Origin of the sequence: Butyrivibrio sp. XPD2006 (assembly GCF_000420865.1) — a bacterium.
Classification (GTDB): Bacteria; Bacillota; Clostridia; order Lachnospirales; family Lachnospiraceae; genus Butyrivibrio.
On record NZ_ATVT01000011.1, the window covers coordinates 1 to 115,343 of the forward strand.

Below are 115,343 nucleotides of genomic sequence, written 5' to 3' on the forward strand. Positions count from 1 at the left end.
TCATTCTGTCAACTATTTTCGCAGAAAAAAAGACCCCTATACCATTTCTGGTATAAGAGTCTTATTTCCGTCACCCTTAACTTAATGACATTGGCTCAGATGCCTTCCCTTTTTAGTCACTCAAGACCGCATTCATTATAGAATTTGGTGATTCTTCTCTTGGCTTGTTTCTTGTCGATTATATCAAGTTCCATAACCTTGGATATCATAGCACAGTAGAACTTGAATGCCTCCTTGGCTGCCAGGAGCTTCATATAGCGCAGTTCTTCATGTTTGCCCTGACCAATGAAATCCTGAAGGCCCTTGATTATAGTAGTGCAAGCCTGTACCTCTGTGCTGATTCCGGCTCCGGAGTTCTCTTCCTCCTCCATCATTTCCTCTATATATTCCTTGCAAGCGGTATAGACACTACCGAGGTACTCATGGTTGTACATATCAAAGTATTTGTCTATGTACAGCAGAACCTGAGATTTGCGGGTTCTTGCGCTGTTTACTCTCGGGCTTTCGACCCTTGTTATATATTTGTCTGCATTAAAAAATAGTTTCATATAAAAATTATAGCATAATTAGTGCACCGTGATAGCTAATTATTTTTCACCCTGATAACCGGTCTGATGGCGCCACCGGGCTTATTTACATACTTTTCATCAATTGAAATCACTCCGTCAACCGTGACTATAGGAGCTGTGATTGAGGATTCATTATTGTCCCCCCTAAGCCACCACCAGGAGGTTTTAACATTGGTCATATCCCATTCGTGGTGCTTGCTGAGATCGTTAATGTTAGTTCCCTGGGCCTTTGCCACAGCAGTGATGATAAGCTCTCTGTCTTCATCTGTGGAAAAGAGCTCTTTAGCCTCCTTGGCTGTCAGGAGAGAGACAAGGTCCCCGTCAATTGGAAGCATGCTATCAAGCTCATAATTACTGAATGACTTAGATATCGGCCCTGAATTGATAAGATTTCTCAGGTCACAGTCATTCCAGGATATTTCAGCGTGATGCTGGTTATAGTAGCTTCCGGCAAGGCCCATTTCCGATATAAGAAGGGCACTTTCGGAGTCTTTTTCAAGGATTATCCAGGAAATGCGCTCTTTTCCGGGGAGAGACGGGTTGGTGTCGTAATGTCCCCACAGAATAGTATCTCCGACAGATGCGTTTTTTATCAGGTCGCATTCACCGGCATATTCTCTTTTTTCAGCAAAAGACCTTATCACTGTAAAGTACAGAATTGATGCTATCGCTAAAAATGCAATTGTTATTGCCAGAAGTCGGAGCTTTTTGCTTTGCCTTTTTTCCTTGATTGCCTGCTCTAAGGTGTCGTTTTTTATCCGTTTTGTGAGCAGAAGGGCAGTAAGTTTTTTTACAAGAAATCCCACAAGCCCGGCAATCGGTATACAGCATAGGATACTGCAGGATATCACAACTATGAAGCGCAGAAAATCATTCATTTCAACGCGCCCGAATACTTTATCCAGGAAATAGCCGTGTACCAAAAACAGTTCAAGACTCATGAAACGAATAAAGAGAAGAGGCTTGTTGCCTATAGAAAGCTTCATGTTAATTATCAGGATAAATGTGGTAAAAATAATGCATGAAAGCGTTTGAATAACAAGCGTTATGGCTGCGTCACGCATTCCATGGTGCACCGGCTCATGGTAATAGCCGAGAAAATTCTGAGCATAAATACTGCCCCAGACAGATATAACTGTCAGAACAGCAAAAAGAGATATCATTTTGCCATAGTGCTTAACACAAAATCCGGAGAATCTGTCCTTGAATTGTGTGAAATAGATACCAAAGACAAAGGTCAGGGTTGAATTGTACCACCATTCGCCCTTGAACCAGTGTGCTTTTGCGCCTTCCGGATCGTGCCCCTGAAAGAAGGCATAGACTATGATCAGTATCGTAGCGACGCACATAAGCGCCGATGCTACATTGCGGTTCTTTATAAGTCGAAACAGTACATAAAAGATGATATACAGAAGACATATCTCTATTATGTACCAGCCGTTGCTGTTAATAAGGGTAAGACCTGTGATATCACTGATGACTTCAGCCGGTTTGAGCTTTGGCCCCGGAAGAACCGATGTAAGGATTACGCCAAGGATATTGATGATCCAAAACGGAACAAGAACAGCCGGAAGTCTGTGCCTTAAGAAAGATTTCAGGTAGTCAGGTTTGGCGTCTAAACTGGCCATAAGTCCGTATCCTGAAAAGAAGAAGAACATACCGGTAAACAGGTATCCGATATAACTAAGCAGGGTTATAGGACCCTTGGGACGCATACCATAAACGGTAATCTGCTGGGTCAGGTGATGTAGTATGATCGCCAGACATATAGATGCCTGAATGTTCTTACTTTGATTGAGATTTAAAAAGGTATCGGAAAGAAGACCTTTTTTGGCGGGTACTGCATGAAAAAAGGTCATTACCAGAAGAAGTATAGGAAATATCATAAGCAGCACGTTTTGCATACAATTATCATAAACCCGGGATAAAGATTTAACAATATTTCTTCGCATAATAGGTTATAATAGTGAGACTGGAATCGCAGTTATATAAATTATAGAAGTGGAGTACGTAGTAAATGAGTATTTTGAATGTTGAGCATCTTACCCATGGTTTCGGGGACAGAGCTATTTTTGATGATGTTTCTTTCAGGCTTTTAAAGGGCGAGCACATCGGCCTTGTGGGAGCCAACGGCGAAGGAAAGTCGACTTTTATGAATATCATTACCGGGCAGCTTATGCCTGATGCAGGTAAGATTGAGTGGGCCAAGAACGTGAAGGTTGGATACCTTGATCAGCACGCGGTTCTGAAGGAAGGCATGACTATAAGAGATGTTCTCGCTTCTGCATATGACGAGCTCTTTGACATGGAGCGCAGAATGAACGAAATCTGCGATGCCATGGGCGAAGCGGATGAAAAAGAGCTTGAGGACTACATGGAAGAGCTTGGCACCATTCAGGATCTTTTGACCAATCACGATTTTTACCTGATAGATTCAAAGATTGAGGAAGTTTCAAGAGCTCTTGGATTTTTGGAACTTGGCCTAGACCGCGATGTAACGGAGCTTTCAGGCGGACAGAGAACAAAGATACTGCTGGCTAAGCTTCTTTTGCAAAAACCCGACATCCTGCTCCTTGATGAGCCTACAAACTATCTGGATGCAGAGCATATCGTGTGGCTCACCAGGTATCTTCAGGAGTATGAAAACGCATTTATCCTGATTTCACATGACATTCCGTTCCTTAACAGCGTGGTAAACATTATCTACCACATGGACGGGTATACCCACAGTCTTGAGAGATATGTCGGTGATTACGACAAGTTTACGGAAGTCTATGAGGCTCAGAAGGCACAGAGAGAGGCTGCTTACAACAGACAGCAGCAGGAAATTGCCGAGCTCAAGGACTTTGTGGCAAGGAATAAGGCAAGAGTCGCAACACGAAACATGGCCATGGCAAGGCAGAAAAAGCTTGATAACATGGACCTTATCGAGAAGATTCAGGAGAAGCCAAAGCCGGAATTTTACTTCAAGACAGCCAGAACACCGGGCAAGTTCCTTTTTGAGGCAAAAGACCTTGTGATAGGCTATGATGAACCGCTCTCCAAACCGCTTAATCTGGCGATTGAGAGAAATACCTTCACGGTTCTCACAGGAGCTAACGGAATCGGCAAGACCACTCTTTTAAAGAGCATTCTCGGTCTGATACCACCGATTTCAGGCAAGGTTCAGAGGGGTGAGAACGTGGAGATAGGCTATTTCCAGCAGGAGATGTCACCTGATATCGAGACAACCTGCCTTGAGGAGATCTGGAACGAATTCCCCGGATTTTCTCAGTATGAAGTCAGATCAGCCCTTGCTAAGTGCGGACTTACCACCAAGCACATTGAGAGTAAGTGCAAAGTCCTTTCCGGAGGCGAGCAGGCCAAGGTCAGACTATGCAAACTTATGAACAGAGAATCCAATATTCTGGTTCTGGACGAGCCCACAAACCATCTGGACGTGGATGCCAAGGATGAACTGCACAGAGCCCTCAAGGAGTACAAAGGAACAGTAGTAATGGTGTGCCATGAGCCGGAGTTCTATCAGGATCTGGCAACGGATGTGCTTGACTGCACAAAATGGACGACAAAACTGATCTGATAAAAAGGTATTGAGCGTATGAAAAAAAGACAATTACTGATAATACTGACAACAGCTCTTTTGACAACCGGTTGTAGCGGCTTAAATGCAAATGATGCGGTAAGTGAGACAGATAATGCCACAAGTGAGGTATCTGCAGTAGAGGCTGAAAGTGAGCCGGAAGCTGAACCTGAAGAAAAGCCGGAAGAAGAGCCTGAAAATACATATGAGCTTGCATATGCTTATGAGGACCAGCTTGAGATAATAAATGACAACTTTGATCTCTGGAAACTCACTGAGGAGGACCAGGAGGTCTTTTCCCCGTTTATTGATTACGGCTATGCTATAGATGACCTGGACAGGGACGGATATCTTGAGGTTATAAAGACCTTTTGGGGCGGCGAAACAAAGCTTTATCGGACATCCGTTTATGAGACGACAGATGACAGGACACTCATCGAATGGAACATGGATGCCTTCAGAGAGCTGGATATAGAGCCGTGCATAAGTGAGCTTGATGGTGTGTATGTGATCGAAGATGCGAAATATATGGTTTATGCGACCGAGAAAGAATCAGCGGATTCCTACTGGGGCATGAACATCTTTTACAGGATGTTTATAGATGACAACAAGATCACGCTTGAAGAGATCAAGGATGGCGAGCAGTCCTGGTATTTCGGCAATGAAAAGGAAAGATTTTCCTGGTTTAAAGATCTGTCTATGGAGAATCTGACCACCTCCTATGAAAAGAAATACTTCCGAGATGAAAGGGACACAACAGGTCTGTACACCGCTTATCTGAACGGTGAAGCAGAGGCTGTACAGGATTGCGAATTTGATGACTTTACGAATGGAGCGACGGAAAGCGGATATACCATTCATGATTACAGCTATATTGACTGCGGAAATGACGGAGTATATGAACTGCAGGCGATAGTTAATGCCAAAGAGCTGGACCATGTCAGTTACAGCTTTGTGATCAAGGAAGATGGCGGTAAATTATATATAAGATATATAACAATAGTCAGTGCTGAAAAATCTGAAGGAAGTATCAGTCCTCTGGGCTTTGTCTATGAATTCGGAAAAGGCGGAGCCAGTCTTGCCATCTATAATTACGGCTTCCTTGACGCTGATGCCAGATATCACTTTTTCTATGAAAGCTTTTACTACCTGTCAATCGACAATTTTGACTTTGGAGATGATGTGGAGATTGATGAAGAAGTGTGGAAAGATACCCAGCTCATGGTCTATTATCTGTCTGAGGATCGTAAGGACGCAGAAAACACTTATTATCAGTACTTTTACATCGGAAGTGACAAGTATTATGAAAATGACAACATTTTCAAGAACACCCTTGAAGAAGCAGGATTTAAGACCTATACAGATAAAGAGATCAAGAAGATACTGAATGATCGAGCCAAAGAGATCGGTCTGGACCCGGCTGTAAGGAATGATTAAAAAGTAGCGCACAATATAATTGCAAAAAACACAAAACGTGATATAATCCTCTTATAACAATTAATGCTTATAAGAGGATTTTGCAATGTCTAAAGAGTTTGATATTCAGGAGTACATGACCAGGGGAGTTGAGCGCGTTGTTGCAGATGCAGTAAGAGCCACACTCAGGAATCCCAAGGAGAGCGCATATATGGCTAAGTTTGCGGTAGCCAGCAGTGCAGCTTCCAAAAAAAGAGCAAAAATGGAGAAGGCAGGAGAGCATATTCCGCCATTTCTTATTGCCAGCATAACCAGCAGCTGTAATCTTCACTGCGCCGGATGCTATTCAAGATGTAACGACGCAACCAATGACAATGAGCCTGTTAAGCAGCTCTCAGACGAGGATTGGAGCAATATTTTTGATGAAGCGGATGAGCTTGGAGTAAGCTTTATCCTTCTTGCGGGCGGAGAGCCACTCCTCAGGCGCGGAGTAATCGAGGCTGCAGGTAAAAAGCAGTCAATCCTGTTCCCTATTTTCACAAATGGAACATTTATGACTGAGAAATACTTTGATGAATTCGACAGAAATCGAAATCTTATCCCTATCATGAGTATAGAGGGTGAGCAGGAAGCCACAGACAGAAGAAGAGGAGAGGGCGTATATGAGAAGCTTATCTCAAACATGGATGAGCTTAAGAGAAGAGGCCTTATTTTCGGAACTTCGGTTACTGTGACAACCGATAATCTCAATGAGGTTTCATCTGAGAGCTTTATCAGTATGATGTCAGAGAAAGGCTGCAAAGCAGTTATTTTCGTTGAATTTGTTCCTGTAGATGAGGATTCGGAGCATCTGGCACCCGGAGATGAGGACAGAGAGTACTTAAAGGCAGAGATCATGAGGCTTCGCGAAGAGCATCCGGAGATGGTATTTGTATCATTCCCCGGAGATGAGAAGAACTCAGGCGGATGTATTGCTGCCGGCAGAGGCTTCTTCCACATCAACTCCCAGGGTGGTGCAGAGCCATGTCCATTCTCGCCATACTCTGATATCAATGTAAAAGAGACTTCCCTCAGAGAAGCTATGAAGTCCAAGCTTTTCCTTGATCTTCAGTCTCAGGGCGTTCTTATGGATGACCACAAGGGCGGATGCGTCCTCTACGAGAAGCGTGAGCAGGTAAAAGAGCTTGCGGCTGTATAAATAGATAAATCAGGCTACCGATACCAATCGGTAGTCTTTTTTTGATTAATCCATACGATACGTGATTGCGTGAAAAACTGAATAATAAAGGATTTGTTGGCACTCAGAGGCCTCAATGTTAGAATTATTGCCGGGGCAAAGTATTATCAGGAGGAAGTGTTAATGAAAAAAAGAATTGTATGCATGGCTGTATGTCTGACTATGCTGATCACAGCAGGTTGCGGAAACAGCACCGAGACAGATGTCAGCCGGGCACAGGAGCTTTCCACAGCAGAAGGCTCAGGGGAAAAGAGTGAGGAAAAGCCTGAAGGGGCAGCCGGAGACCAGTCTGATGAAACGGGGAATGCATATCAGAATGTAAAGTCTGTCACCATGAATATCGGCGGAAGCGATCTGGTTTTTCCGACATCAAGAGAAGATGCTGAAAAATTTTTGAATGATAACGGGTATGAACTCAGGCAAAATGACAGGGTCCAGATAAGCGGATTTTCAAAAGAACAGGATGGTTTTTTAATCCTCGATTATCTCGATCAGGATCCTTCAATCTGTACGGGTATTCAAGTCCAGGGAATACCTGTGACTTGCGGGGATCTTGTCACAGAGGACCAAAACACATATAAATCGGTATATGACTTATGTAACGATAATTCTTCAGATTATCATCCCATTTATCAAAGAGAGGGCACTACCGATTATGAACTCGGAATACAGCAGAATTCCGCTGATAATTGTTATCTGATCAGCTTTAAGGACACAGTGGATAATTTCTGGGCATTCATTAACAGAGATTATTATGACAATCATGGCGGCATAAACTGCTCCCTTGATATTTATGAAGGCGAATATTTATCATCGACGGATATAGAAGGCCTTTATCTTTGTACTCAGGATGAAGGAAAAGTGCCTCATACACATTATTTTTACCGTGAGGGTCTGAACTTCAAAATGGACAAAGCAAGTGTATGCACTGTTGACACCTATGATCGCAATTACAGTCAGAACATAGAGAATTTTGATAATATCTACGCCGTTAAGAATGATAATGGTGAGATAATAGAGATTTATGAGACCGGTGTAAGCTCTGCTGCTTATTCGGAAGCAAAAGCAAAGTATGAAGAGCTTTGCCGGAATAACAATATTTCCGTAGAGCCAAAAGAGTTTTTGGACGAGCTTGTACCTGAGCTTTGGCATCATATAATCATCGAATGCCTTGGATGGGTTATGTCTCAGAATCCTGACATGAAGGGTGGCACTTTCAGGATCAATAAGGAAAGTGTCAAGATGGACTATGATGTTGATACGACATATTGTGATTTTAAGATGACAATTGACGAATATCCCGATGTAATGCTGCTGGTTGATACAACTTTTGACTATGAGACCCGCTTTAGCATAGGCGTGAAGGCAGCGAATGTAATTCCGGGCAAGCAGATATGGGCAAGCTGCAGCAATGACGCGGTAGGTATTATGGATCAGCCTTCTGATATCGGAAAAGAGTTCGATAATTTCTTTTCAACGTCAGGTAAATATGAGGATCTTCCGACAACATACAGCGTACATGACTATGTTGGATACTTCGCTTCAGGAATTTCAGGAACTACCAATATGCTTATAGAGGATGCTTCAGGTAATCCGGTCGCAGTTTATCTTGGAGAACATGATTATTCCAGATACCATAAGGTACCTATCATTGAATATGGGGATGACGTGAACTTTCCGGGCTCTAATATGCTGGATGGATTGGACTTTTCTCATGGAGAGGATGCTGACGGTAACATATTGTATATCGAATAAATCGTCGTTCTCCTTTTTGGGAAAATACCGACAGATAATTTACAAAGGCCAATATGTATTGTATTGTGCGCCTTTTATATAATTTTTTTAACAACAAACGATACTTAAAAACTTAAGTATCACACATGGGCCAAAGACCCGGGAAAGTGAGGAGAGTGTATGACACTACAGTTAATTTTAATGTTTGCATTGATCGCGGTAATAATCATGATCATTGTTGCAGGATATGTGAAGGCTCCTCCGGACAGAGCATATATCATATCCGGTATGAGAAAGAATCCCCGAATCCTGATAGGACGTGCAGGAGTTAAGATTCCTTTCTTCGAGAGAGTCGACAAATTATATCTTGGTCAGATGACTGTTGATATTAAAACAGAACAGTCAGTACCTACAAACGATTTCATCAATGTAAATGTTGATGCCGTTGCAAAGGTAAGGATTGGAACAGATACAGAGTCAATTCAGCTGGCTGCCAAGAACTTCCTTAACAAGGATCCTGAGCAGATCACTTTGGACCTTCAGGATTCTCTGCAGGGTAACATGCGTGAGATCATCGGTACACTTGCTCTTAAGACCATAAATACTGACAGAGACAGCTTCTCGGATCAGGTTATGGAAAAAGCTTCAAGAGATATGAGCAAACTCGGTATCGAGATTCTCTCTTGCAACATCCAGAATGTTACAGATGAGAATGGTCTTATCAGTGATCTTGGTATGGATAACACAGCTAAGATCAAGAAGGACGCAGCTATTGCAAAAGCTCAGGCAGACAGGGACGTAGCAATCGCTCAGGCAGAGGCTGACAAGGCTGCCAATGATGCGAGAGTTCTTGCACAGACTGAGATTGCTGAAAAGAATAACGCCCTTGCCATCAAGCAGGCTGAACTTAAAAGAGAAGCTGATACAGCAGGTGCTATTGCAGATGCTGCTTATCAGATCCAGGAACAGGAACAGCAGAAGACCATTCAGACAGCAACTGTAAATGCACAGATTGCTAAGGCTGAGAGGGAAGCAGAACTTAAGCAGAAAGAAGTACTGGTAAAACAGCAGGAACTTGCTGCTGAGATTGAGAAGAAGGCTGATGCCGAGAAATACCAGGCTGAAAAGAAAGCTGAAGCTGAGCTGGTACAGCGCCAGAAAAAGGCTGAGGCTGCCAAGTATGAGCAGGAGCGTGAAGCTGATGCTAAAAAGGCTCAGGCCGAAGCTCAGAAATTCGCAGCAGAGCAGGAAGCTGCAGGTATCAAGGCAAAATATGATGCTGAGGCTGCAGGTATTGCTGCCAAGGGTCGTGCGGAAGCTGAAGCCATTAAGGCCAAGGGTCTTGCAGAGGCTGAAGCAATGGAGAAAAAGGCAGAGGCTTACAAGAAGTACAACGGCGCTGCTATGGCAGAAATGATGATCAAGATCATGCCTCAGATGGCTGCTGAGATTGCAAAACCTCTTTCTCAGATTGATAAGATCAATATCTATGGTACAGGCGACGGCTCAAACGGAGCATCACAGATTTCAGGAAATATGCCGATTGTCATGAAACAGGTATTTGATACCATGTCAGAGGCTACAGGCGTTGATTTTACAGAAATCATGCGTGCCGGAACCTATGATGCAAAGGTCAACAAGAACATCAATATAACAGGTGCTGATGTTTCGGTAGAAACAAAGTAATCAGTACCTTAAGATCTAAAAAATCCATCCTCGTTCATATAACGGGGATGGATTTTATTTTGCTTATTATTCTTTACCGCTCCAGCAGTATGTGCAGAGCTTGCAGGGTTCGATCGGAATAGCCTCTACCATGTCATCAAGACGGTGATAGTGAAGAGAAGTGAAGTTGAGCTCTTTTCTGATCTCCTCAAGCATTGCCTCGTATTGAGGTGAATCGGGATCGGTGTACTTTTTCACGGTCTCTTCGTTTGGACTTGGATATCCTTCAAGCTTTTCAATGACACGTCTTGTGATAAGCTCCATTTCGGTGTTGGAACGAGAGAAGTTCAAGTATTTGCATCCGTAGATAAGTGGCGGACATGCAGGTCTTATATGAACCTCTTTTGCGCCGCTTCTGTATAAAAACTCTGTTGTTTCCCTAAGCTGTGTTCCTCTTACGATTGAGTCATCAATAAGCAGAAGACTCTTGTTATTGATGAGCTGATTGATGGGCAGAAGCTTCATCTTGGCAATAAGATCGCGCCTTGACTGAACTGTGGGCATAAATGATCTGGGCCATGTGGGTGTATATTTTACAAACGGTCTTGAATAAGGTATTCCTGAGGTGTTTGAATATCCGATGGCATGAGCAACACCGGAGTCCGGAACACCTGCAACAAGGTCGGGATGAAGACCTCTTTGCATGTCTCGCTGAGCAAGCTTGCCACCGCAGCCGTATCTGATGTTTTCTACGTTAAGTCCCTCATATGTAGATGCAGGGAAACCGTAATAAATCCACAGGAATGTGCAGATTCGCATCTCATCAAACGCGGGAGCTACTATTTCGACGCTTTCCGGTGTTATATAAGCTATTTCGCCGGGGCCAAGTTCTTTATATGGATCATATCCGAGATTAAGATAGGAAAAGCTTTCGAAGCAGACACAATAGCCTTCATCCTTGTGGCCGATCTGAACGGGGGTTCGGCCGTAACGGTCACGTGCTGCATAGATTCCTTCGGGAGTCATAAGAAGAAGGGACATAGAGCCCTTTATGATTTCCTGGGCGTAACGTATTCCCTCTACGATGGTTACTTTCTGATTGATTATAGATGCTACAAGCTCTGTGGGATTGATTTCTCCACCGCTCATCTCAAGGAAGTGAGAACGGTTATCTGCAAAGAGCTTATTGGTTATTTCATCGATATTGTTGATCTTACCAACGGTGGTGATTGCGTAAGTGCCATGATGTGACCTTACGATAAGTGGCTGGGGCTCGAAGTCGGAGATACAGCCGATGCCGAGATTACCCTCCATTTTGAGCATATCATCTTCAAACTTGGGTCTGAAGTAGGATCTTTCTATATTATGAATAGAGCGATCGAAGCCTTTCTTTTTATCATAAACTGCGAGTCCGGCACGACGAGTGCCAAGATGTGAATGGTAGTCGGTACCGTAAAAGAGATCGAATACTGCACTTTCACGAGACGCTACACCAAAAAATCCTCCCATGTGGAAACCTCCGGATGTACTGCGAATAGAATCAAGGGTTGTCAGATACGCTAACAATAATATCACAACTCTCAGCAATTTTTGAAGTATTTTTGATACAGATTGATAAGAAAAATAATAAGGCTTGTAGTATCATTGTTTATTGAGGAAGTATTTTGATTTTATAGGAGGACGATATGAAAATTTATAAGGTTACAGACCCGGAATTTGTCAATTACGGAAGAATCATTGAGGGGTATGAAGAGGAGAAGAAGCAGATTGAAGATGCGCTTCGTGACAAGACTCCTATTCCCGAGGGAACAGACTACGTAGCTGAGGAGAAGGCTCTTCAGGAGCTTCCTGCAGCAGACAAGATCACAAACTCTCTCTTTGGCGGATCACCAATGCAGTTTGGATGGTGCAACGGACACAACACCAAGCTCAACTGCCTTGAGTATCATCGTTCAAGCGAGATCAATCTCGGTGCTACAGACTTTATCCTTCTTCTTGCAAAGAGAGAAGAAATCGTTGATTACAAGATCGATTCAAGCAAGGTTAAGGCATTCCTTGTACCTAAGGGAGTTATGGTAGAGGTTTATGCAACAGCTCTTCACTATGCTCCATGTCAGGCCAGCAAGGATTCAGGATTCCAGGTACTCGTTGGACTTCCAAAGGGCACAAACGTTGGAAAACCTGATTTCACACCTGCTAACCAGGAAGATAAGCTAATGACAGCAACCAATAAGTGGCTCCTTGCACACGCTGAGTCTTCTGAAGCAAAAGATGGTGCATGGGTTGGCATAACAGGTGAGAACATCGATATCGCTGCAGATATCTGATAGCTCTTTTTCCTGATCATTAATGAAATAAACTCCGGCAGAAAGGCTGATTGCTATTCTGTCGGAGTATTTTTTTGCGGTAACTGAGCAAGGATACCATTATGGCATGAGTTCTACGATATGAAATAAGGATATTGGATTGTGTGACAGTTTTGTGATATACCCCATGATATTATTACTTTGCAGTTCACAAGAACAAAAAATAAAAAAGGATGGTAATTCTGATATGAGAAAAACAATCAGGACATTGCTTATTTAAATGATGGTATTGAGCATGTATTTACCGATTTTACAATCCAGTATGGCGCAATTCAGGGTATTGGCCAGGTACAGTTTATTACAGTCGGAAACAACATTGAATTAACATATTTTGAGTCAAACGGTATTCCAGGTCTCATCGCTAAGGATGGCACAATTTATGCATGTGAGTTCCTTGATGCATATACGGTTTCACAGCTTATGAGTATGGACTGATATTATTCTGTTTCTATTGTTACGCTTGCAGGCGCAAGTCCTTCACCGGATACGATAAGTGTACATGATCTACCCATGTATCCGCTTCTGATAATGGCGGTTGCGCGACCTCTGTAGGCTGAAAAAGTGCCCATGGTGTAGTTTTCCTCGGTAATAGGGTTGGCTGAACCAAAAGCTGCGAGGAATCCTGCACCTTTCACAGTGGCGCTCAGCCTGTTGTCAGCATCCGGAACGATATTTCCGTCAATATCCAAAAGCTCTGTCTGAACATAGATCACGCTGTGGCCGTCTGCGGCCATTTTTGTTTTTTCCGCTGTCAGTTTTATTGAGTGGACAGGGCCTGTTGTAGTCAGAGTGTCTTTTGAAATTGTCACACCGTCTTTGTAGCTTACAGCTTCCAGAGTTCCCGGAGCATAAGTAATATCAAAGAGGAATGACTTTGGAAGGTCACTTACAAGCCTTTCTCCGGCTTTGCAGTTGCCCACAGACTTTCCGTTAAGAAAGAGCTCAACGCTGTCTGCATTTGAGAAAACCGCTACCTTCACAGGCTTATTTTCTGAATCTTTCCAATTCCAGTTTTTTCTTACATCAGTAAATCCCCAATTGCTTATAAGCTCCTTTTTGTCGTAAACCGCAGGGTCATAGGAGTATAGGTAAGTCTTATTGTTTCCCCAGATAACCGAACGATACTCGCCCTGAGGAAGTATATGCCCGTTGATATCAACGTCTGCGTCATTGGCAAGTCGCCATGGATAGGGTGAACCGTGGGACATAAGGGCAAATCCGCCTATTTTGTGCATAGGATCATCCGGTGCCAAGAATACTGACTTTCCGATACCTGCCTCACCGATATAGTCAAAGGCTGTCCAGGTGAAATCGCCAAGGACGTAAGGGGTTGATTCTACCATTGGCCAGCGAATACCGATTTCCTTGGGATAATTCTCGGAACCGAGTATTACGCGCTCAGGGAACATCTCATGGTCAAGCTGATACTTGTCTTCCATGTAGTTATAGCCAACAATGTCGAGGGCGTTGGTGAATGCTTCAGAGTATTCTTCCCAACTTGTATCGTTTTTACCTCCATCTGCATTCTGAAGCGGAGCATTGTCAGATGCATTGTTTCCCATGATTTTCTTCATGTTTTCTGCAGTCAGATCATCGTCAAGGCCACTCCAATATGAACAGATGGCATTTGAGATGGGACGGCTTGGATCCAGAGCATGCGCTTTTTGTGCAATGCGTGTGGCGAGACTGTAGCCGTTGCCAAGACCTCCACGCTCTGGAATTTCATTGCCTATTGACCAGATGGTCACTGATGGATGGTTTCTGTCACGTTTCATGAATGCAGAAAGGTCTTTTTCCCAATCGGTCTCGAAATACTGGTTGTAGTCGCCAGGCTGTTTCATGATTCCCCATGCATCAAAAGCTTCGTTAAAGACATACATACCGATCCTGTCACAGGCCTCTAAAAGAGCTGAGGATGGGGTGTTGTGCGTGGTTCTTATGGCATTGAAACCAATCTGTTTCATAATGGATAGCTTACGGAATTCAGAGTCGTACAAAGAAACTGCGCCAAGCATTCCATTGTCGTGGTGAAGGCATCCGCCCTTTAACTTAACAGTTTTACCGTTGACTCTAAGACCGTGCACTACATCGGCAGTTACGGTTTTTATGCCGAAAAGAACGGAAGTCTCGTCATGTGTTCCGTGTCCTGTGGGGATGAAATGCGTTCTGAATTCTCCAGGGTGTCATTCTGCACCCGTATTTCTGTGCGAATAAATGCTCTGAGGGCCTTTCCTTCGGAGTCAAATTCGATATCTTTGGTGTATCCGAATATTCCGCTACCGGCAATATGGAGCTTTGGGCAGTGCATAAGCTCTACACTTCTGAAGATTCCGGCGCCTGTATACCAGCGGGAGTTTGGCTGCATACTGGGATTAACGGTCACAGTGACACTGTTCTCACGTCCAAAGTAGACTAAACGTGTGATGTCCACCGAAAATGGGGTATATCCGTTGTGCTGGAGCGCTGCCTTAGAGCCGTTTATATCTATCGTGGCATTCATCATGACACCGTCGAAATTCAGATATATGTCATCATTTTCCCATTCTTTGGGAATCATGATCTTTTTGGTGTAGTAAGCAACACCTTCTGTATAAAAGCCGCTGGAAGCCCTTGCCGGAGCATCCTCTTTTACCCGGCTTTCTATCATATAGTCGTGAGGGAGATTTACTTCGCGAGTGGTATTCTCCCCGGATGGGTCCGGAAAGCCTCCCGGAAATCCGTAATTAAACTGCCATCCCATATCAATATTCTGATTACGCATAGATGAAAATCTCCTTGCTTTTTTCTAAATCATATATACAGGGAGGTTAAAAGACAAGGTTTATTATTTACGGTAACCGGCGTATTTTCGCGCGTGAAAACAAAAGAGTTAAATTTTTGGACCTGAAAAGTCTCCAATATATTAAGAAATGTTCGATGAGATAAAAAGATTTGTCATAGGCATGTGAGATGCCTGTGGGATAAAATTATCATTAAGATATTATATTTTGTCCGGAGGATAATGTGAGAAGCATATATAAGATAAATGATAACTGGACATTTCGCAGAGGCGGGGATGCGCCGGAGACAGTTACGATCCCACACTGTTACAACGCTGTTGACGGTCAGGACGGCTCCAAAATGTTCCGCGGAATCACAACTTATGAGCGGAACATCGAGATAAAGGGCGAGGACCTTAAGCGTGCGATTTATCTCGAGGTGGGAGCTGCTTCTTTATCCAGCAGAGTATTTATCAATGACAAACTCTGCCATGAGCTTAGATGCGGATTTTCGCTGTTCAGAGTTGATATAACTAAGTTCTTGTCAGAAGGCATCAACAGTGTCCGTATAGAGGTCAGTAACGCAGTGGATAACACTGTTTATCCTGCCATGGCCGATTTTTCTTTCTACGGCGGAATTTACAGAGATGTAAATATTATTATGGACGATGATCTTCATTTTGAGGAAGTTGGCAAGGGCCTAGACGGAATATACATAACTCCCGCAGTTGCCAGAGAAGATGGCGAGCTTTCAGCAGATATTTTTGTTAAAAGAGAAAACGGCTATGCAGGGGAAGCTACCTGTGAACTTAAGGTGATTGACAGGGCAAACGGCGGAGAAGTGGCCTCAGCTGCCGGAATAATATCAGACAGCTATGCAAAATTGTCGACAAGAATTCCTAAAGTGAACCTGTGGGACGGAGTCAACGGTCCATTTCTTTATGATGTTATTTTTGAGCTTTATGACCGGGAAGGCAGGCTGTGCGATACGCGCAGGATTGCTACAGGCTTCAGGACTGTTGAGTATTCTCCTGAAAAAGGTCTTTTGCTAAACGGCAGACCCTACAAACTTCACGGTGTTGCCAAACATCAGGATTTCGGCGGACTGGGAAATGCTATTACGGAAAAAGAGCTGCAGACAGACCTGTCACTCATCCTGGAAATGGGGGCCAATTCCGTGAGATGCTCTCATTATCAGCACTGCGACAGATGGTATGAGCTGTGCGATGAAGCCGGACTTCTTGTATGGGCGGAGATACCGGTTATAAGCTCTGTTCCGCAAAAAGCAGAGGCTGATGAAAACGCAATGAAGCACCTGGAGCTTCTTATTGACCAGGTGAGAAACCACACCAGCGTATACTGCTACGGCGTTCAAAATGAAGTATGTATGGTTTCTAAGAACCAATACACCTTTGATCTTGTGGACAGACTGAGCAAAAAGGCCAAGGAACTGGACAGTACACGTCTGATAGCCCAGGCCAATGAATATACAACAGAAGATGATTCGCCTATCCATAAATCAACGGATATTCTGGGATACAACCTGTATTATGGATGGTACTACGGCAAAACAGAGGATCTGCAGCCAAGGCTTGACAGTGTTCATGCTGCCAATCCGTATAAACCACTCATACTGACGGAATATGGCGTCGATACAAACCCGAGATTCCATAGCACAGAACCTAAAGCAAATGATTACAGCGAAGAATATCAGTTGTTATTTTCCGAGAATGCCATAAATGCTGTCGAGAACCGTTGTTTCATGGCTGGTTCATACGTATGGAACATGTTTGATTTTGGAAGTGCCGGAAGAGCAGAGGGCGGTGAAAAAGGCAAGAACCAAAAAGGTCTTGTTACTATAGACAGGCAGATCAAGAAGGACGCCTATTATCTGTATAAAGCCCACTGGTCTCAGGAGAAGTTCATCTATATAGCCGGCAGAAGATATGTTAACAGGCCCGGTGATAAGACGGACATAACTGTAATTTCCAATGTAAAAGAGCTTTCGCTTAAGGTAAATGGCGAGATTATAGGAAACAAGCCTGTGACATCCGCTATGACAGTGTTTGAGAATGTGACAATTAAACCCGGAGAGAACGAGATAGTTGCCTATAGCGATGAGCTCAGTGATCAGATACTTATCAATTCGGTAAAAGGGCCTGATCCTTCCTATATTTGTGAGAAGAAGACGCAGTCAGATATCGCGATCAACTGGTTTGAAGGCCTGGACCCGGAGACCATGGAAAAGACGAAAGAGACAGAGCTTGATCCTGACGGTTTTTCCTTTGATGATACAATCAGCGATATTTTTGCAAACAACGAGGCCAAAGCTGTGTTCATCAAGTACTTACGGCCTGTTACAGATGGCCCCAGATTTGATGAAGGGTCTCCCATAACAGTAAATACACTGCTCGGGTTTGTGAAAGCTTTGAATATACCGGAGGCGCTCCTTGCTGCTTGTGAGCGGGAGCTTAATAAAGTTAAGAAATGAAGAGGTAAAAGAATGAGTTTTTCAAAAGATTTTTTATGGGGAGCTGCTTCTGCGGCGCACCAGATTGAAGGAGCATATTTGGACGACGGAAAGGGTCTCGGAATATGGGATCATTTCGGACATGAAGAGGGACGCATTGAATTTGGCGAGAATGCTGATGTTTCCTGCGATCATTATCATCACATGAAAGAAGACGTTGCTCTTATGAAGCAGATTGGCTTAAAGAGCTACAGATTCTCGATCAGCTGGCCAAGGGTTATGCCTGAGGGAACCGGCAAGGTGAACGAAAAGGGAATGCAATTCTATTCGGATCTGGTAGACGAGCTCATCAGTGCCGGAATCGAGCCGATGGTAACTCTTTTCCATTGGAATCTTCCTATGGCTCTTTATGAGAAAGGTGGTTGGAAGAATCCTGAAATAGCTGACTGGTTTGGAGAGTGTGTAGAAGTAGTGGTAAAACGCCTTGGAGACAGGGTTAAATACTGGATGACCTTCAATGAGTATCAGATGTTTGTCGGACTTGGTCATCAGATTGGTGCAATGGCGCCCTTTGAGACCAATGATATTCAGACTATGCTGAATATTTCAGTAAATGTGTTTAAGTCTCATGGAAAGGCAGTTTCAGCCATCAGGAAGAACAGTAAGCTTGAGGCTAAGATTGGTATGGCTCCCACAGGAAATGTGTGGGTTCCAAAGGATGATACTCCTGAAGAAGTTGAAAAGTGCAGAAAAATGTCTTTTGCCATAGATCCGTATGGCTTCCTCATGGGAAATGCGTGGTGGGCAGACCCGATCTTCCTTGGCCATTACCCGGAAGGATCGGAAGAAGCATTCGGAGACATGCTTCCAAAGCTCTCACAGAAAGAGTGGGATGAGATAGCTCAACCACTGGATTTCTATGGCTTTAACGTATATGAGGGAACGATCAATTACCCGCAGGATCCGGCTAAATATGGCCCATATGAGTATCAGGGCAGCGCCCACACAATGATGGGCTGGAGTGTGACTCCAAGAGTCCTGTATTATGCGCCTAAGTTTTTCTATGAGAGATACCACAAGCCGATCATGATTACAGAAAATGGTATGGCAGGTATGGACTGGAAGGCGCTTGATGGTAAGGTTCATGACTATCAGAGAATTGATTTTACTCACAGATATCTGTTAGAGCTTGAAAGAGCCATCGATGATGGAATCGAAGTCATTGGATACCAGCACTGGTCGATCATGGATAACTTTGAGTGGTGTCACGGTTATAAAATGAGATTTGGCCTTATTTATGTAGATTATGAGACTCTTGAGAGAACTCTTAAGGATTCTGCATATTGGTATAAAGAAGTGATCGCTTCTAACGGCGCAAGTCTCCACAAATAACTTAAAAATCCCCTGTTCAGCAGTGAACAGGGGATTATTTTACTTAATTCTTTTGATTTCAGCAAATCGGATTTCAAGAGGATCCAGAACCGGAGAATATTCGTATACTCCGCTTTCAATCAGTCTGTATTCCTTGTGCATTCCGGGAACGCAGTAGCCCTTTATGATCTCAACATCACTTGGATCAAGGGGCACAGCGCCCATCTTGAGCCAGATGTCGTAGGCACTGCCATATTCCCTGTTAACAAACAGCTCTTTAATACAGTAGTTACCGTTATCCAGATCTGTGAGTTTTATCTGGAACTGGAGGCGGTTTGTCATGTCAAACGGAGTGTATCTGTTGGTTTCTGTCATATCAAAAAGCTCACCTGAAGCGAACAGATTACCGTAGTGTACATAGTTGTAAGTGATGATCTGATAGGCATCGATACTCTTCGTAATGAAGTATCCTTCACCTGAGGCTATGAGTTCATCACCCAACAGACTTGCAAAATAGAAACTGTAATAAACGCTCTTTCGGATACCGTTTGTTGTGTAAATGCCAAGACCTCCGTGGAAAAGAGTGTCCGGCAAAGCATTTTCCTCAAGAAGGTCCGTAAGGGACCAGTATCCGAAGCTGTCCAGTCTGTCGTAGTTCCTGAGCAGGTTTTTAAGTATATAACAGGATTTAAAACATGTGTCGCTGGCAAGATTCCTGTGGGAGAGAGTGAAGTTCCACTCCGTCATGTATATAGGAAGTGAACCAACCCCCGCTGATGAAAAGATCTTTTTGATACTTCCGATCCACAGTGAGAAATCGTCTGTTCTTCGTGGGAAGGAGAAAGACACGCTTCCTATGGTTATGTTCTGCTTGGCTGTCATTGGAATAATGTCGGAATAATAGTGTACGTTGAGGAATTCCGGTTCGCAGTTATTCTTTTTGGCATATGTAAGGAAATCCTTGATCCATTTGTCTGTTCCGAGATTCTCCATATACAGGATCGATGGAGAGCCGAATACAAGCTTGTCATCAACTCTTTTTACGGCTCGGTAAGAAGTTTCATAAAACTTAAAAAACAGAGGATCGTCGCCAAAACCGAACATGGATTTAGGCGTTACCGGTTCATTCCATGCACAGAAGAGCCATGATCTGACAGTATTTGTGCCGTAGCGTTCAATAAGGTGTCTGGTGAAGTTATCTATAAGCTGCTCCCATTCCGACATGTGCTTGGGAGGACTTGTGATCATCGGTGAATAGAAGATGGTCTTATTAGGGTCGGCAGCCAGATCCCGTGGCATAAAAGAGAGCTGTATAAGTGGCTTTAAACCGATGGAAATAAGGAAATCCAGCGCCATATCCACAAGAGTGTAGTGGAAAGTAAGCTTTCCGTTGATCCTGGAAACAACCATCATGTCATCGGAAAGCAGGCCATGGAACTTTATGTATTCATAACCGATGTTATTTTGAAGATCTATGAGCATGTTCTGAATGTCCCTGTTTAAGAGCTCTTTAGCCCTGCCCACAGTAATAAATTTCTTAAAGTTATGTTTTAAGCTCCTTACACCGCTGCTGACTGAAGCCACTACTTCCTCGGACTTTACGATGTTCCTGGTGCTGATGGTGTGTGGCTGATCTTTGATATCTCCTAGATACTTTGTCAAAAGATGCAGATAGTTGCTGGGCTCCATTTGCAGATAGTTCAGTGTTGAGCTGGCTTCAGCGGTCGCAGGAGTCTGGCCTCTTTGCTTTCTGTATGTACTTGGCAGCGTTCCGTACTGTTTTTTAAAGCTGCGCACAAAGGAATGAGATTCGGTAAAACCGTTCCTGACAGCTATGGTCTCAATGGAATCATTGGTTGAGAGCAGGTCTGAAAGGGCATGGTTCAGCTTGACTGTTGTGTAATACTGCGAAAACTTAACGCCCATGTTCTTGTCGAAAAAATTAGATAAATAGGGAACTGACAGATCTTCCTCTGCAGCCAGATCACTGAGGGAAAAGTTCTCGGCGTAATGGTCTTCGATGTATTTAAGCAGTCTTGTGAGTCTTGCTGCGTATTTCTGCTGGGTTTTAATGGCATTTGTGATCGGAACACTGAAATTTGCCAAAAGCTCAGCAACAAGATAATAAGCCAGTGAATAGTTTCTGTACTGTGATTCGTATGAATTGTGGGCGTTCTCGTTGAGCATGGTGGCAATAGCGAACTTTAAACCATCAAACTTGGATAGATCATCTGTTGTAACTGTATTACAATCAAAGACCATCTCGTCAAGATTTGCATCAAACTGGTTCATTCTGGACAGATCTATCTGTATGGCGATCATAACAGCGCTCTCAGAACGCAGAGAGTGGATAGTGTTGCTGTTTATAAGAATGATGTCTTCGCTGGTCAGTGAGTACTCTGTATTATCGATTGAAATAGATATGGTTCCGTCTAAAACCATTAAAAGCTCAATGCTTCTATGCCAGTGATTATCTACAGATCCCAGCTTATGCATGAAGATTTTCAGGGGAATATTAGGTGGGAACTCGATTATCTCGTGACGTTCTTCAAGATACATGATAAAACCTCGTAAAAGAAAAAATGTACGTTTTTTGTATCTAATTCAAGGATATATCATTTATTTTTGCCGGTAAAGGTAAAAAAGGTACAAAAATTAATGTGAATAAACAGTAAAAGAGACCCTGAAATTTAAAATTAGCTTTTTTCTTAAAAATTGTACATGTTTTTAGAAAGGGGTGACCTAGGGATGGGTACCCCTTAATTTGTATAATTGTTTCATCAAGAGAACAAGTGATTATTCCATGACATGGAGGAACCTATGGAACAGGAATTGATAATTGAAGTAAAAAACATGACCAAGAACTTTGGGATCACTAAAGCGCTCAGGGGAGTAGATGTAAAGTTTTACCGAGGTCAGATCCGTGGTCTTATAGGAGAGAACGGTAGCGGTAAATCAACCATAACATCAATCCTTGCAGGTATGCAGAAAGCAACCAGTGGAGAAGCTTTTTATAAAGGACAGCCCTGGGATCCCGACAGCATGGTAGAAGCTCAGAAGGCCGGCATCAGTATGGTACTTCAGGAGGCAAACACAATTCCTAACTGTACGGTGGCTGAAAACATCTTTGCAGGACGATTTGATGAGTTCTCCAAGTTTGGAATAGTAAATATGAAGAAGCTCAACGCTGCAGCTCAGAAGATGCTTGATGATTTTAATATCACTCACATCAAGGCAGCCGACAGCATCAATAAATACGGCTTTGAGGACAGAAAGCTTATTGAGATCGTGAGATGTGTTTCCGAGGATACTGAGGTATTCGTTGTTGATGAGACAACCACAGCACTCTCTCATGAAGGAAGAAAGCTCATTTATGACCTGATCCATAAGCTTAAGGACAACGGTAAGTCAGTAATCTTCATCTCCCATGATATGGAAGAGATCCTGGAGCAGTGTACAGATCTTACAGTCCTCAGAGATGGCGAGATAATCGGTCATCTTAACAGAGAAGAGATGGACATGCCCAATGCGGAGCAGGTTATCAGATACATGATGGTTGGCCGTGAGATCGGAGATGCCTATTACAGAGAAGATTACGATATATCCCATGGCGATAAAGTTGCGCTGGAGCTCAAAAACGTAACACTGGGAGAGATAAAGGACTTCTCACTGCAGGTTCACGAAGGCGAGATCATAGGATTTGGCGGTCTTAGCGGATGCGGAATGCATGAGATAGGAAGACTTGCATTCGGACTTGAAAAGCCCGAATCCGGGGAGGTCTTAAGAGAAGGTAAGAAGATACACAGCTGTAACGACGCCATCTCAGCAGGAATCGGATATATATCCAAGAACAGAGATACAGAGGCACTTATCCTTGAGGGTTCAATCCAGGATAATATCACACTTCCTTCGGAGAAAGACCTTGCGAAGAAGCTGTTCATCAAACCTTCCGATGAAAAGAACTTATCAGATAAAGAGATTGATTCCTTCAGGATCAAATGTAATGACGGTAATCAGTGGGTTAACACTTTGAGCGGTGGTAATAAACAGAAGGTTTCATTTGCAAAGTGGACTGCCAAGGGTTCTGATGTGATCATCATGGACTGCCCTACACGAGGCGTAGATATCGGTGTTAAGCAGTTTATGTATGCTCTGATCGCAGAGATGAAGAAGCAGGGCAAGGCAATAATCCTCATAAGTGAGGAAATGGCAGAGCTCATCGGTATGGCAGACAAGATCGTGGTAATGAAGGATTTTGCCATCAGCAAAGAGTTCACAAGAAGTAAGGATCTGTCAGAGACAGATATTATCGAATACATGATCTGATCTAGGAGGAAAGAGATGTTTTCAAAAGCGTTTTTTAAAAAGCATGTATATGATATCGCGGCGTATGCCGGTCTGGCAGCGACTTTTATCCTGTTTCTCATATTCAGTAGAGAGAATCTCTCCTACAACGTAGGAACAGTACTGCAGGCAGCATCAGCGTATGCGATCTTATCCCTGGGAGCGGTGTTTGTTTATTCCATGGGATTCATGGATGTATCAATAGGACAGCAGATTGGTGTTTACTCAATTCTGATGATATTGATCTCCAACGGAATGGGCGGAACTATTGCAGGAGTGGTACTTGGTTTTGTTGTTATCCTGGCCATCGCTCTTGTGTGCGGTGCTTTCAACGGAGCAGTTGCTGTATGGCTCAAGCTTCCGTCAATTGTAACTTCACTTTTCCTTATGTTCTTCTTCACAGGAGCACAGCTCCTTCTTATGGAGAGCACCGGAAATAACACGATTTCCATTGAGGCAAGCATTAAGCCCTCAAGCAGAACAGCTTATAACTGGATCATTTTGGCAGCAATTGTGATAGTTGCACTGGTAGTTACATTCCTTTTCAACTACACCAAGCTGGGTAAATATACAAAGGCAATCGGAGCAAATGAAGTAGTTGCTGCACAGAGCGGCATCAACACAACCAGATGGAAAGTTATCGCTTATATGACATTTGGTGTGTGCGTAGCTATAGCATCCTTCATCATGCTGATGAGAACCGGAACAGCCGGAAAGGGAACAGGCGGCGGATATGCAATGGATGTAATGATCTGCCTGATCCTCGGAGGAATGCCTCTTTCAGGAGGAATGGTCTCAAAGGTAAGAAGTGCTCTGATCGGTACATTTACTTATGTGTTGCTGACAAATGATCTGACGACAATGGGTGTAGAACTCAATTACATCAATTTCGTCAAGGCAATCATTTTTATAATCATTATTCTCATTACTTGTCGTAAGAATAATGGGGTTTTACCAAGATAACTTATTTAAGGAGGGTTTTATGAAAAACGCAGTAAAGAAATTTGTAGCTATGATGCTTGCAGGCGTAATGTCATTTTCACTTATGGCATGCGGATCAAGCGGAAGCGGAGCAGCAAGCACAGAAGGTGCTGCATCAAGTGAAAAGGCAGGCAAGAACTGCACAATCGGTGTAGCTTTCTATCAGGACAGTGGTCTTGCAACAGAGGCAACAAAGGCTTATCTCGACAATATGGCAGACACATTAAACTGCAAGTTTAAGTACACAGTATTATCTCAGACAGATGAAGGTGTAAACCTTACAAAGATCCAGGAGCTCATCGCTTCAGGTGTTGACGGAATCATCTGCACAATGGATTCAGGTACAGCAGCTATCGTACAGGAGTGCGAGGCAGCTAATGTATACATCGGCGGATACCTTTGCGACTATGATATTTCTTACACACAGGCTTATGATGCTGTATTCAAGAACGATCATTTCGTAGGAACAGCAATCGACGGTTATGCTCCTGATAACGTAGTAGTAGGAAAGCAGATGTTTGAAAGTCTTCTTGAGTACAACGAGAGAAATGCAGATGCACCTATTACACATGTTTCACTGGCTATCTTCCCTGTATGGGCATTCCCTGCACAGACACTTGCTGCTCAGCAGTTCATCGCAGAGGTTGATGAGTACAATAAGACAGCTGACGTTCAGATCACATGCGATCCTTTGAACGAGGAGACAGACGTATTGGCTTTCGCACCTATGGACAGCACATACTTTGCTAAGCATGAAGGCATTCAGGCAATCATGAGTTTCGCAGCAGGTACAGGTTTTGTATACCCTGTAATGGTTCAGACAGGCAACGACAAGAACATCAAGCTCTTCACAACAGGTTTTGACGGTGGTGAGGAGAAGAACTTTGGCTCAGCAGGAGCACAGACATATCAGCAGAACTGTGTAACAGCAGTTGAGACTATCACATATCCACTTGTACTTCTCTTAAACAAGATCAACGGCGTAGAGTTTAAGGATCAGCCTGAAGATGCAGAGAGAGTAAGCTGCGATCAGTTCATCATGAACAGTGATGAGGATATGGCAGCATTTGAGAAGAACATCTACTATACAGCAAATGCTTCTGACGCACTCTTCACACCTGATGAAGTACTCAACATGACAGCTTATGCTAATCCTGATGCTACTTACGAGCAGCTCAAGAAATCTATTTCAACACTTACAGTTGATTCACTTAAGTAATTATAAGAAATATTAATGAAATGGTAATGATGTGGGGGATATTTATTATCCCCCAGGCATCATCCTGGTAATGAGGAAACGATATGAATACAAATAAAGGCTTAGAGATATTCAAAAAAATAGGGTTATCTGTCATTTTTCCATTATTGATGTTTGTGGTGATGCTGATCATTACCGGTACTAATGAAAAATGTTATGTCAATGGAAAGCTGATCTTCCTTTCGGGAGATATGGTGCAGCAGGTATTTCTTAATGCTTCCATGACAATCTGTGTGGCTCTTGCAATATGGATCCAGCTCAAGAACGGACGATTTGACTTCTCCGGTGGAGCAACCATGATCCTTACAGCCATTGTTGCAGGACATATTGGTTATGACACCAAGAATCCATGGCTGGCACTGATTATCGCAGTGGTGCTGGCAGTTGTTTTAAGCATGTTTACAGCAACAGTGTACATCTTAGGTCGCATTCCGATCATTATCTGTACAATCGGTATGACTCTTTTCTATGAGTCACTTACATACCTTGTATTTGGTGGACAGGGTATCAGAGTTTTTTACTCATCAGTTGAAACATCAGTATTCGGAAGACTTCCCGGAATCTTCCTTCCTGCAGGACTTGCTATTTTGGCATTTGTGGTATTTACCTACTTCACCGCAGCCGGAAGAAAAGGAAAGATCTTATCAAACAATCAGCGTGCCGGTGTAAACATCGGTATTAACGAGAAAAAGAATGTATTTACTACATACATTTTTTCAGGAATCATCCTTGGATTTGCAGCAATTATCTACGTATCCCAGCATGAAGTCGGTCCTCAGTCTGGACTTGCCACATCAGGAATCATGTTCTCTTACATCGTTCCTGTATTTATGGGAACTTTCATCGGACTTGCAAGCTGTGATGTTATAGGTATTGCGATCGCTGCAATCGGTATGGAAATCATGAATTACGGATTAAATTGTCTGAACCTTGGAGCTGGCGGATGGCAACAGATCATCCTTGGAATCTTCGTACTTGGATTCTACTCATTCTCAGCACAGACAGATAAAATACAGGCACTATTTGCCAGAATGAAAGCCGGAAAGGCAAAAGCATAAAGAGGTTTTTTCAATGGATTTAAAAGCTAAACCATTTTATTTATCAGATGAAGACATTAAGTGGGTTGAAGAGACAAAGGCTTCTCTTACACTAGACGAGAAGCTTGGACAGCTCTTTTTCCCGATAGGATATTCACCGAACGAGCAGTATCTGCAGTATGAGATTCTTTCCAAGAATCCCGGCGGACTTATGTTCAGAACCGGAAAAACTGAAGAATTGTTCAATGCTTATTCATATCTTCAGACCAACAGTAAGGTTCCAATGCTTCTTGCAGCAAATCTTGAGGCAGGTGGCGACGGGATCGTGCTTGAAGGAACTGCTTTTGGAAAGCAGATGCAAGTGGCAGCAACAGATGATCCGGAGCAGGCTTACAGGCTTGCGAAGGTCAGCTGCAGTGAAGGACAGGCTGTGGGTTGTAATTACGCGTTTGCCCCTGTTGTTGACATTGATTTTAACTATCATAGTCCAATAACCAATGTAAGAACCTACGGCTCTGATCCTGAAAAGGTCAAGAAATTCGGCCTTGAATATATGAGAGGTGCAAAAGAGTGCGGCTCTGCCGTTGCAATCAAGCACTTCCCGGGAGACGGAGTAGATGAAGTTGACCAGCACATTTTAACCAGCGTAAACAGCCTTAGTTGTGAGGAGTGGGATAAGACCTACGGCGATGTATACAAAACACTTATCGACGAAGGCGCACTTTCAGTAATGGTGGGACATATTGCGCTTCCTTCTTACCAGAAGAAGTTTAATCCCAACCTTCCCAAGAAGCTGATGCCTGCATCTCTCTCACCTGAGCTTTTACAGAATCTTCTTAGAGATCAGCTCGGATTTAACGGAATGATCATCACGGATGCAACCCCTATGGTTGGTTTCCTGTGCGCAATGGACAGAGAAAAGTCAGTTCCTTACTGCATTGAAGCCGGCTGTGACATGATCCTGTTCAACAAGGATTATGACGAAGATATTCAGTTCATGAAGAAAGGCTATGAGGAGGGAATTCTCTCCGAGAAGCGTCTCGATGAAGCACTTACACGTATTCTCGCCATGAAGGCTGCGCTCAGACTCCATGAGAAAAGAGCTAACGGAACTTTGGTTCCTGATAAGAAAAACCTTCCGGTTATCGGAAGCGATGAGCATGTAGCCTGGGCAAAAGAGTGCGCTGACAAGTCGGTGACACTTGTAAAGGATACACAAGCTCTTTTACCTATATCACCTAAAAAGCATAAGAGAGTCCTGTATGAGATCATGGGCGGATGTGCTTCGGAGAAGAGAGTCGAAGAGACCTTTGTAAAGCTCATGGAAGCTGAAGGTTTTGAAATGATCCCTTACGTGAAGGAAGAGTTTGATTTCAACAAGCCTATCAAGTTTGAGTCTGTTACCGAGTTCAGAAACAAGTATGATCTTGTTATCTACCTTGGAAACGTGGAGAATGCATCAAACAAAACCACAGCAAGACTCAACTGGCATACAATTTTCGGAGCAGGCAACAATATTCCGTGGTTTGTGGAAGTTGTTCCAACAATGTTTATTTCACTGCAGATTCCGTATCATCTTCTGGATGTGCCTATGATCAAAACATATATCAACGCATATTCAAACCATGATTACGTGATCGAGTCAGTGGTAGAAAAGATCCTTGGCAGAAGCGAATTTAAGGGTGTAAGCCCCGTGGATCCGTTCTGCGGAAAAGAGTACCTGGCATATTAACTTTGGAGGTAGAAAAATATGGTAATTGATAAATTATCGGATTTTGAAGGCTTTTTAGAGGTGGTAGAACAGTGTAAGGGAGAGGTTGAACTTGTCACACCTGAGGGTGACAGACTCAATCTAAAGTCCAAGCTTTGCCAGATCATAGCGTTATCCAGTGTATTCCCTCAGATTGCTGAGATCCCCAACGTTGAAGTTTTTGCGCATCAGCCTGAGGATATGGAGAGGATCGCCAAGTTTTTATTTAAGTAATTTGTAGCCTGGATATGAGATATTCATGTCCGGGCTAATTCTCATATTTGATTAAGGACAGAAAGTATGAAAATTGTTGATGTAAAGATAAACGGAATTGAAAATCCCATAGGCTTTTCGTATCCCAAAATAAAGTGCAGCTGGAAAGTAGTTGAGGCAAAAGGCTCTTATCAGGTGCGCTCCAAGATCGTTGTAAGCACAAAAGAGGACTTTTCGGAAATCCTCTGGAGCAAGGAAGATCATGATCTGGACTGGATCGGAGAGACTATAGAAATTAGTCCCGAGCCCAGAACAAGGTATTATTTCTACGTTGAAGTAACTGATGATGAGAATAATACTGCCAAGAGCGATATCTGCTTCTTTGAGACCGGCAAGATGACCGAGAAATGGAAGGCTAAGTTTATCGGTACAGATGAGGAGCCTTCTTTCCACCCATGCTTTGTAAAAGACTTCTCTCTGGGCAAGATCAGGGACATTGAGAACGGTCGTATTTATGTGACAGGCCTTGGCCTCTACGAGGCTTACTTAAATGGTGTGAAGATTGGCGATGACTACCTGGCGCCTTTCTGCAACGACTACAATAAGGGAATCCAGTACCAGACCTATGATATTACTGATCTTCTGGAGGCTGAGAACAAGCTTTCAATAATCTGCGGAAACGGCTGGTACAAGGGTCGTCTTGGCTATGACGGAGATGTGGCGTACTACGGCAATAAATTCGGCGTGATCGCGGAAGTATACGTCAACGGAAAGCTCGTTGTCATGACAGATGAGAGCTTTAGCTACTGCGGAAGTGATATTGCTTCAAGCGACATATATGATGGCGAGGAATACAACCATCTGTTATGGAAAGATAAAAAGAATGAATTAAAGCCTGTTAAGATCTGGGATGACAATAGCAAAGTCAGATCAAGACTGGTGGAGAGATACAGTCTGCCTGTTGTGGTAAAAGAGACACTCCCTGTGAAAGAGATCATTGACACACCTGCAGGTGAGAAAGTCCTTGATTTTGGGCAGAACTTTACGGGATATGTTTCATTTAAGTCCAAACTTCCAAGTGGTACAAAGGTTACCCTGGATTTTGGTGAGGTTCTGCAGGAGGGCAATTTCTATAATGCCAACTACAGATCTGCCAAGTCGCAGTTTACCTATGTTTCAGACGGAAGAGAAGAGAATGTGCGCCCGCACTTTACTTATTTCGGATTCAGATATGTGAGAGTAACAGGCTGGGAAGGTGAGCTAAGCGCAGAAGATTTCACCGGAAACGTTGTATATTCCGACCTTGAGACCACCGTATCTATAAAAACGTCCGATGCGAAGCTGAACAGGCTTGCAAGCAACTGTATCTGGGGCCAGAAGTCCAATTTCCTGGATATGCCGACTGACTGTCCTCAGAGAGACGAACGTCTCGGATGGACAGGCGATGCACAGGTTTTTGCGCCTACTGCATGCTTTAACATGGACACAAGAGCTTTCTACAGAAAGTTTTTATATGACCTGCATCTTGATCAGATGGACCATGACGGAGTGGTTGCAAACTTTATTCCCAATATCAGCAAGGCTCCCGGTGGAAGCAGCGTATGGGGTGATGTTGCAACCTTCCTTCCTATGGCGCTGTACGAGTATTACGGAGATGAGGATGACCTTAGAGCTAACTATCCACTGATGAAGGACTGGGTTGATCATATCATCCACGAGGATGAAGAACACGGTGATACCGGCCTTTGGAACTTTGGATTCCACTTTGGGGACTGGCTGGCACAGGACGGAATCAGTCCTCAGAGCATGAAGGGCGGCACAGATGACTATTTTGTGGCTTCCGTGTACTACTACGAATCACTGATAAAAGCCGGAAGCGCAGCAAGAATCCTGGGCTATGTCGATGACAGCATAAGATATGCAAAGCGCGCAGAGAAGGTAAATACAGCGATCTTAAATGAGTATTTCTCACCCAGCGGAAGGCTTGCCATCGATACGCAGACAGCGTACCTTATCTGCCTCAAATACAAGATTTTTATCAACAAGGACAGGATAATCGAAGGCCTTAAACTCAGGCTCAAAAAGGACTGCTATAAGATCAAGGGCGGCTTTGTCGGTGCCACAATGATGTGCCAGGTGCTGGCTGAAAATGACATGGAGGATATTGCTTATTACATCCTGTTCCAGGAAGGATTCCCGGGATGGATGCACTGCATAAATCTTGGAGCGACAACGATCTGGGAGAGATGGAACTCAATCCTCGATGACGGAACCATCAGCGGAACCAATATGAATTCGCTCAATCACTACTCTTATGGCTCTGTAATGGAATATGTATACCGTTTTATTGCAGGAATACAGCCTAATTCCGCAGGATTCAAGAGCGCATATATCGCTCCGCAGTTAAGCTCCAAGCTTCAGTATGTGGACTTTGAATATAACTCAGTAAGCGGCAAATACACATCTTTCTGGAAGATCAATGATGACGGAACAATCACTGTCAGAGTAGGTGTTCCCTTCGGATGTTCCGCAGTTTACATTTTGCCCGGAACAGGCGGAGAAGAGGTGCAGCTTCAGGCAGGAGTCTTTGAAAAGACCTATAAGCCTAAGAGGGACTACAGGCTCATGTATACCATGGACACAAGGCTTGAAGAGTTTGCCGAGGATGAAAGAGCAGTAGATATCATCAAAAAAGATCTGCCAATCGCGTATAAGCTTATGGAAAGCAAGGATGTTGAGAGCCTTGGTCTTACGCTGAATGAGATGCAGACAATGTTCTATATGGGCTTTAATCCGCCAATGGTAATGGCTGCTGCAGAGAAGCTTTTGGCACTTAAAAAGGAGTGGAATTGATGAAACAGGTTTTTAATCCCTATCTGCCTTTATATGAATATATTCCTGACGGAGAACCCAGGGTATTTGACGGAAGAGTCTATATCTACGGATCGCATGATCTTGCCGGCGGCCAGAAATACTGCATGGGAGACTATGTGACCTGGTCTGCACCCGTAGAGGACCTCACCGACTGGAGATATGAGGGAGTTATATATAAAAGAACACAGGACCCTTCGAATGCAGACGACCGGATGGATCTTTGGGCACCGGACGTGGTTAAGGGCGCAGATGGCAGATACTATATGTTCTACTGCTATTCGTTTAACCCGGAGTTTGGCGTGGCGGTAAGTGATTCACCTGCAGGACCCTTCAGCTTTTACGGCCATGTTAAGTATCCTGAGGGAATTCTTGGAGGAAAAGAGCTTCAGGAGAATTTCCCGTTTGATCCCGGCGTGCTTGTAGATGATGACGGAAGGGTTTTCCTGTACTACGGATTCAGTCCTGCTAAGCCACTTCCTGCGCCTCCTATTGAAGCATTCCTTGAGATGGGGATGAGTCGTGAGGATGCTGAGGCGCAGCTCCAGGCTATTGCTGACACTAAGTTTTCTGACGGCGCTTATGTTGTAGAACTTGAGCAGGATATGCTCACAGTTAAGGGAGAGCCGCAGCTGATGGTACCGGGAGAGAAAATCTCAGAGGGCTCCGGATATGAGGGACATGCTTTTTTTGAGGCTTCTTCCATGCGTAAGGTAGACGGAAAGTATTACTTTATATATTCAAGCTCAGTAAGCCATGAACTGTGTTATGCAACTTCCGATCATCCTGACAGAGACTTTAAGTATGGAGGAGTGATCGTATCTAACGGAGATATAGGATACAAGGGCAACACAAAGCCCAGAGCCATGATGGGCAACAATCACGGCAGTATAATCGAAATAAATAACAAGTGGTATATCTTCTATCACAGACAGACTCACGGGACTGAGAGCTCGAGACAGGGCTGTGCTGAGGAGATTACTATAGCAGGCGATGGCAGTATTGCGCAGATTGAGATGACAAGTTGCGGTTTAAATGGGGGGCCTTTGGCAGGCAAAGGAAAATATTCGGCTGCCATCGCATGTAATCTTATGTGCGGTGAAAATGACAAGAAGATCATATATGGACAGTCACTTAAGGATTCTCAGCCATATATCTTCCAGCTGACTGCCGACAGGGAAGAAGATTCAGAGCACTGTATCGCCAATGTCTTTGACGGCGTTGTGGCAGGCTTCAAGTACTTTGACTGCAAGGATGTAAAAAAGATTGCAGTAGAGGCCAGGAGCTACGGAAACGGTAAGCTTTCTGTGTTGCTGGATTCTGAGAATTCAGAGCCGGTTGGCGAAATCTCTTTTGCGGGAGCAGATGATGGATTTGCTCGGCATGAAACAGAGGTAAATATTCCGGATGGAATCCACGGCCTGTTCTTTGGTTTTTCCGGCGAGGGAAAAATAGATTTTAAGAGTTTTACATTTGAGTGATGAAAGGAGCCGTTATGAAATATAAGGCTGTAATTTTTGATTTGGACGGGGTTATCTGCTTTACGGATGAATATCATTATCTTGCGTGGAAGCAGCTTGCTGATAAACTCAGCATCCCCTTTGACAGAACGATAAATGAAAGACTCAGGGGTGTCAGCAGAATGGATTCTCTTGAGATAATTCTGGAGAAATATACAGGGCCTGAGCTTTCTGCTGAGGAAAAAGAGAAGCTGGCTACAGAGAAGAACGATATTTACAGAAAGAGTCTTGAGAATATGTCTCCGGCAGATTTATCAGACGAGGTAAGAGAGACGCTCAATACATTAAGAGACAAGGGACTCAAGCTTGCTATCGGATCTTCCAGCAAGAATACCAAGTTTATTCTAAAACAGATAGGCCTGGAGGATTTCTTTGACGCAATAAGTGATGGCACTAATATCTCAAGATCAAAGCCCGACCCGGAGGTGTTCCTGAAGGCTGCGGAATTTGTAAGGGAAGAGCCTGCTGACTGCCTTGTTATTGAGGATGCAGAGGCCGGAATTGATGCGGCTGTTGCCGGTGGTTTCGATGGCGCGGGCATCGGAAGTGCTGCAAACTACGCTAAGGCCACATATCATCTGAGCAGCTTTAAGGATATTTTGAAATACGTTTAACTCAAGGGAACTTTTTAATGTTTGGTTAATCTTTCTTTTAGTTACGTTTTAAGTTAGACTCCTAGAATTGCTTTTAGTCAAGCAAACAACTTAGGAGGAATGATCGATGATCAAGAGAAAGATAATTTTGGCAATAATTCTGGGTACTTCAGTCGCTCTTACAGCGTGCGGAAGCAGCGTAGCAACACAGACGACAGTAAGCACAACACAGGAGAGCACAGAGGATACAGCAGATGCAGAAGATACAGCAGCAGAGACTACCACAGATGCGGACTCAGTAGAAGAAACATCAGAGATAGTAACAAATCTGTCCAAGATAGATAATAAAAAATGGCAGTATAACGAAGAAGACAACGTGTATTACCAGCTTGGGATCCAGTATTGTGAGAATCCCGCAGATACAGAGTATGAGGAGCTGGCTATAATTGTTCCTGCAGCTTACATGGACGCTACGGACAACGGCGATGGAACCTATACCTGTACACTGAATACTACGGCTGAAGTAAACGGATATACTGCAGAGACAGCGCCTATTGTGTTCCCTGTAAACACCCCCGGTTATTCGGCACAGTCTCCAATGACTGAGTATAGCAGCGTTTCAGAGTATACAGATGCTGGATACATCTATGTACATGCAGGATGCAGAGGAAGAGATGCCGGAGCACCTGCAGGTGTTACGGATCTTAAGGCAGCTATACGTTACATAAGATATAACGATGGAAATATCGCAGGAGATATGGACAGCATCTTTACATTCGGTATGTCAGGTGGCGGTGCGCAGTCAGCTCTTTTAGGCGTGACAGGCGATTCTGAGCTTTATGACGATTACCTTGAGGCAATCGGCGCAGTTATGGGAGTCAGCGACTCTGTTCTTGGATCAATGGGATGGTGCCCAATTACATCACTTGATTCTGCAGATGAAGCCTATGAGTGGATGATGGGAACCACCAGATCCGGTCTTACTGAGGAAGAGCAGAGCATTTCAGACGGCCTTACTGTTGCATATGCTGAGTATATAAACAGTCTTGGACTTACTGATTCCGAGGGAAATGCACTCACTCTGGAAGAGAGCGAGGATGGAAGGTATCAGTCAGGAAGCTATTATGACTACATGGTCAGCATCATTGAGGAGTCATTGAACAATTTCCTTGCAGATACAACATTCCCTTATGATTCTGATTCTTCAAGTCAGGGACATCAGGCAGGAATGGGACCTGATGGAGGAAACGGAGGTCCCGGCGGTGGAAACGGAGGCCCAGGAAATGGAGCTCCGAGTGGAGAGAAACCAGAGGGCGAGATGCCTGAAGGCGAAATGTCAAGTGGTGATATGGCAAGCAGCGCAGAGACCGGCGAAGTTGATTTCACTGCTATGGATAATATATCAAGAACAGAGAATAGCTCAGGTGTTTCAATCTCAGGAACCTTTGAGACAGCACAGGATTATATAGATGCACTCAACGCAAACGGAACCTGGGTAACCTATGACGAGGCAACAAATACTGCTACAATCACCAGCATCGCTGACTTTGCGGAAGCGGTTAAGACAGCTTCCAAGGGAATCGCAGCATTTGATCAGCTTGATGAGTCACAGGGTGAAAATACTCTCTTTGGATATGGAGACGGAGAAGGGGCGCACTTTGATTCAATGCTCCTGTCAGTTTTAAGTGAGCTGGGATCAAGCTATGTATCTGATTTTGAAGAAGACTTAAGTCAGGAAGATGAACTTGGACATACAGTAGATTACAGATTAAATATGTATTCACCTCTGTACTACCTGCTTTCAAGCTCAGAAGGATACGGCACATCAAATGTTGCAAAGTACTTCCGCATAAATACAGGCTTATGGCAGAGTGATACAGCAGTTAATACTGAAGCAAACCTTGTGCTTGCGCTCCAGAACTATGGCTCAGAGGTTGATTACAGCTTTGTATGGGGCCAGGAGCACACAACGGCTGAAAGAGATGGTGATTCCACAACCAACTTCATCGAATGGGTAAATGCCTGCGTGGCAGCGGAAGCTGAATAAAATTAGCTATTGAAAAAGATAATTAAACATATTAGCCTTCTATTAGGAAATTTGAAATTCCTGATAGAAGGCTTACTTTTTGGAGGAGAGTAAAAGGAAATGAAATTAGAGGGATTAAAGATCAATTTTCTCGGGGACAGTATCACAGAAGGCCATGGAGTATCAGATCCGCAGAACTTCTATTGGAGAAGGTTTGAGAAGGACGGCTGTATCTGCAGAGGCTACGGAATCGGTGGAACAAGGATAGCAAATCAGCAGGTTCCGTACGATGAGGTTATGGACAGGTACTTCGCATCAAGAGTAGATGAAATGGATGCAGACACAGATGTTATCGTACTCTTTGGAGGAACCAATGACTATGGCCACGGAGATGCGGCAAAAGGTCACATGAGCGACCGCACTCCGGATACATTTTATGGCGCTTTGCACGATCTGTATCAGAAGGTTTTAAAGAAATATCCCGGAGCAACAGTCATAGTCATGACTCCGCTTCACAGAACAGAGGAAGATAAGGTATATAACGAGGTCGGCGTTCGCAACTGGGGCACTCTTTTGGATTACGTTGAGGTGATCCGTGAAGTTGCTCAGTACTATGCACTTCCTGTTGTTGACCTCTATAAAGAGAGCGGTATCGAGCCACAGGAAGATTTCATACGTGAAAGATACTGTCCTGATGGGCTTCATCCTAACGACGACGGACATGAGATAATCTACAAGCTTCTTAAATCCAAGCTTGAGACAATGTAAGTTATCGGGTGAGTCACCGGGGACTCTACTGTGCATATATAGCATGGAAGTGTTTTATTTATTATAATTGTAAGCATGGAAAAACCTGATTTTGAAAGTATAAAAACACTAATAGGAACAATAGTCTATTTAGACAAAACATTCGATGATATCTTCGCCGAGGGAGAGAAGCAGCAGCGTAAGATAAAAGCTGCATGCAGTAAACTGGCTGCAGAAAAAGCCAAGGATGCTCTCGATGAGATTTCAGTTGAAGAGCTCAAGAACTCGAAGGCCGGGATTCGCGTTTCTGCGCTTAGGGATGCGGGATTTACGACCCTTGGTCAGATTGCGAGAGCGCCCGAGGATGACATTCAGGATATCAATGGCATCGGTGAGAAGCAGATTGAGGCCTTAAGGCGAATAGTCACAGAGTTTGCTAACAGTCTCTCTTCCGGAGTGACAATTGTATTGGATGAGAATTGCCCTGAGCTCATAACGGATATTTACAGGTATATCAGAGGTGAAAGAGTCAGAATTGACGCAAGAGGATCAGCTGAGAGCCTGAAAGAATATGTCAAAAAGGTAGCGTCTGCAGGAATTATTACAAACGGCTTTTGGTGGTTCTTTTCCGGTAAAAAGAGGAAAGAAAAAACAATTGAGATGGCCGGGGAGATGTATGATTTCTGCAACGGAGCGCTGTTTAACAGGCTTCTTAACATAGTGGATGCGTATCACCTGGCAATAACGGTATCTGAGCAGGAAGCAATGAATTCTTTTTCCATAAACGGAGCAGAATTCTACGCTGTTCTTGAGAATCTGGGAACAACTAAGGGAAACAGGCCTTTCGTCTACGAGAGCATTCCTCAGGAGCTTGCTGAAGAGATAAGTGATCTCAGGCTGAATCTTGATGGCTTTCGCGGAAATCTCCGTGCGTATCAGGAATTCGGTGCAAAGTACATCCTGAATCAGAGAAAAGTACTTCTCGGCGATGAAATGGGACTTGGCAAGACCATACAGGCAATAGCTGCTATGACACACATCCATGCGGAAAATGCCGGTTTCTGCCACATTATGGTGGTATGTCCTGCCAGCGTGCTTATAAACTGGTCCAGAGAAGTCGGGAAATTCAGCAATATCAGCACCTACATTCTTCATGGAGCTGATATAGACGAGGTTTTCAGCAGGTGGATTGAATACGGCGGCGTAGTAATAACCAATTATGAATCCATGGGTAAAATTGTGGACAGGATTGACAACCGTATGCTGCTGCAGATGCTTGTAATTGATGAGGCTCACTATATCAAGAATCCCGATGCAAAGCGAACCATGTATATCAGAAGGCTTGATAATGAGTCTGAACGCATTGTTTTGATGACCGGAACACCCCTTGAAAACAAGGTCGATGAGATGTGCAATCTTATTGACTTTGTCAGACCCGATATGACCGCCAAGGTACGTGAAATGGCGCTGCTTAGCCATGTTCCTGAATTCAGGGAAACTCTGGCGCCTGTATATCTCAGAAGGACCAGAGAGCAGGTGTTAAAAGAGCTGCCTCCTATAGATGAGGAATATGAGTGGTGCGAAATGACAGACGAGGACAGTGCGTATTATTCCGAAAGTATTAGGAAGAGGAGCTTTCAGGATATGCGTCGCGTGGGATTTCAGCTGGATGATCTGAGTAAATCCGCCAAGGCTCAGCGTCTTTTGGAACTGTGTGAAGAAGCGCGGGCTGAAGGAAGAAAGGTTGTAATCTACTCGTATTTCCGAGAGACAATATCCAAAGTGGAAAGATTTCTCGGCGATAAGTGCATAGGCGTCATCAGCGGTGATACACGCGTGGAATCGAGGCAGGATATAGTCGACAGGTTCGGAAACTCTGAGGGCGGCAGTATACTTCTGTGTCAGATCGTCGCAGGAGGCGTTGGCCTTAATATCCAGGCAGCCAGTATGGTCATTTTCTGTGAGCCGCAGGTAAAGCCATCTCTTACAAGTCAGGCGCTTTCAAGGGTTTACAGGATGGGCCAGGTGCGTAACGTCACCGTATATCATCTTTTGTGCCCATATTCAATTGATGAGGCCATGATGGATATTCTGGAGGAGAAGCGGATTGAATTTGATAACTTCGCCAACGAGTCCGTAGTTGCCGGTGCTTTCGATAACCTGATGGATAAAGAGTGGATTCAGAGAGTGATAGAAGAAGAGAGCAGGAAACAGGCAAATCTGATAGATGAATGCACATGAACAGCGAAAAAAGTGATACAGATCATATAGAATATAGGCAATCTGCTCCGCAACATACTACATGTTGCGGAGCTTGTTCGTTCTTGTGGATGCCCGGGATGTTGGATATAATGGGATGAGTTTAAGAAAAATAGGGATGTAAGGAACAATATGGATCACTTTTATTTTGTAAGACACGGCGAGACAGTATGGAACGTCGAGAATAAGATATGTGGGGCTACGGACATCGAGCTCACTGAAAAAGGCCATGAACAGGCCATAGAAACCGGGAAAAAGATTCGCGAACTTGGAATAAAAGCGGATGTTATTTTAACATCGCCACTGGTTCGCGCAAAAGAGACTGCTAGGCATATATCAGAGGAAACAGGCATTCCAATGGAAGTTGAGATGCGTCTCAAAGAGCAGAACTTTGGCAGGTATGAGTCAACTCCCAGGGACGGAAAAGAGTTCCATGAAGCCAAAAAAGACATGGCAAGCCGGTTTGGAACCGGAGAATCCATGCTTCAGATGGCCCAGAGAATATATAATCTCCTTGATGATATCAAGGCAGGCGACAGAGAAGTGATACTGGTAGCGCATAATGGCATAGTGCGTATAGTTGAGTCATATTTCAGAGAAATGGACAATGAGGAGTTCTCTTCTTGCGGAATAAAGAACTGCGAGATTAAGAGGTATGATTTTTGAAAGATTTGAACAAAATCGGGGGAAAGAACAATGAGCAAACAAGATTTATTAGACTTAATAGATAAAGCCGGAAAGGGCAGCATAGAAGCAGCCGAGGCTATAGCTGAAGGGTACTTCAAAGGCTCTTTTGACGGAAAAAAGAACCTGGAAAAAGCCAGGAAATGGGCATCTTATGCGGCAAAACACGGCAGCGAGAAGGCTGCGGAGATACTGGAAAAATTAAATTAATTTTCCTATTACACAAATCAAAAGTTTCTGCTATAATCACTACTCGATGCTAAAAATTTAGAAGATGTCTGGCCGGTAATAAACATTGGAAACGCACACCCTGTGGTGATAACGAACAACACGCCTTCGGTCTTCCCCTGGACAATGAAAGGAGAACCCCAGGTATGTTACCACAGAATAAGTTTCAGGATGTTATTTTCACTATTTTCATGGCATTTGTCATGGTCTATGCAATGATCTGCTACAACATTTCCCTAAACGTAGGAGGAATGCAGAATTTTGTGTTCCTCGCAGCATTTAAAGAGATCATAATCATGTGGCCTATAGCTGTTGCTTTAGAGCTTTTATTTGTTGGAAAGCTGGCGCAGAAACTGGCCTTCAGATTTGTTACACCGGGAAAAGACCCGATGATTATGATCATACTTGCAATCTCAGCAATGTCAGTTTGTCTGATGTGCCCACTTATGAGCCTTGCAGCCACAATTTTGTTTAAGAATGCAGGCGTAGAGTTTGTGGCAGTATGGCTTCAAACAACAGCTATGAATTTCCCCATGGCGCTGTGCTGGCAGATTTTCTTTGCAGGACCGCTGGTTAGGAATGTGTTCGGATTTTTCGTTAAGACTATAGCCAAAGTGCTTGAAAGAACAGGGGTGAAGTAAAAAATACCCCTGTCTTACCTGAAGTTTAACGCACTTCCACTTGCTTTTTTGCTCTCATATACACCGCTATCCGCCAGTTTATAGAGTTCTTCGAAGGAATGTTTCTCGCCTTCTTTGCAGAATACGGCTCCGGCGCTGACACAGATTTTTCTGTCTCCCAGTTCCGGAATATCCAACTTGGCAATCTCTTTAAAGACGCGGTCCATTACGGCTTTTCCGGCCTCTTCATCATTCAGGTTCATAACATATGCGGCATACTCATCACCGCCTAAACGGAAGATGATATCGTCATCACGGAAGGTGTTTTTTAACACATCTGCAATCCCACGGAGCGCTTTATCACCGACATTATGACCTAAGTTATCATTGATATCCTTAAAGTTGTCGACATCCAGGATGCAGAGCATTCCGGCTTTGTTGTTTGCCATAGCGTCGATCACTTTTCGTTCGCCGCTGCCACGATTCAGAATGCCTGTCATTATATCGGTACTGGCCAGGATCTCAAGATTCTGGCGCTCCTTTGCCGAGGCCACAATGTCGTCTACATTTTTGAAACCGGCCAGCATATCACTGTTTGGAATATGGGCATTGATGAGAATATAGGTAAACTGATAATAGTGTACCTCCCCCTTATCCATGACACGGTAACTGGAAACATACTCAGAATTATCTTTAAGCTTGCTATTGATCGTATCCAGAGAGATGGCATCATACATCCACTCCTGATCCTCAGAATACACACGATCCTTCACGTACTGCTTATATAGTACATCGTAGGGATATATCTTTTCGCCTGCGCCTTCCATACCTTTTGTAACATAGCCGTCCAGCTTAAGGATCACAACATCACCGGTCTGGGGATTGATTTTAAAGATATTATAGTAATCGCGGCTTAAGGTCTCCACGATATCAAGCTGTTCCCTTAAATAACGCTTATCAGCAATATGCTTGCGAATGGACTTGTCAATATCACGGAAAGCCAGGATAAAATTCTCTGTTTCTCCGGGCTCTCCGGCAAGCGCAAATGCCATCTGATGATAGGACATATTCCCGTCTTCGGCCAGACGCATATAATCAACCGTAAACAGTTCTCCGTCTTTGATTCTTGAAAATACGACATCAAGTCTTACATCACGCTGGATGCTCTCAATGCTGTTTACCACAAAGCGATCTACGTATTCTTCAATAAAACGGTCGTAATCGTCAAAACGAAATCCCAGTTCTACCGCATATCGATTCGTACTTTCTCCGGTGGAGCGGTACAGATACATCTTCTTTGTATTGGAATTGATGACCCAGATTGTATGATATTCTTTTCCGATTCCGGTAATGATACCGGTCAAACGTCTGATGCGTGAATTAAAATCTTCAACCAGACTGCGCTGCTCTTCCGGATACATCGATGGATCGATCAATTCGTTCTCTTTTATGATTAAATCTGATTGCATATCCCCTCCTGCGAGAATGCTTTGAAGTATAAAAATAGTCGGTATACAATAAAAATTCTACAACAATTCTGCGAAAGGTAACCATCGTTAATGAAAATTTAAGAAAGTTTCCGTGTTAAAATAGATATATGATGTAATTAATCGTAAACAGCAAAGGAGCATTACTATGAATCAGGAAGTAAGGGATCCATTTCTTGAAGGCAATGAGATTATCGACGAAGCTATTTCTACATTCCATGCAGATCAAAGCAACGAGAACCTTATATCCGTCCTTGAGAGCATAAGAACCAGAATGCATGCTGACGGACATTTCGTAATTCCGGTTGTTACGCATAATGGCGCTGAAATGACATACTCCTTCAGGGGTATTAATACGAACGATGGTAAGGTTTGGAATGTAGTGTTCACATCACAAAAGGAATTTGAGAAAGGCCAGCCGAGCCAGGTAATATCACATTTCATAGATGCAGCTCTCAAGGCATGCGTAGAAGCATCAGAGGCAGAGGGTTTTATTGTCAATCCCTGGAGTGATGATGCTTTCATGCTTTCCCGTGAACTGATCCGTATCATTCTGGATGCAGATGACGGTGTTGAGTATTCCGTTCCTGAGAATCCTATAACAAAAGAGCTTTTGGAGGATGGATCGTTTCTGACCAGAGCAGTGGAGATTTGCTGCAGAAACAGCACAGATCTCAATGCCTTGAAACTTATGAAGATCCTAAGAAACAGCAATGTATGGGTCCCATGTGTTGCGATTCCGGAAGAATCCGGCAATGATTCTCTGACTCTTTTCCCTGACATCCTTCAAGATGAAGATAAATTCTACCTTCCGGTCTTTTCAACAGCAGAAGAGATGGGAGAGTACGGAGAGAATTTCACCAAGACCAGGAGCAGCTTTATGGATACCATAAAACTGGCCAGAAACAATGAAAGAGACCTTTCCGGCATTGTGATCAATGCATTTACCAATGAGTACATCATAGATAATGACATGCTAAACATTATAGAAGGTATGCAGGGAATCTGACAGAACGGAGAGCATGGCAATAACCCCCCGGGGGGCTTGTGAGCCTGATTTCCCAATGATATCCTTTCCATTGTGTGAGGTAATTTAGGCACAATGGAGGATACTATATTATGAAGAAAAAATTTTTAGCAGCACTGCTTGCTGCAACCATGACATTATCAATGGCAGCCTGTGGTTCCGGTGCAGGAACTCAGACAACAGAGACTCAGACAACAGAATCTGAGGCATCTGCTGATACACAGGCAACAACATCTGATGATCAGACAGCTGACGCAAGTCAGTCTACAGCTACAGGTGAAAAGATTCTTCACACTGCAGCATCTTTTGCTTATCCAAGTCTTGATGTACACAAGGAATATTATGGATGGTACACATCAATTTATGGAGTTTCAGAGGCACTGTTTAAGCTCGACGAGACCATGAGCGCTGTTCCATGCCTTGCTAAGGACGCAGTCGCTGATGGAAGCACATGGACCATAACACTTAATGATGGAGTTCAGTTCTCAAACGGAAACCCTCTTACAGCTGATATGGTAATCAGAAACCTTCAGCGTCTTGCAACAGAGAACAGCAGATTTGCTTATCTCGGCGATTTTGAAATGACCGCTTCAGATGACAAGACAATCGTCATCGATACTAAGGAAGTTTATCCTACTCTTAAGAACGACCTTGCAAGCCCTGAGTGCGGAATGGTCGATCTTGATGCAACAACAGATTTTGACAACGCACCAATATGCACAGGCCCGTTTGTTGTTACAGAGTTTGTTCCTGAGGGAGACGTAACAGTAGCAAAGAACGAAAACTACTGGGGCGGCGATGTTAAGCTTGACGGCGCTGTATTCTACTATATGCAGGAGGATGATCCCAAGCTCCTTGCAATGCAGAGCGGCGAGATCGACTGCTACAACAGCGTTTCATCTGCAGCTCTTGAGGTCTATAACCAGAGTCCCGATCTGTACGATGTAGTTTCAATTCCCGGTGCACGTCTTCAGTTCTACATTCTCAATGAGAATACACTTGATGATTCTGTGAGAGAAGCAATCAACCTCACAGTTGATAAGGATAAGATCGCAGAGTACCTTTCAGGTACGGTATCTGCAGCAGTTGGCCCTTTCTCAACATCAGCTGCTTATGGTAAGGTAAGTGTTCCTGCAGTAGATACAGCCAAGGCAAAAGAGCTTTTGGAGGCCGATGGTTATACACTCGGATCTGACGGCATCTACGAGAAGGATGGTCAGAAGCTTAGCATCAGCATTGCATACTATGCAGCAAGATCTCTTGATACTCTTGCAATCCTGATCCAGGAACAGCTTAAGGCTATTGGTGTTGATTCAACACTTAGAGTTGAGGAAGATCCTGATGCTACTTACATTGCAAACGCTGACTTTGATCTTGCTCTTTATTGCATGATCGCTGATAAGTCAGGTGATCCTCTGTACTTTATTGATTCAACTCTTGCAGACGGAGCTTACTACAATGTAGGTGGATTTGAGAGTGCTGAATGCCAGAGCATGATCGAGGAGCTCAGAACTGAGACAGATACTGCAAAGAGAGCAGACCTTGCCAACAAGATCGTTCAGATTGCAATAGATGACAATGCATTTGGATATGTTGGACTTTTCAATAACACAACAGTTCTTCGTAAGGGCGTAAGCGGATTTGCTGAGTATGTTCCTTTCGATTTCTATGGAGTAGACGCAGAGACTGACATTAATGGCTAAACAGATATTTAAAAGGATCCTTGGACTTGTCCTGATACTTCTGGTGCTGAGCTTTCTAGTGTTTGGCATAATGTATCTGGCTCCCGGTGATCCTGCGGAAAAGAGACTCACCTCCCAGGGGGTGGTGGTCACAAAAGAAATACTGCAAGCGGAGCGGGAGAGGCTTGGCCTCCTCCGCCCCTTTATCGTTAGGTACGCAGAGTGGCTTTCGAATGTCCTTAGAGGAGATTTTGGTGTTTCTTTTAAGGATGATCTTCCCGTTGCGCCTAAACTGATAAAAGGGCTTAAAAACACATGTGGGCTGGCTTTAACCAGTCTGTTTCTGGCGCTTATAATCTCTTTTCCACTGGGAATATGGTCAGCGGTCAAAAAGGGAAAATTGGTAGACCATATCGTCAGGCTCTTTTCATTTATAGGTAATTCCCTTCCGAATTTCCTGATATCAGTACTTTTGATGTATCTGTTTTGCATACATATCAAGGTCTTTCCTGTAATTGCAGATGGAAGTATCAAAGGACTTATGCTCCCTGCACTTTCTCTGGCAATACCAATGGCGGGCAGGTTTACAAGACAGATAAGAAGCGAACTCTTGGATCAGCTTGGGGAAGAGTATGTTGTGGGGATGAAGTCCAGAAAGGTAAAGGGCAGATTTATTCTAATCAACAACGTCCTTAGAAACAGTCTTGGACACATACTTACTATAATCGGTCTTCAGATCGGAACCCTGATGGGTGGCAGCGTTGTTATTGAGAACATATTCAGATGGCCGGGCATCGGCAAACTTGTGATGGATTCCATCACAGCCAGAGACTACCCTGTGATCATGGGATTTGTGCTCATCATGGGAACAATCTATGTTGTGATAAATCTGATAGTTGATATTACTTACAGACTTTTGGATCCGAGGTCTTTTTAAATGAACCGTAGACGGAAAAAGATTAACAGAATAAAAGTAATAGTATCTGCAGGTGTTGCACTGCTTTTGGTGCTTATAGCACTTTTCGCAAATGTAATTGCACCTAATGACCCATATGCAACAAGCGCATCAGCCATAAGGTCAGCTCCGTCGGGGGAATTCCTGTTTGGAACAGATAACCTCGGAAGATGCGTATTTTCAAGGGTTTTATATGGAGCAAGGACAACTATAGCAGCTACATTTGTATTGGTTGCGATTTCTTTCATCCTGGGAAGCATTATCGGAGTCCTTAGCGGATATTATGGCGGGATACTGGATGAAATTACGATGAGGATTGCCGATATTATGCTGGCATTTCCTCAGATGGTAGTAGCCATCGCGGTTGCGGGCATTCTTGGAGGAGGACTTTCAAGTGCCATGATCGCGCTGGGAATAACTATGTGGACCGGGTTTGCCAGACTTGCACGGAGTCATACTTTTGCCATAAAGAATTGCCCCTACGTGCAAGCTGCAAAACTGGCGGGAAAGAGTGGGCCGGCTATAATGATGGCCCACATACTTCCCAATATAATAGCACCACTTCTTACAAATGCGCTTACGCAGATAGGAACCACCATGATTGGTATCTCGGGCCTGTCCTTTTTGGGGCTTGGAGTTGTGCCACCCACTGCTGAGTGGGGATCAATGATCAATGAATCCAGGGCGTATATACAGATAGCACCTTGGGCTGTGCTGTATCCGGCAATTGCCACCATAGTCACCATCATAGTATTTAACTATCTTGGGGACTGCGTCATGGAATACAGAGATGAGGACTAATGCATGGATACAATACTTAGGATAAGCAATCTCTCTGCCGGCTACGGTGATGAGAATGTTATAAATGATATTTCTTTTGAGGTGGAAGCAGGTAAAAGAGTCTGCATCGTCGGCGAGAGCGGAAGCGGTAAATCTACGCTTCTGAAGGCTATTCATGGCTTTGGAGGTGTGACTGTAACAAACGGTAGTATAGAGACCCCAAAAGACATTTTGTTTGGCGTTGTGCCGCAGAATCCCGGGGGATCTTTTAATCCCATAAGGACTTACAAGGCACAGATCAGTGAAGCGCTAAAGAGCAATAACATCGACTTTAAGATAGAGGAAGTGGAGAAAACGCTCCGGATCCTGGGACTAAATGATGCGTCAAGAGCACTTATGTCAAGGCCCTATGAACTGTCAGGAGGCATGAACCAGCGTATGGCCATTGCCACAACAATGCTATTGGAGCCGGGAATTTTATTATGCGATGAGGTTACAAGCGCCCTGGATGTTAAAACAGCAGGGATGGTTGTGGAGCAGCTTCTTGAGATCAACAAACTAAAGGGTACTACCATTTTGATGGTTACCCACCATTTGGGTATTGCATCTAAAATGGCTGATTACATTGGAATCATGAAAAGTGGCAGGATGCTTGAGTATGGCCCTGCAAAAGAGATACTGGAGAATCCACAAAACGAGTACACAAAGAATCTCTTGAAGGCCGTACCAAGACTGAAGGTGAGCTGATATGCCGGATTCAGATATAATTTTAGAAGGAAAAAATCTAAATAAAAGCTACGTTGATAAAGGCAAAAAATTACAGGCTTTAAAGGATGTGAGTTTCTTCCTGAAAAATGGAGAGATTCTTGGGATCGTAGGCGAGAGCGGAAGCGGAAAGAGTACTCTTCTTCGTCACGTCAGCTGTCTGGAAAAGCCTGATAGTGGAAATCTTTATTATAAGGGAACAGAGTATACAGGTAAGTCGCCGGCCTTTGCTGGAACTTTTCTGCAGATGATATTTCAGGATGCCCAGATGTCTTTTGACCCAAGAATGAAGATGAAAAAAGCCGTTGTAGAAGCTTCAAAGGGCTGTGGTCATGAAAAACTGTCAAGAATCCTTGAGGCTGTCGGGCTTGATGAAGGTCTTTTGGAGAAAAAGGCAGGCAACATGTCCGGAGGACAGTGCCAGCGAATGTCAATTGCAAGGGCACTGTGTTCTGATGCCGGGATTCTTTTGTGCGACGAGGCAACAAGTGCGCTGGATGTTACAACTCAGGCTCAGGTAGTAGCTCTTTTGCAGCAGCTGCGTGAGAAAGAAGGGGTGTCGATCATATTTGTCTCCCACGACATTGCCCTGGTGAGCATGCTCTGCGACAGGATAATGGTCATGAAAAACGGAGAATGTGTGGAAGAGGGCGAGACCGGTAAAGTCCTCGGGAATCCACAGCATGAGTACACAAAAGAACTGCTTGATAATCTGATCGAATAACTTAGTATTAGAAAGATAATTGGGGTATACGTAGTAATATGACTAAACTTATGCAGATTCCTTTTGAGGAGGAAGCGACAGATATAAAGGATAAAGTAGTGACCTACTGGTCCAAGAGAGCGGAGAGTTTTAGTGAGCACAAACACGAGGAGATACACAGCAAGAAGAAGCAGCTGTGGCAGACGGAGTTTTTAAGGCATTTTTCGGCTGAGGATAAGCTGACTGTGCTGGATGTTGGGTGCGGAGCAGGCTTTTTCGAAATGGTGCTGTCGGATTTTGATTTTGACGTGACCGGTGTGGATCTTACGCCTGAGATGATAGAGAAGGGAAAAGAACTTCTTACTCGCCATGGAGCAAAGGCGGACCTTAAAGTTATGGATGCAGAAAAGCTGGATTTCCCCGATAGTTCTTTTGACCTGGTGATAAACAGAAACCTTGTCTGGACACTTCCGCATCCGGTGGAAGCCTACATGGAGTGGCACAGAGTGTTAAAGCCGGGAGGAACGCTGCTTGTGTACGATGCTGAGTATGCCAAGGGGTTTCATCACTATGACCAGATGCAGAACCTTGCCCACAAAAATGTTACTGACGCCATGATAGAGGAGTGCCACGATATATATCACATGTTATCTATAAGCACTTTGGACAGACCTGAGTGGGATAAGGCGGTTCTTGAGAGAATTGGTTATGAAGATGTAGTTACTGATCTTGGGGTTGGAGATATACTGTACGGCGAAAAGGATCAGTTCTATATGCCTGACAGGATGTTTCTTGTAAAGGCCCGGAAAGCAGTGATTTAAAATAAAGGGAATGGAGTTTGATATGAGAAGAGGAATTGATACAACAGATATGATGGTATATGGCCACGAAGCCTGGATAATCACAGACAAGAGTGTATATGAGCCGGGGGAAGAAGTCTGCGGAATAATGAGATGGGGACATCACATGAGGCCTGACGGGTTCTTTCGCCTTGATGAGATAAGAGCCTTTGCCACAGATGAAAAAGGAAACAGGATAGCAATAACACCGGTCAAGGGCCCCGGCGATGAGCAGGGAGACTACTATGAGCTTCGTTTTACGCCTGTTTCTGAGGGTATTTACACCCTTATGTGTATCTATGACAACAATTATGTAAGAGATGAAAAAGACGTGTATTATGAGGGCGACAGGAGGACATATCCTGATATTCTTGATGCCAAGAATTATCCTCAGATATATGTGACAAACATAACTGTCGGGGATAAGAAGGGAACTCCCGAGTTTATCCATGAGTCCAGAGTAAGCTTCGTTCCTGATCCATGGGAAGCAGACACCGATGTGCTTCATTTAAAGCTTATTCACGACAAATTCCCGCTTAAAGGATCTACAGTAGTTGTGGTGCACTATGATGGAAAAGAGTATTTTGAGAGAATTCTGAACACAGATGAGGAAGGCAGGATATTCTTCTCAGTGGAGAAAAAGGGTGTGTATATGGCCGTTACAAGAACTCCGCTGGCGGAAGGAATTCCCGGAATCTATGACAGCAAAGAGATAGCTTCAACATTCACATACGTTAAGAGGTAATACAAAAACAGGATGCATTTAACATGCATCCTGTTTTTGTATTACTCCGTAGGTCACCATGGGACCATTCTTTATTATGCTAAGAGATGAGCACTGGTGGATCAGAACTCCGTCAGTATCGGCAATGGCTGTGTGAAGGGGCCTTCCAAAGTAATCCCTTATCTCGCCAAATTTATCGCCTTTTGAGAATCTGTCTCCAACCTTTTTCTCCGGATACCAGCAGCCGGTGAAGGGGGCGTCATCACTAAATTCTCTAAGCTCTGTTTTAGGATAGATCTTGTACTCTCCTTCGATAAGGCCAAGGAACTTCAAAATGTTCAGCACATCCTCTTTGTCTGCCTGTACCTCATCCTTTGGAAGGAGACTAAGCTGGCCGCGCTCTATGAGGACACTTGGAATTCCGGCCATGGAGGCTGTGTTGTAGGCACCTTCGGTGGTGCATGTACTCTTTACGCAGTAAGAGGCGTTGACGCAGTCCACCATCTTTTTTGCAATATCGCTGGCAGGAGAAGCTCCAACGTAGTATGCGTAGGGGATAAGAGTCTCGTATCCGTCTCCGCTATGCAGGTCAATGTAAGCATCGGCGTTTTTGATAAAAACATCAAACAGAAGATTAGCCAGTCGATCAGCGGCTGAACCATCCTTGTCTCCAGGGAAGACCCGGTTGAGATTTTTGCCATCCTCATAAACAAGGGACATGGTTCTGTTTTCAAAACCTGACCTGTTGGCTAAGGGGATGATGATAAGATTTCCTGAAAGTTCTTTGGGAGAAATCTCATTAGAGAGCTCAATAGCTGCCTGAATGCCAACATATTCTGCGTTGTGAATGCCGGCTGTGACAAGAACGGTTTTGCCCGGCTTTTCTCCGCAGATGATGATGTGGGGAATGTGTATCTCAGTTCCACCGACATGTATATGATCTTTTATCGTCTTGCCGGAGGTAAGTTCGTGTCCGGCTATATTTATTGTCTCCATAGTATTAAACCTCGCTTCAGAGGCAAGGTTATCATGATAAGGCCAGGGCTTACAAGCCCCCAGGGGGGTTATGGGTGCGGAGCTGAAGATGTAAAAACAATTTCATGCTTATCGTGAATTAAAATTATCTAAAAAAGTTTGAAAAAGAAATAAAATTACCTCCATTTGGCGGTAGCGGTTTTGAACGTAAATGTTTAGCATAGATGTGCTAGGGCGCTGTTTTTAATGTGTGTTTCAGCCGTGGGCTGAGATTAAAAATATGAGAGGGGGCATATCTATGCTGAATAAGAAAGTGCGGAAACTTTGGCGAAAAGTCTTTGCTACATCAGTTGCAACAATACTTATCGCCACGACGTCAATCGGCTACAGCGTGGTTTCTTTTGCTGATGCTGAAAATGATGGTGGAATTCTGTTTGAGGAATTTGAAGAGGAAGAACCTGAAGAATTACAGGAGCCCGAGTCTGAGACAGAAGTTGATGAAGAGAACGATGAAGAGGTAAAAGAGCCTGTAGAAGAGCCTGTAGAAGAGGCTGAAGAAGTCGCTGAAACTGTTGATACTGAAGAAACTGGAAACTATAGGGGGAACCATGGAAGTTATCGGTGCTCCCGAGTTTGTTATGAATATAAACCTGCCGAAGGCGGGAGAATACATGGGAGTAAACTATGGGGCATAGAGTTGTTATCGCAGAGGATCTGCGAATGATACGTGAGATATTTGAAAACGCAGTTACAGATGCAAGTGAATATACCCTGGTTGCTTCTCTGCCTACGGCTGCAGAGGCTCTGTCATATATTGAAAAATATGATGCGGAACTTGTCATCATGGATGTACTGATTCCGGGGAGCATGAACGGTCTCGATGCTGCTGCAAGAATAAAGGCTGTAAAGCCGCATGTCAAAGTGATCATTGTGACTTCGATGCCTGAACTGTCCTATGAGAAACGGGCCAAAGAAATAGGTGTTGAGGGATTCTGGCAGAAGGAAGTCCAGGAACAGCCGCTTATTGAGATTATGAACAGGGTTATGAACGGCGAAACCGTATATCCTGAAAACACCCAGAGAATCTCAATCGGGAATATGATGAGCGATGAGTTCACCGAGAGGGAGATAGATATTTTACGAGAGCTTGTCACCGGTGCATCAAACAACGAAATAGCAGACAAACTCTGTATCGAAGCGTCGACAGTCAAGATGCATATCTCCAACATGCTTCAGAAGACAGGATATCACAGTCGCCTTGAACTGGCAGTAAAAGCCAGACATCTGGGGATCATTATAAACGAATAGTTCATATTGGCGATAAATGAAAAAAGATATATACTGTTACCTTGGATGGATAAAATCTGTCCCGGAGGAAAGTGTTGAAGAGATTTATTTATCGTATGATAAGAAAAGTGGTGTCATGGGTGATGCCGGTATATAAAGTTGAGGGGATAGACAATCTTCCTGATGGCCCTGCTGTTGTAGTGGGTAATCATTCTCAGGCCTTTGGGCCTCTGGCTGCCGAGCTTTACTTTCCCGGCAAGCATTATACCTGGTGCATTTCGGAAATGATGGAAAAAGAAAAGGTTGCAGACTATGCCTATAGCGATTTCTGGTCCGGGAAACCGGCTCTGATACGACCTTTTTTCAGACTGTTCTCATACATTATCCCCCTGCTTGCAGAGATAGTCTTTACCAATGCTTATACTATACCGGTTTACCGCGACAAGCGTGTTATGAAGACCTTTCAGATTTCCTGTGACAAACTTGAGGATAACGCCAAGGTGGTCATTTTTCCGGAGGATTACACGGAACATAATAATATCGTCCATGAGTTTCAGAGGGGCTTTGTACATGTGGCCAAGTATTATTACAGAATGACAGGGAAGATTGTCCCGTTTGTTCCCATGTATGTCTGTCCCGAGCTGAGAAAGCTCGTTATCGGAAAGCCTATCCTGTATTCTCCGGAATTGCCGGGAGGGCAGGAAGCCGACAGAATATGTACATACCTTCAGGATGCCATTTCCGAAATTGCTTATGATATGCCGAGACATCGTGTGGTGCCCTATCCCAATGTCTCAAAAAAGAATTATCCGTATAATGAAAGAATGTAATGAAGAAACCTGTTGTTGATTATAGAAAACTGAGATTATCAAATATTACAAGTAAAGAATACAGACACCTTCTGTTACTTCTTGGATGGGTCGTGTATTTTTTTATGTACTTTGTTACCGAAAGACTTATTCCGGAGAGCAAATGCCATGTGGTCCACAGCGTTGTTGACGATCTGATACCTTTTAATGAGTACTTCGTGCTGTTTTATGTTTCCTGGTATCTGTTTATGATCTGGTCGCTGCTGGCCTTTGTATTGTACGACATAAAGAGTTTTGTCAGGGCCCAGAAAATAGTGATAGGAATGCAGATAATTGCCGTTATTACATATATCGTGTGGCCATCTGTTCAATTTCTTCGACCGACAAGCTTTGAGCATGATAACTTTTGTACATGGCTTTTGGGAATCATATATTCCGCAGATACACCTACGGGCGTATGTCCGTCCCTGCATGTGGGATACACACTTGCGGTATTATCAGCGTGGCTGACTGCCGGGAATGTTAAGATTTGGAAAAAGATACTGATCACCTGTTGGGGATTTATGATCTGCATTTCCGTATGCTTTGTCAAACAGCATTCCTATACTGATGTATGGGCTGCGCTGGTGATGTATGTTTTTCTTGAACTGTTATTATTTGGAAAGGACATTAAATTGGGAAAAAGAAAAATTGGAGACAGACGAGACGGGACACAGCTCAGAGATATTGACGCAATGCATTATATAATGCCTCTGATGTACCCGAACAGATGCGATAATGAAGCATATATGAAGCTTGCGGTAGATATTTCCGGAACTGAGGAGTACATCCGTGAGTACAATAAGAGTCATCCGGATAACAGAATAGCGATTTTTGATGTTGTAATCGCAGCTGCTATGAAGATGTTAAGGCTGAGGCCGCAGATGAACCGATTCATAGCCAATCAGACCATGTACCAGCGAAATAATATCACGGCAGCTTTTACAGTAAAAAAAGAGTTCAGAGACGAAGGTGATGAGACTCTGGCGCGAATTGTAGCCGATGATACGGACAACCTTGAGAGTATCAGCCGAAAAGTCAGAGAGCAGATTGCCTTCTGCAAAACTCAGAACGATGAATCGACCGAAGCGATGAATTTTATTAAAAAGCTCCCCTGCAAGCACTTTATTGGCGCTGTTGCAAGATTTCTGGACAAGCACGGATGGATGCCGCAATCCGTCATTGCTACCGATCCTTATCAGTGCTCGGTGGTTCTTACCAATTTAGGTTCTCTTGGAATGGATATCGGATATCATCATCTTATGAACTGGGGAACCAACTCCATCTTTGTGATCGTCGGAACCAAGAAAAACAGAACATATCTCAATCAGGACGGAACCGTTACAACCAAAAGAGAACTCGATCTCGCCTTTACAATAGATGAGAGGATATCAGACGGCTTCTATTACGCAAGATCCATGAAGATGGTAAAAATGCTCATAGAGAATCCGGAACTCATGGAGAAGACACTTCCTGAAGATTTATGAAATGTCTCCGCGAGAGAGCTTGAACATGGATTCAGCAAAAAACCTGTGAATCACATCAAGGATGTTCTCTTTGGGTGAGGTTTTTAGAAGATATCCGTCAGGCTTGTACTCAAGAACGTGGAATACGATATCCTTATTGCTGTTACCTGTAAGGAGTATTATCGGGATACGGGGGTCGGTATAATCTGTGCGGATGATCTTCATAAGGTCAAAACCGTCCATTTTGGGCATCTCCAGATCAAGCAATAAAAGGTCGGGCGTTACCGTGGACAGTCCTGCCAGCATCTCACTTCCGCTGTTAAAGCACTGCACGTTATAAAGTGGGCTCAGCCAGTGATGGATAACTGACAGATAACCGGGATCATCATCAACGATAAAGACAGTCTTCTTTCTGTGGAAGTCAGCTTCCAGCTCCGTAAAGAACACCATATCATTTACAAAAGTTTCAATATCTACGGGCCTGGGATAGGTTTTGGATACTCTGTGTGAGCCGTTTGAGGCCATGGCTTTGTTGATGTCGATGATCTCTCCGGTAAGGCACAGTATCTTAGAATCATCCTGGCATATTTCTCCAAGAAGATTCATGGTTATACCGATATTGGATGCATCGTTGGTACCCGGATTGTAGATCACGATGTCAGCTTCATTTCTTCCGGTAATGATCTTGTCGGGTTCATCCGGTATTGTAATGACGTTGAACTTTGCTTCTGTAAGATTTTTTTCGATACTTTTTTTGATAATTCCCTCGCCACTCTGGATATAGAGAATTGAAGGGCGGCGGAAGGGATTGTTTTCATTGGAAGCCGCAGGCGGTGCCTGATCAGGCTCTTTTGCCTTCTTGGCAAATATATCTTCTTCCTCAATAGGAGATAAGGAATTCTTGAAATCCCTGTAGGACTTTAGAAAGTCACCTGTTTCTCTTTTTATAAGGCTGTAGTTTTCTTCTCTGGCTGCAGCTTCCAGCATTGCTGCGCTTTTTCCGAGCTTCTTGGCGCCGATGAGTCTTGTGATGCTTTTTAAGGAGTGGACTCTGAGGGCATACATTGTCCAGTCTTCATGCTCAAGGAAACCCTCGAGTTCGTCGGCTTTTTCATCCACAGAAGAGTAAAAGATATATAAGGCGTCCAGATAATCCTCGTAGTCGCCACAGTTTGTAACACCTGCGCTTAGATCCAGCTGTGGGATGATCTTAAGCCAAACAGGAAGCTTTTCAATTTCTTCTTTGATATCACATTCGGAATTCCCGGCGCCTTTACTGCTTACTGTTTCGGCACTGGACAAGATGGAAGCATAAGAAGCATCATCCTCATGATAAGAGGGATCCCCTTCATCCTTAAGGTATACCATAATGGCTTCATAGAGCTCCCGTGGATCAATAGGTTTTATCAGGACATCAGCAAACCCTGCAGCTTTGTAGAGATTTACGTTGCTGCGGCCTTCTTCCGTGGTGTGACAAATGATGGGAACATCTTTACCGCGTTCTTTAAATATCTCTTTTAACCTGACAAGAGTATCTACTCCGTCAAGCTCGGGCATGCGGTGGTCTAAAAGGACCAGGTCGTAGTCGTTTGTCCTGCACAGATTGATGCATTCGAAGCCACTTTCGGCCTGGTCGGAGATGATTCCGTGGGTCGCCAGTATAGACGCCAGCACTATTCTGTTTATGCGCATATCATCAACGATAAGTACGCGAGATTTTGTATTTTCCATATAATGATTATAACATGGAAAGGTTAAAATATGATCATAATCCCGAATATGCTCCAATGTCACACTTTTCTCAGCACCAGTTCTACCACGAATCCGTTGTCGTTGTAGTACTCCATACCTCCGCCCTGTTTGTTCATATACATTTTGCAGAGGTACATTCCGAGGCCGTAGCCGGATTTATCCGTAGAATTTTTGCCGCGGTAGTACTTCTCGGCGATGAGTGGAAGATCGTCCTTATCGACACCGGGGCCGTTGTCGCGGATCCTGATCTTGATGAAACTCTCGGTTTTGCCGTTTTCCTGCGGAATATCGTCGGTTACTGAGAAGCTTACTGTGATATCGGTGCCGGCGTACTTGGCAGAATTACCGATAATATTGTCAATGACCTGTTCCATGCGCTGTCTGTCCATGTAGACAAGGCAGGGATGGATGTGGTTTTCAAGTATGATATTTCCAAAGGAGGAGAGGCTCTTTATCCTATCCTCGATGAGAACCGAGCTTTCCTCGGTGACATTTATACTGATCTTTTCCATATCCTCAAGGCTGGCGTGCATCACATCGTTAAGGAGTGAGCTTACGGTGCCGGCTTTGGTGGATATGGTTTTTATCTTATCCAGAGTATCGCTGCATTCTGAGAGCCTCTCGCCCTGATCCTGTGTCTGCGGAGCAGAAGAGAGCTCTCTTAATTTGCGGGAATATTTAAGATCCAGGACTTCGCAGGTGGCGTTAATGACAGCCAGCGGAGTCTTTATGTCATGGCTAAGGCCCTGAATAAGCTCTTTTCGCGCAATCTCAGAGGTTCGTTCTCTGTCAATTGAGCGTTTGAGCTGTTCGCGCATGAGATCAAAGCCTTCCACAAAACTGCCGAACATGTTGGTCCTGCGGATGGGAAGGGGCTTATCAAGATCGCCTTTGGCGATATCTGTGGCAAAGTCTTTAAGTTCTTCTATGGGTTTTAAAAAGACTGTGTACATGTACAACAGCAAAAGATAGCCGCTAATGAGCACTGCGAGCCACAGTAGCATTGCGACTTTCAAAATCTGACGTCTGGTATTGTTAAAGTTATCCTCCTTGTCGTTCCAGGCCACTTTCCCAACATACTGACCATCCACGCTAAGATCCAGGACCAGAGCGCCTGAGGCGTAGAGCTGAGAGAGCTCCGGATCATCAAGCTCTTTTGCAAAAATAATATGACAGGAGTATTTGTCCTCCACATCGGCTTCAGCCATTCCGTTTTCGATATCGGAGCACACCTTGTGGAGCTGATCGTTGTAGTATACGATATCTCTTTTGCCATAAACCGTCTTCCTGTTCAGGTTGTAGAACAGGATCAGAATAAGTAGCATGAATATGGTAAAAGAGATGAATATCCGTTTTAAACTTTTCATGATAGCTCTAAAATGTATCCTGTCCCCCAAACAGTCTTTATGAGCTTGGGCTCATTTGGGTTTTCTTCAATCTTTTCCCTGAGTTTCCTGATGTGTACGTTGAGTGTACTGTCGCTGAAATATGTATCTCCCCACACTTCGTCGAAGAGTACTTCCTTCTTGACGATGGTGCCGCGGTGCTTGTAAAGGCAGTCAAGAAGCGCGTATTCCTTGGCCTTTAGCGGAATGCTGTTGCCGTCAATTACGACCGACATGGTGGGATTGTCCATAACAAAAGAGCTATCGTTATCGGACTGTGCTCCGTCCGCAGAAGCCTGTGCCTCGCCGGCGGTTCCCTGTGCGCTTTTCAGCTGGGCTATTCTCTTCAGGTTAACCTTGACCTTGGCCAGAAGGACTGACAGGCTGTAGGGCTTTTTGATATAGTCGTCGCCTCCGATGGACAGCGCGATCAGCACGTCATCGTCGCTCTGCCTTGCGCTGATGAACAGGATAGGAAGCTGCATTTCTTCGCGAAGTTTTTTGCAAACATCAAATCCCGAGCCGTCTCCAAGGTTGATGTCCAGCAGCACCAGATCCGCAGTGTTGCCCTCGTCAAAGAAACTGAGGCAGGATGCGGCGCTTTCCACAAACTCCGTGGAAACGTCAAACATCCTGAAATACTCAGCAGTCATCTTGGCAAGTTCAGTTTCATCATCCACAATAAGACAATTGTAATGCATAATTTATCTCCGTATGGATTATTGTATCATAAAGTGTTTATTCTTCGGTAATCATCTTAACGGGTTCAAGGGTCTTTATCCTGCGTCCCATGAATGCGGCGGTCAAAAGAGCTACTCCGCAGATGATGAGTGCAGTAAGAAGGTAGGATATGGGCTCGATGTTAAAGTTTATTCTCTTAAATCCGAATATTGCCATGGTCGCTACCATGAGCTTGGTGCCAAGGATAGGAGAGAGCAAAAGACCTGTCGATACGCCAAGCAGGATCGAAGGCATGTTGGACATCATCACCTGGCCGATAAGCTGGCGGGAGGTAAAGCCCAGGGCCTTGCTGACGCCAAGATTCCTCCACTGCTTGTTGATGTTGGTCCTGACGATCAGGGACTCAACAAAGGCCACGATAAGTATGGTCAGGAATGTTACAAAGAAAGCAAAAGCTTTCATTCCGCTTGTAATAAGGCCAACGGTCTGGTGTGCAGCCTCCTGATAGTCTGTTACCGCCTCTTCGGGATAGAGGTCTTTAAACTCTTTTTCAAATTCTTTAAAGGTCACACCGGGCTTAAAGGTGACGCAGACCTGCATGGTTTCCGGAAGGGCTGTGACCTTGGAGAGACCCTCAGTTGTCATAAAGGCCATCATTCCCATGTTGTTCATGGTCTGTGATATTCCGCATACAATATAGGATTCCTCGGCCATGTCGTTCTTGACCATCACAACGTCGCCGACTTTGGCGCCTAGCCTTATTGAGGTATTTGTGGCCAGCATAACTTCGTTGGGGTATTTCGGCCAGCGACCTTCAATTATGGATCCGCCCACAATTGTTGATGTATCGGAAAAAGACCTTGTGGTGATAGATTGCTTGTTTCTCTTGAAATAGTAGTTGACGCTCATCCAGACCTCGCGCCTGGTGTTTTCTACGCACTTCAGGCCCCGGATGGTGTTCTCCATAGCCTCATCACCTGAGAAGAATGCGTCATATACATCAAAACCGCCCATTTCCAGCACGCCGGCGTCATTTCCGTAAGTGTCCATCATGCCGAAGGCAACGATGGTAGATATAGAGAGGATCATCATGATAAAGATGACGCCAAGCTGATTCCTGAATCTTCCGAAAGTATCCTTTAGAGCGAGTGTAACTGCGATCGGAAGAGCCGTTTTGTCGAAGGAAAAGAGATTTCTTTTAAAGTTATGCGTATTTACGCCGCCTCTTAAGGCTGATAAAACGCTGACTTTGCTGTATTCGCGTCCGAGATAAACGGTAAGGAGTGCAACGAGCAGGCAAATTCCTAAGAATACGCAAAGCACCACTGTGATGTTCACGGGCTGGTTCCACTTAAGACCCAGAGTTATGAGGATGATGATCCCTATCTTGTCTATGAGAAGTGCGCCGATAACAATTCCGATAAGTGCTCCGATTCCGGCCACGAGCAGAAGCTGGCACAAAAGGATAAGTACCAGTTCTTTTACGGTATAGCCTGAAGCCTCCATGATTGCGGTGTTTTTCATGTTTGTCATAATGAAGTTCTTGACACTGAAATTTATAATAACAATTGCTATTGTAAGCATGATGACCGCAAAAAGGAAGATCATTACCACAAAGACCATAGGAAGGATCATGGAACCTGTCTTCATGAGCTCAGCGGGAACGATATTGACGCTGGACATTTCCGCATCGGGATGAGCTTTGGAGTATTCGTTGTACCAGTTCATCAGATCGTCGCCAAGTTCATCCGAGAGAGCATTTGTATCAATGTGCTTCTTTTTGGCGGTATCTGTAAGCTGAGTCTTTAAGTAACGGCCTTCAAGGGCGCCCTTTGGGTTTTCAAAGAGGATGGTTTCATAGAGCTTATCGGATACATACATTTTGTAGATTCCCATGTTCAGGGGTGAGCAAAAGAAATTATCCTCGTTGTAACCTGCTACATTAAGATCATAGACGTTATCGCCTATCTTAAGCTGCAGAGTGGAGCCGATATCAAAGGTGGTACTCAGTGAAATCGGGATTATTACATCATCTCCCGAAAACCCGCTTGCGTCGATGCTAAGTGTCTGAATCTTCATCTCTTTTTCGTAGCTGCTGATGTAGAATGGGTATTCGATCCAGGTCTTGGAGCCTTTTAATCTGTATTTTGAACTGCAATCAATGTAATTTTCGGCCTCATAGTTCTTGAGATAAACATTGCCTTTTATGATTTCTTCAAGCTTGGCTATTACCGGCTCGCTGTGTCCGCATAGGGCGAGGATATCGGCGGCATTTATCTTTTCTCTGTTGGTGTCTACAACCTTTCCGGTATCAGCCAGGAAGGAAGCGCTTATAAAGATAAAAAGGGCAGAGAGAGCGGAGAGGATAAAGAAGGTTATCATGTCGCTCTTTTGCTTTTTTATGTTATTCTTGGCAATAAAGAAAAATCTGTACACTGTATGTTCCTCTTTCAAAAAGGTAAGGATTACCAGCCCATCTCCTGAAGGAAGTTCTTAAGGCGCTGATGGCGCTGCCTTGCCTCTTCCAGCCTTGGGTTGGATTCATCCTTGTAATCCCCGGCGTAGGGGCCGAGGTCGATTTCATCGCTGATAATTCCGTCTGAGAGGTAGATTATCCTGTTTCCCCGCTCAGCGGCTTTGATGGTATGCGTTACCATTACTATGCTCTGACCCTCATTATTGAGGTTTGAGAGGATATTCAGGACATTCTCTGTATTCTGAGAGTTTAAGGCGCCTGTCGGCTCATCTGCAAAAAGAACTTCCGGACTGTTTATAACGCCTCTGACCACCGCAACTCTTTGCTGCTGTCCACCGGACATCTGGGTCGGGAACTTGCGAAAGTCGGCTTCTCCGATCTCTACGCTCTCAAGAAGCTCTTTTGCCTTAGCTGCGAGTGCTTTTCTGTCAGTATTCTTAAGAAGTCCGCAGACCATGACGTTGTCCAGGGCGCTCATGCTGTCGTTCAGATAGTTCTGCTGGAAGACAAAGCCCACGTGGTCACGCCTGAACATGGCAAGCTTGTCATTGCTGAAGTTTGAGATATCAGTCTCTTTTCCCTCTTCATCCGTATAGTAGGTTATGGTGCCCATGCTGGGTCTGTCCATACCTGAGAGAGCATAGAGGAGAGTACTCTTACCGGATCCGGAATTGCCCATGATTACGGTAAAATCCCCTTTATATATAGAAATATTCAGGTTTTTCAGTACGTGCTGCTGCACGGAATCATTTGAAAAGGTCTTGGAGAGATCTTTTGCACTTAGAATTCTCTGCTTTTCTGTTACCATTAGTTATTCACCTTTACGCCCATTCCGTCGGTTATTTCCACGGAATCCTTCCAGACTACGAGACAGCCTTCGTCGATGCCGGATCTTACTTCGACCATGTCATCGCTTCTGATGCCGCATTCTACAAACTCTTTTTCTGCCTTACCGTCTCTTGCGACAAAGACATAGCTGCCTTCCTCGTCCTCGTTGAGAGCTTCGAGAGGGATGCGGGTAACGTCAGTGAGATCGGAGGTGTGGATCCTGGACTTAGCTTCGAGGCCAAGGATAATGTCGCTGTCAGGCTTATCCAAGGTGATCTCGATGCCGATACCTGTGCCGGTTCCGGAGTCCTTGGTCATGCGCTCGATCCTTGAAACCTTGCCTTCATAGTCTTTATTCTTGATACTTACTGTGGCCGTCTGGCCTTCTTCAATGTTTACTATATCATACTTGTTTACACTGCTTTTTATAACTATATCAGATATGGACTTCAGAGTGAGGAGTTTTGCGCCTTTGGCGATGCTTCCGCCCTCCACAGCGTCAATCTGTGTCACAACACCGTCAAACTCGGCGCGGATCCCCTCTTTTGCCCTGGCGTAATCTTCGAGCTCAAGGGAGGTTGCGAGCTCATTTGACTCTTTTACGGCTGCGAGCTGATCCTTGGCGCCGGAGGTCATAAGACCCATGACGGTGCTGGCTTTCTGGCTTGTCATCTCGGCTTTGTATTCCTTGAAGTTTGCCAGCTGAGTGTTCAGAGCGTTAAGCTCTTCCTGCATCTGAACGATGTCGTCAGCGTATTGCTGCTCGTATGCATTGGTCTGAACGAGTTTCTGGAGGTTCTCGTACTCATCGGAATCAGGCTTATCTGCCCAGTCGATAAGAGATATCTGAAGCTTGGCGCCGAAGTCTGCAAGCTCCGCTTTTCTCGCTGTCAGCCTGTTCTGTGTATTTGTGATGGCTGTCTGGGTGTCGGCTATCTGCTGATCAAGAACCGCGAGGTTTGTCTTGGCCTCAGAGTAAAGACCTGCTGTACGTCCGCCGGTCTGCATGGAGTTGTTGTAGCTTCCAAGATCGGCCTTGGCCTTGAGCTCTGCCATTGTTTCAAGTTTTTCAATTTCTTCAAGATCGTAGGAGATGATGAGATCTCCCTTTTTTACGAAGTCGCCTTCCTTGACGTGGATTGTGCCGACCTTGGCATTAACATCTGAATAGTAGCTGCGTTCTGTATTGCTCTCAACGGTTCCGTTTACCTCAACTTCACTGTCAACGACGCCCTTGTCAACAACATAGGCGCTTACTGACATTGCTGCGTTTGAACTGATTGAAACGCCTCCTATTGTGACAGCTGCGATCGCTGCGGCGATTATAATAAGTAGTTTCCTGTTTCCCAAAAATTTTTTAATCATAACTTCATCCCTCATACTTAATCGATTACGTTTGTTGCTATACTTACTTTACCGCGATAAAATTAATAAGTCTTAAGCTGTCTCTTGTGTAATTATTAATTGATTCTTAACTGATATTTGATAGAGGTCCCCATGAATAAGCTGATAACCAAACTCATTAACTTCTACAAAAAGGAAACAGAACTTGATGTGGTGTTCTTTAAGCTCCTGGGAACTGCAGGTGCGATCATCAGTCTGATAGGAGCGGTGCAGTCGATCTTTACACTTACAGACTGGGCAGGATTTTTCATAAACATGGCAGCTGCGGTGGGAAGTGTAGTTCTTGTTCTTTTTGTGGACAGGACAGGTCATTATCTCATTGGATATCTTATAACTTCCTTTGGCATATTTATGGCTCTGTTTGGCATGCTCTTTTTCGAAATGGGTGGCCTATATGGCTCAATGCCATATTTCTTCTCCTTTGGCATTCTGTTTACTCTTTTGATGTATCGTACGCCATGGATTCGCATTGTAATGCTGTTTATTCATGTCATTTTCTATGCGGGACTTTGTTATATTGCGTATTATCGACCGGAAACGGTTACTCCGTTTGACACACCACAGGCACAGTACGTAGACCAGCTCACCGGAATCTTCGTGGCCAGTGTGGGTATAGGTATCATCTTCCTGATGTATATTCGGGAATACAGGAAACAACAGCGTCTTGCCCAGGAGTCCAGCAATGCCAAGAGTATTTTGCTGGCAAATATCAGCCATGAGGTAAGAACGCCTATCAACATGCTCCTTGGCATGAATGAGATGATCGCCAGAGAAGCGGAGAACACTCAGATACTGGAATATTCCCAGAACGTAGATGTTGCCGGCAGACAGCTCCTGTTCATGATCAACCAGTTCCTTGATCTTTCCAGGATTGATATGGGAAAAGAGGAGGTCTTTGAGGAAAACTTTGATCTGAAGAACCTCATCGATTCGCTGGCACTCTTTTACAGGAAGGAAGCGGATAACAAGCATCTTGATTTTGTAGTTGATACGGACAAGGATCTTCCCAGGTACTTTGTGGGTGATGTAAGAAAGCTCAACCAGATTCTGATGAATCTTTTGTCTAATGCCTTTAAATATACTAAAGAAGGTATTGTCGTGTTCAGTATCCATAAGCTTGAAGATAACGGCGGAAACGTAAAGATGCGATTTGAGGTCTCTGACACGGGCATTGGAATAAAGAAAGAAGATCAGGACAAGATCTTCGAGAGCTTTGAGAGATCCGACATTGTCCGAAACCGCGGAATTGAAGGCACAGGTCTTGGCCTTGCGATATCCGGAAACCTTGCAAAGCTCATCGGATCTCAGATAAAGGTAAAGAGTAAATACGGTGAGGGAAGCCAGTTCTGGTTCGATGTCGCGCTAAGGCGCGGAACCGAGACGGAGACAGAAATCTCTTTAAATGAATCTTTTATCGCCCCTGAGGCGGTTATTCTCGCTGTAGATGATAACAATATGAACCTGACGGTTCTTAAATCTCTTTTGAAAAGAACTCTCATCAAGGTGGATACTGCACAGTCTGCCCAGGAGTGCTATGAGCTCTGTAAAGACAGAGACTATGACCTTATCTTTATGGACTACATGATGCCTGATGTTGACGGTATTGAGGCCTTGAAAGAGCTAAGAAGGATGGATAAGGATTCCGGTAAAAAGACTCCCATCATTGTCCTTACAGCGGATGCAACGCCCGAGAGGAAAAAGCTCTTTTTGGAAAATGGCTTTGACGACTATCTTCTTAAGCCATTGGACGTGGAGCTCCTTGAGAGCACACTCATAAGGCATCTTCCGGAGAGGCTTGTGACAAAGATTGAGAAACAGACGCAGATTGAGGTTCCGGAGGAGACTCTTATGCGTTTTAAGCAGATACTCTCGCAATACGATATCTCTTTTGACATGGCAATGAAGCACTTGAGCGGTGATATATTGCAGTTTGTAAGGATTGCAGAGTTTTTTGCAGAGAGTGCAAAAAAGAATATGTCTGAGCTCAGGCGGTTCATTGAAAACAAGGATTATGAGAACGTTGCACGCTTGACTCATTCTTTAAAGGGCAATTCCGGGAATGTTGGCGCGGAGGACCTTTATTACAATGCCAAGAGACTTGAGAAGCGGGCAAAAGAAAGCGATGGAACATACGTTGACGCTGCTTCAGAGCTCTTTTTCATGGAGTGGGAGCGCGCCAGGACAGGGCTTGTGGCCTTCCTGTCAGAATTTGAAAAGATAAAGCCATCTCTTGAGGAGGTACAAGATACGGTAGGAACCGTTCTTGACAAGGATGAGCTTGTTGAAAGGCTCATAGATGCCATAAATAATGGCAATCAGGCTCCGGCCCTAAAGTATGTAGATGATCTTGCTGATAAAGTGGGTGAGACCGATGTTATAGGCGAGATCAGAAGGTGCATTAAGAACATCGATTTTGACAAAGCCGAGGAATTTGCACTTAAATTAAAGAGGTAACAAAAAGGCACTTATCTATTACGGTATAACTGCTATGATAAAAGGGAGAGAAGGCTATGGAAGAAAGTTCGGGCACATGGTCGGAGGGTATGATGGAATACTACAGGATTCTCTGTGTAGATGATGATATAAATATGCTGAACACTGTAGAGGATATACTGATAAGTTCCGGCTACAGCGTAAGTCTTGCCAAGTCAGGAAAGCAGGCCATTGACTTTGTAAAAAAGGGCATCGGCTTTTCCCTGATCCTGCTTGATGTGGATATGCCCGGGATGGACGGCTATGAGACCCTAAGGGAGATAAAGAACCTTGATGAGGGAAAAGATATCCCTGTGATATTCCTTACTGCCAAGGATGAGCCTGATTTTGAGATAAAGGGCTTTGAATATGGCGCAGCAGACTATATCACAAAGCCCTTCGTAAAGAGCGTATTCCTTGCCAGGATCAAGAACCGTATAACAGCTCCTTCAAGACAGAAAGCCATAGAAAACGAAAATCTGGGACGTCTAAAGAATATCCTGTCAGACCTGGAGCTTAAGATAGCAGGGTATATAGCAGAAGGCCTGTCAAATCAGGAGATAGCAGATAAGACCAGTTATTCCTACGGCTATGTCAGAAGGATTGTATCCTCGATCCTGGAGAAGACCGGGATGAAAAGAAGGTCGGATATACGTCAATTTCTGAAATCAGGTTAAAATTTTCCCGTGAAGCATATAATTAAGTGACGAGGAGATATGCTTCCATATTCTTTAAATGATATGAATCAGATTATGATGGGGTGTGCTTCAATACTGGCGCGAGGCTTGATTTGTCCGATTTTCTACGCCCATGAGGCACTTTTTGTCATATATAGAGAAAAATATCGGCATCCAAAATTTTGTAAGCCTGATTTTCTACGCCCACGGGGCACTTTTTATGATATAGAGAGAAAATGAAAAAGTCGACTTCAGCAAATTCTACACCCACAGGGCACTTTTTAGCATATAGGTAGAAAATATGAGGGACAAAGATTTTGGGCTCAGATATTTTCTACGCCCAGAGGACACTTTTTAGCGTATATGTAGAAAATTTGAGCAACAAAGTTTTTAGATCTAATATTTCTACCACCAAAGGCTATATTAGGATCATAAAAAAGCCCCCTGCACCCGGTATGTTGCCATTTTTAAGTTGCCATCGGTAACCTTTGTGCAGAGGGCTTTTATCATTATTCAGTTATATCTTTGTTCCGATCAGGGGCATCTATTTACTGCCCAAGATTTACAAGCACAATATCATCAAAGCTGACGTTTGCAAAAGCTCCGCCATCTCGCTGTGAAGCCCAGATTCCGTACTGGATATCACCGGCACCTTCAGGCATCTTCATCTGAACACTGTAGCGTTTCCAATCTGCTGTGCCTTCAATCGTTTCATATTTGAACATGCACTTAGGATTTCCATTTTCATCCGGCATATATGTTCCATCCGGATAGCAGAATCGCAGATACAATCTGCCAAAATCTTTTTCAACCTCAGTGTCATCAGCATAAGTATGTGCATAACAGGATATTTCAAATACATCTCCCGGCTTCGCACTTTCCGGAATAAGCACGTCATTAAAAAGGAAAGTATCATAATCCCCTGAAACAGATGAAGCAACAGGAATAAAGAAATACTTTCCTGAATGAGGTCCTGTAACCTGCCCGCCTCTGTCGCTGTAATCTGTAGCCTTCCACACACCAACAGTGTATGCCTTTGACTCTTTCCATCCGGTAAGATCTCCAGTCTCCGCATCGCCGTTGACGATCAGATTCTCAGCAGCTACAGAACTTGATGAAAGTACAATAAAGAGCATGACCCCCGACAACACAATCCCCAATAATCTCCCAAATTTGCCTGTCATTCTCATATCTGTACTCTCCTTTCTTGCAGAAACATGATAAACAAACGTATCATCCATGCCTGCTTAGTATAAACATCTATATTAATGATACCCTATTTTTTACATCATTCCACATGTGATAAGAATATGTCATTGACAAATTGAATTGTCACGCAGCCTTTGATATTCTTTATTTTTACAATATTTTTGACAACAGAAAAGATATTCACTCATCAAGTAAAAGAGGTAACAAAAAGGCACTTATTTCTTAGAGATAAACTGTTATGATTAATTGTGCAAAAGTGGGCTTTATTTCGGCGATGTAACAGGGTAAATGTGCTGCGACAGGTCTTTTTATGGAGGGAGAGATATGAGGAAACGGACAATTGTTGCAATACTTACGGTGGTTATGCTGGTTGCAAGCGCCTGCGGCAGCGAAGGCGCGGCGGATACCGGTGAATCGGCACAGACTTCTGAAGACGGGGCATCTGAAAGCGCTGAGGAAGCTGTAGATAACAAAGGAAATGCAGATTTCGAATACGTTGGTATATGGAAATATGATACACACCCGCTATATATAGATATCGGTGAAAGCAGGTGGCAGGTGTATACAGTATACGGCGATGCGACTAATCAGGGTGATGTTATCGCTGAGGGCGATCAGATCACATTGAAGGATGATGATACCAACTATGAACCGTTCTGGCTTAAAAGTTCCGGAGACGGCAAACTGGTTGATGGTGATGGTGATAGTCTTTCATGTGTTGACAAGATGCTGTTCATGCCTACAGTAGACGATCCTATGGCTAATTCCATAAACTTCCCGGGGGACAAATTCGGAGGCGTAACAATCAGATTCCCGGAGGAGATGGTAGCTACGCCAAGGACAGACATCGCACATGCTTTGGATTTTCATCATTCCATCAAGGGGATATTGGAAGATGACTTTTACAGCACTATCATGATCAGATTCCAGCCTGTTACTGATTATGATGAGTTTCTGCAGAGAGGGCCCGAGCTGGCAAAATATGCCATGAGCTACATGCTCAACAACATGATCGAGACTTTTTACAGAGATTATCTCATTAAGTCAGTGGGCTCATCCTTTGAGGATAAAGGGACCTATTACAGTATCAAAGGCTATATGTGGTTTAACGGAACGATATTTAAGGAGGACATCGATAAGGAAATGTGCGGTGTCATGGAGCTGCGCTATTATGGCCCAAGCGGCTATGTGTTGATGGCGGTTTCAGTCATGCCCGAGAACAGGCTGGGTACTGTATCGTATTTTGCCTCAAAGATCATGGATACCTGCTCCTATACAACCGGCTGGAACACAGCGCCCAAGCCCGTACCTAAGGCAGCCGGTGCGAAAAAGAGCTCTTCAAAACCGAAGAAAAAACCCGCAGGTTCTGATCCCGGCGATTACGGTGATGACTACTACTGGACAGATTCAGACGGCGACATCTGGTATTGGAACGGAGTGGAGAATATATTTGTCAGCTTCGGGTCTGACGGCTACATCGATGATGACGGCGAATACTACGAATCAAACGATGCCGGCTGGGACTATGCGGACAACTATGTGGACGACTATTATGCGGGAGATATAGAGTATTACAGTGATCCCGGTGATACGTATGATTTCAGTGATCCCGGAGACATTTATGACTACAGCGACCCCGGAGATACGTACGATTTTGACTACTCGGATTACGACTGGTAAGTCACCGGGGACGTTACAGATTGACTCATAAATAAACGTCGGAGCCAAGGGCTTGAAGGCCTTGGCTCCGGTTTTGTTTTCGCCTGAAAAAATGTAAAATTGAAATACAGATGAGGAGGCAAAGAAATGAACGACATATTATGCAGACAGCTTGCTATAGATTATTGCTGTAATCCGGAAGATGTTCTTGATGAAAAGAATCATTTTACCGAGCACAGTTTTATTGAGGGCAGACGTAGATATCATGAGAAGGAAGACTGCTATCTTAAGCTTGTTCTGGTTAACGGGAAGATTCTTTTTACAGGGAGAAAAGATATTGTAGAGTGGTGCAGGGAGAACTATTCTGAAACGGGTTCGGAGTGGTTTCTGGAAGTTAAGAACCTTCGCAAGCTAAATGAGCGCTTTGCTCAGGATGGCTATCAGATTGGAATGGCGCATCCATTCTATATTTCAGAAACTGTCTCTGAAGTCGATACCAAAGGCTACGATATTGAGTGGTATCGGGGAAAAGAGATTGAGCAGTTTAGAGGTGATGACAGATTTTGCGAGGCATTTACATACTGCGAGACAGCCCCTGATATAATCGGTGTTGCTGCGATCAAGGATGGCGTCATTCTCGGAATGGCAGGAGCAAGCCTGGATAGTCCGCTTATGTGGCAGATCGGCATCAATGTCGAGCCTGCCGGAAGAAGGCTTGGAATCGGTAAGATACTGGTTGCACTTCTTAAGAATGATATACTTGAAAGTGGACATCTTCCTTACTATGGGACATCCATGGGGCACATAGCTTCACAAAAGGTTGCGCTCGGAGCGGGATTCGTGCCTGCCTGGGCGGAGCTTGTGACTGATAAGATCACTAATTGAGGCTGCACTAGGCCTGTGTGAGGCTTGATTTGGCTGATTTTCTACACCCAGAGGGTACTTTTTGTCATATATAGAGAAAGATATAGGAGTCCGAAATCTTGACAGCCTGATTTTCTACGCCCACGGGGTACTTTTTATGACATAGAGAGAAAATGAAAAAGTCAGCTTCAGCAAATTCTACGCCCAGAGGGCACTTTTTAGCATATAGGTAGAAAATATGAGGGACAAAGATTTTAGGCTCAGATATTTTCTACGCCCAGAGGGTACTTTTTAGCGTATATGTAGAAAATTTGCGTAACGAAGCTTTCTGGCAAAATAATCCTTACCACCAAAGGGCACTTTTGCCTGTATATGGAGAATGACTTAATATCGATGCACATTTTAGTGCTATAATATAAATAATCACGAGTTGGGGCATTAGCGCAGTTGGGAGCGCATCACACTGGCAGTGTGGGGGTCACGGGTTCAAGTCCCGTATGCTCCATTTATAGGACAAGGCGCAAAGTGCCATCGGTTCCGTATGCTCCATTGGCAGACAAAGGAGGATTGTGCAAATGAAATTCGAAACTGTATTATCCAAAGTCAGGAAAATGGCTGAAACCGCCGATGTATCGGGCGTAGATTTCCTTGCAGTTCAGATCAATCTCACAGACTGTGATCCCGGAGTCTTCTACGTTGAGGTCAAGGACCATAAAGTAAATGTAGAGCCTTATGACTATCACGACAGAAACTGTGCGATTACCATGAAATCCGATGATTTCAACAAGCTGATCAGTGGCAAGCTTGATCCTGTCGCAGCATTCACGATCGGTAAGCTGAAGGTAGACGGAGATGTTGGTAAGGCTTTGGAGTTCTCCAAGCTTCTCAAGAAATAAATAGTTGAAATATTTGCACACATTGGACAAAACGATATAGTTCCAATGTGTGTTTTCATAAGTGAGGGTACGTATTATGGCAATAGACAGATTCAACAGACACAGCAAGAGAAGAGATGCATTCATGCTTCACGGGCCGCTGGCGCATCAGGGCTACGACTGGTGGTGGCATTCATTTACCGCACAGGATGCGCTGACAGGAGAGGATAAGCCTTTCTTTATTGAATTCTTTATCTGTAATCCTGCGCTTGCGGAGGATGATCCCGTGCTGGGACAGCTTCCCAAGAATCAAAAAGAGGGAAAACGCCCGTCGTATCTGATGGTGAAAGCCGGGACCTGGGGCGAAGACGCTTGCCAGCTTCACAGGTTCTTTTCCCTGAAAGGCGTTAAGATACACGGCAGTGCGCCGTACAAGATAATGGCAGACGACTGCCTGGCATCCGAGTCCGCCCTGAAAGGGCATATTGTGGTATCAAAAGAGGCTGCAGCTGCCTTTCCTGAGAGAATGAGCGATGCCGGCGAGATCTCTTTTGACCTGGTAATCGACAAGCAGATCGCCTTCAACGTAGGTTACGGCGCAAGTAAGCCCTTAAGGGATGCGGAGGCCTTTGCCATGTACTGGCACGCAGAGGGCATGAAGAGTGCCTATGGCGGAACGATCACGTTTAACGGAAGGAAGTACATCGTTACTCCGGAAAAGAGCTATGGATACGCCGATAAAAACTGGGGAAGAGACTTTACAAGCCCCTGGGTGTGGCTTTCTTCCAACTGTCTGGCCAGTAAAAAGACAGGCAAGCAGCTAAAGAACAGCGTGTTCGATATTGGCGGCGGAAGGCCGAAGATCTATTTTGTGCCGTTGGATCGAAGACTTCTGGGCGTGTTCTATTACGAGGGAAAAGAGTATGACTTCAATTTCTCCAAGCTTCACCTGCACGTGAAGACTGAGTTTAGCTTCGAGGAAAAAGAGGATGAAGTTATCTGGCATGTAAGGCAGGAAAACATCAAGGCAGTGATGGAAACTGAGGTTCATTGTCTAAAGAAGGACATGCTCTTTATCAACTATGAATCACCGGACGGCCAGAAGAACCACAACCATCTTTGGAACGGCGGAAATGGCTGGGGTACGATAAAGCTCTATGACAAAAAGGGCGATGAGACGGTACTTGTAGACGAAGTGGAAGCAACCCACATCGGCTGTGAATACGGAGAATACGGAGAGTAAGGCAGCATGAGTCACGGACGAAACGTATACAAAGATTTGGATAAAATACCGACCGGACATGCAAGAGGGCAGCTCACAAAGGGCTGTCTTGTTGTCGAGGGCGGAGCATTCAGAGGCATGTACAATCAGGGCGTTATGGATTTCCTTATGGAAAATGGCCTGAACTTTGAGTGCGTGATCGGAGTCAGCGCCGGAGCCATGGCGGCTCTTAATTATGCTTCCGGCCAGATTGGAAGATCTGCAAGGTGTAACCTTGAGTTCAGGCACGATCCGGATTATATCGGTGCTCAGGCTATGCTTCATGCCCACAGCCCCTTGAATATTGATTTTGCTATCAGGCCGAACGATAAGCTTGGAAAGCTCGATGAAACCACGTTCTACGATCCGCAAAGGAGATTCGTGGCAGTGGCTACGGACTGTGATACCGGTAAGACAGTGTATTTCGAGAAGGGCAAGTGCAAAGACATTTTAAGCGCAATTAAGGCCTCGGCGTCAATGCCATACGTATCGCCGATGGTGGGCGTTGACGGTCAGAGATGCCTTGACGGTGGCTGCAGCTGCCATATTCCCTACAAATGGGCCATTGAGCAGGGCTATGAGAACATAGTTGTCATCAAGACCAGAGAGAGGGGCTACAGGAAGAAAGAGTCCTCGAAGACCTACGCTGAGCGCTTCTACAAGGACAATCCGGAGTTTGCCAAAAAGCTCATGGCCATGGGCACAGACTACAACAAGGAATGCGATGAGATAGACAGGCTTGAACAGGAGGGAAGGATCTTTGTTATCGCGCCTTCCGAGCACGTAACTGTCAAGCGTGTTGAGAGCAACATGAACAAACTGGGGCATTTGTACTGGCTTGGCTACAACGACGCCAAGAGCAGTCTTTTTGCACTGAACAAGTACCTGAGGTGATGGCATGGAGCTGATAGCACTTGATAAGGATCAGGTCGCTTCTCTTTATAATGAGCGCATGGTCCATGATTTCAAAAAAGGATATACTTTTTTGGTCAGACAGGGGAAAAGATATCTTGTAGATTACCTTGCAGTATATCCCGAAGAAAGAGACAAGGGCAGAGGAGCCACTATTCTTAAGCTGCTGAGTGAATATATCACCGATGCTGAGATTATGATCGTAGAGGTGGAAGACCCCTTCTATGCAGAGTCTTCTGAGGAAAAAGAGATTCAGGAGAGGCGTATTTCTTTCTATTTAAGGAACAATTGCGTGGATACGGGGGTAAGAGTCAGGTGCTTTGGCGTGCCTTTTATCTTAATAAGCTTCTTAGATAAGAGCAGTTTAGACCGGAGCACTGTGTGGGAAGTCTATCAGTCTTTTTACAGAGCAGTACTGCCAAAGAAGATGTTTGATGCGAATATTGAACTCATTAGTTATGCGGATTTGGGGGAATAAATGAACCATAAGCTAAGAAGCGATGCAGATAAGATCATAAAGCAGGCAATTGGCGCTGTTATGCCTAAAGAGGCGGTAGAGCGAGCGCTTACGGATGCGGATCTAACAGGAAATGTCTATATTGTTGCTGCCGGAAAGGCGGCTTACAGCATGGCGAAGGCAGCTTCTGAGCATGTTTCGTATAAGAAGGGCATAGTGATCACCAAGTATGGGCATGTTAAGGGCGAGCTGGAGCGGATAGAGTGCTTTGAGGCCGGACATCCTGTTCTTGATGAAAACAGTATCAAGGCCACAGAGAAGGTACTGGAGCTGGCAGGCGGGCTCAGTGCTGAAGATACGGTACTGTTTCTTTTGTCAGGAGGCGGAAGTGCGCTGTTTGAGAAGCCTTTGGTGGATCTGGCTGAGCTTCAGGATATAACAAGTCAGCTCCTTGCCTGCGGAGCGGATATAAATGAGATAAACACCATCAGGAAAAGACTCTCAGGAGTAAAGGGAGGGCGATTTGCAGAGATTGTAGCTCCTGCGAAGATTTACAGCATAATTCTCTCGGATATCGTGGGAGATCCGCTGGATATGATAGCTTCAGGCCCGACAGTTCCGGATAGTAGTACATGCGAGATGGCAAAAAACATTGTCCGGAAATATGGGCTCAGTCTCTCTGAGAAGGCTCTTTCATGCCTTGAAGTTGAGACGCCCAAAGAAATAAGCAACGCGGCTAACGTAGTGATAGGCAGTGTAAAAGAGCTATGCAGAGCAGCCGGGAAGTGCTGCGAGAGTCTTGGATATCAGGTCGTGTTCCTGACGGACAGAGCAGGTGGAGAAGCAAGGGAAGTTGGCAGAATGCTTGGAGAGATTGCATTTTCTCATGCTTGTGACGGCGAGAAAACTGCATTCATCCTGGGCGGCGAGACAGTTGTACACCTTAAGGGGAACGGCCTTGGCGGTCGTAATCAAGAGATAGCCTGTGGTGCAGCAAAGGCGCTGGCCGGATTTGACAACGTGGCTGTTTTCAGCGTCGGATCTGATGGTACAGATGGTCCTACCGATGCAGCCGGAGGATACGTCGACGGAGATACTATGAAGAGTTTGTCGGATGCCGGGATCTCTTTGGCAAGATTTAATCAGATGCTTGAGGATAACGATTGTTATCATATATTGGATGCGTGCGGAGGCCTCATCAAGACAGGCCCCACAGGGACAAATGTCAATGATTTTTCAGTGGTGCTCATTGGGTGGAAAATGTCTGCTTTGTACATAAGGTAAACGGTTAACCAAAAATCATTCAATTTTACCACATTTCATAAGCACAATTAATAAAGCACCTTCAAAAGATTTGAAGTTTATGTCTAATTGACAGTTTTAGTTGCCCAAAAATATAATATCATTGTTGGGAGTTAATCGATTAACTATACTGGTAAAAGACTTAAATTGAATTAGGAGGTGCCATGAAAAAGGTAAAGTTGTGGCGTAGGAGCTTAATGGCTACAGGGCTTGGTTTGTCGGTAGCTTTGAGCTCTTTGGGAAGTGCGACTGTTGCATTGGCGGCAGAGCAGCCGGCTGTTGAGGCGGCTTTGGAGGTTACCGAGCCAAGTGAAGTTGAAGAACTGACTGCGACGGGTGAAGTCGAAGATCAGACTGCGCCTGAAACAGATGGGGCAGTAAACGAAGAAGTAAATTCAGAGACAACTGAAGTTAACACAGAGACAGAAGCAGAAGAAGAAACGGAAGAAGAAGTAGAGGTTGAAGCGGAGACAGAAGCTGAAACAGAGGTGGAGGCAGAAGCGGCAGATACAGCGGCTGAATCGGATACCGATGTAACTTCCGAGTTAAAAACACAGGAATTCACAATAACCGCAGCGGAGGAGAAGGCTCCATATGTGCCTACAAATCTGGCTTCTCGCGATCACAGGGATTCAGATAACGCATCAGTTAACAGAGATAATATCCATGACGGAGCAATTCTCCAGGCATTCTGCTGGAGCTTTAATACAATTGCCGATAACATGGCTGATATAGCAGATGCAGGATATACTGCAGTTCAGACATCTCCGATAAATGAGTGTCTTGATACCAATCCCGGCAGAAACCTTCATGGTCCTGACGGAATGTGGTATTACCACTATCAGCCTACAGACTGGGTTATCGGAAACTATCAGCTTGGATCAAGAGATGAATTCAAGCACATGTGTGATGTTGCCGATGAATACGGCATCGCGGTTATCGTAGATATCCTTCCTAATCACACAACACCTTCTATGGGCAATGTTTCTGAAAATCTAATAGAAGCAGCCGGCGGAAGTGATGCCCTCTATCATACAACAGGTATGACAGGCGGCGGATATTCAGACAGACTCGAGCTTACATATTATGCTATGGGTGGACTTCCTGATGTAGATACAGAGAATATCGGTTTCCAGGAGTACTTCTATGAATTCTTAAAGGACTGTGTATATCTTGGTGCAGACGGATTCAGAATTGATACAGCCAAGCATATCTCACTTCCTGATGATCCGGTTACTTCAGACTACACAGATTCTGATAGAAATACATTCTATCCTAATATGAGAGAGGCCCTCAACGAATACTCCGGTGAAGTAGGCACAAAGAGCTATGATGAGCTTTTTGTATACGGTGAAGTTCTTCAGGGATCAAGCGACAGACTTGCAGGCTATCAGGAATATATAGGCGGAACAACAGCCAGCAACTATGGCTCAAGCCTTCGTTCTGCTCTTGCAAGCGGAAATCTTTCCGTAAACAAGATCACTGATTATCAGATCTATGATGAGACAGTTGGCGGCAGAACTTATAATGCTGACGATGAGAAGCTTATCACATGGGTAGAATCCCACGACAACTATATGAATGACAGCGAGAGCTGCTGGAAATCCATAAATGACGAGCAGGTTATCCTCGGATGGTCATTTATCGGTGCAAGAAAGGCCGGAACACCACTGTTTTTCTCAAGACCTGATGGAAGTTCAGCTGAGAATCCATATGGTAACAACCTCATCGGAGAAGCAGGAAGTGATATTTATAAGGCACCTGAAGTTAAGGCGGTAAATCTTTTCCGCAGACAGATGCTTGATGCTGATGAGTACATTACAAATCCGGGTGGCAACATCCAAACTGTAATGGTTGAGAGAAAAGGCGCAGATGTACAGGGCGCGGTTATCATCAACAGCGGCCTTAACAGAACTACCATCAACGCTGAGACAGTTCTTGAAGATGGAACATATGCCAACATGGTTGAGGGAAGCGAAGATATCTTCCTTGTAAAAGACGGAATCATCTATGGAAGTGTTGATGCAAGATCTGTAGCAGTTCTCTCAGACAAGCAGGAGGGAACAGGCACAGTAGTTTCTTTCTGCAATTCTGAGAACTGGGATAATGTTGTCGGAAGAGTAGACGGAGAGACACTTTCTACCGTAAACGACAATGACGGATGGTACTGGACAACAGTACTTGACGATGAGTTCGAGATCACATTTGAGAATTCAGACGGAAGCAAGGCTTCACCGGCATACAAGGTTGATACTGCAAGCGGAACCTTTGCAACCCTTGGATCCGATAAGCTCTATTTCAGCAAGGAAGAGGCAGAAGCAGCACTTGGAATTGCTACATATCCTGTATACTTCTTCGGAACTGAAGGCTGGGCAAACGTAAATGTATACGGATGGCTTTCTGACGGCACACAGCTCTTTGGCGGATGGCCCGGAACAGCTGCAGCCAATGAAGGTGAAGGCTGGTGGCGCGCTGACGTTAAAGTTAAGGGTGAGATAGACTCTTTTAACCTTATCTTCAATAACGGTGGCGACAAGCAGACAGTAAATATCGAAGGTATAACACCTGAGAGCGAGGACATTTATCTTGCGGTTGATGCTGAGAAGTCAAGCGGACAGCTGGTTGTAGACAGATATACGAGCAAAGCGGCTGCTGAAGAGGCTGTTGGAGTGTCAGGAAGCTTCACAACAGCATACTTCTACAATACTCAGGGCTGGGAGCAGGTATGTGCATACTCTTGGGGCGCAGCAAGCCTCGGCGAGTGGCCCGGTACAGAGATGACTCAGGAAGAGGACGGCTGGTACAAGATCGTTCTTCCTGCAGGCGCAAGTGAAGATCTCAACATAATCTTCAACAACGGCAATAACGGCAAGCAGACCAGTGATATGAAGATCACTGACATGAAGTACAGATTCTTCCTTCACAACGGAATCGGTTTCCAGAAGTACGGCTCCAAGAAGGACGCTATGGCAGCGATTGCCACAGGCGAGGATATTACCTATACAACAGTTTATTTCTACAATGAGAAGACTGAAGAGGATTCATGGCAGGACGTAGCTCTTTACATCTATGGCGGCGAGAACGGTGAGTACAACAACCTCATCGGCGGATGGCCCGGCAAGACCATGGTGCGTGAGGAAGGAACAAACTGGTACAGCGTAGAAGTTCCCACAAAGGCCATTGAGACAGGTACTCTTACCTATATCTTCAACAACAACGGCGCAGGTGAGCAGCTCTCCGACAACAAGAATGTAACTGTGGAAAAGAGCTTCTTCACAACAAGCAGTACTGATGGATTTGAGAGTAAGGACACAGTTTATGAGTTCCTTGGCATCGAGGTTAATGAGCTGGAAGATCCTGAGAATCCGGACGATCCTACAAATCCTGACGATCCCGGCCAGGAAGTAGAGCCTGTAGATCCTACAAATCCGGATGAACCCGGCGAAGTAGTGGAGCCTGATGACCCTACAGACCCTGAGACTCCCGAAGAGCCTTCTGAGCCTGAACAGCCATCACAGCCTGACAAACCATCCTATGTACCGACACCTGTCGTTAAGATAATCGTACCGGTTATCAAGGTGGTTAAGACGGTTGTTAAGGTAGTTACAAGCATTCTCAGGAGATTATTCTGGTAAAACACAAGAAATAATAGGCTTTACTAATCCTTGAAATGGGTTATAATGTTGCCTTAACAGGGACTACGGAGTTGGCAGAGGAATCTGTTTGCTTGTAGTCCCTTTTTAAGGGAGGAGAGTAAAGGCATAAATGAAAAAAGTATATAGGTTTTTTGCTATAGCTGTATCTGTAATATTTCCTTGCATGGGGATGTTATTACCCGGGAGAATGAAGTCTTTTGTTGCGTATTTGGTAGCAGGAGGGCTTTTTTTACTTATAAATATTGTTCCCCGCCCGGATGCGAAAAATCTGCGCACCGGGAAACTTAAGCAGTGTCTTAAGGGCGCTGAACTTTTGAGGTTTTATCTTGTTGCTTCTATCATCAATTTCGTGATATGGATTGCTTATCTTATTGTCCATATTCCGGGCATCACCCTGAGGTTTTGGGGACCTTGGCTTTTGTCTGCGCTGATCATAATTCTTTCCATGTCGGTGCTATATTTTAACGGAGTTATCAGACTTATCATAAATTCTACCCAGGTGGGAATTGTCAATAAGGCTGTTACTTACTTTCTTGCGTGGTTTTTGCCCTGCATTTTATTTATAGTGCCGAGGATGATAAAAACAGCTGAAAAAGAGGCATATTTTGAAAACTACCGTATGGGTCTTAACGAGCAGAGACATAGTGCGCAGATTTGCAAGACAAAGTACCCGCTGTTAATGGTACACGGCGTGTTCTTCAGAGATTTTAAGCCGGCTTTTCTTAACTACTGGGGAAGAATAACAGATGAACTAAGGCAGAACGGATCGACAGTTTATTTCGGGAATCAGCAATCTGCCGCTTCTGTAGAGAGATGCGGAGCTGAACTCGCCGAAAGAATAAAGCAGATAGTGGCTGAGACCGGCTGTCAGAAGGTTAATATTATCGCACATTCAAAGGGCGGTCTGGATTCACGTGCTGCCATCGCCAGATATGGAGTTGAAGATATGGTAGCAAGCCTTACAACAGTCAATACACCGCACAGAGGATGTGAATTTGCCGATTATCTGCTTGGCAAGATCGGTCAGGGTATCAAGGATAGAGTAGCAGCAACTTATAATGCGGCACTTTCAAAACTCGGAGATCCCAGCCCTGATTTTATTGAAGCTGTAACTGATCTTACGCATGAAGCATGTGAGAAGTTCAACAGTATAACTCCCGATTCTGACAAGGTCTTTTACCAGAGTATCGGATCGTACATGAGAACAGCCACAAACGGCAGATTTCCGCTCAACTTCTCATATCATCTTGTTAAGTATTTTGATGGCAGAAACGATGGTCTGGTAGGGGAAAAATCTTTTCAGTGGGGACCCAACTATACATTCCTGGAGCCCATGGGCAAAAGAGGTATTTCCCACGCTGATATGATCGACCTTAACCGCGAGAATTTCGATGGTTTTGATGTCAGAGAATTCTATGTACAGCTCGTGAGCTCATTAAAGCAGAAGGGGTATTGATCCGGTATAGGACTGTCTTTCTGACCGACAGAGCAACAGGAGAAGCCAGATACTCCAATGGAAAAGAGATAACGGTATAAGCCAAGATTATTGACATATGTCAGAATGAGTTGTATATTCAATCTGACATATGTCAATTTAGATTAATGGAGAATAATTATGCCAAGAGCTACAAAGTGCAGAAAAATCTGGAATTTCCCGGACCATTACAGCTTTATCCCTGAGGATGCGGATACGCTGGAGCTGGAGACCATCGTGCTTTCTCTTGATGAGTACGAGACCATAAGGCTTCTTGACCATGAGGGTCTTAATCAGGAGGCGTGTGCAGTTAGAATGGGTGTTGCCAGAACTACAGTGACAGCCATGTACGAAAGCGCCAGGAAGAAGATGATCAGCGCTATTGTTGAAGGAAAGAGACTTCGCATAGCAGGTGGCAACATCGAAATTGACAGAGAAAGAAACAAATTACAAGTAAGTATGAAGAAAAAAGGAGACAAGATGATGAGAGTAGCGGTAACATATGATAAAGGAAATGTTTTCGGACATTTTGGAAGAACAGAAGAGTTTAAGGTTTATGACATAGAAGATGGCAAGGTTGTTAATTCCCAGATTCTTGGAACAAACGGAGAGGGATGCGGAGCTCTTGCAGGTATTCTCAACATTGCCAAGGTTGACACACTTATCTGCGGCGGAATCGGCGGAGGAGCACAGCGTGCACTTCAGGAAGCCGGAATCAGGCTTTTTGCAGGCGTAAGCGGAAGCACAGACGCTGCAGTTGACGCTCTTATTGCAGGAACTCTGGAAGCCAGCAGCGAAGCTAACTGTGACCACCACGATCATGAGCACGGAGAGGGAGAGTCCTGCGGACACGGCGGATGCCATCATCACTAACTGATACGCCTTAATACAGGAGGCAGGAAAAGACATGGCAACAGGAAGCCAGACTAAGGAAAAGACATTCAGCAGGATTAAGGAACCACGGCAGTACAACGTGATCATGCTAAACGACGATTTCACTACCATGGAGTTTGTCGTTTCTGTTCTTGTGGATATTTTTCACAAGGATCCCGTAAGTGCTGAGGCCATCATGCTTGGCGTTCACAAAAACGGTCAGGCGGTTGTGGGGAGATACCCCTATGATATCGCCGTTACCAGAGTCAACAATGCTCTTTCAAGAGCCAAAAAAGAGGGATTCCCCTTTAGAATGACAGTGGAGGAGGCATAATATGGATCTTTCAAGAGAAGCTTCTGCAGTTTTCCAAAAAGCTGTTGCATTTGCAGGTGAGAATCACTATGAATTTGTGACTCCCGAAATAGTCCTTCTTATGATCCTTGACGACGCCACCTTCGCAGAGGCTTTCAAAGAATGCGGCGGAGATCTGGGAATCCTGGAGAATAATCTCAGGAAATATATTAAGGAATATGTTGATAAATCCGAGAATGGCCAGCCTGAGCTTTCTGTCGGAACCAACTTTGTCATAAGCTTTGCCGGGCAGAGTGCTTACAGCAGCGGTTGCGACCAGATCCATGTAAGGCACCTGGTCCATGCCATTTGGAACCTTGATAACAGCTACGCTGTCTATTACATGGAACAGCAGGATATCACTGAAGCCGATGTGCTCCAGGAGATGGCGATCATAGAGTCAGAAAACGAGGCAATTTCCGAAGATATCGACGGAAGCATCAAATCCAAGGAGGACAAGGGCGGGATAAGTCTCTTTGCCCCGTGTCTTAATGATACGTTAAAAGACGTCAACCCGCTTATCGGGCGTGAAAAAGAGCTTGAGCGCACGATACAGATCCTCTGCAGAAAAGATAAAAACAATCCTCTTCACATCGGAGAGACCGGCGTCGGTAAGACCGCGATAACCTACGGCCTTGTGGAGCGCCTCAAAGCCGGCGATGTTCCAGATGCTATTAAGGGCGCAAAGGTCTTTTCCCTGGACCTTGGTGGTATGCTGGCCGGAACCCAGTACAGGGGCGACTTTGAAAAGAGATTCAAGAAGGTCCTCTCAGAGATCGGAAAAGAGGAGAAGCCCATAATCTACATCGACGAGATCCATAATCTCTCCGGTGCTGGTGCGGTAGGAGAAGGCTCTTTTGACGCATCAAACATGCTAAAGCCCTATCTGACCGATGGCCATATCAGGTTCATCGGGGCTACGACCTTCGAGGAATACAAGAAGTATTTTGAAAAGAACAAGTCTCTGGTGAGAAGGTTCCAGAATGTTGAAATCAAGGAACCCACTGAGGAAGAGACTGTGGCCATCTTAAACGGCCTCAAATCCAAATATGAGAAGTATCACGGCGTAAAATATGCGAAAGGCATCATGGAATACGCCGTTAAGATGAGTGCCAAGTATATAAACGAGCGGTTTTTGCCGGATAAGGCCATTGACCTTATAGACGAAGCCGGCTCTTACAGGAAGCTCCATCCCCTTCAGCAAAAGACACAGACCGTGGGCAGGGACGTTATCAACGAGATCCTGACCGGTGTCTGCAGAGTGCCCATTGAAACAGTGGATACCGATGACGCTGCGGGACTTGAGACCCTTGAAGAGCGCATTAAGACTAAGATTTTCGGCCAGGACGAGGCTATAAGCCAGGTTGTTAATGCCGTGAAATTCTCAAAGGCAGGTCTTATCGAGGATGGCAAGCCTCTTGCGAGCCTTTTGTTTGTGGGACCTACGGGTGTCGGCAAGACTGAGATCGCAAGGACACTTTCGGATGAACTCGGAGTTAAGCTCATCCGTTTCGACATGAGTGAGTATGGCGAAAAACACGCAGTTGCCAAGCTTATCGGATCTCCTGCAGGATACGTGGGATACGAGGAAGGCGGAATTCTGACTGAAGCTATTCGCAAGAACCCTTCATGTGTACTGCTTCTTGATGAGATCGAGAAGGCCCATGCAGACATCTACAACGTGCTTTTGCAGGTGATGGACTACGCAACACTTACTGACAACCAGGGCAGAAAGGCCGATTTCAGGAATGTTATTATCATCATGACTTCCAACGCCGGCGCCAACAGGCTGGGAAAGAGCGGAATCGGATTTATCAGCACCAGCATGGACGAGAGCGTCCTCACCGAGGCGGTCAAGAACACCTTCCAGCCTGAGTTCAGAAACAGGCTCAATAAAGTTGTTGTCTTTAACAGCATGGATGATGACATGGCCACAAGAGTTGTTGATAAGAAGTTAAAAGAGCTCTCGGAGCAGCTTTCTGCCAAGAAGATTACTCTGTCTGCCGACAGGAAGGCAAAAGATCTTTTGAAAGAAAGGGGCGTCAGTCAGGAATTTGGCGCACGAGAGATCGACAGGATAATCAGAAACGACGTGAAGCCTTTGTTTGTGGATGAGATTCTGTTCGGTAAGCTCAAAAATGGCGGAAAGATCAAGCTTTCAGCTAAAAACAGAGAGTTTACCATTGAATCTTCAAAAGTCGCAAGAAAGTGATACATAATGCCTGTTTACAAACTTGATGACAAAGAAATATCTTTTCCCAGACCCGAACTTGCCCGGGATGACGGACTTCTGGCCATAGGCGGAGATCTGTCTGTGGAGAGGCTTGTGCTGGCATATTCTCACGGGATCTTCCCCTGGTATGCAGAGGGCGAGCCGATCCTGTGGTGGTGCCCGAAAGAGCGCTACATTATCAGGCCGGAGAACATCCACATTTCCCATTCCATGAAGAAATTCATGAGAAAGCACGAGGTAAAGGTTGAGCTGAATTGGGATTTCTCCCACACCATGCACAAATGCAGGGAAAAGAGAGTTCACACCAAGGAAGGCACATGGATAACAACTGATATGGAAAAAGCCTATGCAGAGCTTGCTTCTCATGGGCTTGCGCTGAGTGTTGAGGCCTATATCGACGGTGAACTTGCCGGCGGACTCTACGGAGTGAACCTCGGCAGGTGTTTCTTTGGCGAGAGCATGTACTCGGACATGGAGAATGGCTCCAAGATTGCGCTGATTGGACTTGCGCAGATTTTGAATGAGAACGGATATCTCCTGATAGATTGCCAGTTTCACACGGACCATCTTGAGAGTATGGGTGGAGAGAGCGTCAGTTACAGGGATTACATGGAACTGGTGAAAGAGGGAACTGGAACTAAATAACATACATATGCCGGAATCACTCCAGTTTTCTATATTCCTCCGGAGTCATTCCGGTTTCTTTTTTGAAAATTCGGAAAAAGTATTTTTCATTGTCATAGCCCACCTGCTTAGCAACCTGGTAGGGCTTTTTTGCTGTGGATTTGAGTATATACTTGGCTTTGGCGATTCGTACATCTGTCAGATAATTGCTGAAGGTCTCGCCGGTTCTTGTTTTGAACAGATGGCTGATATAGCTTGGGTTCATGTAAAAGAGCCCTGCGATGAAGTCCAGATTAAGCGGATTATAGTATTTTTTGTCTATATAGTCTTTAATCTTCTCTATCACATCCTCATTGTCTTCTTTTTTCTGGGAAGAAATGGCATTTGGGATATTGGTAAAAAAGATTGTCATGAATTTCTTAAGCTCAGCAAAAGAGAAGATAGTCTCCATAATAGAGTTGGAGTTGCCTGAACCATTCTGCTTTATAGGCATGACATTCCTTAATATATCTTTTCCCTCTCCTATAAGATAGGTGCAGTATTCCTTGGCATCTCCAAGGGTTACACCTTCCATGGCACGGATCTCCTCGAATAGGTTGTATAGAAGATTTAAGACAGGCGCAGTTTCTCCGTTTTCTACTCTGAAAAGGAACTCCTCCTCCATAGGCCAGTTCAGCCTCGATGTGGCGGGGCGGAAGGGACTGTAGAAATAGAAATTATTCTCTGTGTCAATAGTTATTGAATTAAGAGCTTCTCCGGCCTCGAGATATGCGCTTCTAAGGTCATTGAGTGAAGTGTGTGCAGAACTTATACCGATAGAAAGAGCTCCCTGCAATTCCTCAACATACTGAATAAAGGATGAGGCAATCTTGTTCATGAAGGGCTTGCCGTCTCCGGGAAGCTCTTGTGATATGCGACAGATCAGCGTGTTCAGGCAATTGTTGTTTGGCTGAGGTATCAGAATGCACATATCACTCATTTCGTTCTCAGTTATGAAATTATTTATAGTTGACTCTGGCAGTACCGATTCCGAAGTAATGAGCATGAGATAATAGGATTCGTTAGATCTTAGAAAATTCATGACCCGTAAAGAATAAAAGGCCTTTGCATCTACCTGATAACCCATGATTATAGAAGACATGGCATCAAGATCGTACTGAAGCTTGATATTCTCATGTTCCTCTGAGATTTTACTTATATAGTCAGTCTGAGCCTGCTCTTTTTCTATGGAGTCGATGGCCTCATTTACAGCACCGATAATTTCTTCTTTGGAAAAGGGCTTTAGGATGTACTTGCAGGCATTGGATTTGATGGCGCTCTGGGCATACTCGAAATCCTTATAACCGCTTATCACAATGATGGGGATGAGAGGCAGTCTTTTCCTGATCTCCATAAGGAACATGGTTCCGTCAAGCTCGGGCATGTTCATGTCGGTGATGATTATGTCGGGATGAGCTTTTTCAATAAGATCGAGACCTTCAAGGCCGTTTTCGGCTTCTCCGACACAGGTTATCTTATCCCCAAGAGAGGAGAGCTTTTTAATTGTGCCCTTTCTGGTAAGTGGTTCATCGTCAACTACTATATAGCTATACATTTTGTTTCCTTTCCTGTTTGCGAGGTACTGTTATCAGCGCAGTTGTGCCTTCGTTCTCTACACTGTCTACATCCAATCCGTACATGGTTCCGTAGTAGAGCTGGATACGTGAATTGATGTTCTTTATGCCGATGCTTTCATAAACTCTTTTTCCAAGTTCCTCAACAGCGGGCTTGGAATTAAGAAGGTTCTTCAGTTTCTCGAGCTGAGTTTCATTCATACCGACGCCGTCATCCGAGATACGAATGTATAGGTTTGATTCATCGGTATATGCTTCAATAAGTATCTTGCCCCTTATCTGACAGCGTTTAAAGCCATGGTTGATAGAATTCTCAATAACAGGCTGAAGGATGAGCTTTAGAACACGTTCGTTCAGCGTCTCTTCCGTAATCTGAATATCTACGGTAAAACGGTTGTCGTAGCGTATATTCTGTATGGATATGTAATTTCTTATGTGATTGATCTCATCTCTTAGCGGAACCAGTTCACTTTGAGTCTTGATGCTGTAGCGGAACATGTTGGCCAGAGCCATAGAGATGGTCTGGATAGGCTCAACTTCCTCAATTTCAGCGATACTGTTGATAGTCTCAAGAGTGTTAAAGAGGAAGTGCGCGTCAATCTGCGCTTCCAAAGCACGCATCTGAGCATCCATGGTGGCCAGTTTGTTCTGATAATCCTTACGGATATACTCATTAAGCGATTTAACAACTGCGTCGTATTCTCTGTACATCAGGCCTATCTCGTCATTGCGCTTGCTGTATCTGGGCATATTGGCAGGCTGCCTGAAGTGGGTGGCATGCATGTGATTGGTGAGCTTTCTGATTGGCTTGATAACGCCGTTTAAGAGCGGTATGTACACAAGCGCCAGAATAGCCATGATAAGCAGCGCTACAAGGTACATTTGCCGGGTTGCGCTGCTTACGCTGTCGGCGAAGTAATCATGATTCATGGCTACATTCATGGTAAAATTGCCATTGAGTATGTCTTTTGATATAAAGAGCGGATCGTCTTCAAAAAGCTCTTTTGCGATGGGAGTTTCAGTGTTGGCGTAGTAGATACTGTCCGGGTTATCCGCGTCAGTCAGAGAAATGTAGATATCTGAAGGCAGCATATTTACCGAACTGAGATCAAATATTTCAGGAGAGCAGTCTATAAGTACGGTCCCCAGATAGTCATTGGTATATATATTATGAAGTGCTTTTGCGAAAAAGACTGATTCTCCTGCGCCAAGGAAGAAGTCTTTTTTGGATAGATCACTTATATAAAGACGGCCGTGAAGGTCCAGTGTTTCTTTGTACCAGTCATCCTCAGCCGGTTTGTACTTATAGTCAAAATCAATTCCGTTGCTCCAACCAAGGGTCTGATTGTTGGCAAGTATAACGAAAATACCGTTGATGTTGGGATTGGAAATAAGGAGTGTCTGACAGATGTATTTGATGTTCTGTCTGCTGGTATAAAGATCATAGTAAGACATGTCATAGTTCATATCTTTGTATTTCTGCAGTTCATCGATGATACTTCCGGAAGTTGTGCCGTTTGCCTGAAAGAGGTATGTGGCATTGGTAATTGCGCCAACCATGTTTTCAACCTGAGCTGTGGCGGAGTACATTGTGTTTTCAAGCATCTGATTGGCTTTCTCGGTACTTACGAGGGTGTATCTGTACAAAAAGTACTGCATAGCGCCAAATAGCATAAGCAGAGAACATAGAAAATATATTAGAAAGAATCTCATCCGTAGTTTCATATTTATACTCCATAATTGCAGTGAACTCAAAATCCAAAATAAGTATACTATAGGTCTGCGAATATGTACACTATCAAAATGATAATATGAAACTACAAAAGAACGGAGGTGTGATATGAAAAAGAAAATGATTTCACTGTTACTTGCCTGCAGCATGCTGGGAACACTTATCACCGGCTGTGGCAGCGCTGAACCTGCAACTTCTGATGGCGGAGCAGCAACGCAGCAGACTACTGAAACTGCAAAGGCTGATACTCCGGATAATGCAAGTAGTGATGAGCAGATCACTCTGACAATGATGTTTTCGGGTGTCGCTACTGAGGGGGATTTTGAGACAGAAGTTCTTCCTAAACTGGTAAAAGAGAAGTTCCCTAATATTGACCTTGAAGTCACCAAACTTCCGGATGATCAGTATTATACAGCTCTTAAGACAAAGCTTGCATCAGGTGAGTGTCCGGACATTATTCTGGTTCAGCCCAAATATGCAGGATCCAATTCTGTAATTGAACTTGCAAAGGCCGGATATCTTCTGGATGTTTCAGATCTTGAGTTCCTTGATAAGGCCGGCGATGCTGCCAAGGAAGCATTCAGTTATGACGGCAAGGTATACGGCGTAGCACAGGGCGTTTCAATCCTCGGAACTTACTACAATAAGAAGATGTTTGAGGACAACAATCTGACAGTTCCCAAGACATGGGATGAGTTCCTCAACTGCTGTGAAGTTCTTAAAAATGCAGGCATTCAGCCAATCGTAATGGGAGATAAGGATGCCTATGTAATGCAGTTTGGTCTTTATCAGATCGCAGCAAATGAGATCTATCCTCAGAACGGAAACTATGATGACCAGCTCCGCACAGGTGAGACACACTTCACTGATGAGGGAACATGGGACAAGGTTCTTTCAATGTATGGTGAACTCTATGAAAAAGGCTACGTTATTGATTCTTCACTTGGACTTGGTGCAGCACAGAGTATCCAGATGTTTGTTGACGGAGAGGCTGCCATGACCTTTGATGGCTCATTCAATGCTTCAGCTCTTTGCGCAGCAGGCGCTGTTGACTTCGAGAGAGGATATTTCCCTCTTCCGGCAGTAAATGGTGATACATATGCTTCAATGGCTCCGGGCGGCGGACCAGCAGTATATTCAGGAACCAAGCATCCTGATGAAGTAAAAGCTATCCTCAACTACTGGTTTGACGGTGAGTCTCCTGTATACCAGGCATTTGCAAGCACAGGAAACGTCCTTATCACTTATGGATATGGCGCAGACCAGAACGACCCTATGTATGATGAGTTCATGAGTCTCTACAACCAGGGCAAAGCATGGTACTGGTGCAATCAGGCTTGGCCTGCTGGAACAGAGAACGAGATGGAAGCATTGTTCGGAAGCATGATCGGCGGACAGGGCACTACAGTTCCCGATATCACAAACGGAATGCAGAACAAGCTTGAGGAATTGCTCGATCAGTAATGAAATCTGATTAAAAATATTGAAAAGTGCCGTATATCTCCTTCTTACGGCACTTTTTTAAAAAGGAAAGAGGATAGTAATGAGAAAAAAATTACGTGGCGCATCTTTGGTCATGCCAGATCGTATGTACTTATTCGTTGTGCCGGCGCTTTTGTTGTTTCTGGTTTTCTGGGTTTATCCGGTTCTTCAGATGTTCTTTTACAGCGTTACAAACTTTAATGGAATTGATTATAACTATGATTTTGTTGGGATAAAGAACTTTAGGCGAATTCTTGAGGACGGCTCCCTCGTAAATGCCACTAAGAATACGCTGATATATACGGTAGTAAATGTATTGTGTACTAACGTGCTTGGACTTGTCCTGGCGCTTCTTCTCAATCTGAGCATTAAGGCGAAAGGTCTTTTCAGAACAATATGTTATATTCCGGCTCTGTTCAGTGCGATAGTAGTAGGCTTTATCTGGTCTTACGTATACATGCCGGGGTCAGGCATGATCTCGTCTGTTATGGACACTATAGGGCTTGACGGAAGCTCTTTTAACCTGATTGGAAATTTCAAATGGGCTCTGTACGGAATAATCATAGTTGATATATGGAAGAATGTCGGAACAACTATGATAATCTACCTTGCAGGCCTTCAGACAATAGATGAGAGCCTTGTTGAAGCAGGCAAGATAGACGGTGCTTCCGAGTGGGAGCTGATCAGGAAGATCAAGCTTCCTCTTATCTCGGCGACTATAACTATAAATGTAGTACTTAGCATTATTGGTGGTCTTAAGGCATTTGACTATGCGTTTATCATGACAAACGGAGGTCCGGGAAAATCCACACAGACCCTCATGTTTGTAATATTCCAGACAGCGTTCAACAATCAGATGATGGGTAAAGCAAGTGCATACAGCGTTGTTTCATTTGTACTCATTATTGCGATTACCATAGGAATGCTGATATTTATGAACAAACGGGAGGTGGAACTGTAATGAAGAATGGAAAATTAAAGGCAGGTACCATAGCCGCATATCTGTTTCTCATCATATATAGCGTGGTATCCATTTCGCCTCTTGTTATAGTTCTTTCAAGCTCTTTTAGAAAGCCTGAGAACATGACCTCTCCGTTGAAGCTCTTTATTGAATTTTCTATGGAGAGCTATCGCACTGCCTTTACCAAGATGGGCTTTATGACTGAGTTTGCTAACAGTCTGATCACTACTGCAGGCTCTGTAATTGTGATCGTTCTCATTGCAACTATGGCTTCGTACCCGATTGCACGAATCAAGAGAAAGAGCAGTCGTTTCCTGTATTATTTTTTTATTGCAGGACTTGTAATTCCGGCGCAGATGGTAATTGTGCCTGTGGCTCAGGTTTTTGGCAGGCTTAATATTCCGAATTCAAGATTTACTCCGATGATCATGTTTATTACATGTTCATTGCCGTTTTCGACATTTCTTTTTACGGGATTTATGAAAGGTGTTCCGGTTGAAATTGAAGAAGTGGCGTATATGGAGGGTGCTAGTCTGTGGACCAGATATTTCAAAGTGGTATTTCCGCTGCTTAAACCTGCTACCGTTTCTTGTGTCATTACGCAGGGACTTTGGATCTGGAACGATTATTTCTTCCCTATGGTCTTTGTATCCAAGAGGGCACACTATTCACTTCCTGTGGGCATGATACAGTTCCTTGGGGATAAAGAGAATCCGGCACAGTGGAATGTGCTGTTTGCGTCCTGTGTTTTGTGTGCATTACCGCTAATAGTAGTATTCATGCTGCTTCAGAAGCAGTTCGTAAACGGAATTGCTGCCGGAGCTGTAAAGGGATGATGAAAAGAGGTCTTGGATGGATCGAGAAATTTGGAAAAAACCGGAATTGGTAAAGAGCCTGGATGAAGCCCAGTGTCCGCTGTGGTTTTGGAATGACAAGCTGGAGAACGAGGAACTTGTAAGACAGCTGCGTCTAATGAGCGAGGTGGGCGTTAAAAGCTGTAATCCTCATGCCAGAACGAACGGGGGAGAGGGCTTTATCGGCGGATATTTGGACGATGAGTGGTTTGACCACATAAAGACTGTGGTGGACTATAAAAAAGCTGCCGGTGAACCCATGTGGCTGTACGACGAAATAGACTGGCCGGCAGGAACCTGCGGAAGAAGCCTCACAAAGAATGAGGATTTCAGGGAGCATTACCTTGTTTTTGAGACCCATGAGATTCCGGCAGGATCGGTATTTAAAGCGCAAAGGATGTTTGCGCTGGCTCTTTATATAGTGGATAAAGAGAGTGGGAGCCTGATCGACCTTGCGCCGTATGAAGAGAATTATATGTTTGGCCCGGAGCTATGCTTTAAATCCGGTCGTGATGCAGTCTGTCATATAGTGCGCGAGCAGATTCGCAGCTATGACAACGGCGGAGATGAGGAGATAAGTTATATTAATAGGGAGGCTACAGAGGCTTTTTTGGAGTCGACCTATGAGCTGTATGCTGAGCGCTATGGAGACTGTTTCGGCGATACAATAACAACTGTTTTCAATGATGAAACCCGCATGAGTCATGCGTTTGTGTGGGATAAGAGAATTCCAGAGCTGTTTAAAGAGACTTACGGGTATGACATTATGGAGTGCCTGTATTTGCTTCCGCTTGAGGGTGAGAGAGCAGGGAGACTCAGGATAGATTATTACAATCTGATCGCAGAAATGTATGGAAAGAACTATTTTGCTGTGATCAGGAATTGGTGTAATGAGCATGATCTTAAATTATTTGCACATCTTCTTGGTGAAGAGTCAATCTATGGGCATGCAAGGTACAGTGGGGACTATCTGAGGCAATATCGCTACATGGATGTTGCCGGCGCTGATCATCTTGGAAAGGGTATTGGGAGTCTGAATATCAAGTTTGCAGCAAGTGCTGCGCACTCCTATGGAAAAGAGCGCACGGCTGTGGAGGTTTTTGCCGGATGTGGCTGGGATATGACCTATGAGGAGTATATCAGGATGATAACCTGGATGTTCCAAATGGGTATGCAGACCATAATAAACCATGGATTCTTTTACTCAGACAGAGGTGAGCGAAAGAACGACTGGCCACCATCCCAGTTCTTCCAGTGGAAAGGGTTTGACAGGATGGCGGAAGCTAATCGCATGACCAGAAGGCTTCACTATGCTTTGACTGATGGCTATAATGACGCGCATATTCTTATTTTCCATCCGCTGGACAGTTTTTTACTGGACTATCAGCCGGATAATCTTTTTACACATGCGTTTATATCAGGGCCTGTGCTTCGAAGTGAAAGAGCACGTAGGATTGATCAGGGCGAACAGATCCTTATGAATACTCTTCTGTGTGAAAATCTGGATTTTGAGGTGCTTCACAGGGATGCATGCGAGAACTTTGCTGCTGAGAAGGGGACGATTGAGAATAGGCATACGGGTCAGAGATTTAGCGTTCTGATACTACCATATTGCAAGGTTCTTCCGCTTTCGGCTGCGCGTATTGTTAGGGACTTTGCTATCGGCGGCGGACATGTTATCTGCGTTGAGGAGATTCCGGAGATGGGTGTCAGTGCTGCAGAAGATACCGGAGTGCAGGAGATTTTTAGTGAAATCCGTGACAGGTGTACTGTGATACCGGGAGATGAGATCGGAAAGATTGCCGATATAATCGGAGATGCGATAGTACGGGATGTTGAGATAATCAACGGAACGAAAAGAACGATCAATAATCATATGTCCTATGGGGATTATCTGATAGACCCCTATGTACATACCGGGGAAGATATAACCGGAGTTATGTTTAACACCTACGTTGCAGATGATGAGCGCAGGACGCTTTTTATGAATTATGGAAAAGTGACGGAGGAGATCCGGGTGCGGGTAAGAAGCCTTACAAAGCCCGTGATTTGCGATACGCTGAGCGGTGAAGTGCGAGAGATTTCGGACTTTACTGTGGATGGAGATGAATGGTTCTTTGATCTGACGCTCCCTCACACGCATGGAATTGTTGTAGTTGCAGATAAATGAATATGTTAAAAGAAAAAGTGCCTCTCGCTGATCTGAATCAGCGGAGGCGCTTCTTTAGTTTTCTGTATTTAGTTTTTAACTCGTACCGGGATCAGCTTGAGATCTCCAACGCCGAAGAACAGGGAATTTCTGATCATCCCTATTCTGTAGAGGTTAAGTACGTAGAACATGGCAACCATGATCCTGGCTGTGCCAAAGTTCAGGATAAGCTCCTCCACTGTGGGCGGATATCCGCGCCTTCTGGTATAATTTCCTACGAATTCAGCAATTGCTGCTTCCAGTCTTTGCATTTTTAGTAATCCCCTTTGTGTTTTTTACTCACAAAAGATATTGTACCTTCAAGATTTGAAATAAATGTGGAGTACATATTAAAAAAGTATAAAATGTATAATAGGTATGAGGTGACAAATTATGAGAATACTGTTTTTTAGACACGGAGACCCCGATTATGTTATTGATGGCCTGACAGACAAGGGCAAGGTCGAGGCAGAGCTACTTTCCGCGCAGATTAAGAGCTTTGGAATTGATGAGGCGTATGTTTCGCCTCTTGGCAGAGCCAGGGCTACAGCTGATTATTCGTTAAAAGAGCTGGGGATGGAAGCAAAGGTCCTGGACTGGCTTCAGGAATTTCCGGCACATTTCGATGCAAACATTGCAGATCCCGAGACGAGAAATGCTTATAAGAATGAGCTGAAAACAGGCGAGGATGGCCTGTTTGAGAAGCGTATCGTCTGGGATATGATGCCGTCATATTATGCCGGGCATCCGGAGCTTTTTGATGTTAATGGTTGGCGGGAGAGTGAGATTGCCCGGACTTCAGATATTGTCCCTGTCTATGATCATATAATTGAGTGCTTTGATGAATTCCTTAAAGAACAGGGCTATGAGAGGGACGGAAACATCTATAAAGTTAATGAAGGAAATGAGAAAGTCTTAGGATTTTTCTGCCATTTTGGAATAACATGTGTTTTATTATCAAGACTGTGGAATGTGTCGCCCTTTGTTACACTGCAGTTTCTTGCAATGGCGCCGACATCACTTACGGAGATCGTAACTGAGGAGAGGGAGAAGGGAATTGCGATTTTCAGGACTCTTAGGATCGGTGATATTACCCATCTGACTATGGGCAAAGAAGAACCCTCTTTTTCCGCAAGGTTCTGCGAGAGGTTTGAAAACGAAGATGAGAGGCACTGAGTCATTGGGGACGTTTCAGTTTGACTCAAAATGAGACAAACTGAAACGTCCCCGGTGACTCAAAAAAAAGAGGAAATGATGATGAATAGGAAGATTCTTTTTGTTAATGCATGTGTACGTAAAGATTCAAGGACTATGAAGCTGGCTCACAAGCTGCTTGATAAGATCGGGCAGCCATATGATGAAGTAAAGCTTGAAGAAATCTCTTTTCCGGTAGTAGATGAGGCATTTCTCAAGATGAGAGATGCCATTATAGCCGCCGAAGACTTCGCAAACCCTGTCTGTGACCTTGCTAAGCAGTTTGCGGAAGCTGAAACCATTGTTATAGCTGCACCTTATTGGGACTTGTCTTTTCCTGCATCGCTCAAGCAGTACTTTGAGCAGATAAATGTCCTGGGTGTGACCTTTAAGTACAATGAAAAGGGCATTCCTGTGGGACTTTGCAAGGCGGAAAAGGTCTTTTACGTGACAACCGCCGGAGGCGATTTCGCGCCTGATGAATATGGATTCGGATATGTTAAGGCCCTGGCTCAGAACTACTATGGAATTCAGGATGTCCGGAAGATTGAGGCTGTTGGGCTTGATATCTACGGTGCTGATGTGGACGGAATCATGAGGGCTGCCGAGGAAGAAATTCTGCGCATGACTTTTTTGAAAATCGAAAAAAGTTTGTGAAACATGACTATTACGTGTGGCAATTAAAATCGATAAAATCTTTAACTGAAGTTTAGAAATGAATATTTGGCTATCTGAAAAAAGAAATGCAGACGGCCGGGTTGTAACTGTACGCGTGTGAAAGTGAAGACCTTCGCATGCGTATTTTTTTATGGAGGTTTTTATGAATCAGAACACAAACAGATATCTTGCAGAAGAGAAGATTGGCAAGCTTCTTTTGAAGTTTTCTATTCCTTGTATTATGTCTCTACTGGTATCCGCACTCTATAACATCGTGGATCAGATATTTATCGGAAGAGGAATCGGTTACCTTGGAAATGGCGCTACCAACGTTGTTTTCCCAATAACTGTCATCTCTTTGGCTGTAGCTCTTATGATTGGCGATGGCTGTGCTGCGTTTTTGAGCCTTTGCCAGGGTAAAAAGGACCTTAAGAGTGCTAATAAGAGCGTTGGAAATGCGCTGACTCTTCTTGTTGTTATCGGAATTGTGATGACAGCTCTTTTTGCAATATTCAAATCACAGATTCTGCTTGCGTTTGGCGCAACCGAGAATAACTTTGCTTATGCCAGTGAGTACTTTAACTTCATTATTATGGGTATCCCATTTTTTGTTGTTGGAAATGGACTAAATTCAATTATCAGGGCTGACGGAAGCCCTAAATTTGCGATGATCACAACACTTCTTGGATGTATCATCAACGTTATCCTTGATCCCATTGCTATCTTTGCTCTTGGTTGGGGCATGAGAGGCGCTGCTCTTGCGACTATTACAGGTCAGATCGTTACTGCAATTTGCGGACTTGTATATCTTACAAGAGCTAAGTCCGTTAAGCTTGGGCTTAGAAGCTTTGTGCCGTCTCTTGATATCATTGGCAAGTTCCTGCCTCTTGGAATCAGCAGCTTCCTTACTCAGATCTCAATCGTGGTCATCATGGGCGTTATGAACAATATTCTTGTAAAATACGGAGCAATGAGTAAGTATGGCGCTGACATTCCGCTTACGGTTGTTGGAATTGTTATGAAGGTGTTCCAGATTGTAGTTTCTGTATGCATCGGCATTGCAGCAGGTTCGCAGCCTGTAATCGGCTATAACTATGGCGCCGGAGAGTATAAGAGGGTTCGAGAGCTCTTTTTAACTATAATAAAAGCTGAGGCAATTGTCGGACTTGTGGCACTTATCCTCTTTGAGGCATTTCCGCTCCAGATCACAGCAATCTTCGGAAGCGAAGACGGCCTCTACAACGAGTTTGCGGTGCTTTCATTCAGGCTTTTCCTGTCGATGATCGTGCTTACATGCATTCAGAAGTCAGTCAGTGTCTTCCTTCAAGCGCTGGGCAAACCCGTTATGTCCATGGGGCTTTCACTTCTCAGGGAGTTTGTGTTGAGTGTTCCGCTGGCAATCGTTCTTCCTATGTTCTTCGGAGTTGAAGGCGCGCTTTACTCCGCACCAATCGCAGATATCGGCTCCATGATTGCAGTTGTCATCATGTCCGCAATTATGCTCAGGGAGTTAAAAGAGAAAGAGGAGAGTTCTCTGCAGTTTGTAAAAGCCAAGGAAGCAGCCTGAATATATGCCACGTTTAAGAGCGTAAGTGCTATAATACAATCTTGAATAAACAGCAGAAAAGGGAGATTGTTATGGAACTTAGGCCACATCATGGGATGTGTTTTCAGTTTTATGAAGGAAAGGGTTATAGCGAGGATTTCACGGACCATATGGGCCGGGTGATTACGCAATTGAGAAAAGACCCTTCGCAGAAAATCAGGCTAATCGTAGCAACAGACGTTGTCTGCGCAAATTGCCCTAATAATGAAGGTGGAATCTGCAACAGCCTTGAGAAAGTAAAAAGGTATGACGAGGAAGTACTGAAGGCATGCGATCTGGTAGAGGGAGATGAAATTTCTTTTGCCAAATTTACGCAGCTGGTTAGGTCAGAGATTATAGAGAAGGGCCTTAGGAGCAGTATATGCGGCGATTGCAGCTGGGACTATATCTGCAGACCGAAGGAGAAGGAGCTGTGAGTCAAAGTGAAACGTCCCCGTTGACTCATTTTATAAGAGCCTTCTTTTGGGCGTGAGATAACTGTTTTAAGTGCCACTCACGGCTCATGGCTTCTTCTTTGGAATCAAATTCTTCATAGTAAACCAATACAACCGGGAGCCGGGGCTTTGTGTATTTAGCGCCTTTACCCCGGTTGTGTGTTTCTATTCTCTTTTCCAGATCATTGGTGTATCCGCAGTAGTAGGTGCCATCTGCGCATTCCACGATATATGCATAGTGTTTCATAGTCTGATTATATCACTGCTTTTTTGTATTAACCTTCCAAAAATGGAAATTAGAATTATAAAACATGCCAAAATGAGCGTATATACATTCGGAATTATGCTATAGAATATACTTGTAACAAAGCAACCGGTGTTAGGAAGGGGGATGCCCATGAACAATTTTTGGAAGGGATTTTTGGTTGCGCTGCTTGTAGTTTATGTTATCTCGCCGATGGATCTTTTACCCGGTCCTGTTGATGACATTCTTGCAATTGTATTTGCCCTGGCTGCTACTAAGAACAGGCATGCTATAGAGAAAAGAGATAACGATAAGATTGAAGTAATTGATGTTGATGGAACCGAACTTTAGGAGGTAGGTGTGATGGAAAAGAAATTGTACAGAAGCAATGACAGAAGAATCTTTGGTGTATGTGGCGGTGTTGCTGAATACTTCGGATGGGATCCGACTTTAATAAGAGTTCTCTGGGCAATATTTGCGGTATCCGGCGGAATTGGACTTCCGCTTTATATTATCCTGACATTCATAATGGATAATCGTCCTGATTATGTAAGCAGATACGACCAGAAGCAGGAATAATGCACTGATCAGGTGTTTTTTCTGAATTCTGTAGGCGTCATATCATAGTTCTTTTTAAATACTTTTACGAAGTAATTATTGTCGGAGTAACCGACGTAGCTGCTGATCTCCTGGATTGGAAGATTTGTCTTCTTCAGGAGGTTGGCAGCTTTTTTGCAGCGCAAAAGAGCTATGTACTCCGTCATGGTAACTCCTGTTTCCTTTTTGAATACCTTGGCCAGGTGAGATATGGACATATTGGCATTGGCTGAGAGATCTTCGTTTGATATATGGTCCCCGAGATGCAGATTGATGTACTCAAGGACTCTCTGCATGGAAGGAGAATATTTGTCCAGGGACAACTTGTGATTGTGAACTGCCTTTGTCAGCTCAATGATCATATCGGTCTGATAGCGAACCTGAAGATCGGCGTTGTTTGTGGCTGATGAAAGCTGAGTGTATTTTTGGGTAATCTCATCTATTGTAATGACCGAAAGACCTGATTCTTCCGCAGCTTTTCTGGAAAGAGCTTTAAGTATAGCCAGACCATAGCCTGAGGCATAGTAGTTGAGGCTCTCTTTCGAAAATACGGAAAGGACCTCAGGGCTGGACATTTTTTCAAATGCAGACAGTATGTTTTTTGTATCCCCGTTTCTTATCATTGAAAGAAACTGTTTTTCCTGGTCGTATCGCCTGTAAATTTCACTGTAATTCTTCTCGGACAATTCTGTCTTATCATCTTCTTCAGATACATCCTGAATAAATCCCGATAGTCTTCTGTATGAATACTCACTTTCCATAGGGGAAAAAGAGATTATGCATTTATTTACAACACTGGTGATCTGCTCAGTATACACAATGGGAAATGCTGTGTAATACAGCTTAAACGCCAATGATTTGGATGAGGATTCATCGTTTTTTGCAAGTACGGTTTCTGTCTTAAGCTCTGAATATTTCTCTTTTACATAAGGTCCGATTATATAAATCCTGTTATTAAACGTAAAAAAGGACAAGCAGATACCGAGCTGGTCTATGAGCTCATAGATCATGCTTTCTTTGGATGAGGTCAGAAGATAGTAAAGAGCATCGTTTGTAAACATGGGCTGCATCTTGATGCTGAAGCAATACTTCTTTTCGAAGACCTCAAGGGAGTTACTCATGTCTGTTGCATCCGTGACATCTGCGGAGAGAAGGTTTTTTAAAAGAGCTGAAAAAAGAGTGTGGTCCATATTTATTCCTCAAAACAATAAAATAATACTAATTGGGATAAAATAATTCTAACATATTGCAAAACTAAATGATACTATGACCATAACAGGAAAGCTTTCAAAGATTATCATGCAACTGAAAGGGGTTAATAATGGGTAAGGACAAATCTCTGATAAGAGAAGAAAATGGGGTAACTTATAAAAGAGCTAAAACCTGGCATATTGCGCTTGCAATGATGACAGGTGCCGGGCAGATGGCATTTTATCTGCTGATGAATGGTGCAACATATATTGGAAATTCCAACTTTGGAATACTTGTTGCAGTTACAGGACTTATTATCACAGGATCAAGGCTTTTGGATGGAATTACAGACCCGGTAATAGCTTTTTTCCTGGAGAGATTTAATTCCAGATTTGGAAAAGTAAGATTTTCGATCATGTTTGGATGGCTTCTAATGGCCATTGCTACGACGCTGATGTGTAATATAGGGGCAAAGCTTTCGCTTACAGGCGCAGCAGGAATAACATTCTTTGTTCTTTGCTATGTGATCTATATCATTGGTTATACATTCGTAAGTATAGCCGGCCAGATCAACATGAACATTCTGACCAACGATCCTAAGCAGCGTCCTACAATCGGTGTCTGGAGTACAGCGTATTCATATCTGGTGCCAATGATCATGAGCGTTGTGGCATCGGCTGTGATTCTCCCAAGATTTAATAGCATTCAGGGAACAGAATACTTCGCAACTTACAATGTAGTTGTAATACTTGTATCACTCTTTTTCTACATTCTGGCATGCATAGGAATTGCTCCATATGACATCCCCGAGAATTTCGAAGGAATTAAAAAGGATGGCGAGAAAGATGAAAAGCCAAGTTTTAAGGACATGCTGGCGCTGATCAAAGAGAATAAAGAGCTTCAGAGATTCATCATGGCTGCAACATCCGATAAGCTGGCACAGACAATAGGCTCTGCAGCGGTAGTATCCACAATGCTTAATGGAATTATGCTTGGATCCATGGCTATTTCATCAATTCTTTCTGCAGTGGCAATGCTTCCGTCCATTATTTTCGCGATCATTGGTGCGAAGATTGCCGGTAAACAGGGTAGCAGAAAGGTCATGATCGACTGGACCAAGAACTGTATAGGACTGAATATCGCATTTGCAGTATATCTTTTGTTTACACCTACAACGCTTGTGGGAACAGTATTCGGTGGCAACTTATCAACCGGAGCAGTTCTCATGGCAATCACTTATGTACTCTTTACATTTGGAAATAACGCAATGAAGATGGTTGTTTCTGTATCAACAAGCGCGTTCAGAATGGATGTTGTTGACTATGAGATGGATCGCTCAGGAAAATACATGCCTGCGACAGTATCCGCTACTTACAGCTTCATTGACAAAATAGTTTCATCCTTTGGTGCAACTATCGCAACACTCATGATCGGACTTATAGGATATACAACTACAGCGCCTCAGCAGGGTGATCCGCTTACCTTTGGCGTCAGAGTTATGACCGTAATACTTCTTATCGGATTCCCTATTGTTGGATGGATCTGCACACTTCTGGCAATGAAGAATTCCGAGCTCACATACGAGAAGATGGAAGAGATCCAGAAGAGTATCGGCGAGAAGAAAAAGGCTGCAATGGGTCAGTAAAAATCTGGAGAGGTGAAACATGCGAACAACAATTCTTTGGAATGATAACTGGATATTTGAAAAAGAGGGAAAGAGCGAGAGTATAACTCTTCCGCATACCTGGAATGCTATTGATGGACAGACAGGTCCCGAGCAGTATTACAGAGGAACCTGCTTTTATAAAAAGACATTTGAAAGACCGGTAATGGAAGAAGGACAGCGGGCGTTTGTGGAATTTCGAGGCGCTAACTCCTCTGCAAAAGTTGTTTTAAACGGCCGTGAGGTTGCGAGCCATGATGGCGGATATTCCTGCTTTAGGACGGACATTACAGAGGCACTTTCAGATTTAAATGAGATGGTAGTTTCTGTTTCCAACGAGCCCAATACAAGCGTGTATCCACAGAAAGCGGATTTCACTTTCTATGGTGGCATTTACAGAGATGTTTATCTTGTGGTTGTGGATGAAAAGCACTTTGACATGGACTATTATGGTGGAAAAGGACTGTATGTCACACCAAGACTAAACGGAAATGATGCTGAAATTGAAATAAAGGCATACACGAGCGGCGGAGAGCGCGTAAGAATATCAATAGATGGTGTAACAGAGCAGGAGTTTGAGGTGGTTCCGGCAGAGGATGCATCCTGTGGATATGTTGCCTGCGGTAAGATCACGATAAAAGAGCCACATTTATGGAACGGTCTCAAGGATCCGTTCTTGTACAACATAACAGCAACTCTTTTGGATGGAACAAAAGAGTGTGACAGAATCTATGACAGGTTTGGAGTAAGGCAGTTTCATGTTGATCCTCATAAAGGATTTTTCCTCAATGGAGAAAGCTATCCGCTTCGAGGCGTTTCACGACATCAGGACAGGGCAGGAGTTGGCAATGTACTGACAAAAGAAATGCACAAGGAGGACATTGATCTCATCCTCTCCATGGGCGCCAATTCCATAAGGCTTGCACACTATCAGCACGATCAGTACTTCTATGATCTTTGCGATGAAAAGGGCATAGTGGTATGGGCTGAGATTCCATATATTACCGTACATATGGACAGTGGAAGAGAGAACACCATATCCCAGATGAAAGAGCTGATAAGCCAGAATTACAATCATGCATCAATAATGTGCTGGGCACTTTCAAATGAAATATCTCTGCAAGGCGTAACTGAAGACCTTTTGGAGAATCACAGGATATTAAACGATATTGTCCACGAGATGGATCCTATCAGATATTCTGCCATGGCAAATCTGTTCCTTCTTGAGACAGACTCGCCTCTTGTAACACTGCCTGATATTCGCGGCTACAACCTCTACTATGGCTGGTATGTAGGCGAGATGGAGGACAATGACAAGTGGTTTGACGATTTCCATAATCAGCATCCCGATGTGGCAATAGGACTTACGGAGTATGGCGCAGATTCAGTAATTACGCTTCAGTCTCCAATACCTGAAAAAGGCGATTATACAGAGAGTTATCAGGCTGTTTATCACGAGCATATGCTTGAAATGTTCAGCACCCGTCCATATATCTGGGGAACATATCTTTGGAATATGTTTGAATTTGCTGCAGCAGGACGAGATGAGGCAGGAGATCCGGGAAAAAACCACAAGGGTGTCATCACCTTTGACAGAAAGCAGAAGAAAGACGCCTATTACATTTATAAAGCATGGTGGTCAGATGAGCCTTTCATCCATCTTTGCGGAAAAAGATATCACGACCGCATCGAGGATAACACTGAGATTAAGGTATATTCAAACCAAAAGTCCGTAACTCTCTTTGTTGACGGCGTAGAAGTAGGAAACGCAAGCGGAGAACATATCTTTAAGTTTAGTGTTCCCATAAGCGGAGTTCATACCATAAAGGCTGTGAGCGGAGAACTTTCGGATGAGATGGAGATAACAAAGGTTTCCGAGCCCAATCCGACATATTTTGCACCGGATAAAAAGGTCAGAAACTGGTTTGACAAGAAAGATGAGCCTGAGGAAAAAGAGGGATATCTCTCCCTTTCAAGTACAATGGCAGAGATTCAGGCCATACCTGAAGGAAAAGCAATTCTCGACAGGATGATGGCAGCAATGACATCAAGAACAGCAGGCGGAATGGGAGAAGGCGTAGAGATTTCAGAAGCAATGCAGCAGATGATCGCCCGCCAGCCCCTTAAGAAGCTCCTGCAACAGGGCGGAATGGATATAGAATCTGACGAGATTAAGGCACTTTCAAATGCTCTTATGAATATCAAAAAGCGCTAAAACAGAGGTGTTAAATGGAAACGGCTAAGATTTTTGAAAAAGCAAAGTGGATATCACCTGAAACCGTGACAGAACCTGATAAGAGAAAGGGAGCAGGATATTTAAGGACCACATTCTCTTATAAAGAGGGGAAAGTTAGCATATATGCTACGGCCCATGGCTTGTATGAAATACTGATAAATGGCCGTAAAATCACGGATGCACGACTGACACCGGGATGCGATGAGTATGATAAAAGACTTCAGTATCAGGAGTATGAGATCACTGAAGTGCTAAAGCCCGGTGAAAACGAGATCTTTATAACGCTTGGTGATGGCTGGTACAGAGGATGTAACGGAATTGACGGCGTGAGAAACCTCTACGGCGAGGATATTTCATTTCTGTGCGCAGTGATAGGCGATGGAGACATGGAGAATCCGATACTTGTCACGGATTGCAGCTGGGATGCCTGTGAAAACGGGCCCATTAAGCTTACGGACCTTGAGCTGGGAGAGACCTATGATGCCGGTGCGGGCTTTGGCGAGTGGCATAAAGCCGGGGAGATGTCTTTTGACAAAAGAAATCTGACAGCCCAGAAGGCACCATTTATCACTGAGCATGAGGTGTTTGAAGGAAGGCTCATCACTACTCCGAGCGGAGAGAGCGTATTTGATTTCGGACAGAACCTTGCAGGTTATACGTCTTTTGTTGTAGAAAACGCCAGGGGCGGTGAGAAGATCTGCCTCGTCCACGGTGAAACCCTGGATGAAAACGGAAACTTCACGATCAGTAATTTCCAGCCCGGAGACAGGAACAAATCCGGCGGAATAAAACAGGAAATAAACTATATCTGCAAGCCGGGCAGGAATGAGTTTAAGCCTCATTTTTCGATGTTTGGATTCAGATACGCAAAGATAACGGGTGATATTTCACCGTCTGACATCGAAATTAAGAGCATTGCTGTGTATTCGGACATGAAGGAAACAGCAGGCTTTGAATGTGGCGTGGATGAAGTAAACAAGCTCTTTAAAAACAGCGTATGGTCCATGAAGTCAAACTTCTGCGACATACCTACTGATTGTCCCACAAGGGAGAGAGCAGGCTGGACAGGCGATGCGGCGGTCTTTGTGAGGACCGGTGCGTACCTTATGGACTGCAGGGGCGTTTACGAGAAATGGCTTGCAAACGTGAGGATAGGGCAGCACACTGATGGCAAGATGGCGTATATCTGTCCCAAGAACTCAAATCCCGGCAAGATAGCAGAGATGTTCTCCGCTTCTGTTGGCTGGGGCGATGCGGCAGTTCTTGTGCCCTGGAATCTGTACAGAATATATGGCGATGAGCAGATACTTAGAGACAACTATGAAATGATGAAGAAGTGGGTGGATTTCCTCGGAAGAAGGGCAGGAAAGAGCAAGCTCAAGAACCGCTTTGGAAAGAACCCTTACAGAAAATACATCATCGACACCGGAATGGACTACGGTGAGTGGTGCGAGCCCGGAACTGATGTTATGAAGACCATGATGGCTGCATTCAAGGATGGCCAGCCTGAAGTGGCAACAGCTTACTATGCATATTCATCGGGGATTCTTGCCAAAATATCAGAGCTCCTTGGAAATGGCGCCGATGCGGATAAGTACAAAGAGATCTCGGAAAAGGCGACTGAGGCATACAGATATCTGGTTCTGAAAGACGGGCATATAAGATCTGACAGGCAGTGCGAGTACGTAAGGCCTCTTGCGTTTTGTCTTTTACCTGAAAAAGAGGCAGTGGAAGCTGCTAAGGACTTAAATGAGCTGGTAGTGAAAAATGACTATCATCTTAATACGGGCTTTCTTTCAACGCCTTTCCTGTGTAGCGTGCTTGCAGATTACAGTTATGTGGATACTGCATACAGACTGCTTTTGCAGAAAAGCTATCCTTCGTGGCTCTATGCGGTGGAGAAAGGTGCTACCACTATCTGGGAGACCTGGGATGGCGTCAGAGAAGACGGCACTGTGCATGATTCACTGAATCACTACTCCTATGGAGCTGTTTCCGGATGGCTTTTGTCCGGTGTCTTGGGAATCAGATACGATTTTGACAAAGTCCTGATAAAGCCTCTGCCGGATGAGAGATTTAAGTATGCAAAGGGCTACTATGATTCACCGAAAGGTCGAATAGTTTCTGAATGGAAGTATATTAAGGAGACGGATTCTTTTGCCTACCGTTTTGAAATTCCTGAAGGAATGGAAGCAGAGCTGGAGCTCCCCGGCGGGGAAAAGAGAATTCTGACAAGCGGAAGTTATGAGATTTAAATTATGGAGGATAGGAAAATGAACAAGTTCGAGAACGGATTTATGCTGGGCGCTTCTACTGCAGCCCACCAGGTTGAAGGAAACAATACAAATTCAGATTACTGGGTAATGGAGAATATGGAGTATTCACAGTTTGTTGAGCCTTCACTGGATGCTGTGGATCACTATAACAGATACGAAGAAGACATCAAGATGCTTGCGGATGCAGGCCTTAACACCTACAGATTCTCTGTTGAATGGGCACGTATTGAGCCTGAGCAGGGCAAATTTGATGAAAAAGAGATTGAGCATTACAGGAAGATGATCAAATGCTGCAGGGACAATGGCGTTGAGCCGGTTATTACTCTGATGCATTTCACATCACCAGTGTGGCTTATAAAGCTCGGAGGCTGGGACAATGAGCAGGTTGTAGAGCTTTTTGCCAACTATGCCGGATATGTCACTAAGCAGCTTGGAAGCGAGATAAAGTATATCTGCACCATAAATGAAGCTAACATGAGACTTCAGATTGGCGCTCTCATGGAGAGATTCAAGAAGCAGATGATGGCAAAGATGGCAAATGCAGCTAAAAGCGATGGCGACTCCATGGAGGGGCAGGTCCAGGTTGGTCTTAATCTCTCCGATCCAATGGAGAAAATGAAGCTGGCAGCAATGGAGAACGCCAAAGTATTCGGAGATCCTCAGCCGCATACATTTGTCTCTGCAACAGATGCAAATGGCGATATGATAGTTATAAAGGCGCATCGGGCAGCCAAGGAAGCAATCAAGGCTGTTAATCCCGACATTAAAGTTGGTATTACGCTTTCCCTGCACGACTGCCAGTACATAGAAGGTGGCAAGGAGCGCGCAGACAGCGACTGGAATGAGGAGTTTAGCCATTACATTCCTTATATCAGGGATGATGATTTCTTTGGACTTCAGAATTATACAAGAACTACCTACGGCCCGGATGGAATCGTGCCTGTTCCCGAGGGAACACCAATGACACAGATGGATTATGAAGTATATCCTGAGGCTCTTGAGCATGTAATAAGACGCGTGCATGAGGAGATGCCAAATGTTCCGATCATGGTTACAGAAAATGGAATTGCAACATCGGATGACGAGCAGAGAGTTAAGTTTATCGACAAGGCAATTGAGGGTGTTCAGAGCTGTATAAATGATGGAATTCCTGTCATCGGATACTGCCACTGGTCACTTATCGATAATTTTGAGTGGCAGAAAGGTTATGCGCTGACATTTGGTCTTTGCGCAGTTGACAGGAAAACACAGATCAGGGCACCAAAGCCCAGTTTGAAGCATCTTGGAGGCTATTTGAAATAATGAAAGACACAGTACTGACGGGTGTGCAACAGATAATGATAGGAAGCAGATGCAATAGTTATGAGAGTGCACTTAGCACGCTTAGAGCTATTAAATGTGCAGGATATGATGGCATTGAACTAAATGACTTCATGATCAAGCCAACGCCTTTTATTGTGAGGCTGCTTACAAAATTTGCCGGTATGCCCACTGGTAATGGCGGAAAACTCGATTGGAAGAAGCTGATCTCAGAGAGCGGCCTGAAAGTCATAAGCCTGCACAGTTATCTTAACAGTATTGAAGAAAATCCGGAGGCTGTTGCTAAGGAAGCGTTGAGCTTTGGGACGAACACCGTTGTTATAACCGGTATGTACAGGTTTGATTACGGAAATGCATCAGAGGTAAAAAAGCTTGCTGAGCGCCTGAACAATGCAGGAAAAGCTCTTTTACCCTATGGAGTAAAACTGCTTTATCATAATCACAATGTAGAACTGCAGAAGATCTCAGAAGATAAAACTGCATATGATGTGATCATCGAAAACACAGACCCTCAGTATGTAAACTTTGAACTTGATACATATTGGATTGCAGATGGTGGCGCCGATGTTACAGCCCTTATAGATAAGCTGTCAGACAGGATGGTGATGTGGCACATAAATGACAGGGGATGCAGAAAGAAGGGACCTTTCATTACGCCTATTCTTAAGGAAGATGCTGCTGAACTCGGAACAGGGAATATGGCCCTTGATACTATCCTGGAAAATGTACGGGCAACTTCCAAAGTGGAAGCGATTGTTCTGGAGACCCATAAGAATTGGATCGACAATGATCCTGTAAAGAGCCTTATCGTAAGTGCAGAGTGGTTCAGAAAACATCAATTGATGTCTTAAAATGTCAGGACTTCGACGGAATCTGAGCCAGAAGAACTGCGGAAAATATTAAAACGCAGCCTGTGATCTCTTTTCCCGACATCAGCTGATGGAGTATCAGCCAGCCGAAAATCGATGAGAAAACTGATTCGAGGCTCATGATGAGGGATGCAAGGGCTGGATTTAAGCCGCGCTGGCCCACAGCCTGCAAAGTGTAGCCGATGCCACAGGAAAAGATACCTGTATAGAGGATGGCTATCCAGGAAGAAGGTGCAGATAAAGAGCTGATCCAGGCAGAAGGATCAGGCATAAATTCAAATATGAACGCAGACACCAGTGAAACTGCGCCACTTACGAAGAACTGAACGCACGCAAGTGCAACGGGACTCATGATGGGAGCGTAGTGATCAACGCACAGGATCTGCACCGAGAATAAAAGAGCGCACAGAAGGAGCGCTAAGTCTGCGGTTGATATTGAAAAACTTCCGCCGGAAAACGGATTGCAGAGAAGGTAAAGACCGACAAGTGCGATTCCTACAGCGGGCCATACCCAGAAGCTGCATTTTCTGCCGATGAAAAGACCTATGATCGGTACCAGAACGATATAACAGGCTGTTAAAAAGCCCGCCTCACCGGCGCCGGCGCCAAGTGCGATTCCGGCCTGCTGGAAGGTGGATGCCAAAAACAGAGCAAGACCACATATTACGCCTCCAAGGAGCTTATTAAAAGGGATCTTTGAAGGCGTTTTATTATGCCCTCTAAGAAACGGAAGAAGGCATACTCCGCCGATGAGAAAGCGTATTCCGTTAAAAGTGAAAGTACCGACTCTGTCGCCTGCCACGGACTGGGCTACAAAGGCAGCGCCCCAAACGATAGATGCAAGCAGGAGCAGTAATGAATTTTTTATCTGAGATTCTCTTATTTTTTCCATAACAGGCCTATTATAGCAGATTACGAATAATTTAGGTAAAAATATACAAGCACAGAGAAAGTATTTAGGTAAAAATAGAGAAAATCGGGGTTTTAGCAAGAATAGAACATAGAACGCAAGAATAAGAGATGTAGTAATTTAGCCTGTAAATATAATTTAACTTACAAAACAATTACTTTGTAAGGGAGGATTATATGAAGCTGAAGAAAAGAGTTTTGTCACTAATTGTATCAGCCGGCCTGATTTTCACATCTGCAATGCCTGCTTACACGGTTGCAGCTGCTGAGCCACCGGGTAATGCAGGCTTTTCTGATTATATCACTGTGTCGGGAACAAAGCTCATGGACGGGGAAAATGAGCTGAGGTTCATATCTTTGAACTATCCGCAGGCAACGAGTGATACACCCTGGGAACATGCAAATGCCATGAAGACCTTCAGGGCAATGGGAGGAAATGTAACAAGGACCTACACAATTCCGGTGTTCAACGGGCAAAACAGTGCAACAGCATATGTTACGGGCGTTGATAACGAGGGCAATCTTACCTTTAATGAGGATGCTTTGAACATGCTCGATGATGTGCTGGCCAAAGCCAATCAGTACGGGATCAGGGTAATAGTTCCCTTTGTTGATCACTGGCACTGGATAGGCGGAATGGACGGCTACGTCTGGCTTGCGGGGGAGTCAGACGGGAAAGCTCCGTCACAGTCGGGATTCCAGGACTGGGCATGGAGGTTCTACAGCAGTGAGAAGTGTATGGATCTCTTTAAACAGATGATCACACACCTGCTTAACAGAACCAATTCGGTTACAGGGGTCATGTACAAGGATGATCCGGCGATCCTGTGCTGGGAAACAGGAAATGAGATAGGTAACAGAAGCCAGGTTGAGAGGGACGAGGAGCTCAGTGCATGGACCAACGAGGTCGTTGCCCACGTAAAGAGTATCGATTCAAATCATCTGGTGCTGGACGGCAGAATGTCCATGTCTCCCAAATCTCTAAGTGATGATAATCTGGCAGATATCCTTGGTGCTCACTACTATGAGGGTAATTACGCACAGAGATGCGAAGATGATACCAGAGATGCCCACAATGCAGGAAAGCCTTTTATACTGGGCGAGTTTGGCGCTAAGGTCACAGCGCAGCCCTGTATTGACGTATTCCAGAAGGGCATTGAGAATGACACCAACGGAATCATGATGTGGAGTCTTAGAGCCCACAAGGATGGATTTGGTTTCTACTTCCACAATGAGGATGGATACTGGGCGTCCTACCATTGGCCCGGTTTCGAGTCGGGAAATTATTACGGAGAAACTGAGATAATCCGCTCCATTTATGCCTATGCACAGATAGTTAACGGTAAGGCTTCAAGTTACGAAGAAGCTAAGAATATTCCGATTCCTGCGCCTGAAGCTGAGGAAGCACCCCTTCTTTATTCAGAAAACGGCACTTCCCACGACAGCTCTTTTGCCGGAGGATCTGTGGGTGATATCAAGTGGCGAGGCGTTGTTGGTGGCGTGTGGTACGAGATCCAGAGGGCGGAAGGAAGCGTAACTGACCAGAACTCCGATGCTTTCGTGACTGTGGCAGGTGAAGAGGATTACATCTATGATTCCGGCAGAAACTGGGAGGATAAGGCACACGACTGCATCGCAGGTTTCCACGACGAGACGGCCATTGATGGACTTACCTATTCTTACAGGATCAGAGCCTGCAATGAATCCGGAGTCGGACCATGGTCTAACATCGTGGTAGTAGACAATGTTAAGCACGTGGTAAAAGACAATCTGGACCTGATCGCAGTTTCCGGAAGCGACCAGAATCCCACCGAGATCAGGCGCACTTACAGCAGCGATCATTCTGCAAACATAGAGTATTCCAGCAGTTCAATCGTGAATAAGAGTGCAGAAGAAGGTTATATCGAGTACTCATCAAGGATTCCTGTGGATGAAGTGCGAATCGAAGCTGTAGCGGAAGGTGCAGCGCCAAGGCTCATGGTTTCTAAGGACGGAATCGTATTTGAAGAGGCTGAGCTTAATCATGATGCTGGAACGACGCTCTATAGCGCATCTTCTGTTCTTTCATCCGGCGATTATTACTACAGCAGAATTTATCTTCAGGGAAACAGCAGCTGCAAGCTGGACAGTATTGAGATCACCTACAGGAATGATGGTGAGTCCTACAGAGATCCGGCTGCTTCGGATGCAGTGAGAACCAACGTAATGATACAGGATTCTGCTTTCGGAGAAGATGCTCCCAAATACTATGTTTCAAAGAGCGACAATCTGGCGCTTGCCGGTGAGGGCGCTTTGAGAGGCCTTACTACATCAGGCGTAGAGAGCGGATCAATCGTTTACAAGACCGGTGATGATATCAATGCTTTCCGTGTGAGCACACTGACGGTAGATGGCAAGAGGGCTGTAGTTGAGTATTCCTTTGATGGTGTGACCTTTAAGGAGGCAAAAGAGCTCTCTGCCGTGGAAGGCGGCGAAGCTACAAGCGTAGTTTACGGAGACCTTAACGTTTCAGAATCTGTGCGAGTTATCAGGGTTACAGTTCCGGAAGACAGCCAGGGGCAGGTTTTTGTTAAGCTTGTTGAGATCTCAAGCGGACGAAAGATGATACCTCTTGCTGATTCGGCACCTTCAAACACCATAGAAGACGGAGAGTACTACACCGGTTCAGATGCGAGTCTGAATGCGGCTTACAGCATAACCTACGGGGAAGGTGAGATCTCTTTTGCAAAAGAGCTGTCAGGCAAAGACTACAGCGCGTTTGACAGCATATATCTGTGGGTGAAGCCTGACGGAAGCGGCAATGAGCTTCTGATTAGACTTAGGGACAACGATAACAGAGTCTGGGCAAGTGAAAAGATAGCTCTGAGCGGCGCTGCGCAGATGAATAAGCTAGCGATTGACAAGAGCGGCGATTTCAACTGGGAGAGCGTAAACGGAGCTGAATTTGTCATAACAAACAATGATGGTACTGCCGGCGCAGAGGGCGCTATAATGCTGGATTCTGCCAATGTATATACAGGTAATTACGGAATCGGACTGGAGTATTCATTTGGCGGAGAAAGCAGCAGAGTTTATATTGACAGTGTTTATGCAAGTTCATCTACGAAGGTGGATGATTTTGAGGGCTACAGCGGATCAAATACGCTGCTGAACCAGGCATATTCAAGAAATACAAACGGCGGAATTTTTAATCTGTCACTGGATTCGGGCAACAAATACGAGGGTTCATATGGGCTCAGGGTTGACTACGACTACAACGGAACGGGTTATGCCGGAGCAACCAAGACTATGGATATGCTGAACCTCAGCGGATATGACGGATTTACGATGTATCTTGATTCCGACGGGTCAGGTAACGAGATCAAAGTCCAGATGGAGACTGATACATCAACTTACGCTTACACGGGATATATGACAGGTAAGGGCCCGATGATCATGTACATGCCCTTTAGCAAGATCATACAGCCCGATTGGGCAACGTCCGGAACACCTCAGCCAATCGACAGTTCGCAGAATCTTAAGTCGGTGTCGATCTATACAAACCAGAGCGGACAGGTATCCGGCGGAACATTTTATGCGGATGACCTTAAGGGCGCCAATTTCGCTGAGGATCTGGCGTCAGGCGCCGGAATTTACATGGATGAGCCGGCTGATGAGATTACAGAATTCCCATACAGTATTGGCGGTAGTGCATCTTATGTGGAGTACGTGACTGTAACGGTGGGGGATAAGAAGTTTAACGTGCCTGTAGACGCTGACGGAAAGTGGAGCTATGAGCTCACTGAGGATTTAGGGCTTTATAACACGGATGCACTCGGCCTTAAGGCAGGAATCTACTATCCTGACGGTGAAGCAGTGGCAGAGAGTGCGCAGTACACCGTAAAGCTTAACCTTGAAGCCAATGACGGTCCGGAAGAAGAAAAGTATGACAATATCATCTGGAGCTGGGACTTCGAAGAGAAAGGCGTGGAAGGCTGGACTTTTGAGGGATTTTCTCCATGGCTTGAGAGCGGAAGGCTGGTGGCCTGGTCTCAGGATGGCTATGAAGCTGAGTTTTCTTATACCGTTACGGATATTCCAAATGGAGTATATGCGCTATCAAATGACATAAAGGTAAAGAGCAACATGAACAGCGCAGTAATGGCGCTGGTGTCCGGGGATAATGAAGTAAGATCTTTGCCGATCGATACTGCCGACCAGATTGTGGAGGATCAGCTCCTGGGGGAGAAGATCACTGTTGAGAATAACACGGTTACGGTGAGGTATTATGTGAATGCGCCTGTTGACGCCAATGGAGTTACTTTTGCCGTCGGAGATGTGAAGCTGTATCTCATGAAGAGCCTAGAGAGTGAGGAGCCTGAAGGCGGTGAAGAGCCCGGCGGAAATGAAGAAGCTGAAGGCAATCAGGAATCTGAAGGAAGTCAGGGATCTGAAGGAGGTCAGGAAGCAGGCGGAAGCGAAGGAAGTGGAAGTGCTGCCGGCAGCGAAGGTCAGGACTCTAGTAATGTTGGAGAAACAGGAGCTTCCGGAGAGTCCGGTGATACAGGAAACACAGGAGGTTCCAACAATACAGGAAATACAGGAGAAGACAGCGGAAGCACAAGTTCCGGTAACGGGCAGGAGAGTGCACCCCAGGCAGCGCCTACTCAAGCACAGCCTACCCAGACACAACCTGCTCAGGTGACAGATGCACAGGCATCTACTAAGGCTTCTGCTAATGATCAGGCATCAGACAAGGTTGCACCAGCTACTCAGGACCGGAAGCAAGACTCGCAGCAGAGTTCAAAGGCAGGCATGAAGCTAAGCACAAAGCCAAACACGAAGCCAAGCACAAATCCGAGTACAAGTCAGGCTTCTATAGAAGATGAACCTGTAGCGATGGCAGAGTCAGTAGACGAGGCATCTACAACAGATGAAGAATTGGCTGAAGAGACCAATATGCAGGAAAACGTGCAGAATTCTGAGGAGAAAGCTGATGCAATTGAGGGAACCAATATCCAAGAGGAAGAAGTACCTGAGGCTTCATTCAATAACGTTGAGCCGGAAGGAAGCTCTTTTCCTATAATTCCGGTAAGTACATTAGCAGTTCTGATGATCATTGCATTAGCAGTATTCATTATAAGAAAGAGAATTAGATAGAAAATTTTCAACTGATGGACATATAATAGTATCATCAGTTGAAAGAAATGACACAGTGGATTATGGAGAAGGTAAAAGACTTTCTGCTTGATTAAGAAATAATTAAAGGATAGAGCAGCTACGCTCTATCCTTTTTTGTAAAACATTATAAGATAAAATCTAATTGTGCACAAATGTTTTTTGCGCAACGCCTTAATACAATTTTAAGAACGATAGCTCACGTAATATAGTAATATATAGTTAGTGAATGAAAGGGGGATTATACAAAATGGAAAAGATGAAAATCGCAATGGCAAATGATCATGCCGGAACACAGATGAAGGAAGAAATCAAAGCATATCTTATTTCTCAAGGTTATGAAGTAGAAGATTTTGGCACATATTATGATAAGTCTTGTGATTTGTCCGATTTCGTATACCCTGCGGCACTTGCAGTTGCCAAGGGAGAGTGCGACCGTGGTATTTTCTGCGATGGCGTCGGCTATGGAAGCGCTCTGATAGCGAACAAGATAAACGGTTGCTACGCGGCTGTGTGTCAGGATCCTTTGTGCGCAACGCTTGCAAGGCAGCACACCGACTCCAACATCCTGTGCCTGGGAGCCAAGATAATTGGCGGACTGATGGCCATGGAGGTTGTTAAGACATGGCTGACCACGGAGCCACTTATGGAAGAGAAGTACAGACGAAGAGTGCAGAAAGTCTGTGAGATCAACGATAAGCACTGCGTTCCGGTAAAAGAGCTTTAAGAGGGATTACTGCTTATGAGTGAAAATCAGGATAAAAAGCTGCCGGCGGAGAGCAAGAAGCAGGATATAAAGGTAAAGAAAAATCCGACTGCAGAAGCCTTAAAGAAAGCGCCGGATGAGGCTCTGGCAAGGGCTATACATGATGTGCTGTTAAAGGAAAGGTTATAGGTGGTCTATGGGCAGCAACGTTAAAAAGCTATGTATAAATTGTGGAAGAGAATTTGTCGCAAAAAAGTCCGGGCACATATTCTGCTCACTGGAATGCAGAAAGCGCTACGGAAATCATACCGGTTATAGATGCAGCGAATGCAGAACTTTGCCGTGTGAACATCGTAACGTGCTTTCAAATAAAACACCTGATGATTGTCCGAACTATAAGTGGAGCTGGTAAGTTGTAAAAAGGGATATCTAAAAATCAGAACTCTTGCTGCATTGCGGCAGGAGTTCTTTTTTGTTGCTTATTTCAGAAGAAATACACCGGGCGTATGGTGTATGATAGTATTCCGTTCTCGTCTACGCTGTAGCAGGCGGGTTGAACCATCTGGGCAGCCTTCTTTAATGTGTGTGGTTTTAAAGTTGCTTTAAGGTTAGGACCGTATCATAAAGAGAAATAAGACATCACTTTTTGCCGTTGTGGGTATGTAAAAATACTTTGAGGGAGAATAGAATGATACAAGTAGGGGGCATTGCCAGGAAAGTCGATGCCACTGATGAAAAAAGAGGTTAACGATATGGACAAGATTAGACAATTTGGAAATCAGATGTATTATAGGATGGCACAGTTTATGTATGGCCGTAACGGGCTGGATGCGCTTGCGCGTACATGCAACTGGATAGCGATCTTTCTACTGGTAATAAACCTGTTTGTGCAAAGCAGTATAGTATATCTTTTATGGCTTATATTCTTTTCTTATTCCTGCTTCAGGGTCTATTCAAGAAATATACCTAAAAGATACGCTGAAAATCAGAAGTTCCTTGATATGACCACAGTTCCAAGAAAATATGCAAAGCTTGCTAAACTTCAGTGGCGTGACAGAAAAGTTAGCAGATATTATATCTGCAAGAGCTGCCACCAGCAGATAAGAGTACCAAAAGGAAAGGGCAGGATCGAGATCAGATGCCCTAAGTGCAACGAAAGATTCATTAAAAAGACCTGACCGGTCTGGAGGACAATGTTATGATGATGGATCCCTACAAGGTTCTTGGGGTAGCCCCGGGGGCTTCAGAAGAAGAGATCAAAAAAGCATATAGAACGCTTGCGAAAAAGTATCACCCGGACTTAAATCCAGGCAACGCTGCAGCTGCCGAAAAGATGAATGAGATAAATGCAGCTTATGATATCCTTACAAAACCGGGTGCTGAGAGATACAGACAGGCGCATACATATACCGAGGAGCGTACTTATACCGAGGAGCGTACCTACGCCGAGAAAGAGGAGACTCCTTTTGAACAGTATGGAACATACTGGCAGTGGAGCAGCCAGGATTTTGGCAGAGGGTATAACAGACCGGAAGAGAGCTGGAATACCTGGAACAACCGGACCGGATGGAACAGGACTCCGGTATATGGCGTTTCTGTTCTTGGAAAGATCTTCAGGTGGTTTATCATCCTGCAGATCCTGTCGATGTTTTTCAGGATGTTTTTGTTCTTCTGATACAAGGTAAGCATTAAGGAGAGAGTCTAAGGACTAGGAGGAGTTTTATCGTCAGGACAGGCATGATCAATACGACTGCCTGGAAAACCACAACGTTGCAGAAGATGCATATACTAGCTAATCAGTCTTAAGTAGTCTGAAATGACTTTTCCTATACTCTATAAGCCCTTCATCTTGCATGCGTGAGAGTTCTTTTGACATATTGGTGCGCTCAAGGTTCAGATAATCAGCAAGCTGTTGTCTGTTGAATGGAATATCAAATTCTCTGGAGTCAGACTGCAGTGCAATGGCATTGAGATATGACAGGAGGCGTCCGCGGCAGCTCTTGGAAGAAGTATAAAAGCTACGTCCGGAGAGGACAAGGTTCTTCTGTGATGAGATGATAAGTATATTTTTAAGGAGCTTTTCCTTCCAGGGAGAGCTCTTTTTGCTATCTTCAAGAAGGTTCTTTATATTGCAAAAGAGAATGCGGCTTTCCTCATTTGCTCTTACATCAACCAAAAGGACTTCACCAAGA

92 protein-coding genes and 1 tRNA gene (1 of these 93 running past the window's edge) are annotated in these 115,343 nt (G+C 44.5%); 71 read left to right on the forward strand and 22 right to left on the reverse strand.

Annotated elements, in window-relative coordinates; translation table 11 throughout:
• Nucleotides 1-116: 116 nt before the first annotated feature.
• The gene (locus G590_RS0112530; RefSeq protein ID WP_022766014.1) at nucleotides 117-548 is read right to left on the reverse strand and encodes a hypothetical protein; all 432 of its coding nucleotides are present in this window, start codon (nucleotides 546-548) and stop codon (nucleotides 117-119) included.
• Nucleotides 549-583: 35 nt separating this feature from the next.
• Nucleotides 584-2,473 carry an acyltransferase family protein gene (locus G590_RS0112535; RefSeq protein ID WP_196802498.1) on the reverse strand — a complete coding sequence of 630 codons (1,890 nt, stop codon included), beginning with the start codon at nucleotides 2,471-2,473 and terminating at the stop codon, nucleotides 584-586.
• Between the two features lie 113 nt (nucleotides 2,474-2,586).
• Here G590_RS0112535 and G590_RS0112540 point away from each other — a divergent pair, with 113 nt between their 5' ends.
• The 5 genes from G590_RS0112540 (at nucleotide 2,587) to G590_RS0112560 (ending at nucleotide 10,222) form a co-directional block, all read left to right on the forward strand.
• Nucleotides 2,587-4,149, forward strand: coding sequence for an ABC-F family ATP-binding cassette domain-containing protein (locus G590_RS0112540; RefSeq protein ID WP_022766016.1), 1,563 nt, complete (start codon nucleotides 2,587-2,589; stop codon nucleotides 4,147-4,149).
• 18 nt (nucleotides 4,150-4,167) lie between these two features.
• Nucleotides 4,168-5,586: a hypothetical protein gene (locus G590_RS0112545; protein WP_022766017.1), complete on the forward strand. Its 1,419-nt coding sequence runs from the start codon at nucleotides 4,168-4,170 to the stop codon at nucleotides 5,584-5,586.
• 85 nt (nucleotides 5,587-5,671) lie between these two features.
• On the forward strand, nucleotides 5,672-6,763 hold the full coding sequence (locus G590_RS0112550; protein ID WP_022766018.1) for a radical SAM protein: 1,092 nt from the start codon (nucleotides 5,672-5,674) through the stop codon (nucleotides 6,761-6,763).
• A gap of 162 nt (nucleotides 6,764-6,925) precedes the next feature.
• The gene (locus tag G590_RS0112555; protein WP_022766019.1) at nucleotides 6,926-8,557 is read left to right on the forward strand and encodes a hypothetical protein; all 1,632 of its coding nucleotides are present in this window, start codon (nucleotides 6,926-6,928) and stop codon (nucleotides 8,555-8,557) included.
• A gap of 159 nt (nucleotides 8,558-8,716) precedes the next feature.
• The gene (locus G590_RS0112560) at nucleotides 8,717-10,222 is read left to right on the forward strand and encodes a flotillin family protein (RefSeq protein ID WP_026494127.1); all 1,506 of its coding nucleotides are present in this window, start codon (nucleotides 8,717-8,719) and stop codon (nucleotides 10,220-10,222) included.
• 66 nt (nucleotides 10,223-10,288) lie between these two features.
• Here G590_RS0112560 and G590_RS0112565 read toward each other — a convergent pair whose 3' ends face one another.
• A complete protein-coding gene (locus tag G590_RS0112565) occupies nucleotides 10,289-11,710 on the reverse strand; it encodes an amidophosphoribosyltransferase (RefSeq protein WP_022766021.1) in 1,422 nt (473 codons plus the stop codon).
• 176 nt (nucleotides 11,711-11,886) lie between these two features.
• Here G590_RS0112565 and G590_RS0112570 point away from each other — a divergent pair, with 176 nt between their 5' ends.
• Nucleotides 11,887-12,528 (forward strand): DUF4867 family protein, encoded by a 642-nt coding sequence (locus tag G590_RS0112570; protein WP_022766022.1) that lies wholly within the window; start codon nucleotides 11,887-11,889, stop codon nucleotides 12,526-12,528.
• A gap of 476 nt (nucleotides 12,529-13,004) precedes the next feature.
• On the opposite strand, the gene G590_RS21125 is transcribed toward G590_RS0112570, so the two are convergent.
• Together G590_RS21125 and G590_RS21375 are read right to left on the reverse strand one after the other, a co-directional pair.
• A complete protein-coding gene (locus G590_RS21125) occupies nucleotides 13,005-14,651 on the reverse strand; it encodes a glycoside hydrolase family 2 TIM barrel-domain containing protein (protein ID WP_155828765.1) in 1,647 nt (548 codons plus the stop codon).
• A 20-nt stretch (nucleotides 14,652-14,671) separates the two neighbouring features.
• Complete coding sequence (locus tag G590_RS21375; RefSeq protein WP_051142156.1) at nucleotides 14,672-15,328, reverse strand: sugar-binding domain-containing protein; 657 nt, start codon at nucleotides 15,326-15,328, stop codon at nucleotides 14,672-14,674.
• Between the two features lie 242 nt (nucleotides 15,329-15,570).
• Between G590_RS21375 and G590_RS0112580 the strand changes: the two genes are divergently transcribed.
• Together G590_RS0112580 and G590_RS0112585 are read left to right on the forward strand one after the other, a co-directional pair.
• Nucleotides 15,571-17,817 (forward strand): glycoside hydrolase family 2 protein, encoded by a 2,247-nt coding sequence (locus G590_RS0112580; protein ID WP_022766023.1) that lies wholly within the window; start codon nucleotides 15,571-15,573, stop codon nucleotides 17,815-17,817.
• A 12-nt stretch (nucleotides 17,818-17,829) separates the two neighbouring features.
• Nucleotides 17,830-19,188 carry a GH1 family beta-glucosidase gene (locus G590_RS0112585; RefSeq protein WP_022766024.1) on the forward strand — a complete coding sequence of 453 codons (1,359 nt, stop codon included), beginning with the start codon at nucleotides 17,830-17,832 and terminating at the stop codon, nucleotides 19,186-19,188.
• 39 nt (nucleotides 19,189-19,227) lie between these two features.
• Here the strand turns inward: G590_RS0112585 and G590_RS0112590 are convergent, their stop codons facing one another.
• Nucleotides 19,228-21,726 carry a GH39 family glycosyl hydrolase gene (locus tag G590_RS0112590; protein WP_022766025.1) on the reverse strand — a complete coding sequence of 833 codons (2,499 nt, stop codon included), beginning with the start codon at nucleotides 21,724-21,726 and terminating at the stop codon, nucleotides 19,228-19,230.
• A gap of 261 nt (nucleotides 21,727-21,987) precedes the next feature.
• Between G590_RS0112590 and G590_RS0112595 the strand changes: the two genes are divergently transcribed.
• The 15 genes from G590_RS0112595 (at nucleotide 21,988) to G590_RS0112665 (ending at nucleotide 40,319) form a co-directional block, all read left to right on the forward strand.
• Nucleotides 21,988-23,493 carry a sugar ABC transporter ATP-binding protein gene (locus tag G590_RS0112595; protein WP_022766026.1) on the forward strand — a complete coding sequence of 502 codons (1,506 nt, stop codon included), beginning with the start codon at nucleotides 21,988-21,990 and terminating at the stop codon, nucleotides 23,491-23,493.
• A gap of 15 nt (nucleotides 23,494-23,508) precedes the next feature.
• Nucleotides 23,509-24,474 carry an ABC transporter permease gene (locus G590_RS0112600; protein WP_022766027.1) on the forward strand — a complete coding sequence of 322 codons (966 nt, stop codon included), beginning with the start codon at nucleotides 23,509-23,511 and terminating at the stop codon, nucleotides 24,472-24,474.
• A gap of 19 nt (nucleotides 24,475-24,493) precedes the next feature.
• The gene (locus tag G590_RS0112605; protein ID WP_022766028.1) at nucleotides 24,494-25,711 is read left to right on the forward strand and encodes a substrate-binding domain-containing protein; all 1,218 of its coding nucleotides are present in this window, start codon (nucleotides 24,494-24,496) and stop codon (nucleotides 25,709-25,711) included.
• An 83-nt stretch (nucleotides 25,712-25,794) separates the two neighbouring features.
• Entirely contained in the window at nucleotides 25,795-26,808 is a 1,014-nt protein-coding gene (locus G590_RS0112610; RefSeq protein WP_022766029.1) for an ABC transporter permease, read from the forward strand.
• A gap of 13 nt (nucleotides 26,809-26,821) precedes the next feature.
• Complete coding sequence (locus tag G590_RS0112615) at nucleotides 26,822-28,519, forward strand: glycoside hydrolase family 3 N-terminal domain-containing protein (protein ID WP_022766030.1); 1,698 nt, start codon at nucleotides 26,822-26,824, stop codon at nucleotides 28,517-28,519.
• Nucleotides 28,520-28,537: 18 nt separating this feature from the next.
• Nucleotides 28,538-28,771, forward strand: a complete 234-nt coding sequence (locus G590_RS0112620; RefSeq protein WP_022766031.1) for a poly(A) polymerase — start codon at nucleotides 28,538-28,540, stop codon at nucleotides 28,769-28,771.
• A gap of 66 nt (nucleotides 28,772-28,837) precedes the next feature.
• Nucleotides 28,838-31,603 (forward strand): alpha-L-rhamnosidase, encoded by a 2,766-nt coding sequence (locus G590_RS0112625; RefSeq protein ID WP_022766032.1) that lies wholly within the window; start codon nucleotides 28,838-28,840, stop codon nucleotides 31,601-31,603.
• Nucleotides 31,603-33,102, forward strand: coding sequence for a family 43 glycosylhydrolase (locus G590_RS0112630; RefSeq protein WP_022766033.1), 1,500 nt, complete (start codon nucleotides 31,603-31,605; stop codon nucleotides 33,100-33,102). Before G590_RS0112625 ends, G590_RS0112630 begins: the two co-directional genes overlap by 1 nt.
• A gap of 14 nt (nucleotides 33,103-33,116) precedes the next feature.
• Nucleotides 33,117-33,755, forward strand: coding sequence for a beta-phosphoglucomutase (gene pgmB / locus G590_RS0112635; RefSeq protein WP_026494130.1), 639 nt, complete (start codon nucleotides 33,117-33,119; stop codon nucleotides 33,753-33,755).
• 106 nt (nucleotides 33,756-33,861) lie between these two features.
• Complete coding sequence (locus G590_RS0112640) at nucleotides 33,862-35,781, forward strand: subtype A tannase (RefSeq protein ID WP_022766035.1); 1,920 nt, start codon at nucleotides 33,862-33,864, stop codon at nucleotides 35,779-35,781.
• Between the two features lie 99 nt (nucleotides 35,782-35,880).
• Nucleotides 35,881-36,528 carry an SGNH/GDSL hydrolase family protein gene (locus G590_RS0112645; RefSeq protein WP_022766036.1) on the forward strand — a complete coding sequence of 216 codons (648 nt, stop codon included), beginning with the start codon at nucleotides 35,881-35,883 and terminating at the stop codon, nucleotides 36,526-36,528.
• Between the two features lie 75 nt (nucleotides 36,529-36,603).
• Nucleotides 36,604-38,748 (forward strand): SNF2-related protein, encoded by a 2,145-nt coding sequence (locus G590_RS19475; RefSeq protein WP_022766037.1) that lies wholly within the window; start codon nucleotides 36,604-36,606, stop codon nucleotides 38,746-38,748.
• Between the two features lie 150 nt (nucleotides 38,749-38,898).
• Nucleotides 38,899-39,432, forward strand: coding sequence for a histidine phosphatase family protein (locus G590_RS0112655; protein ID WP_022766038.1), 534 nt, complete (start codon nucleotides 38,899-38,901; stop codon nucleotides 39,430-39,432).
• 30 nt (nucleotides 39,433-39,462) lie between these two features.
• Complete coding sequence (locus G590_RS0112660; protein ID WP_022766039.1) at nucleotides 39,463-39,660, forward strand: hypothetical protein; 198 nt, start codon at nucleotides 39,463-39,465, stop codon at nucleotides 39,658-39,660.
• A gap of 164 nt (nucleotides 39,661-39,824) precedes the next feature.
• Nucleotides 39,825-40,319, forward strand: coding sequence for a DUF2798 domain-containing protein (locus G590_RS0112665; RefSeq protein ID WP_022766040.1), 495 nt, complete (start codon nucleotides 39,825-39,827; stop codon nucleotides 40,317-40,319).
• Nucleotides 40,320-40,333: 14 nt separating this feature from the next.
• Here the strand turns inward: G590_RS0112665 and G590_RS20745 are convergent, their stop codons facing one another.
• Nucleotides 40,334-41,767, reverse strand: coding sequence for a GGDEF domain-containing protein (locus G590_RS20745; protein WP_022766041.1), 1,434 nt, complete (start codon nucleotides 41,765-41,767; stop codon nucleotides 40,334-40,336).
• A gap of 166 nt (nucleotides 41,768-41,933) precedes the next feature.
• Between G590_RS20745 and G590_RS20750 the strand changes: the two genes are divergently transcribed.
• The 8 genes from G590_RS20750 (at nucleotide 41,934) to G590_RS0112710 (ending at nucleotide 49,281) form a co-directional block, all read left to right on the forward strand.
• Complete coding sequence (locus G590_RS20750) at nucleotides 41,934-42,794, forward strand: SseB family protein (RefSeq protein ID WP_022766042.1); 861 nt, start codon at nucleotides 41,934-41,936, stop codon at nucleotides 42,792-42,794.
• Between the two features lie 110 nt (nucleotides 42,795-42,904).
• Complete coding sequence (locus G590_RS0112680) at nucleotides 42,905-44,515, forward strand: ABC transporter substrate-binding protein (protein ID WP_022766043.1); 1,611 nt, start codon at nucleotides 42,905-42,907, stop codon at nucleotides 44,513-44,515.
• Complete coding sequence (locus G590_RS0112685; RefSeq protein ID WP_022766044.1) at nucleotides 44,508-45,431, forward strand: ABC transporter permease; 924 nt, start codon at nucleotides 44,508-44,510, stop codon at nucleotides 45,429-45,431. Before G590_RS0112680 ends, G590_RS0112685 begins: the two co-directional genes overlap by 8 nt.
• A complete protein-coding gene (locus G590_RS0112690) occupies nucleotides 45,432-46,250 on the forward strand; it encodes an ABC transporter permease (protein ID WP_022766045.1) in 819 nt (272 codons plus the stop codon).
• A 3-nt stretch (nucleotides 46,251-46,253) separates the two neighbouring features.
• Nucleotides 46,254-46,976, forward strand: coding sequence for an ATP-binding cassette domain-containing protein (locus G590_RS0112695; RefSeq protein ID WP_022766046.1), 723 nt, complete (start codon nucleotides 46,254-46,256; stop codon nucleotides 46,974-46,976).
• Between the two features lies 1 nt (nucleotide 46,977).
• Nucleotides 46,978-47,718, forward strand: coding sequence for an ABC transporter ATP-binding protein (locus G590_RS0112700; protein WP_022766047.1), 741 nt, complete (start codon nucleotides 46,978-46,980; stop codon nucleotides 47,716-47,718).
• A 38-nt stretch (nucleotides 47,719-47,756) separates the two neighbouring features.
• Entirely contained in the window at nucleotides 47,757-48,518 is a 762-nt protein-coding gene (locus G590_RS0112705) for a class I SAM-dependent methyltransferase (RefSeq protein ID WP_022766048.1), read from the forward strand.
• Between the two features lie 22 nt (nucleotides 48,519-48,540).
• The gene (locus G590_RS0112710; protein ID WP_022766049.1) at nucleotides 48,541-49,281 is read left to right on the forward strand and encodes a DUF4198 domain-containing protein; all 741 of its coding nucleotides are present in this window, start codon (nucleotides 48,541-48,543) and stop codon (nucleotides 49,279-49,281) included.
• A gap of 18 nt (nucleotides 49,282-49,299) precedes the next feature.
• Here G590_RS0112710 and G590_RS0112715 read toward each other — a convergent pair whose 3' ends face one another.
• Nucleotides 49,300-50,256, reverse strand: a complete 957-nt coding sequence (locus tag G590_RS0112715) for a succinylglutamate desuccinylase/aspartoacylase family protein (RefSeq protein WP_022766050.1) — start codon at nucleotides 50,254-50,256, stop codon at nucleotides 49,300-49,302.
• 277 nt (nucleotides 50,257-50,533) lie between these two features.
• Here G590_RS0112715 and G590_RS21380 point away from each other — a divergent pair, with 277 nt between their 5' ends.
• The 4 genes from G590_RS21380 (at nucleotide 50,534) to G590_RS0112740 (ending at nucleotide 53,857) form a co-directional block, all read left to right on the forward strand.
• A complete protein-coding gene (locus G590_RS21380; protein ID WP_155828766.1) occupies nucleotides 50,534-50,959 on the forward strand; it encodes a hypothetical protein in 426 nt (141 codons plus the stop codon).
• Nucleotides 50,920-51,543, forward strand: coding sequence for a response regulator transcription factor (locus G590_RS0112730; RefSeq protein WP_022766052.1), 624 nt, complete (start codon nucleotides 50,920-50,922; stop codon nucleotides 51,541-51,543). The genes G590_RS21380 and G590_RS0112730 overlap by 40 nt, the downstream gene beginning before the upstream one ends.
• A 74-nt stretch (nucleotides 51,544-51,617) precedes the next feature.
• Nucleotides 51,618-52,352, forward strand: coding sequence for a lysophospholipid acyltransferase family protein (locus tag G590_RS0112735; RefSeq protein ID WP_022766053.1), 735 nt, complete (start codon nucleotides 51,618-51,620; stop codon nucleotides 52,350-52,352).
• Nucleotides 52,352-53,857: a 2-oxo acid dehydrogenase subunit E2 gene (locus tag G590_RS0112740; protein WP_022766054.1), complete on the forward strand. Its 1,506-nt coding sequence runs from the start codon at nucleotides 52,352-52,354 to the stop codon at nucleotides 53,855-53,857. The genes G590_RS0112735 and G590_RS0112740 overlap by 1 nt, the downstream gene beginning before the upstream one ends.
• Here the strand turns inward: G590_RS0112740 and G590_RS0112745 are convergent.
• The 6 genes from G590_RS0112745 to G590_RS0112770 are packed head-to-tail and all read right to left on the reverse strand — an operon-like array spanning nucleotide 53,852 to nucleotide 62,323.
• The gene (locus tag G590_RS0112745; RefSeq protein ID WP_155828767.1) at nucleotides 53,852-55,567 is read right to left on the reverse strand and encodes a response regulator; all 1,716 of its coding nucleotides are present in this window, start codon (nucleotides 55,565-55,567) and stop codon (nucleotides 53,852-53,854) included. The genes G590_RS0112740 and G590_RS0112745 overlap by 6 nt on opposite strands.
• A gap of 59 nt (nucleotides 55,568-55,626) precedes the next feature.
• Complete coding sequence (locus tag G590_RS0112750) at nucleotides 55,627-56,955, reverse strand: HAMP domain-containing sensor histidine kinase (RefSeq protein WP_022766056.1); 1,329 nt, start codon at nucleotides 56,953-56,955, stop codon at nucleotides 55,627-55,629.
• Nucleotides 56,952-57,674 carry a response regulator transcription factor gene (locus tag G590_RS0112755; RefSeq protein WP_022766057.1) on the reverse strand — a complete coding sequence of 241 codons (723 nt, stop codon included), beginning with the start codon at nucleotides 57,672-57,674 and terminating at the stop codon, nucleotides 56,952-56,954. The genes G590_RS0112750 and G590_RS0112755 overlap by 4 nt, the downstream gene beginning before the upstream one ends.
• Nucleotides 57,675-57,711: 37 nt before the next feature.
• On the reverse strand, nucleotides 57,712-60,090 hold the full coding sequence (locus tag G590_RS0112760) for an ABC transporter permease (RefSeq protein WP_022766058.1): 2,379 nt from the start codon (nucleotides 60,088-60,090) through the stop codon (nucleotides 57,712-57,714).
• Between the two features lie 29 nt (nucleotides 60,091-60,119).
• Complete coding sequence (locus G590_RS0112765; protein ID WP_022766059.1) at nucleotides 60,120-60,938, reverse strand: ABC transporter ATP-binding protein; 819 nt, start codon at nucleotides 60,936-60,938, stop codon at nucleotides 60,120-60,122.
• Nucleotides 60,938-62,323, reverse strand: a complete 1,386-nt coding sequence (locus G590_RS0112770) for an efflux RND transporter periplasmic adaptor subunit (RefSeq protein WP_022766060.1) — start codon at nucleotides 62,321-62,323, stop codon at nucleotides 60,938-60,940. The genes G590_RS0112765 and G590_RS0112770 overlap by 1 nt, the downstream gene beginning before the upstream one ends.
• A gap of 132 nt (nucleotides 62,324-62,455) precedes the next feature.
• On the opposite strand from G590_RS0112770, the gene G590_RS20755 reads away from it, so the two are divergent.
• On the forward strand, nucleotides 62,456-64,816 hold the full coding sequence (locus G590_RS20755) for a response regulator (RefSeq protein ID WP_022766061.1): 2,361 nt from the start codon (nucleotides 62,456-62,458) through the stop codon (nucleotides 64,814-64,816).
• A gap of 56 nt (nucleotides 64,817-64,872) precedes the next feature.
• Nucleotides 64,873-65,511: a response regulator gene (locus G590_RS0112780; RefSeq protein ID WP_022766062.1), complete on the forward strand. Its 639-nt coding sequence runs from the start codon at nucleotides 64,873-64,875 to the stop codon at nucleotides 65,509-65,511.
• Between the two features lie 548 nt (nucleotides 65,512-66,059).
• On the opposite strand, the gene G590_RS0112785 is transcribed toward G590_RS0112780, so the two are convergent.
• Complete coding sequence (locus G590_RS0112785) at nucleotides 66,060-66,701, reverse strand: hypothetical protein (RefSeq protein ID WP_155828768.1); 642 nt, start codon at nucleotides 66,699-66,701, stop codon at nucleotides 66,060-66,062.
• A gap of 343 nt (nucleotides 66,702-67,044) precedes the next feature.
• Between G590_RS0112785 and G590_RS0112790 the strand changes: the two genes are divergently transcribed.
• The 14 genes from G590_RS0112790 (at nucleotide 67,045) to aat (ending at nucleotide 83,283) form a co-directional block, all read left to right on the forward strand.
• Nucleotides 67,045-68,400 carry a hypothetical protein gene (locus tag G590_RS0112790; RefSeq protein ID WP_022766064.1) on the forward strand — a complete coding sequence of 452 codons (1,356 nt, stop codon included), beginning with the start codon at nucleotides 67,045-67,047 and terminating at the stop codon, nucleotides 68,398-68,400.
• A gap of 126 nt (nucleotides 68,401-68,526) precedes the next feature.
• On the forward strand, nucleotides 68,527-69,264 hold the full coding sequence (locus G590_RS0112795) for a GNAT family N-acetyltransferase (RefSeq protein ID WP_022766065.1): 738 nt from the start codon (nucleotides 68,527-68,529) through the stop codon (nucleotides 69,262-69,264).
• A gap of 411 nt (nucleotides 69,265-69,675) precedes the next feature.
• Nucleotides 69,676-69,748 (forward strand) — tRNA-Ala (locus tag G590_RS0112800).
• Between the two features lie 70 nt (nucleotides 69,749-69,818).
• A complete protein-coding gene (locus G590_RS0112805) occupies nucleotides 69,819-70,139 on the forward strand; it encodes an SCP2 sterol-binding domain-containing protein (protein WP_022766066.1) in 321 nt (106 codons plus the stop codon).
• Between the two features lie 76 nt (nucleotides 70,140-70,215).
• Nucleotides 70,216-71,361 (forward strand): tocopherol cyclase family protein, encoded by a 1,146-nt coding sequence (locus tag G590_RS21555; RefSeq protein WP_022766067.1) that lies wholly within the window; start codon nucleotides 70,216-70,218, stop codon nucleotides 71,359-71,361.
• A 6-nt stretch (nucleotides 71,362-71,367) separates the two neighbouring features.
• Nucleotides 71,368-72,273: a patatin-like phospholipase family protein gene (locus G590_RS0112815; protein WP_022766068.1), complete on the forward strand. Its 906-nt coding sequence runs from the start codon at nucleotides 71,368-71,370 to the stop codon at nucleotides 72,271-72,273.
• A gap of 4 nt (nucleotides 72,274-72,277) precedes the next feature.
• Nucleotides 72,278-72,769, forward strand: coding sequence for an N-acetyltransferase (locus G590_RS20760; RefSeq protein ID WP_022766069.1), 492 nt, complete (start codon nucleotides 72,278-72,280; stop codon nucleotides 72,767-72,769).
• Nucleotides 72,770-74,032, forward strand: coding sequence for a glycerate kinase type-2 family protein (locus G590_RS0112825; protein WP_022766070.1), 1,263 nt, complete (start codon nucleotides 72,770-72,772; stop codon nucleotides 74,030-74,032).
• A 182-nt stretch (nucleotides 74,033-74,214) separates the two neighbouring features.
• On the forward strand, nucleotides 74,215-77,685 hold the full coding sequence (locus tag G590_RS20765; protein ID WP_022766071.1) for a starch-binding protein: 3,471 nt from the start codon (nucleotides 74,215-74,217) through the stop codon (nucleotides 77,683-77,685).
• 130 nt (nucleotides 77,686-77,815) lie between these two features.
• On the forward strand, nucleotides 77,816-79,162 hold the full coding sequence (locus G590_RS0112835) for an esterase/lipase family protein (RefSeq protein WP_022766072.1): 1,347 nt from the start codon (nucleotides 77,816-77,818) through the stop codon (nucleotides 79,160-79,162).
• Between the two features lie 159 nt (nucleotides 79,163-79,321).
• On the forward strand, nucleotides 79,322-80,053 hold the full coding sequence (locus G590_RS0112840; protein WP_022766073.1) for a DUF134 domain-containing protein: 732 nt from the start codon (nucleotides 79,322-79,324) through the stop codon (nucleotides 80,051-80,053).
• A 34-nt stretch (nucleotides 80,054-80,087) separates the two neighbouring features.
• Entirely contained in the window at nucleotides 80,088-80,387 is a 300-nt protein-coding gene (locus G590_RS0112845) for an ATP-dependent Clp protease adaptor ClpS (RefSeq protein ID WP_022766074.1), read from the forward strand.
• Between the two features lies 1 nt (nucleotide 80,388).
• A complete protein-coding gene (locus G590_RS0112850; RefSeq protein ID WP_022766075.1) occupies nucleotides 80,389-82,617 on the forward strand; it encodes an AAA family ATPase in 2,229 nt (742 codons plus the stop codon).
• 6 nt (nucleotides 82,618-82,623) lie between these two features.
• On the forward strand, nucleotides 82,624-83,283 hold the full coding sequence (aat, locus tag G590_RS0112855) for a leucyl/phenylalanyl-tRNA--protein transferase (protein WP_022766076.1): 660 nt from the start codon (nucleotides 82,624-82,626) through the stop codon (nucleotides 83,281-83,283).
• 16 nt (nucleotides 83,284-83,299) lie between these two features.
• On the opposite strand, the gene G590_RS0112860 is transcribed toward aat, so the two are convergent.
• Both G590_RS0112860 and G590_RS20770 read right to left on the reverse strand, forming a co-directional pair.
• On the reverse strand, nucleotides 83,300-84,856 hold the full coding sequence (locus G590_RS0112860) for a response regulator (RefSeq protein WP_022766077.1): 1,557 nt from the start codon (nucleotides 84,854-84,856) through the stop codon (nucleotides 83,300-83,302).
• Nucleotides 84,849-86,600 (reverse strand): cache domain-containing sensor histidine kinase, encoded by a 1,752-nt coding sequence (locus G590_RS20770; protein WP_196802499.1) that lies wholly within the window; start codon nucleotides 86,598-86,600, stop codon nucleotides 84,849-84,851. The genes G590_RS0112860 and G590_RS20770 overlap by 8 nt, the downstream gene beginning before the upstream one ends.
• 115 nt (nucleotides 86,601-86,715) lie before the next feature.
• On the opposite strand from G590_RS20770, the gene G590_RS0112870 reads away from it, so the two are divergent.
• The 4 genes from G590_RS0112870 (at nucleotide 86,716) to G590_RS19515 (ending at nucleotide 92,074) form a co-directional block, all read left to right on the forward strand.
• Nucleotides 86,716-88,071 carry an ABC transporter substrate-binding protein gene (locus G590_RS0112870; protein ID WP_022766079.1) on the forward strand — a complete coding sequence of 452 codons (1,356 nt, stop codon included), beginning with the start codon at nucleotides 86,716-86,718 and terminating at the stop codon, nucleotides 88,069-88,071.
• A 79-nt stretch (nucleotides 88,072-88,150) separates the two neighbouring features.
• On the forward strand, nucleotides 88,151-89,050 hold the full coding sequence (locus G590_RS0112875) for a carbohydrate ABC transporter permease (protein WP_022766080.1): 900 nt from the start codon (nucleotides 88,151-88,153) through the stop codon (nucleotides 89,048-89,050).
• Nucleotides 89,050-89,886 carry a carbohydrate ABC transporter permease gene (locus G590_RS0112880; RefSeq protein ID WP_022766081.1) on the forward strand — a complete coding sequence of 279 codons (837 nt, stop codon included), beginning with the start codon at nucleotides 89,050-89,052 and terminating at the stop codon, nucleotides 89,884-89,886. Before G590_RS0112875 ends, G590_RS0112880 begins: the two co-directional genes overlap by 1 nt.
• A 16-nt stretch (nucleotides 89,887-89,902) precedes the next feature.
• Nucleotides 89,903-92,074, forward strand: a complete 2,172-nt coding sequence (locus tag G590_RS19515) for a glycosyl hydrolase (RefSeq protein ID WP_022766082.1) — start codon at nucleotides 89,903-89,905, stop codon at nucleotides 92,072-92,074.
• Between the two features lie 68 nt (nucleotides 92,075-92,142).
• On the opposite strand, the gene G590_RS0112890 is transcribed toward G590_RS19515, so the two are convergent.
• Complete coding sequence (locus G590_RS0112890; protein ID WP_022766083.1) at nucleotides 92,143-92,364, reverse strand: hypothetical protein; 222 nt, start codon at nucleotides 92,362-92,364, stop codon at nucleotides 92,143-92,145.
• 121 nt (nucleotides 92,365-92,485) lie between these two features.
• On the opposite strand from G590_RS0112890, the gene G590_RS0112895 reads away from it, so the two are divergent.
• The 4 genes from G590_RS0112895 (at nucleotide 92,486) to G590_RS0112910 (ending at nucleotide 95,965) form a co-directional block, all read left to right on the forward strand.
• Nucleotides 92,486-93,268: a histidine phosphatase family protein gene (locus G590_RS0112895; RefSeq protein WP_022766084.1), complete on the forward strand. Its 783-nt coding sequence runs from the start codon at nucleotides 92,486-92,488 to the stop codon at nucleotides 93,266-93,268.
• An 81-nt stretch (nucleotides 93,269-93,349) separates the two neighbouring features.
• Entirely contained in the window at nucleotides 93,350-93,943 is a 594-nt protein-coding gene (locus G590_RS19520; RefSeq protein ID WP_242829782.1) for an NAD(P)H-dependent oxidoreductase, read from the forward strand.
• Between the two features lie 163 nt (nucleotides 93,944-94,106).
• A complete protein-coding gene (locus G590_RS0112905; protein ID WP_022766086.1) occupies nucleotides 94,107-95,510 on the forward strand; it encodes an MATE family efflux transporter in 1,404 nt (467 codons plus the stop codon).
• Between the two features lie 95 nt (nucleotides 95,511-95,605).
• A complete protein-coding gene (locus G590_RS0112910; RefSeq protein ID WP_022766087.1) occupies nucleotides 95,606-95,965 on the forward strand; it encodes a DUF1284 domain-containing protein in 360 nt (119 codons plus the stop codon).
• Nucleotides 95,966-95,990: 25 nt separating this feature from the next.
• Here the strand turns inward: G590_RS0112910 and G590_RS0112915 are convergent, their stop codons facing one another.
• A complete protein-coding gene (locus G590_RS0112915; RefSeq protein WP_022766088.1) occupies nucleotides 95,991-96,230 on the reverse strand; it encodes a GIY-YIG nuclease family protein in 240 nt (79 codons plus the stop codon).
• Nucleotides 96,231-96,380: 150 nt separating this feature from the next.
• Here G590_RS0112915 and G590_RS0112920 point away from each other — a divergent pair, with 150 nt between their 5' ends.
• Together G590_RS0112920 and G590_RS0112925 are read left to right on the forward strand one after the other, a co-directional pair.
• The gene (locus G590_RS0112920) at nucleotides 96,381-96,578 is read left to right on the forward strand and encodes a hypothetical protein (RefSeq protein ID WP_022766089.1); all 198 of its coding nucleotides are present in this window, start codon (nucleotides 96,381-96,383) and stop codon (nucleotides 96,576-96,578) included.
• A gap of 12 nt (nucleotides 96,579-96,590) precedes the next feature.
• Nucleotides 96,591-96,806, forward strand: a complete 216-nt coding sequence (locus G590_RS0112925; RefSeq protein ID WP_022766090.1) for a PspC domain-containing protein — start codon at nucleotides 96,591-96,593, stop codon at nucleotides 96,804-96,806.
• 8 nt (nucleotides 96,807-96,814) lie between these two features.
• On the opposite strand, the gene G590_RS0112930 is transcribed toward G590_RS0112925, so the two are convergent.
• Nucleotides 96,815-98,014 carry an AraC family transcriptional regulator gene (locus G590_RS0112930; protein WP_022766091.1) on the reverse strand — a complete coding sequence of 400 codons (1,200 nt, stop codon included), beginning with the start codon at nucleotides 98,012-98,014 and terminating at the stop codon, nucleotides 96,815-96,817.
• Nucleotides 98,015-98,145: 131 nt separating this feature from the next.
• On the opposite strand from G590_RS0112930, the gene G590_RS0112935 reads away from it, so the two are divergent.
• From G590_RS0112935 to G590_RS0112955, 5 genes are read left to right on the forward strand one after another with little or no spacing between them, the layout of a single operon-like run.
• Nucleotides 98,146-99,660, forward strand: a complete 1,515-nt coding sequence (locus tag G590_RS0112935; RefSeq protein WP_022766092.1) for an MFS transporter — start codon at nucleotides 98,146-98,148, stop codon at nucleotides 99,658-99,660.
• 19 nt (nucleotides 99,661-99,679) lie between these two features.
• On the forward strand, nucleotides 99,680-101,893 hold the full coding sequence (locus G590_RS0112940) for a glycoside hydrolase family 2 protein (protein ID WP_022766093.1): 2,214 nt from the start codon (nucleotides 99,680-99,682) through the stop codon (nucleotides 101,891-101,893).
• Between the two features lie 14 nt (nucleotides 101,894-101,907).
• Nucleotides 101,908-104,169 (forward strand): alpha-L-rhamnosidase, encoded by a 2,262-nt coding sequence (locus G590_RS0112945; RefSeq protein ID WP_026494137.1) that lies wholly within the window; start codon nucleotides 101,908-101,910, stop codon nucleotides 104,167-104,169.
• Nucleotides 104,170-104,187: 18 nt separating this feature from the next.
• Complete coding sequence (locus G590_RS0112950; RefSeq protein WP_022766094.1) at nucleotides 104,188-105,492, forward strand: glycoside hydrolase family 1 protein; 1,305 nt, start codon at nucleotides 104,188-104,190, stop codon at nucleotides 105,490-105,492.
• Nucleotides 105,492-106,361 carry a sugar phosphate isomerase/epimerase family protein gene (locus G590_RS0112955; RefSeq protein ID WP_022766095.1) on the forward strand — a complete coding sequence of 290 codons (870 nt, stop codon included), beginning with the start codon at nucleotides 105,492-105,494 and terminating at the stop codon, nucleotides 106,359-106,361. Before G590_RS0112950 ends, G590_RS0112955 begins: the two co-directional genes overlap by 1 nt.
• A gap of 4 nt (nucleotides 106,362-106,365) precedes the next feature.
• On the opposite strand, the gene G590_RS0112960 is transcribed toward G590_RS0112955, so the two are convergent.
• The gene (locus G590_RS0112960; protein WP_022766096.1) at nucleotides 106,366-107,271 is read right to left on the reverse strand and encodes a DMT family transporter; all 906 of its coding nucleotides are present in this window, start codon (nucleotides 107,269-107,271) and stop codon (nucleotides 106,366-106,368) included.
• A 194-nt stretch (nucleotides 107,272-107,465) separates the two neighbouring features.
• Here G590_RS0112960 and G590_RS0112965 point away from each other — a divergent pair, with 194 nt between their 5' ends.
• The 5 genes from G590_RS0112965 to G590_RS20775 all read left to right on the forward strand — a co-directional run bounded on the left by G590_RS0112965 (nucleotide 107,466) and on the right by G590_RS20775 (nucleotide 114,826).
• Complete coding sequence (locus tag G590_RS0112965) at nucleotides 107,466-112,427, forward strand: carbohydrate binding domain-containing protein (protein WP_022766097.1); 4,962 nt, start codon at nucleotides 107,466-107,468, stop codon at nucleotides 112,425-112,427.
• A gap of 268 nt (nucleotides 112,428-112,695) precedes the next feature.
• Nucleotides 112,696-113,172 carry an RpiB/LacA/LacB family sugar-phosphate isomerase gene (locus tag G590_RS0112970; RefSeq protein WP_022766098.1) on the forward strand — a complete coding sequence of 159 codons (477 nt, stop codon included), beginning with the start codon at nucleotides 112,696-112,698 and terminating at the stop codon, nucleotides 113,170-113,172.
• A gap of 15 nt (nucleotides 113,173-113,187) precedes the next feature.
• The gene (locus G590_RS21385; protein ID WP_022766099.1) at nucleotides 113,188-113,340 is read left to right on the forward strand and encodes a hypothetical protein; all 153 of its coding nucleotides are present in this window, start codon (nucleotides 113,188-113,190) and stop codon (nucleotides 113,338-113,340) included.
• Between the two features lie 563 nt (nucleotides 113,341-113,903).
• Entirely contained in the window at nucleotides 113,904-114,329 is a 426-nt protein-coding gene (locus tag G590_RS0112980) for a hypothetical protein (RefSeq protein ID WP_155828769.1), read from the forward strand.
• A 20-nt stretch (nucleotides 114,330-114,349) separates the two neighbouring features.
• Nucleotides 114,350-114,826 (forward strand): J domain-containing protein, encoded by a 477-nt coding sequence (locus G590_RS20775; RefSeq protein ID WP_022766101.1) that lies wholly within the window; start codon nucleotides 114,350-114,352, stop codon nucleotides 114,824-114,826.
• 117 nt (nucleotides 114,827-114,943) lie between these two features.
• On the opposite strand, the gene G590_RS0112990 is transcribed toward G590_RS20775, so the two are convergent.
• Nucleotides 114,944-115,343: the 3' portion of a Crp/Fnr family transcriptional regulator gene (locus G590_RS0112990; RefSeq protein WP_022766102.1), read on the reverse strand. Its footprint extends 260 nt past the window's final position; the window shows 400 of its 660 coding nt (coding positions 261-660); the start codon falls outside the window, past its right edge — the gene reads right to left on this strand; its stop codon occupies nucleotides 114,944-114,946.

Coding starts and splice junctions, on each gene's coding strand:
- G590_RS0112530 (WP_022766014.1), bottom strand. CDS start 548: ATGAAACTATTTTTTAATGCAGACAAATATATAACAAGGGTCGAAAGC.
- G590_RS0112535 (WP_196802498.1), bottom strand. CDS start 2,473: ATGCAAAACGTGCTGCTTATGATATTTCCTATACTTCTTCTGGTAATG.
- G590_RS0112540 (WP_022766016.1), top strand. CDS start 2,587: ATGAGTATTTTGAATGTTGAGCATCTTACCCATGGTTTCGGGGACAGA.
- G590_RS0112545 (WP_022766017.1), top strand. CDS start 4,168: ATGAAAAAAAGACAATTACTGATAATACTGACAACAGCTCTTTTGACA.
- G590_RS0112550 (WP_022766018.1), top strand. CDS start 5,672: ATGTCTAAAGAGTTTGATATTCAGGAGTACATGACCAGGGGAGTTGAG.
- G590_RS0112555 (WP_022766019.1), top strand. CDS start 6,926: ATGAAAAAAAGAATTGTATGCATGGCTGTATGTCTGACTATGCTGATC.
- G590_RS0112560 (WP_026494127.1), top strand. CDS start 8,717: ATGACACTACAGTTAATTTTAATGTTTGCATTGATCGCGGTAATAATC.
- G590_RS0112565 (WP_022766021.1), bottom strand. CDS start 11,710: ATGGGAGGATTTTTTGGTGTAGCGTCTCGTGAAAGTGCAGTATTCGAT.
- G590_RS0112570 (WP_022766022.1), top strand. CDS start 11,887: ATGAAAATTTATAAGGTTACAGACCCGGAATTTGTCAATTACGGAAGA.
- G590_RS21375 (WP_051142156.1), bottom strand. CDS start 15,328: ATGCGTAATCAGAATATTGATATGGGATGGCAGTTTAATTACGGATTT.
- G590_RS0112585 (WP_022766024.1), top strand. CDS start 17,830: ATGAGTTTTTCAAAAGATTTTTTATGGGGAGCTGCTTCTGCGGCGCAC.
- G590_RS0112590 (WP_022766025.1), bottom strand. CDS start 21,726: ATGTATCTTGAAGAACGTCACGAGATAATCGAGTTCCCACCTAATATT.
- G590_RS0112595 (WP_022766026.1), top strand. CDS start 21,988: ATGGAACAGGAATTGATAATTGAAGTAAAAAACATGACCAAGAACTTT.
- G590_RS0112600 (WP_022766027.1), top strand. CDS start 23,509: ATGTTTTCAAAAGCGTTTTTTAAAAAGCATGTATATGATATCGCGGCG.
- G590_RS0112605 (WP_022766028.1), top strand. CDS start 24,494: ATGAAAAACGCAGTAAAGAAATTTGTAGCTATGATGCTTGCAGGCGTA.
- G590_RS0112610 (WP_022766029.1), top strand. CDS start 25,795: ATGAATACAAATAAAGGCTTAGAGATATTCAAAAAAATAGGGTTATCT.
- G590_RS0112615 (WP_022766030.1), top strand. CDS start 26,822: ATGGATTTAAAAGCTAAACCATTTTATTTATCAGATGAAGACATTAAG.
- G590_RS0112620 (WP_022766031.1), top strand. CDS start 28,538: ATGGTAATTGATAAATTATCGGATTTTGAAGGCTTTTTAGAGGTGGTA.
- G590_RS0112625 (WP_022766032.1), top strand. CDS start 28,838: ATGAAAATTGTTGATGTAAAGATAAACGGAATTGAAAATCCCATAGGC.
- G590_RS0112630 (WP_022766033.1), top strand. CDS start 31,603: ATGAAACAGGTTTTTAATCCCTATCTGCCTTTATATGAATATATTCCT.
- pgmB (WP_026494130.1), top strand. CDS start 33,117: ATGAAATATAAGGCTGTAATTTTTGATTTGGACGGGGTTATCTGCTTT.
- G590_RS0112640 (WP_022766035.1), top strand. CDS start 33,862: ATGATCAAGAGAAAGATAATTTTGGCAATAATTCTGGGTACTTCAGTC.
- G590_RS0112645 (WP_022766036.1), top strand. CDS start 35,881: ATGAAATTAGAGGGATTAAAGATCAATTTTCTCGGGGACAGTATCACA.
- G590_RS19475 (WP_022766037.1), top strand. CDS start 36,604: ATGGAAAAACCTGATTTTGAAAGTATAAAAACACTAATAGGAACAATA.
- G590_RS0112655 (WP_022766038.1), top strand. CDS start 38,899: ATGGATCACTTTTATTTTGTAAGACACGGCGAGACAGTATGGAACGTC.
- G590_RS0112660 (WP_022766039.1), top strand. CDS start 39,463: ATGAGCAAACAAGATTTATTAGACTTAATAGATAAAGCCGGAAAGGGC.
- G590_RS0112665 (WP_022766040.1), top strand. CDS start 39,825: ATGTTACCACAGAATAAGTTTCAGGATGTTATTTTCACTATTTTCATG.
- G590_RS20745 (WP_022766041.1), bottom strand. CDS start 41,767: ATGCAATCAGATTTAATCATAAAAGAGAACGAATTGATCGATCCATCG.
- G590_RS20750 (WP_022766042.1), top strand. CDS start 41,934: ATGAATCAGGAAGTAAGGGATCCATTTCTTGAAGGCAATGAGATTATC.
- G590_RS0112680 (WP_022766043.1), top strand. CDS start 42,905: ATGAAGAAAAAATTTTTAGCAGCACTGCTTGCTGCAACCATGACATTA.
- G590_RS0112685 (WP_022766044.1), top strand. CDS start 44,508: ATGGCTAAACAGATATTTAAAAGGATCCTTGGACTTGTCCTGATACTT.
- G590_RS0112690 (WP_022766045.1), top strand. CDS start 45,432: ATGAACCGTAGACGGAAAAAGATTAACAGAATAAAAGTAATAGTATCT.
- G590_RS0112695 (WP_022766046.1), top strand. CDS start 46,254: ATGGATACAATACTTAGGATAAGCAATCTCTCTGCCGGCTACGGTGAT.
- G590_RS0112700 (WP_022766047.1), top strand. CDS start 46,978: ATGCCGGATTCAGATATAATTTTAGAAGGAAAAAATCTAAATAAAAGC.
- G590_RS0112705 (WP_022766048.1), top strand. CDS start 47,757: ATGACTAAACTTATGCAGATTCCTTTTGAGGAGGAAGCGACAGATATA.
- G590_RS0112710 (WP_022766049.1), top strand. CDS start 48,541: ATGAGAAGAGGAATTGATACAACAGATATGATGGTATATGGCCACGAA.
- G590_RS0112715 (WP_022766050.1), bottom strand. CDS start 50,256: ATGGAGACAATAAATATAGCCGGACACGAACTTACCTCCGGCAAGACG.
- G590_RS21380 (WP_155828766.1), top strand. CDS start 50,534: ATGCTGAATAAGAAAGTGCGGAAACTTTGGCGAAAAGTCTTTGCTACA.
- G590_RS0112730 (WP_022766052.1), top strand. CDS start 50,920: ATGGGGCATAGAGTTGTTATCGCAGAGGATCTGCGAATGATACGTGAG.
- G590_RS0112740 (WP_022766054.1), top strand. CDS start 52,352: ATGAAGAAACCTGTTGTTGATTATAGAAAACTGAGATTATCAAATATT.
- G590_RS0112745 (WP_155828767.1), bottom strand. CDS start 55,567: ATGGAAAATACAAAATCTCGCGTACTTATCGTTGATGATATGCGCATA.
- G590_RS0112750 (WP_022766056.1), bottom strand. CDS start 56,955: ATGAAAAGTTTAAAACGGATATTCATCTCTTTTACCATATTCATGCTA.
- G590_RS0112755 (WP_022766057.1), bottom strand. CDS start 57,674: ATGCATTACAATTGTCTTATTGTGGATGATGAAACTGAACTTGCCAAG.
- G590_RS0112765 (WP_022766059.1), bottom strand. CDS start 60,938: ATGGTAACAGAAAAGCAGAGAATTCTAAGTGCAAAAGATCTCTCCAAG.
- G590_RS0112770 (WP_022766060.1), bottom strand. CDS start 62,323: ATGATTAAAAAATTTTTGGGAAACAGGAAACTACTTATTATAATCGCC.
- G590_RS20755 (WP_022766061.1), top strand. CDS start 62,456: ATGAATAAGCTGATAACCAAACTCATTAACTTCTACAAAAAGGAAACA.
- G590_RS0112780 (WP_022766062.1), top strand. CDS start 64,873: ATGGAAGAAAGTTCGGGCACATGGTCGGAGGGTATGATGGAATACTAC.
- G590_RS0112785 (WP_155828768.1), bottom strand. CDS start 66,701: ATGAGAATGACAGGCAAATTTGGGAGATTATTGGGGATTGTGTTGTCG.
- G590_RS0112790 (WP_022766064.1), top strand. CDS start 67,045: ATGAGGAAACGGACAATTGTTGCAATACTTACGGTGGTTATGCTGGTT.
- G590_RS0112795 (WP_022766065.1), top strand. CDS start 68,527: ATGAACGACATATTATGCAGACAGCTTGCTATAGATTATTGCTGTAAT.
- G590_RS0112805 (WP_022766066.1), top strand. CDS start 69,819: ATGAAATTCGAAACTGTATTATCCAAAGTCAGGAAAATGGCTGAAACC.
- G590_RS21555 (WP_022766067.1), top strand. CDS start 70,216: ATGGCAATAGACAGATTCAACAGACACAGCAAGAGAAGAGATGCATTC.
- G590_RS0112815 (WP_022766068.1), top strand. CDS start 71,368: ATGAGTCACGGACGAAACGTATACAAAGATTTGGATAAAATACCGACC.
- G590_RS20760 (WP_022766069.1), top strand. CDS start 72,278: ATGGAGCTGATAGCACTTGATAAGGATCAGGTCGCTTCTCTTTATAAT.
- G590_RS0112825 (WP_022766070.1), top strand. CDS start 72,770: ATGAACCATAAGCTAAGAAGCGATGCAGATAAGATCATAAAGCAGGCA.
- G590_RS20765 (WP_022766071.1), top strand. CDS start 74,215: ATGAAAAAGGTAAAGTTGTGGCGTAGGAGCTTAATGGCTACAGGGCTT.
- G590_RS0112835 (WP_022766072.1), top strand. CDS start 77,816: ATGAAAAAAGTATATAGGTTTTTTGCTATAGCTGTATCTGTAATATTT.
- G590_RS0112840 (WP_022766073.1), top strand. CDS start 79,322: ATGCCAAGAGCTACAAAGTGCAGAAAAATCTGGAATTTCCCGGACCAT.
- G590_RS0112845 (WP_022766074.1), top strand. CDS start 80,088: ATGGCAACAGGAAGCCAGACTAAGGAAAAGACATTCAGCAGGATTAAG.
- G590_RS0112850 (WP_022766075.1), top strand. CDS start 80,389: ATGGATCTTTCAAGAGAAGCTTCTGCAGTTTTCCAAAAAGCTGTTGCA.
- aat (WP_022766076.1), top strand. CDS start 82,624: ATGCCTGTTTACAAACTTGATGACAAAGAAATATCTTTTCCCAGACCC.
- G590_RS0112860 (WP_022766077.1), bottom strand. CDS start 84,856: ATGTATAGCTATATAGTAGTTGACGATGAACCACTTACCAGAAAGGGC.
- G590_RS20770 (WP_196802499.1), bottom strand. CDS start 86,600: ATGAAACTACGGATGAGATTCTTTCTAATATATTTTCTATGTTCTCTG.
- G590_RS0112870 (WP_022766079.1), top strand. CDS start 86,716: ATGAAAAAGAAAATGATTTCACTGTTACTTGCCTGCAGCATGCTGGGA.
- G590_RS0112875 (WP_022766080.1), top strand. CDS start 88,151: ATGAGAAAAAAATTACGTGGCGCATCTTTGGTCATGCCAGATCGTATG.
- G590_RS0112880 (WP_022766081.1), top strand. CDS start 89,050: ATGAAGAATGGAAAATTAAAGGCAGGTACCATAGCCGCATATCTGTTT.
- G590_RS19515 (WP_022766082.1), top strand. CDS start 89,903: ATGGATCGAGAAATTTGGAAAAAACCGGAATTGGTAAAGAGCCTGGAT.
- G590_RS0112890 (WP_022766083.1), bottom strand. CDS start 92,364: ATGCAAAGACTGGAAGCAGCAATTGCTGAATTCGTAGGAAATTATACC.
- G590_RS0112895 (WP_022766084.1), top strand. CDS start 92,486: ATGAGAATACTGTTTTTTAGACACGGAGACCCCGATTATGTTATTGAT.
- G590_RS19520 (WP_242829782.1), top strand. CDS start 93,350: ATGAATAGGAAGATTCTTTTTGTTAATGCATGTGTACGTAAAGATTCA.
- G590_RS0112905 (WP_022766086.1), top strand. CDS start 94,107: ATGAATCAGAACACAAACAGATATCTTGCAGAAGAGAAGATTGGCAAG.
- G590_RS0112910 (WP_022766087.1), top strand. CDS start 95,606: ATGTGTTTTCAGTTTTATGAAGGAAAGGGTTATAGCGAGGATTTCACG.
- G590_RS0112915 (WP_022766088.1), bottom strand. CDS start 96,230: ATGAAACACTATGCATATATCGTGGAATGCGCAGATGGCACCTACTAC.
- G590_RS0112920 (WP_022766089.1), top strand. CDS start 96,381: ATGAACAATTTTTGGAAGGGATTTTTGGTTGCGCTGCTTGTAGTTTAT.
- G590_RS0112925 (WP_022766090.1), top strand. CDS start 96,591: ATGGAAAAGAAATTGTACAGAAGCAATGACAGAAGAATCTTTGGTGTA.
- G590_RS0112930 (WP_022766091.1), bottom strand. CDS start 98,014: ATGGACCACACTCTTTTTTCAGCTCTTTTAAAAAACCTTCTCTCCGCA.
- G590_RS0112935 (WP_022766092.1), top strand. CDS start 98,146: ATGGGTAAGGACAAATCTCTGATAAGAGAAGAAAATGGGGTAACTTAT.
- G590_RS0112940 (WP_022766093.1), top strand. CDS start 99,680: ATGCGAACAACAATTCTTTGGAATGATAACTGGATATTTGAAAAAGAG.
- G590_RS0112945 (WP_026494137.1), top strand. CDS start 101,908: ATGGAAACGGCTAAGATTTTTGAAAAAGCAAAGTGGATATCACCTGAA.
- G590_RS0112950 (WP_022766094.1), top strand. CDS start 104,188: ATGAACAAGTTCGAGAACGGATTTATGCTGGGCGCTTCTACTGCAGCC.
- G590_RS0112955 (WP_022766095.1), top strand. CDS start 105,492: ATGAAAGACACAGTACTGACGGGTGTGCAACAGATAATGATAGGAAGC.
- G590_RS0112960 (WP_022766096.1), bottom strand. CDS start 107,271: ATGGAAAAAATAAGAGAATCTCAGATAAAAAATTCATTACTGCTCCTG.
- G590_RS0112965 (WP_022766097.1), top strand. CDS start 107,466: ATGAAGCTGAAGAAAAGAGTTTTGTCACTAATTGTATCAGCCGGCCTG.
- G590_RS0112970 (WP_022766098.1), top strand. CDS start 112,696: ATGGAAAAGATGAAAATCGCAATGGCAAATGATCATGCCGGAACACAG.
- G590_RS21385 (WP_022766099.1), top strand. CDS start 113,188: ATGAGTGAAAATCAGGATAAAAAGCTGCCGGCGGAGAGCAAGAAGCAG.
- G590_RS0112980 (WP_155828769.1), top strand. CDS start 113,904: ATGGACAAGATTAGACAATTTGGAAATCAGATGTATTATAGGATGGCA.
- G590_RS20775 (WP_022766101.1), top strand. CDS start 114,350: ATGATGATGGATCCCTACAAGGTTCTTGGGGTAGCCCCGGGGGCTTCA.